The organism is Pedobacter sp. AC402 (assembly GCF_979252805.1).
This window is the reverse complement of sequence record NZ_CEEDAI010000001.1, coordinates 1-115,343: the sequence shown is the minus strand read 5'-3', so window position 1 is coordinate 115,343 and position 115,343 is coordinate 1. Positions and strand designations below refer to the sequence as shown.

Genomic DNA, 115,343 nt, shown 5'->3' with positions numbered 1-115,343 from the left:
CCCGGTACCGGATTTCCGGCTTCATCTTTTACTGTTCCTTTAATTACATCCTGATAAACGGAATGATAAGAAACTGCACGTTTAAAATGATCTGCTGGTGTAGCTGCATACAGACCTGCCGATGCATAAAGCAACAAGCATGTGAGCTGTAAAGATTTTTTCATATTCATTATGAATAAATTTGAATAAGTATTTGGTTAATTGTTTGCCGCCCTCCGAATTTCCATTCTTAGGGTTTTATAGTGAAGAGCATTTTGTTTGCACAAATTGCCTACAAGGAAATTGAATTATTTTAAAATAAATTTTTGTCATGGTTTTTCAACTGTTTCTTTAGCCTGGGCGGCCCAACAACCTGCCGCGCCAAGCAGCGCTGCATCTTCATTCAGTTTAGAAATATGGATTGGAACATTTATTCCCTGCGATAGAAGATATTTAAGTACATGGGGTATAAAACGATCGGAAGCATTGGCAATGTTGCCACCTATAACTATTGCTTCTGCGGCATTTTTCTGTTGAAAATCTTTAAGGAAAAGACCCAGGTTATGGCCAAATTCATTAAATATTTTCCTGATGGTTTGGCTGTCACTGTAAAGCAGCGTGAGCTCGCGAACGTTTAAAATGTTTAGTCCGGTAAGTTCATAATAGCGTTTTAAAAACCAACGGGTAGAAAGATAATCTTCTGCCATCCCGTCTAAAAAAGGCGAACACCAGAGGTTGGCATCGTTAACTTTCCCTTCGGTATATACTGCACTTCCTAAACCCGTACCCAGTGTAATGCCAATAAGGTTCTGATAAGATCTTGCTTCGCCTGCAAATATTTCGCCTGCTAAAAAGCATGAAGCATCATTGCTCATCAAAATCTGCTTGCGGTTAATCTGGAGTTCACTGGCCAGCATTTCTTTTACATCAAGGCCATAAAAAGCAGCATATTTATCATTCCCGGCGATATAAGAAATTCCGTTTTCATAATCAAAGGGCCCTGGCATGGCAATGCCCAGGGTGCCGATTTCCATATTAACTTTTTTATAGGCCAGTTTAATTGCCGTGCACCAGGTATGTATAATCTGTTCGGTTGTACCATGAGAATCAACACGCTCGCGGGTAAAGGAGTTTTTAAGGATATTGCGCTGCTGCATATCAATTACTGCCGCTGTAATGTGCGAGCCGCCGATATCAATGCCCAGTACATATTTATTTTTATTCATTGTATTCTGCTTATATAGATCTATAAATGGCTGGTGCCAGAGTACTGCACCACTAATAAGAATCCTTTTTAATGTTGAATTGCCTACAGCTGGAACATTTTTTTATGAAATATTTTTTATTACCTTACATTTGATTCTAAAACTAACCAAGTTGAAAGCAGGGAAGCCAGATCTAGTCGTTTTATGGAATAAGATTTGCCTCGAAGATGACCTTAAATCTTTTGAGCAGCTTTACCGCTTCCTCTACAGCAGGCTATTAAAGTTTTCTGTTTACTATGTGGTTGATAAGCAGGCAGCAGAAGATCTGGTTACCGAAGTATTTGTAAAATGCTGGGAAAACCGTGCAACAAGCACCCATGTGCTTAACCCTGAAAGTTATTTCTTTATTGCAGTTAAAAATCAATCGCTTAAATACATTAAAAAAAATTCTTCTGTTACGTTTATCGATTTAGTAGATGCTGAAGACGATTTGCAGGTGAGTATGGAAACGCCAGTTTACCTCATGGAAACCAAAGAACTGCATAAACAGCTCGATAAGGCAATTGCAGGTTTAGCACCGCAGGCTGCAACCGTTTTCAGGTTGATTAAGGAAAGTGGAATGAAATATAAGGAAGTGGCAGAGCTGCTTAATATTTCGCCACGTACAGTGCAAACCCAATTGTTCAGGGCCATTGCAAAGTTACGGTTGGTGTTACAACCTTTGCACGAGAAAGGAAATGATGAAAAGAAGCTCGGAAAATTAATCTCACTGATTATATTAGGGGGTACTTTATCTTTTTTATATTTTTTGTAGGCAATTTTAACATAAAAAGGAACATACAATAAAGGACGGAAAAAAAATGACAGATCAAAGATTTACAGAATTGCTTGGAAAACAATTGGCTGATGAAATATCATCAGATGAATCTGTTGAACTGAAAACTATTTTAGCAGAAAGTACTGCGCACCGATCTGAATATGAAAAGTTGCAAAGCTATTTCGATGCCGTAAGTACTACAGATGAAAATATGGATTCTGTTTTTGAAAAGATTAAAGCGCAAATTCATGTTCCTGCAGAGGCTGGTTTAAATGTTGTTAAGCGTAATAGTTACAGCATCTGGCTTAAAGTAGCTGCTGTAGCGGCCATTGTTTTGGCAGGCTTACTGGTATACAATAAAGCAGCTGTTTTTTTTAATCATAACAATTTACCAACCTTAACACAAACAACAACCAAGGCTGCTGAGGTAAAAACGATTGTACTTGCCGATGGTTCTACCGTTAAAATAAACTCGGGCAGCAGTTTGAAATATCCTGCACATTTTACTGGCAATACCAGGAATGTTTACCTTTCGGGAGAGGCTTTTTTCGATGTAAAAAAAGATCCTAAACATCCTTTTATTGTACACACCGAGCAACTTGCGGTAAAAGTACTGGGCACTGCATTTGATGTTAAAGCGTACCGGGATGATGCCTTTACCGAAACTACATTAATCAGGGGAAGGATTTCCATCACACTTAAGCACAATAGCACAACAAGTTTTATATTAAAGCCAAACGATAAATTTACCTTTGCAAATGGGAAAGCAAATATGAGTAAGCTTAGCCATTACGATGGAACAGGAGCAAACCGGGTAATAGAAACGGCGTGGACAAACCACGAGCTGATTTATAAAAATAACCGTTTCGATGAAATAGCCAAACTTTTCGAGCGTTGGTATGGCATTAATATATCTTTTAAAGAACCTGAACTGAAAACGGTGAGATTTACCGGCTATGTAGATAAAGAAACTCTTGATGAAGCGTTGAATGTTTTAAAATCGATTGAAAACTTCAATTATTCGATAAAAGGTAAAAATGTGTACATCTATCGCTAGCACAATAAGTTAAGCCGCGTATATTTGTAGCCATGAATTTTGCGCAGCGGCTTATATTGTTAATTGGATTGATTTTTCCGCTGGGTGTACAGGCGCAAACCAAGGTTACCTTAAACTTTACCAATGCCAGTTTTGAACAGGTAATTGAAGAAATACAGCAACAAACAGTTTATCATTTCGCTTACGGCGAATCTAAAATTCCAAAACACCAGGTAAGTATTAAGGTCGAAGAGGAAGAGGCCGTAAAGGTAATCGATCAGCTGCTGTTTGGGAGTGGTTATACTTATTCCGTTTTGCCCAACAACCTGATAGTGATCAGAAAGTATACAGAGGGCAAGGCTGGAGATAGCGTACGTTTTTTAAAAGAAGTGGTAATTACTGCTTTGGGCATAGAAAAAGATAACCAGAAAGTGGGCTTTGCTTTAACCACGATTAAAGGCTCATCCATTGCCAAAGCGCGCGAAAGTAATATGATTATGGCCTTGCAGGGTAGGGTAGCAGGTTTAAATATTACCGGGGTAAACGGTGGTCCCGGTTCTGCTGCGCGTGTACTGATCCGTGGGGTTTCGAGTATGACAGCTGCTTCGCCATTATTTATTGTAAATGGTGTACCAATTGATAACAGCATCAGAGGGAGTGCAAACGAATATGGTGGTGCCGATTATGGTGATGGTATCAGCAACATCAATCCCGATGACATTGAAACGATAACGATTTTAAAAGGTTCTGCGGCTTCAGCACTATATGGTGCCAGGGCTGCAAATGGGGTAATACTCATTAACCTTAAAAGTGGTGGCGAAAATGCTGAGCCGAAGCTCGAATACAATGCCAACCTCTCTTTCGATATTCCGGTAAATGCTACTGATTTCCAATATATTTATGGTCAGGGAATGCAGAATAAACGTCCGGCCGATTTATACAATGCCATTTCTACAGGTTTGTTGAGCTGGGGTGAAATGATGGATGGTAAATTAACGCCCCAGGTAGATGGTTCAATGCGGCCTTATTCGCCGGTAAAAAATAACATCCAAACTTTCTACCGTACTGCCTCCTGCTTTCATTAACACGCTTTCTGTTGTGGGCGGAAATACAAGGAACAATTACCGGGTTTCGGTTTCCAACCTGGATTACAATTCTGTTTTAAGCAACGGTGCACTAAACCGTAAAACGTTTAACCTTTACGGTACAGTGGCCCTAAGTAAGCATTTATCGCTAAGCCTTACAGGGAATTACATCTACGAAAGAAACAAAAATAAGAGCTACCTGAGCGATGGTCCTTTAAACCCCAATTATGGTATTTCAGCATTGGCAACCAGTTTGGATCAATCCATCCTGGCACCTGGCTTCGATGCCGTAACAGGTTTCGAAACTCGTTGGAATGCAGATGAATACAAAACAAATCCTTATTTTTTGATGAATAAACAGGCCGATTATGCCAATCGGAACCGCTACATCACATCTGCTGTGTTAAAATATCAGCTGGCCAGTTGGGCATCACTTCAGGGGCGGATTGGTTATGATTCGAGCAAGGATGAAGTGGTGAGTATTTTACCTACAGGCACAGCTTTCTCCATCAACAGGCAAGGGGGAATTAATGCATACGATCAAAACCATACTTCAGAACTTAACAGTGATGTTTTGTTCAGTGCCAGCCAAAACTTAAGCGATAAACTTAACGTAGAACTTTCAATGGGTGCCAACTACCGCGAAAGAAAAGGGAACAGTGAAAAGTTAAAAGGCTCTCAATTCAAGGTTCCTTATCTGTATGTTCCCGAAAACCTGATTACCAGTACCAAAACCCTCGCCATTTCGAGGATTGTAACAGAATCGGCTTATTACACGGCAGATTTGAGTTATAATCGTATCCTCAATTTATCGGTTACGGGGCGTTATGATATTTATTCTACCCTGCCGGCCAATAACCGCGGTATTTTTGTGCCAGGTATATCGGGCAGTTTTATATTTTCAGACTTATTGAAAATGAAAGGTTTGGATTTTGGTAAACTGCGGATTGATTTTGCCAAAACCAGTGGCGAACCCATTGTTCCTTATACTACGCAGATCTATTATACGGTAGATAACCAGGTTAATGGTATTCCTATTGGTGGCTTTTCGGGCGATTTGCCCAATTATAATTTAAAGCCTTTTACACTGAATGAGATAGAAGCCGGCCTCGACCTTAAGTTTTTTAACAGCAGGCTTGATGTAGATTTTACATATTTCAACCGGCTTACGCACAACGAAATCATCAATGCCAAACAATCAGTTACTACAGGTTTTACTTCTGCTTACGTTAACCTTGGCGAAACCCGCAATGCTGGCATAGAGGTGGCTTTGGGTTACTCACCAGTGCTAACCTCGAACAGTAAATGGCAGATTAACTTAAATGTAACCAAGGTAAAAAATACCTTACGCGCTATCGATGGCAATAGTAATTATACACTTACCGGTACATACAGGCCATTAAATGCCAATACCGCATTGGTAGTGGGCAAACCGATTACGCAAATTATGGCTTACGATTACCAGCGCGATGACAGCGGGAACATAATTATTGGCTCTGATGGGATACCCAAGCGTGGCAATTTTATCCCCATGGGTGGTACCATGCCTACTTTGTATGGCGGTATAACCAATAGCTTCAGTTATAAACAGTTTAATTTTTCATTCCTGATTGATTACCGTTTTGGAAATAAAATTTTATCGGCAACAGAATATTATAGCTATGTACTTGGTTTAAACAAGGCCACTTTAATTGGCAGGGAAACTGGTATTGTTGCTGATGGTGTGTTGGAAAATGGCCAGAAGAATAATATAAATGTTCCGGCTTATGCTTACTACCCTGAACTGGCCACCAATATTTCGGCACTGGCGGTGCTTAACGGAAGTTTTATTAAGTTAAGACAGGCCACATTGGGCTATACTTTCAGCAATAATTTTTTAAAAAGAACACCTTTCAGCAGTATTGGGATTGATCTTGTGGCGCGCAACGTACTTACTTTGCTTAAATACACCAAAAATATAGATCCTGAATCGCAATTTTCACCAACACTTGGCTATGCTGGTATTGAGGGGGCTTCGTTGCCTGCCACACGTAGCTTTGGGATTAATTTTAACTTTAAATTTAAATAATGATGAGCAGGATAAGGATCTATTTTATTGGTTTGCTATTATTATTTTTAGCTAGCAGTTGTTCTAAAGAAAAGCTTGATGAAATTAATACCGACCCCACCAAACTTACTGAAAACAATTACGATCCGAACAGCCTGCTGGCCCAGGCACAACTTAAATATGCTAACCTGGGTTATTACCAGCTGCTGTACCAAAGTACCATGATGCAGTTACTGGCATCAAGTTATTACTATTATAATAATGGCGATAAATACATCAATGTTGGCAGCTTTACCGATTACCAGGGGCGAATTTTCGACGAGGGTTATGCCGATGCTTCCTACATCAGGGAAATGCAGCGACTGGCAAAACTTAAAGATCCGGCAGCTTATCAAAACCTGATTGCGATAGGTGATATTATGTATGTGCTGGTTTTGCAAAGGATTACCGATACCTATGGAGATGTGCCGTATTCGCAAGCGGTTAAAGCGATGCAGGGCATAAAATACCCAATCTACGACCGTGAGGAAGATATTTACACCCAAATGCTCAACGATCTTGAAGTCGCTACCGCCCAACTTGATGCTGATAAGCCTGCCCCAAGCGCAGATCTTTTTTATAAAGGCGATATTGTAAAGTGGAAAAAATTTGGTTATTCTTTAATGCTCAGGGTTGCAATGCGGTTAACAAAAGCTGATGCGGCTAAGGCTAAATTATGGGCAGAAAAAGCTGCGGGCAAAACCTTTGGCAGCATAAACGATAATGCAATTCTGTTAACTGATGCTTCTTCTTTTAACAGCCAGAATGGTACATCCCTTGCCTTAAGAACGTATTCGGATTACCTGGAAGTACGTTGGAGCAAAACGCTGATAGATCAGCTAAAAAATACAAACGACCCAAGGTTGGGCATAATTGGTGAGGTGCCGAAAGATGGATTGGCCAAAAATGCAGATCAGAACCTGAGCGGCAACACAGATCCGGCTGTTCAGTTGGGGATGCCAAACGGATATGATCTGCAGGGTGGGGCTACAGACATTAGTCATTCTCCTGATTATCCTGGTGGAACGGGAAATGGGAGTGATTTTGCACCACTGGGTAAATATTCGAGACCGCGTACCGAAATGTACCTGAAACTTGGAGGTCCGATTTTTATTTTGAGCTTTGCCGAAACAGAGTTTTTGCTTGCCGAAGCAAAGGTGAGGGGTTGGAATATTGACGGGACAGCAAAATTGCATTATACGAATGGATTAACGGGAGCGATACAGTCGCTTGCCCAACTTGATCCTTTAGCTGCGGTTGATGCCAATAAAATTACCGCATTTGTAACCCAGAACCCGCTTGATGAAAGCAATAGCGAAAAAGCTTTAGGTACCATTAATACGCAATATTGGGTAGCTACAGGTACTAATTTTAATTTTATAGAAGCTTGGTTAAATTGGAAAAGGAGCGATTATCCTAAACTTATTCCTACAAATTACAAAGGCAACGTTACCAATGCGACCATTCCACGCCGGATGATATACCTATCAACAGAGGTACTGAACAACCCTCAGAATTATAAAGATGCTGTGGCCAGGATAGCGGGAGGAGACGTGCTTACCGCTAGGGTTTGGTGGGATAAGTGATAAATTAACTGACACTTCAAAACTAGCTACTGCAACTTAAAAACTATATGTAATATATAGTTCTCGTTTATAATGAGAAGTGAGGAGATTTGCATTTCTAATGCGATAAGATAATTTCTCGTGTAAGATTTTTCTATTGGTCGTGTCTCACCGACCAAGAAAGAAAAGTTAAGACGTGAACACGCGTAGAGATTTAGTGAGTAAAGATCTAGCTAATGCATTACGATTCCCGCATGCGCGAGAATGACGACCGCAAGTTAAAACTGAAAAGATTGCTTCAGCTCGCTCTCCCCCAGCTTCGCATTGACGGATTTAACGCATTCCCTGCATCATGCTATTTAAACCCCCGCTATCTGCTCCCTGCATTCCGGCATAGGAAATGATGGATGGAGAAAACGTTAAAGCTTTATCAATACCTTTCCTTGCATCGTTGCATTAAGGCAGCACACACTTTCCGCCCCCTTCGGCGGAACTTTTGCTGACGACCAAAAAGCTTTAACGAATTTATCCGACATCAGTTCCAAGCCTTGATTTTTGGTTACCTTTTTATCAAGAAAAAGGTAAAAGCCCTTCGGTGGCCAACCGAGGCAAGCCAGAGCGGAGCGAAAACATTACGATTTCCGCATGCGCGAGAATGACGACCGCAAGTTAAAACTGAAAAGATTGCTTCAGCTCGCTCTCCCCCAGCTTCGCAATGACGGATTTAACGCATTCCCTGCATCATGCTATTTAAACCCCCGCTATCTGCACCCTGCTTTCTGCTCCCTGTTATCCGGCCTAGGAAATGATGGAAGGATAAAACGTTAAAGCTTTATCAATACCTTTCCCTCCATCGTTGCATTGAGGCAGCACACACTTTCCGCCCCCTTCGGCGGAACTTGTGCTGACGACCAAAAAAGCTTTAATGAATTTATCCGACATCAGTTCCAAGCCTTGGGTTTTTGTTACTTATGGGCCAAGCCAAAAGTAAGAGCCCCTCGGTAGCGGTGAACCGAGGCAAGCCCGAGCGGAGCGAAAACATTAAGGGTTCCCTCATTTGCGAGAATGACGAATTTATATTGTCCCACAACATTTTAAACAGCAGGAAAGGTGCTGAAATAAATTCAGCATGACGATCGCCTTAGGCATAGCGGGCAAACATGTTTGTAAAACATAGCTACGGCATTACGATTCCCGCATGCGCGAGAATGACGATAGTTAGTAGACGATCGCCTTAGGGGTAGCGGCAAATATGTTTGTGAAAATAGCGAATGCATTCAGGATTCCCGCATGCGCGAGAATGACGACCGCAAGTTAAAACTGAAAAGATTGCTTCAGCTCGCTCTCCCCCAGCTTCGCAATGACGGATTTAACGCATTCCCTGCATCATGCTATTTAAACCCCCGCTATCTGCACCCTGCTTTCTGCTCCCTGTTATCCGGCCTAGGAAATGATGGAAGGAGAAAACGTTAAAGCTTTATCGTTACCTATTCCTTCATCACTGCATTGAGGCAGCACACACTTTTCGCCCCTTCGGCGGAACTTGTGCTGACGACCAAAAAGCTTTAACGAATTTATTCGACATCAGTTCCAAGCCTTGATTTTTGGTTACCTTTTTATCAAGAAAAAGGTAAAAGCCCTTCGGTGGCCAACCGAGGCAAGCCCGAGCGGAGCGAAAACATTAAGATTTCCGCATGCGCGAGAATGACGACAGTATTTCATCAAATTAAAAATCCCTTTAAACAAAAAATGCCTTCCGAATTTGGAAGGCATTTTATTATGATTTGGAAGTCTATTATTTTAGAAAGAATAAGTCAAACCGCCGAAAATGTTAAATCCATTTGCCTGGTAAAATAAGTACCTGCTGTAATTGGTATTTAAGATATTATTTGCTTTGGCAAAAACAGAGAATTTTTTATTAATCCTGTAATCAGCACCCAGACCTAAATCTACATATCCTTTAACAGTTTCAATTAATTCAATATTGGTGTTTGGGATCACGTATTGTGAGGCAGGAACAGGTGTACCGGTATACACTTTAGCTTTTACATCATCCTGTATAACAACCGCTGCATTAAAGCTTAATTTCTTATTTAAGGTATACATAAAATTCGAACTTACTTTTAAGCCGGGTTTAAACCATGAGTAAGTTTCAGAAGCAGGTTTCCAATCATCAAGGTTCAGTTTACCGGTCCATTTTAATGCATCGCTTACCTGTATCGAGATTTCACCTTCCAGTCCTGTCAATTTTGTTTTACCAAAATCGTAAATTACATCAAACTTGTTAAAATCAGTAAAGTTGTTTACAAACAATGGCATATCATCAAATTGTTTTACATAGATACGCGCCTTGTAACCAAAGCCAGGTCCGCCAGTACCTTTAATACCCGCACTGAAACTTAATTTCTCTACTGTGTTTTTAACTAAGATGTTGCTGTTTAACCAAGGGTTTTCATCAGTAAAGCCTTTTAACGAATTTCTGTTTACATCACCCTTAACCTCTCCAAAAACCTGTAAATAATCAGGAATTAAAGTAAAGTCGGCAGTAACAGCGGGGAATATTTTAGAGCTGCTGTAGGCACCAAACTCCTGTACAAAGTTAATTCCCGCAGTTATTTTAGCTCCTTTAACCTGTAAACGGATGTATGGATTTAAGCGCAAAAGGTTATTGCCAACGCTGGTTAAAGCATCTTTTGTATTCCCAAATTCGGTTGAAGCAGCCAAGCCCAGGTTTAAAGAATTAATACGTTTGTTAACATAGCCGTTTAGGCTCAGGTAGTTTTCTTTTGCACTAAACTTATCATTCCAGATGTAGCCATTCGCTTTTAAGGCATAACTAAAAGCATCTTCATCTTCGGTAAAGTTTTTTACCAGTTCACCTTCCAGTTCAATTGTGGTGAGTGCCTGTTTATCAGGATTAGGGTTTAACGTTGGGCGGGCATCATCTATACCATAAAAATACGTGCCATTACGTTCAAAGTTAATGCGGCCACTAACGGTATTCTGGTCTAAAATACTGCGACCAAAAACACTCAACTGCTGGTTGCTGCTGTTCTGTTTGTTCAGCTTTCCTTCCTGACTAAAGTGTTTAAAATAACCACCAACCTGTAAACCTTCATCTTTACCGGTGTTAAAATAAGCTTCGCCCAAAAGGGTAGCCAGTGAACCGAATGCACCTTTTACATAATTGTTAACCAAAATGCTTTCTTTTTCTTCAGCCAGGGCCTGTGCCTGTAACTTCTGAATATCACTGTTCAATTCCAGCTTCCTATCCAGAATGCTGTAGTTCAGTTTTGCCTTATAGGTTTTAACATCGTCTAAATTCGGACTTCTTCTCAGCTTTACAGCCTCTGCCAAAATTGGTTTATAAGGGCGTACTACCTCAATTTCTTCATTTACAACACCTTTTTCTTCAGGCTTTTTATCCTGCGCCTGTGCAGTCATTAATCCAGCAGCTAACAAAAACAGTGAACTATATATATATTTAATTGATTTCATAATGCTACTTCTTCTGGTTTAGTTTTTCAAGTTTTTCTTTGGCTGTAGGGATGATATCATCCTTGCCTTCGTAATTATCAATTATACTGAGAAGTGTGCTTTTTGCCTGTAAATTATCTTTCAGTGCCACGTAGTTATCAGATAAAAGTATAAAAGCTTTTGCTACCCAATAATCGTAAGAAGCCATGTTATTGATCAGATCGAAACAGGTTTTAGATGAAGTTTTGAAATCACCTTTATCGTATTCTAATAAAGCCAGATTGTATTTTGCTTCTGCTGCAGCAATGGTTTTTGTTTTAGCCACTACATTTTTAAATTCTTTTACCGCAGTAGTGGTATCGCCTTTTAGCAAATAAGCTTTACCAGAGTATAGACTAGAGCTGTTTTTTTCTTCCTCAGAAGCCTTTTCAGATTCTTTGGTAAGCTGGGCATATTTAAGCATGTCATCAGGCATATTTAAAGCCGTATAAGCTTTTAACAGGTTATTGATGGCAAAGCTATAGTGCGATTTGTAATCGGTTGTGGTTTCTAATCTTTTCAGGTAAACTATTGCCTCATTGTATTTCTTTTGATTTAAAAACAAGGTCGAAATACTCACCAATGAGCGTTCCGTATAATCACTTGTCCAATCGTTTAAAATAAATTCGTAATCAGGAATGGCTTCGTCAGGGCGACCAAGTTTAACGAGCGATTCTGCCCTGATAAATTTAGCTTCCTTCTCATGGTTTGCCTTCGGAAATTTATCAAAATAAGCATTAACAGCCTGAAATGCACCGTTGGCATCGCCTTTTAAATAAGTATTGTTGGCGGCAGCAAAAACGATATTATCCTGTTCAGAGCCAGAGTAGTTACCAAGAGGGGTAGTGGCTGCATAAGTAATAAAACCGTTTGCATCGCCTCGGTCTACATAAATATTTTTGATCGACTCCATAGCTTGTTTGGCTTCATCAGCAGTAGGGTAATCGCGGATTACCTTTTTAAATGATTCTAAAGCAGCATCGTCCTGGTCCTGGTTGTACTGTACCAAACCAATGGTTACCAAAGCCTTTGCCACATAACTGCTGCGTGGGTATTTGGCTACAAGCGCTACAAGATCTGATTTAGATTTATCAAAATCGCCTTTATTGAAATAAGTATAAGCCGTTTCGAAACCAGCATCATCAGCATAGTTTGAATTTGGAAAAGTATTTAACAAACTCTGCATGGTTGCAATTTTTGCATCATACTGGTTTTCCAACCCCTGGATCATTCCTTTCTGGAAAGTGGCATAATCTTCTGAAGTGGTTTTGCGACTGATGATCTTATTGTAATTTGCCATTGCATCGCCGTAACTTTTATTCACAAAATACGAATCGGCTAAACGGATGGTGGCATCATCAATTGTTTTTTGGTCTTTATCATTTCCTGAAAGGAATTTTTCGAAGTAGGTAGCTGCTTTGCTATATTTCTCATCTTCGAAAGCCGCATAAGCCAGGGCATAATTTGCAAAATTGTAAACGCCGGTTTTATCAGCATCAGGCATTTTCAAAAACTTTTCAAAAGTACTTACTGCTTCACCAAATTTGCGCAATTCGTACATCGATTCAGCTTTCCAATAAGTATTTAAAGCATTGATTTCATTGTCTTCAGGAAACTTTTCTGACCGTAAAAACATTGATAATGCATTCGGGAATGCTCTTTCGTTATAAAACTCCAGTCCACGGAAATACGTAACCTTTTGATAAGCTTCTTTAGCCTCTAAATTTTTATCCGGAATGGGTTCGAGGATATCAACTGCTGCCTGATAATTTTTGGTTGTTAATAAAACCTCACCCAATAAAGTTTTGGCTTCATTAATCTTACGCGATTTAGGGAAAGTTTTTAAGAAACCTTGTGTTGCTTCTAAAGCCTGCTGGTGAAATTCCAATTCGTAACTTAATTTGGCATAGTTTAACCATGCTTCTTCCTGTATACCCTTATCAAAACTTAAACGCGAAGCCCTGAAAAAGGCACTCTGCGCTTTTTGTTTATTGCCCAGCTGGATAAAGGCTTTACCCAGGGTATGCATACCGTTTTGCAGGTATATATCGTCGTTATTCAGTTTTTCTAAAACTGCAACAGATTCTTTGTACTTTTTATTCTGGAATAAGGAGTAACCGTATTGATAAATGAAAAGGTTGTTTTTAGTCTCACTTTTATCCTTTGCATAATATTCAGCAAAATATTTTTCTGCATTTTTAAATTCAGATTTTGCAAAGTAAGATGCTGCAATCAAACTTAACATTTCTGGTTCAAACTGCTGCTTTGTTTTTTGAATAGAAGCCAAAGCATAGCTGATTACATCATCGTAACGCTCATCAAGATAGTACATCGAAGTGATGTAATACGGATAGCTTGCCTCATAAGTAGGGGAGCCCTTTAACTTTTCGAAATTGGCTAATGCTGTTTTATACTCTTTATTTAAGTAGTTGATGTAAGCAAAATAGTAAGTGGCGCTTTCCTGAAAATCGCCCTCATCTTTTTTAACTTTTTCGAATAATGGTTCTGCTTTATCATATTCTTTCAATTCGAAGTAAGCATAACCCTGTTTAAACTGGTATTCGTTTCTTTGCTTACCTGAAAGCGTAGAAGGATCTGTTTTTTCGAACCACTCTAACGCTTTTTTATAGTTTTTCTGGTTGAAATAAGTTTTTCCAACGTAGAAATAAGCCAGTTTAGTGTTCGGGTTTAACGGGTAATCACGGATAAATGCCTGAAATAAACTTTCGGCATCAGCATTGGTTAACTCCAGTGCGCAAACAGCAGCATAGAATTTTGCATTTTCTTTAAGTAAAGATAACTCGGCATTACTTTCAGTTTGGGTAGAAGGTTTATAACGTTGCAGCTCAACTAGTTTAAACTGTTGTGCAGCCGCAGTGTATTTCTCTTTGTCTAATAATTCTAAGCCCGTTTGATAGTTTTTGTTGAGGTTCTGCACAGCGCTAACCTGAGCGTAGGTGCTAAAACTTCCAGCTAAAAATAGCGGAATTAGTAAGTATTTTTTCTGCATTGGTTTCAAATATGGTTGGTACTAAATTATAAATAGTATCAAAGCTTATCAACAGAAGTAATTAACATCTGTTAATAACACAAATTAACGACGGGATTTTTGGTTTGGTATTGAAGGGTATACGAATGTGGAAAAGTTGAATGGTTCATTGTTTTAATGGTTGGTTACCTACGGATGATGGTTTGATAGTTCATAATTGATGGCCAAGTGGTTAAACTAACAGTTTATGAGTAGGTTGCCAGTGTTTATGGTTCAAAGCTTACTGGGTAATCCGTTATCGCTATCTAGCTATTTACCATGAACTATTAACCAAAACTTTATGGATTGGCGTAGTTTACCATCCACTAATGAACGTTAAGACTCAGGAATAATGACTTCGCACTGAGGACTCCAAACTCCAAACTCCCCACTCGAAACTAACCCTGGCTTGCCAACAAATACAGCACGGCCATTCGTACGGCAACACCATTTTCTACCTGTTCTAAAATGATCGATTGTTTACTATCGGCAACATCACTGGTAATCTCTACGCCGCGGTTAATCGGGCCTGGGTGCATTACAATGATTTCTTTATCAAGGTTATCTAAAATCTGTTTGTTTAAGCCGTACATCATGGCATATTCTCTTAATGAAGGAAAATATTTAATGTCTTGCCGTTCCAGTTGAATACGCAGCATGTTGGCCACATCGCACCAGTTTAAGGCCTTAATTAAGTTGTGCTCTACTTTTACACCCAATTGATGAATGTGTTTTGGAATTAATGTTGTTGGTCCGCAAACCATTACCTCAGCACCTAAACGCTGCAGGCAGAGGATGTTTGAAATGGCTACGCGAGAGTGCAGGATATCGCCAACAATTACCACTTTTTTACCTGCAACATCGCCCAGTTTCTGGCGGATGGAGAAAGCATCCAGTAGTGCCTGCGTTGGGTGTTCGTGCGCACCATCGCCTGCATTTACAATCTGTGCTTTAACATGTTTACTTAAAAACTGACCAGCACCAGCGTAAGGATGTCGCATTACCACCATGTCAACCTTCATGGAAAGGATATTGTTTACCGTATCGATAAGGGTTTCGCCTTTACTTACTGATGAAGAAGAAGCAGCGAAATTCACTACATCGGCCGAAAGCCTTTTTTCTGCAAGTTCGAACGAAAGTTTGGTACGGGTTGAGTTTTCGAAGAAAATATTGGCAATTGTAATGTCGCGGAGCGATGGAACCTTTTTAATCGGTCGGTTAATCACTTCCTTAAAATTATCTGCAGTTTCGAAAATCAATTCGATATCATTCCGGTTAATATCTTTAATGCCTAAAAGATGTCGGGTTGATAGTTTTTCTGCTGCCATTTTTATTTATTGTTTTCCGATATTAAAATCACTTTATCTTCACTTCCTTCACTCGCCCAGGTTACTTTTACCTGTTGCGAATTTAAGCTATCTACCTTTTGTCCGATATAATCGGGTTCGATAGGTAAATGCCTGCTAAACCTGCGGTCTATTAAAACCAAAAGTTCTACTTTCTCCGGGCGGCCATATGCAAGCAAGGCATCAAGCGCCGCTCTGATGGTTCTGCCTGTCCAAAGTACATCGTCAATTAAAATTACTTTTTTGCCTTCAATTATAAAATCGATAGAATTGCTGCTCGCCGTAACCAAACCGTCTTTACGACGGAAATCATCTCTAAAAAAGGTAATATCAAGGTTTCCCTTTAATATTTTCTTGCTTTTAAGAATCTGTTCAAGTTCCTGGTGAATACGGTCTGCCAAAAAAATACCCCTCGGCTGGATGCCAATTAAAACGGTATTTGCGAAATCGTCGTGGTTTTCAATTAATTGATGGCAAAGCCTCTTAATTGTAATCTGAATTTTTTGTCCGTCAAGAAGTGTTTTCTTTTGCATTGAAGAAGGATTGGGCAAATATATAAAAATGTTTCAAGGTAGGAAAGTTGAAATCGGATTGTTTTAATTTTGATTGCTAAAAGGTTCTATTCCAGTATTAAAAATTCGATCCAGTCTGTGTTTTCTTTCATTAGACGTTTAGATGCACTTCTTTTACCAGATTATAAAATTGGTTGAAGTAATCCTGGATAAAAATAGGATTATGGTTATTTGTTTTTAGTAATTATTAGAAAATTATATGCTTGTTAAACCTTGGTAATTGATGATTATTGCACACCGTTATCCCTCTTATTGCCAATAAGGCAATTAAAATAAATTGGAATTATACATAAAGCTGATTTTTATTGCTGCGTTAATGGCTAACTTTATTTAATGGGGCAACCGGTAATTTTTTTTGATGGTGTTTGTAATTTATGCAATGCATCCGTGCAGTTTGTCATCGGACATGATGTAAAAAACCAGTTTCATTTTTCGGCATTACAGGGAGATTATGCTAAAGAAATCTTGGCGAAATTTAACGTAAATCCAGAAAAGCTTAATACAATTTTATTATTGGAGGGTGATAAAGTATATACCAAATCGTCAGCGGCAATAAGAATTGCTAAAAAACTCAATGGATTTATTCCTGTGCTTTCTGTATTTCTGATTGTTCCAAAATTTATCCGCGATTGGTTTTACGATATCATTGCCAAAAACCGTTACCGTTGGTGGGGAAAAGAAGAAAAGCTGCTGGGTGCCTACTCCTGAACTGAAAAGCAAGTTTTACTGATTGTTTTTCTTCCTGCCGGGAGACCATAACCAAAGCGACAGGAGAATAAGTGGTATGCAGATACTTAAAGAAATTACAATTAAAATCGGACGCTGCTTCATCATGTCTGCCTCATGAGATAAGAAAACATATACCGCTTCTTTGATGGCAAACAAGGTAATGATGGTAGAAAGGACGGCAAATAGTTTACGCATGATTTTGTTTTGAATGCAAAGATTGCATTTATTTTTAAAATTTAAGCAGGTATTCATTGGGAGTTAACTGCAAACATATACTTTATATGTATTCTCCTGCTAACTGAAGCGTAGCGCAAAGCTGGGCATTAATTTATTCTGCATCTATCGTGCCTGGACCCTGAAAAAATTCAAGGTGAGGTAATAAAAACAAAAAGGCCAGCCGGATTGCTCCAAACTGACCTCTATTTAAACTAACTAACTAAAACTATTCTGCCGTTTTTACAGGAACTAAATTATCCAACTCTTCTGCTGTAAATAAACGGTAATGAATCTTGAACGTTTTTTGAAGGGGCGTTTCCAGCGAGAAGCCGCCAACACCAAATCCATCCAATACATCCAATGTAAAATGAGAGAATTTCCAGTACTCAAATAAATCCCTGTCTACCCAAAATTCACAGCCTTCTACTTCTCCCAAACAAACATCACGCATGCGCAGGTAATAGCCACCTTTTTCGAAACATTGTGGTTGTGTTCCTTCGCAACATCCGCCTGCCTGATAGAACATGAGTGCTCCGTGTTTTTCTTTTAGTACTTCAATCAGTTCTTTCGCTTTTTCCGTACTGTCTATTCGCTCGATCATGATTATTTATCGTTAAGGGTTAATAGTTTCATGGTTGATAGCCATGCTGCCTGTTTCATGTCTGTTTTCTAATCTGCTAAGCTACTGTAATAACTCATAAGCCATGAACCACTAGGTTGTTACCGTAAACGATAAGCTATTAACCAACAAACCATCAACTATTATTTACTAAAAGAAACCTAATTTATTTTTATCATAAGAAATCAGCATGTTTTTAGTTTGGCGATAATGCCCCAACATCATTTTATGGTTTTCTCTTCCTACACCCGATTGCTTGTAGCCACCAAAAGGGACCTGCAGGGTAAGCGTGGTATTGGTTTACCCAAACCCGGCCAGCCTGGATAGCTCTCGGAACCTGATACAGCTCGTGGGCATCACGAGTCCATACGCCGGCACCCAAACCATATAAAGTATCGTTTGCAATTTCAATAGCTTCTTCAACGGTTTTAAAGGTGGTTACAGCCAATACAGGACCGAAAATTTCTTCCTGAAAAATCCGCATTTTATTGTGGCCTTTAAAAATGGTTGGTTTAATGTAGTAACCACCGCCCAGTTCGCCAGGCAGTTCGTTTACTTCTCCGCCAGTTAAAATTTCTGCACCTTCTTCTTTTCCCAATTTAATGTACTGAGCAATTTTTTCGTATTGAATTTTCGAAGCCTGTGCACCCATCATTACTGTTCTATCCAAAGGACTGCCAATTTTAATGGCTTCAGTTCTTTCAATAACTTTGGCGATAAATTTTTCATAAATATCTTCCTGGATCAATAACCTTGATGGGCATGTACAAATTTCGCCCTGGTTTAAGGCAAACATTACCGCTCCTTCTACCGCTTTATCTAAAAAGGCATCATCTTCGGCCATTACCGAACTAAAAAATACATTTGGCGATTTTCCACCAAGTTCCAGTGTAACCGGGATAATATTTTCGGTAGCATATTGCATCACCAAACGGCCGGTAGGGGTAGAGCCTGTAAATGCGGCCTTAGAAACTTTGGGGTTGGTTACCAATGCCCGGCCTAGTTCTGCACCAAATCCGTTTACCACATTTACCACTCCCGGAGGCAATAAATCGCCAATTAATTCCATTAAAACCATAATCGAAATTGGTGTACTTTCTGCTGGTTTTAACACCACGCAATTGCCGGCGGCAAGGGCAGGAGCCAGTTTCCAGATGCCCATTAATAATGGAAAGTTCCACGGAATAATTTGTGCCACTACGCCAATTGGTTCATGTACAATAAGCGAAACGGTATTGTGGTCGAGTTCTGATAACGAACCCTCTTCGGCACGAATTACACCAGCAAAATACCTGAAATGGTCTATACCCAAAGGTAAATCTGCAGCCAATGTTTCTCTAACCGCTTTGCCATTATCAATGGTTTCTACCGTGGCCAGGTATTCCAAATTGTCTTCCATCCGTTGGGCAATCTTATTTAAAATAATGCTTCTTTCGGTTGAAGAGGTTTTGCTCCAGGTTTTAAAAGCCTCATGCGCGGCATCAACGGCTAATGCTAAATCTTCTTTGGTAGAGTGTGCGGCTTTGGTAAAAACTTTACCATCAATGGGTGAAATGTTATCGAAATAAGCACCTTTAACAGGAGCTACAAATTTCCCGCCGATATAATTATCGTAATGGGACTTGAATGATGGTTTCTCAATTAAATTTTCCATAATTATTATTGATTATTTGTACTTAAAAAGCCATTATGAGCAAATTGTAACAAGAAATTTTAATTGATTGCTCATAATGATTTTTGCGGTAATTAGATTTGGTTAATACAAACCTAATGGCAATGCCAATGGTGCAGATAGTACAATCGAATCAATTGGTAGCACTATTATTTCAGCTGTTGTAACCAATTTGAAACCATAGTGATAGGAGAGCGTTATAGGCAACATTAAGGTAGAATTATATAGGTTGCTTATAATTTGCGACTGCAATTTGCTGATTGAAATAGTTATATTTGATTTAAGTAAAACATATCTAACCAAATTTTCTCGGTTTATGCAACATACATTAGATCAGGTGAAACTAAGTGCTTCGGAAACGTTGCAAACTTTGGTAGAAAACAGAACATCCTATACCCTGGAGCGGTGCGAATTGAATGTTTTTGAAACCTATACCCAATCGTACAAGGTACCGCTTACTTTTAACGATTTTGTAATTACCAGTATGCTGAGGGGTAAAAAAGTAATGCATTTATTCGATAAAAAAGGTTTTGATTACTTTCCCGGTCAAACCGTGATTGTTCCGCCTGCCGTTACCATGGAAATAGATTTTCCTGAAGCCACAAACATTAATCCTACCCAATGTATTGCCCTTGCTATTGATCAGGAACAGATTCAGAAAACAATTGTTTATTTGAACGAATTTTTTCCAAAAGATGGAAGTAACGAAAAGTGGTTGCTTAATTATGATGAATACCATTTTTATAACAACGAAGAAATTGCCTACCTCATTAATAAAGTAATCAGAATCTGTTCCGAACGGACAAAAGAAAAGGATGTTTTGGCAGATTTAACTTTAAAAGAACTGTTGGTACGCATTATGCAAACTCAAAACCTTAAAACCATTAGCGATGAAGGCTATAACCTGAATCAAAATCCATTGGCTTTTGTGTTGAATTATATTAAAACAAACCTCAGTGAGAAAATTAGTATCAACAGTTTGAGTGATAAGGCCTGCATGAGCAAAGCTACTTTTTACAGGCTGTTTAAGCGGGAATTGGGGATCAGTCCAAACGATTTTATTTTAACAGAAAAAATTAATAAAGCTAAAATTTTACTCGCACAGCCTGGCACAAAAGTCGCGTCCATTAGTTATGAGCTGGGTTTTGGTGATGCCAACTATTTCATCAGGGCTTTTAAAAAGGTAGTAGGCATTACCCCCGGGGCTTATCAGCTTCAGATTGCTAAACAATTGATTCACTAATTTTCCAGGTACCGTTTGGAGTAGGTAATTCCCATTAAATCGTAGCGTTTAAACTGTGTTTTCAACCTTTTTTGGAAATCCGGATAATTCCGTTTTTCTTTTGGACTCCACAAAATTTCGCTCAAGGCATCTAATCTTGGGAATAATAAATACTGCACCTTTTCCGGGCTGTTAATGTACTCGCTCCACAAACATCCTTGTCCGCCCCAAATATATGTAGCCTGTTCTGCCGTGAGTTCAGCAGGTACAGGTTCATAATTGTACACATCAATTAATGGCGAAAACTTATTTGCTGTAAGGCTATCTTCTTTTATAAATTGAGCGTGATTGAAATACATTTTATCTTCAGGCGTCATAATGGCTTTGTGTTTCTGCTTGGCCGCATCAACACCACCTTTTTCCCCCTGCCAGCTCATTACGATTGCATTTGGTGCCAATCCTCCCTGTAAAATTTCGTTCCAGCCAATAATCGTTTTACCTTTACTGTTTACAAATTTTTCCATTCGACGGATAAAATAACTCTGAAGTTCGCTTTCATTTTTTAAACCGTTTGCGCTCATTATTTCCTGAGAAACGGCAGATTGTTTCCACCATATTTTAGAAGCTTCATCTCCACCAAGGTGAATGTATTGCGACGGGAATAAAGCCATTACTTCTGTTAATACATTTTCCAGAAATTTAAAAGTGGTATCTGATGCCTGAAGTACATTATTGTATTTGTTCATCATCCCCCAGGTTTGGGCAACTTCATACTTTTTATTTGGTTCGGTACCCAATTCAGGGTAAGCAGCCAATAAAGCCATACTGTGCGCGGGCATTTCAATTTCAGGTATAATCGTGATGTAGCGTTTGGCAGCGTAATCAATCACATCCTTAATCTCGTTCTGGGTGTAAAACCCACCGTGTTTAATACCATCAGTTTTGAGTACCGCATCATTTGGTGTAATCTTCACTGTTTTTGGCAATACCTGATATTTTATATTCTCGTTTCCTTTTCCAGGCCATAAGCCAATAATACTTCCATCTCGCCAGGCACCAATCTCGGTAAGTTTTGGGTATTTTTTAATTTCAATCCGCCAGCCATGGTCATCAGTTAAATGCCAATGGAAATAATTCATTTTATGTAATGCTAAATAATCGATGTACTGTTTTACAAAATCTACATTAAAAAAATGGCGACTAACATCGAGGTGCATGCCACGGTAACCAAAGCGGGGATAATCGATAATATCTACTGATGGAATACTGATTTCTTTATCAGTATTTGTTGGTAATAACTGTATAATGGTTTGAACTGCGTAAAATAAACCCTGTGGAGAAGAAGCACCTGCATTAACTGTGGAAGATGATACAGATACAAAGTATTTATCGGAGTTTTTATACAATTGATCTGAAATAATGAGATTAATGGCATTTCCCTTAGTTCCCACTAGATTATTACTTACTTTTAAGTTAAGATTGTAATGATTGGCAATATAATTTTTAAGAAAGATAGCAGCGTTCACCGCTGTAGAATCCAATATTCTGATCGTGGTACTATTGTTAATTTTGAATTTATCTGACGGAAAAGCTCCGGGCCTTAATTCTACGGGTTGGGGAATTATATTCACTTCCTGTGCAGAAAGTTTAAACGAAATAATTGATAAAAACAAAAAGATAAATTTCTTCATTACAAGGGATTTTCCTTTTCAAAAATAATAATTATAGACGGATGAAAGGAAAAGGTTTGGTAGAACGAACTACTATGTTACATAAACCCGATAGGATGAATGCCGTTTTTTACGGCAGAAAGTAAAGCGGGGCTGTATTTACCGATGAGCACTAGCTTTCCTTTTCTAATCATTATTATTTAATATATCAGGATTTAAGAAAATATAAGCTCCTGCGTTCTTCTCAATTGCATTAATGAGATTGCTTCGGCAGCTGAAAAGCCTTCCTGTATCCGGTAGCTATCGGGTGACGATTCATAGGAGGAAGTCCGTGCGTGCTGTGTTTCCGTGGCAAAAGCATGATCAAAAAAAAATCCCGATAACTTTCGCTATCGGGATTAATATAATCAGTTAAAAAGAACTAGCCTTTTTTAGCTTTGCTTTCTTCGCCTTCTAATTGCGATTTCAATTGAGCCAATACGTCTAAGTCTCCTAAAGTAGATTTCTCTACAGAATCTTTAACTTTTTTAACCGCAGTTACAGCAGCCTTAGCTTCTTTTTTCTTAGCATTTCTTTCTTCTGCTACAGCTTCAGCTTTAACCTCTTCCCAAATACGGGCGTGAGATACTACAATGCGTTTTGCTTCTTTGTTGAATTCAATGATTTTGAAGTCATTGGTTTCTTCAGCTTTAACTGAAGTACCATCTTCTTTAACCATGTGTTTAGTTGGTACGAAACCTTCTACACCATATGGTAAAGCAATAACAGCACCTTTATCAGTTACTTTAACAACAGTACCTTGGTGAACCGAATCTAAAGTGAAGATCGTTTCGAAAGTATCCCAAGGGTTTTCTTCCAATTGTTTGTGACCTAAACTTAATTTACGGTTATCAACATCAAGTTCTAAAACAACAACGTCTAATACATCACCAACTTTAGTGAATTCATTAGGGTGGTTTACTTTTTTAGACCATGATAAATCAGAGATGTGGATTAAACCATCAATACCTTCTTCGATTTCAACAAAAACACCGAAGTTAGTCATGTTTTTAACAGTTGCTTTGTGCTTGCTTCCAACTGGGAATTTAGCAGCAACTTCTTGCCATGGATCGTTAGATAATTGTTTAATACCCAAGCTCATTTTGCGCTCGTCTCTATCTAAAGTTAAAACTTCAGCTTCGATCTCATCACCAACTTTTAAGAATTCTTGTGGATTTCTTAAGTTTTGCGACCAGCTCATTTCAGAAACGTGGATTAAACCTTCAACACCTGGGATGATTTCTAAGAAAGCACCATAATCTGCAACAGTTACGATTTTTCCTTTACTTTAGAACCAACTTGAATGTCAGTACTTAAGTTTTCCCAAGGGTGTGGAGTTAATTGTTTTAAGCCTAAAGCGATACGTTTTTTCTCATCATCGAAATCTAAAACAACAACGTTGATTTTCTCATCTAATGATAATACTTCTTTTGGATCCTCTATGCGGCCCCAGAGAAATATCAGTAATGTGAAGTAAACCATCAACACCACCTAAATCGATGAACACACCGAAATCAGTAATGTTTTTAACAGTACCTTCAAGTACCTGACCTTTTTCTAATTTAGAAACGATCTCTACTTTTTGGCTTTCTAAATCGTCTTCAATTAACACTTTATGAGAAACTACTACGTTTTTAAACTCATGGTTAATTTTAACAACTTTGAATTCCATTGTTTTACCCACGTATACATCGTAATCGCGGATAGGTTTAATATCAATTTGAGATCCTGGTAAGAAAGCTTCAACGCCCATGATATCAACAATTAAACCACCTTTAGTACGGCTCTTAACGAAACCGTTGATGATTCTATCATTTTCAAGAGCCTCGTTAATCGCTTCCCATGATCTTTGGGTTTTTGCTCTTTTGCGAGAAAGGATCAATTGACCGTTAGCATCTTCTGGTGCTTCAACGAAAACGTCAACTGAATCGCCGATTTTAAGATCTGGTGTATCACGGAATTCTGAAGTAGAAACTAAACCGTCTGATTTAAAACCTACGTTTAATACTACATCTTTGTTGTTGATTGAAACAACAATACCACTGATAATTTCACCTTTAGTGATCTGATTGAATGTTCCAGCATACATATCTTCAAACTTTTTACGGTCTGCATCATTGTAATTACCGAAGACTTTTTCATCTGCATCCCAATCGAAATCTTCCGATGGTGTAGCCAATGATGATTTGATCGATTCGATCGAAACTGAATCAGCTTCTGATTCAATAGTTTCTTTTTCAGTTAGGCGTCCGCCTTCTCTCCTGAAGTTCAGCTGTTTTTGCTGCTAATTCTTTTTCTGCTACTTGTTTTTTAGCCATTAATTAATTTTCTCCTTTTTTCCCTATTTAGGGACTGCAAAGGTAAAAATATTTTAATTAATAGGAAAGATTTTTTTAATAAATCTTGCTGATTTTTAGCGCTTTATAATTCTCCTCCAATGGAGGGGTGCCTCACAGGCGAGGTGGTCTTTTTCTTTTGCGCAGTCTTTATGATGAAAAATGAATGCTTTTTAGCAAAAATTCGCGTTTTTTCATACTATTTTGAAAATGGCCAATAACAAAATTATTGGCTACCCAGCAAGCGTCCCGATGGGACGACTCGTTGCGTAACAATAAAGGTTGCGGTCGAAAAGATTAATTATTAAAATCAAAGTAAGTGACACATTTGAAGGAAATAAATCCACTCATTGTTTGCAGTACACTACGTTCAAACTCCAGATCAATAAATCAATCTTCTATTTTTTCGTAAACGTACCTCTTGTAAAACCTTCGCCTATTAACGTTTTTTCATCTCTGATTAAGAGCATGATCGTATTTTGCTGATCATACAATTTAATCATATCCCCATCAATTACATATTTGGATGCGAATATCGAATCCTTATAAGCATCGGCTACAGTTACCGAATCTTTAGATTTAAAATCAAAGGTTTTATATTGTATATCTTCATTGCTCGCAAATGTGCCAGAAACTACCTTTTTTGGATAAAAGTAATGTAGCAGAAATACCCGGTAACAAGAATAATTACCACCGAGAAACCAATCAGGGCCTTATTGCCACTCGCATATTTAATTGAGAAATATAAAATGGCAATCAGAATTAAGGCAACTATAACAAAAAAAACAACGTTTGTATAATCTTTATTTTCGTGTGGTACCGATGCAGCAACAGTTCCTTTATTTGCAGCAGGCTTATTTATTGGCGAAATCCGCACTAAAAATTCTTTGCTCACCCAGCCTTCACCATTGGTCACTTTTATTTTATAGAAACTTGCATCTGATGAATCGATAACAGCTACATTTTCATTTTTCGGCAGGTGTCCAACAATTTTACTTTTGGCATCAGCTTTTTCTCTAACCCGTAAATCATCGGTAGTAGTGCGGTACATGTCAACATTTGTTGCTGCCTGGGCGGTGGTACCAGGTTGTGCAGCACTTGGTTGCACTGCATTCGGTTGCGTGGCGGCTGGTTTAGCCACAGGAGCAATTTTTTCAACGAAATCTTTGCTCACCCATCCCTCTTTGTTCTTAAACTTTACTTTATAGAATTTGGCATTGCTGGCATCTGTAACCGTTATATTTTCGCTTTGAGCAATATTACCAATAACTTTGCTTTTCGGATCGCTTGATGCCCTAACGCGTAATTTATCTGCTTTTACACGGTAAATATCCTGCGCATTTAAAGTGATCGAAAAAGTAATGAAGGCAATAAGAATAAATAAGATTCTGGTCATGTTGTTTTTTTATAGATGCTTTAACAGAGCGTTAACTGCAAAAAAAGCATCAATGTTAAGATGCCTGGCGAGCCATTATTATGCCAAAAATAGAAATTCTTTTAGTAAAGCTTCCAGAAGATTTAAAAGATTTTTCAGTGTGCCAGTTAAACAACACTAAAACTGAACCTAAAATAGCTGCAAAAACTATTTTCTTTTGATTACGTACAGTCCATTTGCACCACGATCGCCAATATTCGTTCCATAAGAAAGGATAATAAAGGCAACCTCCGATTTATTTTCAAATGCTTTTGGTACCTTATATAAATCCACACTAATTATCGGTTCGGTAAAAAAAACAACGTCTTTTATTGCAATTTCCTTAAAGCAAATTTCTTCATTTTTATGTTTTACTGTGAGGTAAGCATCTCCTCCCCATGTTTGGGGAAAGCCGCTGTAAGGCGCCCTGCCTTGCAAACGTTCTTTTTTAAAATATTTTAGCACAACCGGATTTGTATTGTCCTTCCAATTGTAACTGAGTTTTTCCTCATTGTTGCGGTTTTTGTAGCTCAACAATGGGTATTTTCCATCAATATTGCTTTTTAAGGGAATAAATCTATTGCCTTTAACCGGAAAACCTTTAAAATCCAACTCGTTATCTGATCCTGTATCCTGGTAAATTCTATTATCATTCTTTTGAGTATTCATGGCCATCCATCCATAGGCCGTTTTAAAGTAGAAGGTTAAATAATCCCAATCTTTACCGGGTTTATACGTAACCGCTAAAGCATTTTTGTAATTGCGCTCAAAATTTTCTTCCCATGCTTTCCCTTCCATTTTAAAATCTTTGTTTAAAAAATTGAGAAAAGGTTGCTTGTTTTTGTTGCCAGAGGTATACCAATCAATAAAATAGTTTGCGCCAAAAACAACACCTTCATTGTGGAAAGTATGTATCGCAGTGGTATCGTTAATTAAAGAGTCCGTTACATTCCCCTTTGCATCAAGTTTATGGTAAACTTCAAAATCCTCGTTTACATGAGCGGTGGTGATGATAAAACCACCGGTTTTGGTATCATAATCAATATTTGCAGGATCAAAAAACAGGTATTCAACTTCGAAATTTGCTGATCCAGCACGATTGTTTAAATATGGATAATTTTTAAGTGCATTTGGGAAGAAGATATTCGATAGTGATATATTAATGGTTGTAAATTTAATAAGGTAAACTATTAATAGTGTGGCCAATACAGCTAAAAAAATCAACATCCTTTTCTTTGTCATAAAATTAGTTACCAGCTACCCCCGGTACCACCGCCACTGCTGCTGCCACCACCCCAGCTACTGCTAGAGGATGAAGATGATGAACTGCCGCCTGATGATGAGCTTGATGAAGAACTGGATTCCACCAACATCGCAAGAGTGATCCATTTAATAAATTCTGTTTTTTTACAGAAACTGCATTCATTAATCAGTTTTGCCTGTCCGTCGTGGCTATATGTAGCTTGCTTAACCGTTACCTGTTTATTTAATTTATAAGTTCTAAAAGCACACTCAGGGCATTCAATATAGCTACTGTATTTTTCTGCCGGCCAGGCTTTAATGATGTGTTCTTTATGGTCAGCACTTTCCCATATATCATAATCGTAAGCTAAAACAACTTCTTCTTTTCGTTGTCCTTCAGTTAAAAATGGTTTGCCTTCAATATTAATATCACGGTCAATACGCGTCATCGGATTGTTTTTACTGTCCATAACCGGTTTAAAACGATCAACTGTTTTGGCGCGTTTTATGAAATGGAGAACAATAGCAAAGAGTATAATTGGCGAAAAAAGTATTAACCACCAGTTTTTCTTATGGAAAACCAAAACAGAATCGAAGAAATTTTTATCATCCTGATGAGCTTTCCGTAGGGCAGAAATGCAGAAGAGGTACCTGAAAAAAAGACCGATGGCTAAAACAGCGAATAAGATATAAGGTATATGTGCACCCCTTATGTTGCTGAAAATATTAAAAGAGCCTGAAAAAACAAAGATAAATACCGAAACAAATACAATAAATATAATTACTCCACAGCCTTTTGCTATGGTAGTATCCCTACTGTTATTCCTGTCAAAACCTTCTATATATAAACCGTTTTTACCTTGCCTGTTTAAAATTTTAAATACACTAAAAAAGACCAGTAATATGGCAATGGATGGCAGCCACCAACTATTTAGCGCATTGCTACCATCGTGCTGGGTAAAAAGCTGGTTTAGTTCCGATTTATTTTCTGGATTTAAAATAATTTCACCAGTTGCATTAATGGTGTTCGTAATACCGGTACTGAAATCATTTTTCCTAAAAGCCGGCAGGAGCTGCTGCTCGGCAATGTGTTTGAGCTTTACATCTGGCAATACACCTTCAATTCCAGTACCGGTAATGAAACGGTATTTTTTCCTGTCTTTGGCAATAAAAAGGAGTAAGCCATTGTTACTGGTTTTGGAGCCAATGCCCCAGGTTTTAAACAGCTCATATGCAAAATCAAAGTCTTCTTGATCAGGGTCAAAATCGTTAACAATTACCACCGCCACCTGAACATTGGTTTCTTGTTCAAAGTGGGCGATAGTGCTGTTCAACGAAGAAATTGCACCTTCATCCAAAATTTTATCAGGATCGCTTACATAACCGCCGCCATTTTTCTTGGGATCAGGAATATCTGCAACCTTATAAGCGGTTTGAGCAAAAGAAATATTAACAGCAAAAAGGAAAAATAATAAGGAAAGCGATTTAAATAGATGAAGTTTGAGCATCGTACAAATTTAGGTGTAAGGTTTTACATCATCTTTTAACAGCTAAGTGCGAATATGGTTTACTCTTTTAAGATTTTTGCCAAAACCTTGTCCAGTTTAGTTTTTATCTTTCATATAAGCTTCCAAATCGTAAAGCTGCACCGTTTTAAACTCTATCGGATGGCTTTCGCTTTGTAATGAAATATAACCTGAGGTTAATGGTTTTCCATCTATTTTAACCTTCGGATCAAAATTGGAAACGCTACCACCACCAATTTGAGGCTTTGTATACTCCAACACCACTTCACCTGCTATAATGTGTTTTATTACCGAATCGCCTAAAACTAAAAATTCTGCGGTTACCCATTGGTCGCCAGCGTACGTTTTAGATTTTGAATCTAAACAGTGGGGGGTAAACAATTTGCCATTGTAATTAATTAAGGTGCCTGGAGTACATACATTGCTGGTATGGCGTTCATGTTCACCATCACCGCCAAGAATTTGACCTTCAATAGAAATCGGGAAATCCTGATTTTTTGACGTGGTTGCCGGATCCTGACAATGCAACATCGCACCGCTATTTCTTGTGGCCCAGCCTTCGCCACCTTTAGCCTGATCGCCAACAAAACGGTATGTTACTTTTAAAAGGTAAGCAGAAAAAGGCTTTTTATAGAAAATATGGCCGTATTGCTGGTCAAATTCTGAGTATCCGTCGTAACTTACTTTCATTACTCCGTTTTCTACCCGAAAAGTATTGGCATAATTCTCTTTGTAGTCGTGTTTTGCAATTTTAATGTTCCAATCTTTGAGATCTTTTCCATTAAAAAGATTGATCCAGCCTTTTTGGGCACTGGCGTTTGAGATTATTAGGGATAAAAATAATACTGAAAGGTAAATTGATTTTAATTTCATGGTTAGCATTTGGGTTAGGTGCTAAAAGTATGAAATTTTTTCGTTTCAGGAAACAAGAGTGAGTTAGGAGTTAAAGCCTATATAGACAAGTTGATAGTTTATCCTTGGAGCATACAGATCAAAAAGAGGTTTTCAGTTTTCAGTTTACAACAGGCAATTTTTAATTAATCAATTACAACAGTTAACCAAAACTTAATGAGCTAAAAAAGGCTGAACTCTTTCCAATGCAAATGCCAGTTGTTCTTCTTGTGTAAGATCAGTATTATCTAAAATAACCGCATCATCTGCCCTAACCAAAGGACTTTCCTTTCTGGTGGTATCAGCGTAATCGCGGTGTGCAAGATTTTCAAAAACTTCTTCTAAAGTGGTTTTATTATTGCCTTTACTTTCAAGTTCCTTAAATCTACGTTCGGCCCTTATTTTTGGATCAGCCGTCATAAAGAATTTTACAGGCACATGCGGGAAAACGGTTGTGCCGATATCGCGACCGTCCATTACTATGTTTTTTGATTTGCCCATGCGCTGTTGTTGTTTCACCATCTCATGGCGTACAATTTTATGTGCAGAAACCTCACTTACATTTTCTGAAACAGGCATTAAACGGATTTCATCAGAAACTTCTTCGCCGTTTAAGGTAATGTGCGATTCGTAATCGCGTGAGTGAAAATTCAATTCGATGTGTTGTAATGCATCTACAACTTTGGCATCATCAGTAACATCAATGTTGTTTCTTAAAAAATATAGTGTAACGGCACGGTACATCGCCCCGCTATCTACATAGATGAAGCCTAATTTTTTTGCTAATGCCTTTGCTAATGTGCTTTTTCCGCAAGATGAGTAGCCATCAATTGCGATTACAAGGTTTTTCTTCATCGTAGCGCAAAGGTAAAAAATAGAAACAGAATGCTCAATTTTTAGCAGTATAAAGATAAAATCTGATAAAATTTTTAATAAATGAATGGTTTGGCAGCTGATAATTAATTAAATAAAATACAAAATTGTAAGTTGAGGTGAATGGGGGAAGGGCCAAAATTTGTTTCAAATTCCTATTTTTGGTACATGTTACCTACAAGAGATGAAATTTTACGGTCTGTTACTTTCAAAACTTCCAGAAGCGGGGGGAAAGGCGGGCAGAATGTGAATAAGGTTTCGAAGGCAAGGTAGAACTGATCTTTGATATTGATGCCAATGAAAGTTTAAGTGATAACGAGAAAACTCTTTTAAAAGAAAAATTATCGAATCGCCTGGATAGTGAAGGCCTGTTGCATATTGTTTCGCAGGAGGATAGGAGCCAGCTTTTAAATAAAGAGAAAACGATTGCTAAATTGATCGATTTGTTAAAACGGTCACTTATTGTGCAGAAAAAGAGAAAACCAACTAAAATTCCTAAAGGAGTTATCGAAAAGAGGTTGAAAAATAAAGCCTCCACAGCAGAAAAGAAAAAAAACCGGAAAATAACTGATTTTTGAAATGAGATGTCAGATGAAAATATTTGCCACTACGTTTAAATAGTTATTCTTAGTAACGTCACCCTGAATTTATTTCAGGGTCTTTAGCGCAGGAGAGATGAATAAGCTTAGCAATGAATGCCAAACAATATAGGAATTCTAACTCTTCCCAAACCTGTAGTACAAGCTTAAGCCACCGTAATTCTGTGCCTTAGCTACACTTTTTACTTCTTTAGTTTTAAAAATTACATTAAAATCAGCTGTAAACCTTTTCGAACTATAATTTACACCAAATTGCTGCTCAAAAACAATCGGTTTAACACCAAAGGTAACCGGGCTATTGTTGTTAAAAAGACTGCCCTGAATCGTGGCATCATAAGCTACAAAATTAAGCTGTGGTTTTACATAAAAGAAAAATTCTGAATTGTGTAAGCTTTTCGTTTTGGCATTTCCGATTACTGCATTATGATATGCGCTATTGAATAATTGGTTTACCTTACCAATTCTGAATAAAAGCGATGTTCCCAAGCCAGAAAATGTTGTACCCAAATTGGCATAACCCTGGGCACTGATATCCACAATCGGATCTTCCGGCCGGAAAAGCAATTTGCTATAATTTGCAGCAAGATTTATGGCTAATTCATTTTTAATCTGATAATCCCAACCTGCGGGCGTATAAAAACCAACTGTTTTATGTAAAAAACGTTGTGCTGTTTGAAGCGAGCGAATTTGGCCCAACCGTTCCTAATTCTACACTGGTTTTTAAAACACTTTCGTTTTTGTAAAAAATAGAATAAGCACCGCCAGCATACAGATAACCTGCAAAAGGCCGGTCTTGATCTTCCTTGTTTGCTACCATGCCCCAATAAGGCGTATACATTTTCTGGCCCGCAGAAATTTCATAAGTCTTTTTCTCAACTTTATCCGATAGTTTTTCGGTATTTATAGCATGGCGGAAGTAAATAAACAACCCATTTGTGTAATAGCGGTCGTTTAACGTAGCCAAATAAGCATCGTTTTCGGTTTTAAAACCAAATTCGTTTTTAAACGACTGCGCAAAACTGGTTGAAGCAACCAAACAAAAAACTATGGCAAATAAAAATGATTTCATAAAAAAGCCCGGGCAATTACCCAGGCTATAAAAGTATTTATTGTTATTGGATTTTTGATGATAATCCAAAAGAATTACAATTTAGTTAACAATTGGCGCAATTTTAACGCTCAAATCCAATGGTTTTTTAACCTTGTTTTTGGTTAAAGCCAGCTCAATTACTTCACTCATTTCGGTTACATAATGGAATTTTAAATCCTTGATGTAACTTTCTTTAATTTCCAAAATATCTTTGCGGTTGCTTTTGCAAAGAATAATCTCTTTAATATTAGCACGCTTGGCAGCAAGTATTTTTTCTTTTATTCCGCCCACAGGAAGCACTTTTCCGCGTAAGGTAATTTCTCCCGTCATGGCCAGGTGCTGTTTTACTTTACGTTGTGTAAATGCAGAAGTTAATGCGGTAAGCATGGTTACTCCTGCCGATGGACCATCTTTTGGTGTAGCACCTGCAGGCACGTGAACGTGAACATCCCAATTGTCAAACAATGAATAATCGATGTCGAATTCTGCAGCATGCGCACGTAAATAGGCCAGGGCAATAACCGCCGATTCTTTCATTACATCGCCGAGGTTACCCGTTAGCGTTAATTTTCCTTTACCCGGACTTAAACTCGATTCGATAAATAAAATGTCACCGCCAACGCTTGTCCAGGCTAAACCCGTAACAACACCAGCCACTTCGTTACCTTCATATAAATCTTTATCGTAAATCGGTGCGCCTAAAATACGTTCAACATCATCATTGCTTAAGTTGGCATCATAGGTTTCTTCCATGGCAATTTTTGTAGCAACACCACGCACCAATGAACCTATTTTTTTCTCTAAGCCACGAACCCCCGATTCTCTGGTATAATCTTCGATCACTTTCTCAATCAATGCAGTTTTTAGGCTGATATCTTTCGTTTGTAAACCATGATTTTCCTTCTGTTTTGGCAACAGGTATTTTTTGGCAATTTCTATTTTTTCTTCAATGGTATAGCCGTTTACCTCAATAATTTCCATGCGATCTAACAAAGCAGGTTGTATGGTACTTAAAGAGTTCGCGGTTGCAATGAACAGAATATTTGATAAATCGTAATCTACCTCTACATAATGATCGTAGAAAGCATTGTTCTGTTCAGGATCTAAAACCTCAAGCAATGCTGATGATGGATCGCCACGGTGGTCAGTTCCTACTTTATCAATCTCATCCAATACAAAAACAGGATTATCTGCACCGGCTTTTTTAATGGAAGAAATAATACGGCCTGGCATAGCACCAATATAAGTTTTACGGTGACCGCGAATTTCTGCCTCATCGCGGATGCCACCCAAAGCCATACGCACATATTTACGGCCCAATGCCTTTGCAATTGACTTTCCTAATGAAGTTTTACCAACTCCCGGTGGGCCAACCAAACATAAAATTGGCGCTTTCATATTGCGCTTTAATTTTAATACAGCCAAGTATTCGATAATGCGCTGCTTAACTTTTTCTAAACCGAAATGATCTTTGTCTAAAATCCGCTGTGCTCTTTTTAGGTCGAAATTATCTTTGGTAAATTCACTCCAGGGCAAATCCAAAAGTAACTCCAGGTAATTTAACTGTACCGAATAATCAGGTGCAGCCGGATTCATTCTGCCCAGCTTATCAAGTTCTTTATCAAAATGATCTGCAACAGTTTGGGCCCATTTTTTCTTTTTGGCTTTTTCCTGTAAAGCATCAAATTCTAAATCGGCAGAATTGCCACCCAGTTCTTCCTGAATGGTTTTTAATTGCTGATTTAAGAAATAATCACGTTGTTGCTTATCTAAATCAGTACGTACTTTCGATTGAATCTGATTTCTCAATTCGAGCATCTGCAATTCAACCATCAAAAGTTCCATTACCTTTTGTGCCCTTTCCTGCAATTTATCCATTTCCAGGATTTTTTGCTTATCGGACATTTCGGCATTCATGTTTGACGAAATGAAATTAATCAGAAATGAATTGCTCTCTATGTTTTTAAGTGCAATACTAGCTTCACTCGGTATATTTGGAGAAAGCTGTATAATCTGAGCTGACATTTCGCGGATAGATGCAATCAGCGTTTTAAACTCTTTATCTGCTTTATGTTTCTGCTCTTCGAATTTTTTTACAACCGCTTTAATGTAAGGCTCGTTCTGCACTTCTTCAATCAGGCTGAAACGTTGCTTACCCTGAATAATTACCGTAGTATTACCATCAGGCATTTGCAAAAGCTTAATGATGTTTGCAACCGTACCAACAGTGTTAAGTTGCTCAAAAGTAGGGTCTTCGATAGAAACATCCTTCTGAGAAACAACACCGATGATTTTATTTCCTTTGTAAGCTTCTTTAATTAATTTAATTGATTTATCTCTTCCAACCGTGATGGGAATCACCACACCTGGAAATAAAACTGTGTTTCGCAAAGGCAATATCGCCAATGTATCCTGGTGTTTCCTCATTGTTCATTTCCTCCTCGTCTTGTTGAGACATTAAAGGGAAAAATTCGGTATCCTCATTTATAATTGGCATTGCTGTATGGAAATCAAATATATCTTGTTTACTCATTATCACATTTTCCGCTAACGACAAACTGGCAGTTTAATCGTATTCACTTTGTTTAATTTTGGTATTAAGTTAATAAATTCAACTCTTGTGCCAAACTGAAAATAACATTAATCTTATGTTAAAAAGGCAGAGTAACATAAATATTTCAGCCACTATCATATAAAGCATATTTTAGCGTTTAAGCTAATGTTTAGGACAGTTGGTTTTAAATGAAAGATAATTAAAAACTTTTAAATTATCAGAATAGGATTATATTGCAAAAAATTTCTCCTATAAAATTACGTTAGGCGTTTGATTTGTTAAACTTATTACTCATACATGAACTATTTTAAAAAGGCTATTTTAGGATTAATTATTTTTTCATCAACCAGTAGTTTTGCCCAAAGCAGTTACGAAAGAAGTATGCAGGCCATGATGAAAGGTGATTATAAAACTGCCGCCGCTCAATTAGAAAAAGCCGATACCAAAACCCCTGATAATGCCAATGTATTAAAAATGCTTGGTTATTCTTATTTTCAGAACCATGAGTATGAGAAATGCATTGCAACTTATAGCCGCTTATTAACCATAAAGCCTACCGAAGTTACTGCCTATTATTACCGGGGAATAGCAAGGTTGAAAATAGCCAATGATCCTAAAGAATCATTAAATACCATGCGCGAAAATTTTTACCTGGCCTCACTTAAAGATTTTACCAAAGCCATCGAAAATAAATGGTGATGAAGATGCCCAGATGTTTCAAAACCGTGGATTAGCCTACAAAGATTACGCAATTTTTAAATCTTTTAAGGCAAAGAAAAAGGACGAAAAGGCTGCTTGCGTAGCTCTATTTAATAATTCTATAGTCGATTTTCAAAAGGTATTAACGTTGCAACCGCTAAGAAAAGATATTATTGACTGGGTAACGTATGATAAAGCGCAAATTGCTAGTTTAAAATAGAATAGTACTTAAAAAGAAAAGGGGACTTGAATATTTTCGAGTCCCCTTTTTTTATTTTAATTTACCAACTATCGAATATTTCTTCTCATTTAACAACCTGATTTTCTGCTGCTTTTTGATCGAATACAAACTATCCGGGAAATAAGTTAAAGTATCCAGCGATCGGTATAAGATATTTTTATTATCAACGATGATCTCTATTTTATCGGCTTTCTCACCTTTCCATGTTATAGAAACCTTTTTGATCGGGATTTTTTTATTATCGGAAATATAACTATCTACTCCGTTTTGTTCTTTTATTTTAAAACTTCCTTTCCACGAAGTTTTATTAATGTCGGCATTAACAAAAATGGCCAGCTCTTTTGTCCAGTCGGCTATTTTGGCTGTTTTATTTTCTGCCGCGCCATTTATGCTAACTGTTTTGTTTACTTCAGGATTTAACTTTTGAAGGCGGTTAATTTCCTTTTCGAAATATCCTTTAACATCAAAATACAATAAATCAGTATTTGCTTCGGCTTCTTTCCGCTGGTTGCAGGAAAACAAGGCCAAAGCAAATACCAGAAAATACAGTTTCTTAACCATTATACTAAAACATTTCCTGTCATTTCTTCTGGAATGGCAACACCTAATATTTTTAAAACAGTAGGTGCAATGTCGCCTAGTTTCCCATCAGCAATGGTTTTATAATCTTTATCGATTAAAATACATGGAACAAGATTGGTGGTGTGTGCAGTATTAGCAGATCCATCTCCGTTAACCATAAACTCCGAATTACCATGATCGGCTAAAAGAATAAATGAATAACCATGAGCTAAACCTGTGTTTACCACAGTTTCTGCACATTTATCAGCGGTTTCTACTGCTTTTATTACGGCTTCAAAAACACCTGTATGTCCAACCATATCAGGATTGGCAAAATTTAAGCAGATAAAATCAGCCCAACCAGTTTCCATTTCTTTGGTAATGGCTTCCGTAATTCCTGCTGCGCTCATCTCTGGCTGAAGATCGTAAGTAGCCACTTTTGGCGAAGGAATTAAAAGTCGCTTTTCATTTTTAAACTCAGCTTCCCTTCCTCCTGAGAAAAAGAAAGTTACGTGAGGGTATTTTTCCGTTTCTGCAATGCGGATCTGGTTTTTGTTGTTATTGGCCAATACTTCGCCAATGGTTTGGATTAAATCATCTTTAGTAAAAATTACATTAACCCTTTCAAAACTTTCGTCGTAAGTAGTCATTGTAACATAATACAACGGTAATTTGTGCATTTGTTGCTCTGGAAAATCCTTTTGAGTTAGAGCTGTTGTTATTTCACGGCCTCTATCAGTACGGAAATTGAAACAGATCACCACATCATCGTTTTGAATAGTGGCTACCGGAACACCATCAGCTTGCGTTAAAACTATTGGTTTTAAAAATTCGTCGGTTACGCCCTCTGCATACGATTTTTTGATCGCTGCCAAAGCATCCTAGTTTTCTCGCCAACTCCATTAACCATCACATCATAAGCCTGTTTAACGCGTTCCCAGCGGTTATCGCGGTCCATAGCGTAATAACGCCCAACCATAGTTGCTAATTTAGCATTGGTATGCTGAATGTGGTTTTCGAGGTCGGTTATAAAACCCAATCCAGAATTTGGATCAGTATCGCGGCCATCTAAAAATGCGTGTATAAAAGTGTTTGGTACTTGCGCTTCATTAGCGGCATCGCACAAAGCTTTTAAATGTTCAATGTGGGCATGTACGCCACCATTAGAAACAAGGCCTATAAAATGAACAGCTTTATTATTTTGTTTTGCATAATCGAATGCGTTTAACAAAATAGGGTTGGTGTGCAATTCTCTGTCGGTAATTGATTTGTTTATTCTTCCAAGCTCCTGGTAAACTACCCGGCCAGCACCTAAATTCATGTGCCCAACTTCAGAATTACCCATTTGCCCGGCTGGTAAACCTACTGCTTCACCAGATGCTTCGAGCTTAGAGTTTGGATAGTTTTTTAATAACGAATCGAAAAAAGGAGTATTTGCAGCATAGGCGGCATCGGAATTATCTTGTTTTCCGTAGCCCCAACCATCTAAAATTATTAGCGCGAGTTTTTTATCGTTTACCATCTTTATAGAAAAATTTATTGATCCACATTAAAACATTTTCATGTATAACATGTTTTAGTGTTTTGTTAATATCGCAAATATAGCTTTATTGAAGCTTATACAAATTAAGAAATCCTTTTTTTGATGTGCTAATGGCATAATTTTAGCTAGAGGGTTCTGTATAAAATACAGAAATGATCCGGAGCTTATTTTTATTCATTATCAGTTTATCTTCATTATATGGTCCAACAGTTATCCAGGCTGATATAATTGATGATTTATCCTCGTATTTTAAGTCTGCAAACTCAAAAGAAATAGCCAAAAATTTTGCCTCAACTATCGAACTTATCATTATTGATGAAGAAGATGTATACTCAAAAGCACAGGGTGAACAAATTTTGAGAGATTTTTTTATCAAACACCCCCCAGTTAAAACAAGTATTTTTCATAAAATTAACACCAATCCAAACTACCGCTTTGGTGTAATCATCCTGAATACCGCAAAGGAAACTTTCAGGATTTCCATCACAATGAAAAAATTCAATACCAGTTTTTCAATTACTGAATTACGGATCGAACCGGCAAAAGATTAATTGGCCCAAAGCCATTATAAATTTTACCATCGCTTTGCTTTTTGCCGACTCCCCAAGTTGTAAAGACGATTATATAAACTTCTGAAGTTAACAGATCACTTTAAAGCTTCAGTAAATTGTCTGCTAATAAATATTTCTTATTTTTGCGGCATAAAATCTACATTTTGGATATTCAGCTTATACATCAGTTCATAAAAAATGCCCTTACCGAAGATGTTGGTGATGGCGATCATACTTCACTTTCAACCATTCCCTCAGGAACACAGGGAAAAGCAAAACTGATCATCAAAGAGGATGGTATTTTAGCCGGAATCGAACTGGCCATTGAAATTTTTAAGGAAGTAGATGCCAATTTGAAAGTTGATGTTTTATTGCATGATGGGGCGGAGGTAAAAGTAGGTGATATTGCATTAACAGTTGAGGGCAGTACCCATGCTATTTTAATTGCCGAACGTTTAGTTTTAAACTGTATGCAGCGCATGAGTGGCATTGCAACAAAAACGCATCGGATTGTTTCATTGCTAAAAACAACTAAAACTAAAATTTTAGATACCCGTAAAACTACTCCAGGACTTCGTTATTTGGAAAAATGGGCGGTTAGAATTGGTGGAGGTGTAAATCACCGCATTGGTTTGTACGATATGATTTTGATTAAGGATAACCATGTAGATTATGCCGGAGGAATTTCGAATGCGATAAATGCGGCTCATCAATATCTGTCAAATCAAAATAAAGCGCTTCAGATTGAAATAGAAGTAAGAAATTTAAAAGAACTGGCTCAGGTTTTGGCTATTGGTGGTGTAGATCGCATTATGTTGGATAATTTTAGCTTTGAAAATTTAAAGGCTGCGGTTTCATTAATCGATGGTAAATTTATTACAGAAGCTTCTGGTGGAATTACAGAAGAAAATGTTGCAGAATATGCTGCTTGTGGTGTTGATTATATTTCGATGGGGGCGCTTACACATTCTGTAAAAAGCCTGGATATGAGTTTAAAAGCATACTAAAGTGAATTGCTATAAAATTAAAAGCTTATTTTTTGTATCATTGTAGGCTATGGTTACGGTTTATTCTCTCAGCGCACTATTAATTGCCTACCTTTTTGGATCTATACCAACAGCTGTATGGCTTGGTCAGGCCTTTTATGGGGTTGATGTAAGAGAATATGGAAGTGGCAATGCCGGTGCAACCAATACTTTTAGGGTATTAGGTAAAAAAGCCGGAATAGCTGTAATGATCATCGATATAGCAAAAGGTTATACCGCAACCAATCTGGCCTATTTTATCGGCATGTCGGTAACCGGACCACAAAACTCAGTTGTTTTTGTTAATTATCAGCTCGCCCTAGGGGTAACCGCAGTAATGGGGCATTTATTCCCTGTTTTTGCAGGTTTTAGGGGAGGAAAAGGAGTGGCTACACTTTTTGGAATGATTTTGGCAGTTAACTTCGAGGCATCTATGCTTTGTGTTCTGGTTTTTGTGGTGGTATTGTTGTTAACTAAATACGTTTCATTAAGCTCTATCTGTGCAGGATTTACCTTTCCGCTCAGCGTTGTGTTTTTATTTCAGGTTTCCATTAAATCTGAAGTATTATACGGGATGGTAGTTTGTGTTCTTATCTTGGTTACCCACCAAAAAAACCTCGAAAGATTGCTGAAAGGCAAAGAATCTAAAGTGTATTTGTTTAGGAAGAAAACTAATTAATTAACAAAACACATTTCACTAAAACATATTTATAGGCTTGCTGTTTAATCATCGGTTTTGCTTATCAGTATTTACTAATCATTTAAAATCGTATTATGAAAAAGTTATTTTTAACAGCAAGCGTTGCTGGGATCTTATTATTTAACTCCTGCTCTACCGTTCCTTTAACAGGGCGCAGCCGGTTTGATTTAGTGAGTAACGATCAGGTTTTGCCGATGGCCTTTCAGGCTTACAGTACGTTTTTAACAGAAAATAAATCAACTGTTTTACCAGCCTCAAATGCACAGGCTTTAAAAGTGAAAACCATTGGAAGCAGGTTAATTACAGCTGTAAAATCTTACATGAACAGCAATAATTATGGTAACTTGATTGCAGATTACCAATGGGAAGTTAATGTTGTTCAAAATAACGAGAAAAACGCATGGTGTATGCCCGGTGGAAAAATTGTAGTTTATACTGGTATTTTACCAGTAACACAGGATGATGCAGGTTTAGCTACCGTAATGGGCCACGAGATTGCCCATGCCATTGCAGGTCACTCAGCAGAACGTATGTCGCAAGAGATGGTTGCACAGGGAGTTGGTGCGGCAGCAGGCGTAGCATTATCTAAAAACCCTAAAACACAGTCTATTTTCAATACGCTTTATGGCGTTGGTACACCGGTTGCAATGCTAAAATTCAGCCGTAATCAGGAGTTGGAAGCAGATCGTTTGGGTTTGATTTTCATGGCTATGGCCGGATATAATCCTCAAAGTGCTACTGCTTTCTGGAATAGAATGTCGGCTGCTTCTGCAGGTGCACAAAAACCAGCGGAGTTTTTAAGTACGCACCCTAGTGATGCCACGCGTATTGCACAGATTCAAAAGTATTTGCCTGAAGCGCAACAGTATTATAAGAAATAAGGTTAGAAGCCAGAAGGTATAAAGGTGGAAGGTTTTTGCGTCATGTAGAAATTTTCCACCTTTTTTGTTTTCGTAAACTTCATACTATCCTTAAGCTTCGGGATCAGCATATTCCTTGCTATAAGATCCTGAAATAAATCCGATAGCTATCGGATCAGGATGATGGATTTCTATTCGTTAAGTTGGAGCCAGGCGTTACGATCAAATTATAATCAATTACTTAATAAACCAATGCTGAAATCAACTAACTAGCCAAAACCTTCAAAATTGCACTGGCTTTTAATAAACATTCTTCATATTCTGAAACGGCATCGCTTTGATACGTAATTGCACCACCAACCTGAAAAGATAGGTATTTGGATGTTGCGTTGTATAAAATACTTCTGATCACAACATTAAAATCGAAATCTCCATCCGGACTGATGCAGCCAAATGAGCCTGAATAAATGCCTCTTTTGGTTACTTCATATTCTTCAATCAGTTTCATGGCTTTAACTTTAGGCGCGCCTGTCATGGAGCCCATTGGAAATGCATTTTTAATGGCATCTATAGCATTAACCCCGGGATCTAACTCACAGCTGACGGTAGAAATCATCTGATGTACCTGCGGAAAGCTGTAGATACCAAATAACTCATCCACCATAACAGAACCCTTAACAGCCGATTTGGTAAGGTCGTGACGCACTAAATCAACAATCATAACGTTTTCTGCTTGTTCTTTAATACTGTTCCTGAGCTGCATTTTTATATGCTCGTCTTCAATTGGATTTAAGCTTCTTTTTGCGGTACCTTTAATGGGCTGAGAGGTCAATTTCGATCCTCGTTTGCAAAGAAACCTCTCTGGTGTAGCGGATAGAATATATTTATCGTAAACTTTAAAATAGCCAGCAAAAGGGGTGGGGGATAATTGATTTAGTGCCTCAAAAGTTTCAACCGGGTGTATTTTTGCATTTTTAGCGAAAAATTCCTGGCAAAAATTAACTTCGTAAATATCGCCCCTAATAATATGATCTCTTAAAGCTTCTACTTTATTAATATATTGATCTTTCGATAATCTTTGTGCAATTGTTATTGCGTGGGCGAGTTTTTTTCCTGGTAAGTTAAAAGTCTCTATTTCTAATAGTATGGATTGATCTCCAAGCAAAACCTCTGCTTTGCCGTTTTTAAATGCAATTAAATATTTTGGCACAAAAAAGTAAAGATCAGGAAAATTTAAGTGGTCTGGATTATTAGAATGGACTGCTTCAATCTCATTTTTTAAATCATAGCTAAAGAAGCCAAAAACCCATTGTTTATGTGCAGCATAAAAGCTTTTCATCTGCTGAAAGGCATTGCCTGATGTGCATTTAAGTTCATGATGTGCATCGGCAGCTAAAATAAAATCATAGGCAGAATAGGCGTCTTTGTAATCATTTGAATCTAAAATGCAACACACTTCAAATTGGTTGGCCCAATGCAATGCTTTTTGTTTAAAATTAGATATGTTTTGTGTGGTTTTCAAGCTTCGGCAAAGGTAAAAATAGCGTTGATAATTGTAAGAAATTAATTTTTATCTTTTGGAACGGCTTATTGATTTTCTCATGCCAATTCATTGAGATAGATCGTCATTTCGAGCGGAGTGCAACGCAGTCGAGAAATCTGTTTAGATAGATCTCTCCGCTTTGGTCGAGATGAAATTTCGGGTAGATAGAGAGCCCTGGAGTCTATTGCATTAAGATTCCCGCCTGCGCGGGAATGACGATTTTTTTATAATAATTAACTAAAAAACAAAAAAGCAACCCGGTTGTGGGTTGCCTTTTCTTTTATGAACCGTCAACCTGAATTTATTTCTAGACGACGGAATCTTATGTTTTAACGTAATTCAAGCGTTTGTGCTTCTATCTGGTCCTACTGAAAGGAATTTAATCGGCACTTCTAACTCTTTCTCTAGGAAAGCTATATAATCGTTCAATTTAGCAGGAATTTCATCCACAGAAGTAATTTTGGTTACATCAGTAGCCCAACCATCAATTGCTTTTAATACTGGTTTTGGCTCGATTGAAATAATATCATATGGCATATAATCGATCGTTTCACCATTGTATTCGTAGTGTGTACAAGCATAGATCGTATCGAAAGTATCCAAAACATCAGCTTTCATCATAATTAACTCGGTTACACCGTTTAACATGATGGCATATTTTAATGCAGGAAGATCAATCCAGCCACAACGACGGGCACGGCCTGTTGTTGCACCAAATTCGTGACCTAAAGCCCTTAAATTTTCGCCAACTTCATTATCCAGTTCGGTAGGGAAAGGCCCGCCACCAACACGTGTGCAATATGCTTTGAAGATACCATAAACGGCACCCACCTTATTTGGCGCAATACCTAAACCAGTACAGGCACCAGCAGTGGTAGTATTGCTTGAAGTTACAAAAGGGTATGAACCGAAATCCACATCCAATAATGTTCCTTGCGCACCTTCTGCTAAAACTGCTTTTCCTTCTCTTAAGAAACCATTCACATAATGTTCGCTATCTACATGAGGAATCGTTTTTAAGAATTCGATTGCTTCAAAGAATGAAGCTTCTTTTTCTGCCAGTTCGTATTCAAAACCTTCATAATGAGAAAGGATTTCAGTGTGTTTTTCTACCAATTTAGCATAACGCTCTTTAAAATCAGGTAGTGTAGTATCACCAACCCGTAAACCGTTACGGCCGGTTTTATCCATATAAGTTGGACCAATACCTTTTAAGGTTGATCCAATCTTATTTTTACCCATGCGTGCTTCATTAGCAGCATCCAATAACTGGTGGGTTGGTAAAATTAAGTGTGCTTTACGGGCAATTACCAGTTTGCCATCTGCAACAGGGTCATGACCAGCTTTTTTTAAATTATCTAACTCTCTTTTAAGGATAATTGGGTCGATTACTACGCCATTACCGATAAGATTCATGGTTTTTTCGTTAAAAATTCCTGAGGGGATTGTATTTAAAACGAATTTTTTGCCATCGAACTCTAAAGTATGTCCGGCATTTGGGCCACCCTGAAAACGGGCAATAAGATCATATTTTGGACTTAGTACATCAACGATTTTTCCCTTTCCTTCGTCGCCCCATTGCAGGCCGAGAAGTACATCTACTTGCGTCATTATTTAATAAATTAAGCTGGTTTTATTTGTATTATGATTTAATTTCTTCGATTTTTTCAGCTGATGCTGCACTTTCGCTAACTTTTCTGGCCATACTGCAATCAGAGCAGAAACCATAAAGGTTTAACGAATGGTGTTTTACATCAAATTTTAAAAGATCTCCAACCATGGTTTGGATCTGGTGAATTCGTGGATCGCAGAATTCTACTACTTTACCACATTCTATACAGATTACATGATCGTGCTGGCGGTAACCATAAGATTTTTCGAATTGCGCCATGTTTTTACCAAACTGGTGTTTGGTAACCAAATCGCACGAAACCAATAACTCCAATGTATTGTAAACCGTAGCACGACTTACGCGGTACTTTTGGTTTTTCATATGGATATAAAGGGTTTCTACGTCAAAGTGGTCGTTTCTAGAATATATTTCTTCCAATATAGCGAAACGCTCTGGTGTTTTACGTAGATTTTTGTTTTCTAAATAAGCCTCAAAAATCTTGCGAACGAGCTCATTTGTTTTTTGTTCAGACATAGTTTTTAAACTCCATTCAAAGGTAGGTAAATTGTTTTGAAAAATGATTACACCGATGAAATGATTACACAGATTTGTAATTAGTTAGTGGGCCGTGGCCGGAATTTAGAAGTTCAAATTGCAAATAACATCCGGCATCTAATTTCAAAATAACTAAGCATCAAACCTCGTTACCCCGGTAACACCTCTTACTTTCAATAAATTTTTAATCAGGTTTTCCAGGTGCTCGGTATCGTTTACAAAAATCATAATCGAACCATCAAAAATGCCTTCATTGGTATCTACCGTAATCGACCGCATGTTTACTTTAAAGTCGGTAGAAATAACCCTGGTAATATTATTAATTAAACCTACATCATCAATGCCTACAATGCGTAAGCCGGTTAAGAAAGTTAATTCCTGTTGTTTGTTCCATTTGGCTTTCACCACGCGATAACCATAATTTGCCATCAGCTGGGCAGCGTTAGGGCAATTGGTACGGTGTATTTTAATGCCTTCGCTCACGGTAATAAAACCAAAAACATCATCTCCGGGAATTGGGTTACAACAGGCTGCAAGGGTATAATCAATGCGCTGCATGTCTTCTCCGATCAGTAAAATGTCAGATTCTCCGCCTTTAATTTTACTTTTTATGCCATCAACTGAGAGATTTTCAGGGCGTTCTGGTCCGCGGTTTTCAACTTCTTTTTCGCTCGAAAGGTATTCTTTAATATCTTTCAGTTCGATTTTTCCAAGGGCTACATTAACAAAAAGCTCCTGCGTAGAAGGGAGTTTAAAGAAATAACTGAGTTTTTGTAAATTATCGGTATTGTAGGTGATTTTTAACGATTTAAGCTTTCTTTCCAGAATTTCCTTACCATTTTCGGCAATTTTCCGCTTTTCTTCTTTTAAAGATGATTTAATTTTTGATTTGGCTTTCGCCGTAACCACTACATTAAGCCAATCTTCTTTTGGTGTTTGTTTGCTTGAAGTGATAATCTCTACCTGATCGCCATTTTGCAGTTTATACGAAATTGGAACAAGTTTGTGGTTTACTTTAGCACCAATACAGGTTGCACCCACATCGGTATGAATTTCGAAAGCAAAATCAAGGGCGGTAGCACCCAATGGCAATTGAATTAATGCGCCTTTTGGGGTAAAAATGAAAATCTCATCAGAGAAAAGGTTCATTTTAAAATCATCAAGAAAATCCAAAGCATTGGCTTCGGGGTTACTCAGCATTTCGCGCACTTTCTGAATCCATTGATCCAAACCGTTATCATTGCTCGATTCCTTGTACTTCCAGTGCGCAGCAAAACCTTTTTCTGCAATTTCATTCATGCGTTGTGTACGAATCTGTACCTCAACCCATTGGCCGCGAGGCCCCATCACTGTGGTGTGCAAACTTTCGTAGCCATTTCCTTTTGGCGAAGAAACCCAATCGCGTAATCGATCGGGATTAGGGCGGTATAAATCGGTAACAATAGAGTAGGCTTTCCAACAATCGGCTTTCTCATTTTCGGGCGCAGAATCCAAAATAATCCGGATGGCAAAAAGATCATAAACCTCTTCGAAAGGAATATTTTTCTTTTTCATTTTATTCCAGATGGAGTGAATTGATTTCGGCCTGCCATATACATCGGCCACTAAACCCTGTTCATGAACGATTTCATCAATCGGCTCCACGAATTTTTTAATAAAAAGCGCACGCTCGGCTTTTTTCTCGTTTAATTTCTTTGCGATAAATTTATAGGTGTCAGGGTCAAGATATTTCATAGAAAGATCTTCCAACTCTGATTTTATGGCATATAAACCCAATCTATGGGCCAGTGGAGCGTATAAGTAAATGGTTTCTGATGCGATTTTAAGTTGCTTGTGGCGCGGCATGAAATCCATTGTACGCATATTGTGCAAACGATCGGCAAGTTTGATCAGAATTACCCGAACATCATCGGCCAGGGTAAGCAGCATTTTACGGAAATTTTCGGCCTGTAAAGAGCTGTTGGTATCGAAAACCCCAGATATTTTGGTTAATCCATCGATAATTTTAGCAGTTTTTTTGCCGAATTCGCGTTCAATATCTTCTAAAGTTATATCGGTATCTTCTACAACATCATGCAGCAAAGCGCAAACAATAGAGGTTGTTCCAAGCCCAATTTCTTCGGCCGCAATTTGCGCTACTGCTATGGGGTGATAAATATAAGGTTCGCCAGATTTTCGGCGCATATCTTTATGGCTTTCCAGCGCCATATCAAAAGCTTTCCTGATTTCTTTTTTATCGCCTTTTTGTAAAGTAGATTTGCTTGCCCGTAATAATGCCCTATATCTTTTTAGAATTTCTTGCTTTTCCGCCTCTAAATCAATCACTAACTCTGTTTTCATTTGTATTTTTTGCGTAAAAATTGCGTCTTATTTATGAATAAAACTTATATTAGTTTTGTGAAACACCTAATATATGAAATAACACCTAACTTTGTAAAAGTATAAATTTATGAAATTTAAAGGGCTCTTTTTTCTTTGTATTGTAATGATTTGTAGCTTTTCGCTACGGGCTCAGGATTCAAATGCCCCTATGTTTCCTAAAATGGGGAAAAGTGATACAATAAGAGTAGCCTCTACAAATGATAATGGTGTAATGATTCCATGGATGCAGTTGCAGGATGTAAGTATCTATGCTGCACGAATCTGGAAATCGCCGGCAGAGCAAGCGGCTTACAACCGTTTAAGGTACAATGTGTTAAAAGTAATGCCTTATGCATTGTTTGCAAAGCGGAGATATGAGCAACTGGAGCAGGATATTGCAAAAACACCAGAAAAAAAGGAACAAAAACAGTTGGTTAAACAATGTGATAAGGAAATTAAAGACATGTTTAACCGCGAAATAAAAGATTTAACGATTACCCAAGGTCAGATTTTAACGAAACTGATCGACCGTGAAGTGGGCAGAACAACTTATGAAATTGTGAAACAGACCAAAGGTGGTTTTGCTGCATTTTCATACCAGATTGTTGCGCGTGTAGTGGGCCATAATTTAAAAAGCACTTACGATCCGAACGAGGATAAGGATATAGAATCCATTATCCGTACCTCGGGATTTTATCAATAACATAATGCAGGAACGCATTCCGAATATTTATTCATTTAAGGTAAAGAAAATTAATGGCGAAGAACAGCCGTTATCTGCCTACCGAAATAAAGTTGTTTTAATTGTAAATACAGCTTCAGAATGTGGTTTTACACCACAATTAAAAGAACTGCAACAGCTTAAAGATGAGGTTGATAACCCTGATTTTGAAATTTTAGGTTTTCCTACCAACGATTTTGGTAAACAGGAACCTTTAAACGGGACTGATATTGCCTCTTCTGCGAAATTAACCATGGCGTAAAATTCCCGGTGTTTGATAAAATTATGGTGCGTGGCGAACATGCGCATCCGCTTTACCAGTTTTTGAGCGATAAAAAGCAAAACTCAAAATTAAGTTCCAAACCCCGTTGGAACTTTCATAAATATATTGTGAACAAAAATGGTGAACTGGAAGATTATTTTCTACCGTTTACCAAACCATTGAGTTCGAAAATTAAAAAGAAAATTCAGCAATTGCTGAATCAAAATGCCCAATAATTACATCATGAAGTTAGATATTTTAGTTATAGCCGTGCATCCTGATGATGCTGAGCTTTGCTGTTCAGGTACTATTTTGAAACACATTGCGCTTGGTAAAAAAGTTGGAATTGTAGATTTAACCCGTGGCGAGCTGGGTACACGTGGTACAGCAGAAACCAGAGATGAAGAAGCTGCCGACTCTGCAAAAATTTTGGGTTTACATGCCCGCGAAAATTTGAGGTTAAGGGATGGGTTTTTTCAAAATGATGAATTTCACCGCCTGGAAGTAATTAAGGCAATCCGAAAATACCAGCCCGAAATAATATTGAGCAATGCGCTCGAAGATCGCCACCCCGATCATGGCAGAGCTGGCGATTTGGTATATGATTCAGTTTTTTTATCTGGTTTACCAAAAATAGAAACTGCTATAGATGGTATCAGCCAGGAAGCACACCGCCCAAGGTTATTGTTGCAATACATCCAGGATCGGTACTTAAAGCCTGATATTATTGTTGATATATCTGATCATATGGATAAAAAAATTGAATCGATAAAGGCTTTTAAAACGCAGTTTTATAATCCTGATGTTGAAGGTTTACAAACCTATATTTCTTCACCAGAATTTTTTGAAACTGTAATCGGCCGATCGAGGGAATTTGGCAAAAGCATTGGTGCAACTTTCGGCGAAGGTTTTACTTCAAGGAAATTGCTAGGGGTTGATAATCTGTTTGATTTAAAATAAAAACAGTTTTTTAACAAATTAAAAGCGCATGCCTGTATTATCAGGCATGCGCTTTTGTTATAAATAACTATTATTTGTTTGCCTCAAAATTTCCCTTTATCTCACCAGCTTTAAAGGCAGCTTGTGTTTTTAGGTCATCGGTTTTATCAGCAGCTTTTTCGGCCAAATCACTAGCCTTGTCTTTTAAATTTTCGCCTGTTGTTTCGGCTTCACCTTTGGCTTCTCCGGCAGCAAACGCGCCTTTCGTTTTCAGTTCATCATATTTATCTTCAGCTTTATCTTTTAAATCTTCGGCTTTGTCCTTTACATCTTCCCAAACATCTTCAGCTTTATCTTTTGCATCGTCCCAGGCATCCTCAGCTTTATCTTTTAAGTCGCTTAATTTACTCTTGGCCTTATCAAAGAAACTTTGTTCTTCTTCAGGTAATTGATTTTCTGTGCTCATACAATTAAATTTAAATTAGAACGATAGAACAGCGCTTTGTTGATAATGTTTTATGTTACACTTTTTGGTTGTGAAGTTACAAGATAACGTAACCGATCTAGGTCGTCGCCCAACAAAACAACCCTTCATTTGTTACTCTCAAAACGAATAATAATGGCGAACATATTCTCTTCTCTTAAAAACGCATACAATCTTTTCAAACACGTAGATTTTGATAAGTTAGAAGCTTTGTCGAAAAAAGTAGACCTGCCAAAAATGGTCGAAACTATATCCAGTTTAGATGATAAACAGATACAGGGCATGATGAAAATGATGGGTGGCTCTGGTAAAAAGAGAGAATTACCTCCTATAGAAGGTGATTTTTATCATTTGGGTGATGAAGCCTTAAAAGAGGAAGACCGTGAACTTCAGTTAAAAGTACGCGCTTTTTTAGAAAAAGAAGTAAAACCCATAGTGAACCATTATTGGAACAAAGCAGAATTCCCTTTCGAGATTATTCCAAAACTTGCCGAACTTAATATCTGTGGATTAACTTATAAAGGTTATGGCTGTCCGGGCAAGTCGAATTTAATGGAAGGGATTTTAGCAATGGAAATGGCCCGGATTGATACCTCTATTTCTACGTTTTTTGGTGTTCAAAGTGGTTTGGCCATGGGATCAATTTATTTATGTGGATCTGAAGAACAAAAACAACAATGGTTGCCGCTTATGCAGCAATTTAAAATTATAGGTGCATTTGGATTAACAGAACCCGAAGTTGGCTCTGCTGCTGCGGGTGGTTTAACAACAACGTGTAAAAAAGTAGACGGCAAATGGGTATTGAACGGGCAGAAAAAGTGGATTGGCAATGCAACTTTTGCCGATATTTTAATTATTTGGGCGCGTGATGAAGATAGTGGCGAGGTGAAGGGTTTTATTGTGAAAAAAGATAATCCTGGCTTTGCGGTAGAAAAAATGCTGGATAAAATGGCCTTGAGAATTGTGCAAAATGGAATTATCACCTTAACAAACTGTGAGGTAGATGAAGCAGACCGTTTACAAAATGCGAATTCTTTTAAAGATACTGCTAAAGTATTGCAAATGACGAGGGCAGGAGTGGCCTGGCAAGCGGTAGGTTGTGCACGTGGTGCTTATGAAAATGCTTTAGCATATACACGCACCAGGAAACAGTTTGGAAAACCAATTGCTTCTTTTCAATTGATTCAGAACCACTTGGTAGAAATGCTATCCAATTTAACCGCTATGCAAACGCTTTGTTTCCGTTTATCTCAATTGCAGGATCAAGGATTATTAAAAGATGAACATGCCTCGCTGGCAAAGGTATTCTGTTCGTTAAGAACACGCGATGTGGTGAGTAAAGCACGGGAAGTTATGGGCGGAAATGGAATTCTGCTTGAATATAATGTAGCAAGATTTGTGGCCGATGCAGAAGCCATTTATTCATACGAAGGCACAAAGGAAATTAATACGTTGATTGTTGGCCGGGCGATAACCGGATTTTCAGCATTTGTTTAAGTTGGGGAAACCTCGCTTGTTTAAGCGTAGCATGTGCTAAATCATATAAGATATTTTTCAGTCTGAACTACATCGTCCTCGTTTGTAACGAGGATGTACGAGTAAAGCGATTTTATCGCTCTTAAAAGAATTATTTTCGCATTTCAAATGCGTATCTCAAAAATCCTCGTTATAAACGAGGACTAGTTAAGAAATTTAACTACAGATTTACACAGAAAACAGTTTTTGCTACGGAAACACAGAAAGTACGGAGAATTTATAGATGATCATCTACATCGTCTTCGTTTAAAACGAGGATGTACGAGTAAAGCGATTTTATCGCTCTTAAAGGAATTATTTTCGCATTGCAAATGCGTACCTCTAAAATCCTCGTTACAAACGAGGACTATTTAACTAGTTAAGATTTTAGGTTTAGGAAACGAATGTCAGCATTTCATAGGTGCTGTAGTCCTGCCATTTGCTTTATCCTGATGAAGAATCGGGATGCTCGCTGCTGTCAGGTTTAGAAACAAAGGTAGTGCGCCTTTTAACCCAATGCCATTAAGCTAAGCCATATAAAAAGACAATTCTACTTTAAACACAGGTAAAAAGGATATACACAGGTATAAAGATCCGTGTTTATCAGTGTCTATCTGTGGTTAACAATTTTTAACTTAATAAAATTGAGTATTATCCAAAAGCAACGAAGTATGATACAGCGAAGCGTGTAAGCGTAAAACGGGAAGAAACTTAATTTTTTGGACAGATCTTGGGCTTCTTAAGAAAATTTATGTTTTGAAATGAGGCGTTTGTAGCCCTGCCTTAATCATTTAAATCGCTTTTAACACCCAGGTTTCGCGGATTCTCCCAACTTTATTTGACTGCTCTTTTATTTTTTTGATTAACGCTGCATCAATATATTTTAGCGATGAGAGTTGATGCCAAACAGAGGTTGCTTTGGTGATCAGTTTGAAACCTTGTGCCAGGAAGAACTGTTCTGCTTGCTCAAAACTTTCAAACTTATTATCTTCTACATGATGTGCGGCTAAAAACTGAGAAAAATGATCTTCATTGTCATTTTCAAGGTCTGGGCGTTTAATGTAAACATCAGCGGTAATCCAATAACCACCTCTTAGTTTTAGTGATTTGTGGATCGTTTTACAAAGCGATATCTTCTCTTCGGTATTTAAATACACCAATAAACCTTCGTTAATAATACTTACAGGGCCAAGCGGCATTTGATTTATGGCATTTAAAAAAGCATCCTCGTCCAAGGCATTTAAGGCCTCAATTTTGAGTTTTCCTTTTAATGATAACTTTTCTTCAACTATTAATCTGTTAACCAAATCTTTCTTAATGTCGATTACACCCGGTAAATCGGTATCCAGGTAATAAATGGTTGGGTGCCTTAAAACAAGATCAAGCCCTCTAAACGAGTAACCGGAAGAAATTTCAAGAATATTTAGGGAGCCCGAAGCAAAAAGTAAACTATCCAGCGATAAATACCTGCTTTCGAAATGCACCAGACGTTTTAAAAATACCTCATCAAAATCTTTAGTGTACAAATTTTCAAGGTCGTGGTTACCATAAATTAATTTAACAGCATCAGCAACAAAGGGGATATTGGTTAAACTTTTGGCAAGTAGCAAAGATTTCGCTGAAGGACTTATCGAACTATAATCACGATTCATTTGTAATTATAACAAAAAAAATCTGCGTTTAAAACGGATGTTTATTAAATGCCACCTGGCTCATCGCACTTTTTTCAAATAGTGCGATGCAAGATTTATTGTATTGAGGATCAAAGTTCACTTCTCCAGGTTCTAATGTTTTTGGTACATTGGTATGCTCCATAAAGAAGTAAACTTTTGTATTTCCATATTTGGTATGCGGCATTAAATTGCCATAATCTTCCATCTCTTTCCATACCGAATCTTTAACGGTAACAACATAAATGCGTTGCACAGGGCCAGTATTATTGGCGTTTCTGTATTTGGCTATTTCTGTAAAACCAGCTTTCATATCTTCAACTCCCTTTTGATTCAGCGTATCCTTCACAATGAAGAAAGTTAGGATTACAACAGCAGCCAGTATAATATAGGTAAGCGAATTTTTCTTCATGCTTACAATAAAGGCAATATTTTTTCCATTACCGTCAGCCCTTCGTCAATATGCTTTTGTTCGATACATAGCGCGGGCCTGAAACGGATTGTTTTTTCTCCGCATCCTAAAAACATTACGTTGTTTTCCAGTCCTTTACTAATAAAATTGTTCCGTATTTCTTTGTTAGGGAAATCGAAAGAGCAGAGTAGGCCTCTGCCGCGTACATTGCTCATTTGATCAAATTTGTGCGAAAGTTGTGTCAGCTGATCTTTTAAATATCCACCAACTTTAGCTGCATTTTCGCAAAGTTGATCTTCTTCTACAATTTGTAAAATCTGGGTAGAACGTACCATATCTACAAGGTTTCCTCCCCAGGTAGAATTAATCCGGCTTGGAACCTTAAACACATTTGTTTCAATTTCATCTACCTTGTTGCCAACAAGAATACCGCAAACCTGCATTTTTTTACCAAAAGCGATAATATCTGGTTGTGCCTTTTCACTAAAGTGCTGATGACACCAGAATTTACCTGTTAAACCAACGCCGGTTTGTACTTCATCATAAATTAAAAAGGCTTCATTTTCATCAGCTAAAGTTTTAAGCTGGATCAGAAACTCTTCCCTTAAATGGTTGTCGCCCCCTTCAGATTGGATTGGCTCTACAATTATTGCACAGATATCATCTTTATTATCGGCAAAAGCCTTTTTGATTTGTGCCAACGAAGTTTCTTCAGTTTGAATGGCGTTATTTAAATTATCATTTACAAGTGGAAACTTAACCTCAGGAACAGAAACTCTCGGCCAGTCGAATTTGGCAAACCATTTGGTTTTATCAGGTAGTGTATTGGTTAAACTTAAAGTATAGCCTGTTCTGCCATGAAAAGCCCTTTCGAAGTGCAATACTTTAAAGCCTTTTTCTTCGGTATACCCTTTTGCAAAATTCTTCTGTACTTTCCAGTCCATGGCCACCTTAATTGCATTTTCAACGGCTAAGCCACCGCCGGCAATAAAAAAAGCATGAGGAAGGTAAGCTGGAATACCAACGTTAGAAAATGTTTCTACAAACTGTGCGTATTGCTGGGTATATACATCCGAATTGGAAGGGTTTGCTAAAGCCGCTTGAAAAAGATTTTTCTTAAACTCTTCATCATTGATCATTTTGGGATGATTATAACCCAATGGAACGGAAGCGAAACAGGTAAAAAAATCGAGTAAAGTTCTATTGTATTTAGAATCGTAAATGTACGCTCCATTACTTTTTTCCATGTCGTAAGTCAGGTCGAAACCATCAGCCAAAATGTGCTTACTTAACGATTCGCTAACGCGATTTGCAGGTACTGTTAATTGATACATAAACTTGATTTTGGTATATTTCAAATTTAGTTAAATGTGCCTGAAATCAAAATTTGAGCACTTTTTGTGCATTTTAGTTAAAAAATAGGTTTAAACAGTTTAAAGTTAGATTATAGACAAATTCAGGTTTTGGACTTCACAGGTGTGGAAAACTTTTTGATGATAATCTGCCTAATAACATGCCGTTTTACTAACTATTTGCTTGCGTATGGATATTTGAGTCGCTAATATTTTATTATATCGCGACATTTTAAGCCACCGCTTTAAGTATCATAATTTGAACACTTAAAAGGATCACATTAACCCTTTTATTTGAATTAACATTAACTTAATACGAATCATGTTCTTTTGTTAAAGATTGCAATGGTGATCATAATGACATGTTAAAATCCGTTATCCTCCTCCTCATCTCTTTAAGTTTTATTTCATTTACCAAAGCGCAAGACGAAAAGTTTGAGTCTATAATTTCTGTTAACCAAAGAAACCCAACGCAGGCATTGGTTGAGCTGAAGAAAATTTATGCACAGGCAATTGATGGAAATGATGAACTTTTAGAAGGAAAGTGTTTACAGCAAATGGGTAAGGTATGCTATACCCAAGGGCATTTTAGCCAATCGCTGGAGTTTTTTTTAAAAGCCGATCATATCTTCAACAATGCAGAAAAGCCATTATTAATAGCAGCTAATTTAGCCGATGTGGGTATTTTGTACTATTACATGAAACAGCACGATAAAGCCACGAATGCCTATCGGAAAGCATTGAATATTTACAAGCAGCACGACGATTTAAAAGGGGAGGCTGCTGTTTTTGGTAACATAGGGCAGCTTTACGAAAAGCGGCAAAATTATGATAGTGCCTTTTATTACCAGAATTTGGCCTTAAAAATAAACGAACGGATCAATGATAAAAGTGGTGCTGCTAAAATTTACGAGAACCTGGGAAGCATCTATGAAGATCAGGAGAAATACGACCTCGCTTATGTGAATTTCAAACAGTCGCTAAATCTTTACAAGCTCGATCATAACAATTTGGGAAGCATCGAAGTCATTAACAATTTAGGTGATATTTTGCGTAAAACCGGCCGTTATCGAGAAAGCATTAAACAAACTGCTGCGGCGATGAAGCTGGCTGGCGATTTGGGCAATATCTACCAACTGGCCTCTTGTTGCCGCGATCTGGGTAAAGCTTATGAGTTATTAAACCAAATGGACAGTGCCTATTATTATGTTAAACTTGGCTATAAATATACAATCGATCTCTACTCACAGGATGGGGCCAAACAAGTGGCTTTTTTACAGGTATTATACGATATCAATAAAAAAACTACCGAAATAAATAAGCTGGAAAATGATAGAAAAGTTAATAAAATAATTGCTTTTGCTTCAACCATAGTCATTATATTATTGGTTGTATTGGGTTTGGTCGTTTTCAGCAGGCAAAGGTTTAAACTTAAAGATCAGCAAACTTTGGCCAGGCAAAAGGATATTGAACACGATATGACGAGTTTGGCGTTAAAAAATCTACAACTGGAAGAGCACAACCTAAAGCAATTGCTCGAGGTTAAAAGTAGAGAACTTTCTACCCATACTTTAAACCTGATTAAACACAACCAGTTTTTGGAAAACCTTCGTAGAACTTTACAGGCAATGGTAAAAGATGATAAACGCGATCAGAAAAAGCAGATGAACCAAATTTTGGCCGAGATTAACCAGAGTTTTAACCACGAACGCAACTGGAAGGAATTTACTGTTGCTTTTGAACAGGTGCATCACCAGTTTCTCGAAGGGCTAAAAAAATATAGCAACGAACTTACTTCTGCTGATATGCGCTTAATTGCATTGCTCAAAATGAATCTTGATTCAGGAGACATTTCAACCTTACTTGGCATCTCTACCGATAGCTTAAGGGTATCGAGATACCGGCTCCGTAAAAAGCTCAACCTGGTGCAAGGCGACAATCTATCTGCATTTATACAGGCATTGTAACCGTTACATTTATAGCAAAATATCATCTTTTTTAAGCGGTTTTTAAGGCTTAACAATTTGTTAATGTAACGGTAATAAAAGCATAACGGCGTTTTTTAAGGTGATTAAGTGTCTGATAATTAGTTTTTTAATTATTGATGTTGCCTTTTGATATATGCCTCATGTAACGCTGTTGCCTTTATGTAACCCCCATAATTTCTTTGTGTAAAATGGTGTATACACCTTTGCCCGTCGATAAATAAAAAAGACATTACCAAACACAATGAATAAACCATTACAAATTCTGTTTTTACTTCTTTTTTGTGCAGGCACAGCCAATGCCACAAAACTGAAGGGGCACGTTTATGATAAGCAAACTGGAGAGGCTATAGTTGGTGCTACAGTTGTTTTAGATAACCCACGGCGTATTACCAACACCGGCCTCGATGGAACCTTTGAATTTAAAGATGTAAAAGTTGGGGCTACTACAATTAGTGTAAGTTACATTACCTACAAAACAATTGTAAAAACTGTAACTGTGGTGAAAGAGGATAACGATCATTTAAAGTTTTATATGGAAAGTGATTCCCAAAGCCTTGATGACATCACCATTAAAACCAATGCAGTAAGTTCTACCGATCAGGGGGCAAGGCGATTGGAAAAAAATGCCACACAACTGATGAATATCGTATCAGGCAAATCCATAGAGATTTCACCAGATTTAACTGTTGCAAATGTAATGCAGCGCGTTTCTGGCGTATCTATAGAACGTAACAGCAATGGCGACGGACAGTATGCCATATTGAGGGGGATGGATAAACGTTACAATTATACATTGGTAAACGGGGTTAAAATTCCTAGTCCGGATAATAAATACCGTTACGTTCCGCTTGATCTTTTTCCTGCCGACATTCTCGATCGCTTAGAAGTATATAAAACACTTACACCAAATTTAGAGGGTGATGCCATTGGAGGAGCCATAAACATGGTGATGAAAAATGCGCCCCGTCAGTTACAGGTAAATGCAAATGTATCTACCGGTTACAGCCAGTTGTTTTTCGATCGTAAATTTACCAGCTATAATGCTTCAGGTATTCAATATAAATCGCCTTACGAGTTAAACGGTAAAAACTATACTGCAACACAAAACGATTTTACAAAAGGCACACTCGATTATAAATTTAAAAATCCGGCACCAAATTTAATCGGAAGCTTATCTATAGGAAAGCGTTTCTTCGATGATAAGCTGGGCGTAATTTTGGCCGGAAGCTATCAAAACACTTACCGCGGCAGCAACAGTACTTTTTATAACAATTCTGTAGTTGGCACCAATGCATTTGCTTCAATTACCAGTAAAAGTTACCGCGAATTTTCTGAACAGCAGCAACGTACCGGTTTACATGGTAAAATTGATTACGTATTTAACAAAGATCACCAAATCAGCTTTTACAATGTGTATGTTAACCTTAAAAACCAACAGGTTAGAGATGCAGTATTCACTACTTATAACGGCGTGTATAATCCTACCGCAGGAAATGCAGAGTTGGTTTACGATACCCGTAGCCGTTTAACCGAACAGCAGATTTACAACAGTACATTGCATGGCGATCATCATTTTTTTGATAATAAATTTAAGGTACAATGGTCGGCGGTATATTCTTCAGCTAAAAATGATGTACCCGAAAACACAAGTATCATTCTGAATGGTGTAGAACAGAATTTCCAGCGCAAACGCACCACTTTGGTCAATACCAATCCGGTTACACGCAGGTGGGAGCGCAATACCGACGAAGATTTAGCAGGATATCTCGACTTAACCTACCACCTTTTAACCGGAACTGATAAACTGGATATTATGGCAGGAGGATTGTACCGTGATAAGCAAAGAAGCAGTTTTTTTAACAACTACAATATGGCTCCAAGTGCAGCGAATGCATTTGATGTTTATAGCATTAATTTCCAGAATTATACTGATTTGAATTTGGTTGTGAGTAACCCAACCGGTGCAGTAGCCAATTCGCTTACCTATGATGCAACTGAAAAAATTGGTGCAGGTTATGGGATGTTTAAATACGCATCAGCTAAGTTGGAAATAGTGGGAGGGGCAAGGGTAGAACACACCAATCAGGGCTATAACCTGCTTTTCGCCGCAGGAGAATCTTTCCCGAAAGGAAACCAGGTTTATACAGATGTGTTGCCAAGTTTAATGGCCAAATATTTTCTAACAGAAAAGACCCAGTTGCACGCCTCTTATTACAAAGCGTTAAACCGTCCTGGTTTTTATGAAATTGCACCCGGAAAAGTAATAAATGAAGAGTTTCAGGAACGTGGTAACCCGAATTTGCAACGTGCCCTGGCAGATAATTATGATTTAAGGTATGAGCTTTTTCCAGGCGCATCAGAACAGTTGTTGATTGGTGCTTTTTACAAGAAAATCAAAAATCCGATTGAGTACACTTTCCAGGCTGATGCCACCCGCGGACAGGACATTTATTATACCCCAAAAAACTTTGGAACAGCCAATAACTATGGTGCAGAGGTAGATTATATCAAGTATTTCAGCAAAATCGGTTTAAAAGCCAATTATACCTATACACATTCGCGCATTGTTACCACTAAAACAACAAGAACCATTAACGCTACCACCGGAGATATCCAGGCACTATCTGTTGATCAGGAACGCCCGCTTTATGGCCAGTCAGCACATATTGCCAACCTCTCTTTGTTATTTAAGGATACTAAAAAAGGTTGGGATGCGCAAATTGCAGGGGCATATACAGGTCCACGCATCAACACGGTTTCTCAGTTTTTAAATAACGACTTATGGCAGAAAGGAGTTATCCAGATGGATGCATCAGCTGAGAAACGTTTTAAAGGGGGGATGAGTGTGTTTATAAAAGCAAATAACATTTTAAATACGCCAACTAAATTATTTATTAAAGGTACCAATCCGGAAAACGAAAAGATTAATGAAGACCTGGTTAAAAACGGAAATACATTAATCAGAAGTGATTACTATGGCCAAAACTACCTTGTTGGCTTCAGATATAAGTTTAATTAAATAGAATTTAAAGATACAAAGACATGAAATCGAATCAGATTTTTAAATTATTAATCCTTCTTGTGGTGGCCCTTGCAGGATGTGAAAAAGCCAATATCGATGTAGATACCACTGCTGTGAATGGCTCGGCAACCGGAGAAATTTCTGGTGTGTGGGCAAAAGGCAGCACACAGGTAATTAAAGGTGATGTAATTATCCCTGAAGGTAAAACCTTAACCATTGAAGAAGGGGTTACGATTTTAATGGATACAGTTGCTAAACCCGAGTTTATTGTAAAAGGCAATCTGTATGCACTTGGAACAACAGAAAATCCAATTAAATTTACCGTGAATGAGTTTTATAAAACGCCAACAACTAAGTTCGGCAAGCTTTGGGGTGGTATTTTAGCCGGACCAACCTGCGAGGAATTGGTGCTTGATCATGTGATTATTGAATATGGAGGTGCTAAAACTTCCGATGCCTCAACATCTGTCAAAATGGGACTTTACAAGGCTGTTGCCGGCGAAAGTTTGCCCGCACTTTGGTTCGCTAATGCAAAAGGCAAACTTGTTGTTCAAAACACTATTTTTAGAAACCTTCAGGAGGATTGCACTTATATTGAAGGCGGAAAAATTATTTTTGCAAACAATGTTTTTTATACCACAGGTGTTACCGGGGGAGAAGCCATGAATTTTAAATCAGGCTGCCTGGCAGATATAGCCTATAATTTAGTGTATAGCACCAATACCAATGCCTTAAAATTATCCAATACCGGCGATAAAACACCGCAAACTTATATCATTGCCTATAACAATACCATGGTAAATACCGGCTGGAGAAGGCCTACCGCCAAAGGTGGATCGATTTGGTTAGAAAGTAACGTACGTGCCGATCTTTACAATAACCTTTTTGCCAATACCCGCTTTGGGGTGAAAAGAGATCCTAAAAAGCCCGAAGACAGCCGCTCTGCTTACAGCAATAACTGGTATTATGGTTTCGATCAAACCACTGTAAACCAGTTTCAGCCAACAGGCGATATTGTAGGCGGTAAAAATGATGTGATCAGCAATGTAGCAGGTGCCAACGACCCTAAATTTGTAAATTATCCGGTAAATACTGCCGTAAACAATGCCGATTTTAATACAGCCTGGGATTTTCACCTGCAAGGAAACTCTCCTGCATTAGGCAAAGGAACAACAAACTTTACCCGCCACCATCAGGCAGGTATCATTATGAAAAACGGAATTACCTATACCTCACCACAGCCATCTACCTTTGTTGGCGCTTATGGAACTAAATTGTAAAATGAAGAAAAATAATATTTTAAACCTCGCTATACTTGCTGTTTTAAGCATAACCGTAGCTTGTAATAACAATACAACAAAAAATAATACCAATACAGCTGAAGTAAAACCATTGTACATTTCAGACCCTGTAGATTTTGATACCGATGATCCGGCAATATGGGTAAACCCTGCCAATGCAGCACAATCGCTTGTGGTTGGAACCGATAAAGATGAAAATGGTGGTTTGTATGTATTTGACCTTAAGGGGAAGATTATTAAAACTAAAACCGTTAAAGGCTTAAAAAGACCTGATAATGTAGATATTGCTTATGGCCTAACCTTAGCCGGAAAACCGACCGATATTGCAGTTACTACAGAACGGTTGACGCATAAGCTCAGAATCTTCTCCATGCCTGATATGAAGCCGGTAGACAATGGCGGAATTGAGGTTTTTGTTGGAGAAACCGGCACTGAGTTTCGCGATTTGATGGGCATTTCGATGTATAAGAATAAAGTAGGACAAATTTATGCCATAGTTGGTCGTAAAAGCGGACCAAAAGAAGGATCTTATCTTTGGCAATACCTGTTAACTGATGATGGAAAGGGAAACGTTAAAGCAGAATTGGTACGGAAATTCGGTAAATATAGCGGCAAAAAAGAAATTGAAGCCATTGCTGTTGATAATGAATTGGGTTATGTGTATTACTGTGATGAACAGGTAGGCATACGCAAATATTATGCAGATCCGGAGAAAGGAAACCAGGAACTTTCATTTTTCGGTCAGGGAGATTTTGCTGTAGATAATGAAGGGGTTGCGATATACAAATCCTCAGCAGATAAAGGTTATATTCTCGTTTCCGATCAAGGTGCAAAACAACTTAAAGTGTACAATAGAGTGGCCGATCAGAAGGATGGTGTTTTTACACATCCATTATTAACCACAATTAAGTATTCGGCAAACCAAACGGATGGAATTGATGTGGTATCTGTACCGTTAAATGCTGATTTTAAACATGGTTTGCTCGTAGCCATGAGTGATGATAAAACTTTTCATTATTACAGATGGGAAGATATTGCTGGCAAAAAACTTACTGTAAATTAAGGTGATTGCAGATGGTTGATTGTAACCATTTACAATGAGGCTAGTCCTTGATTTGTCAGTCTGAGTGGAGTCGAAGACGATTTGTAATGAAAAAGGTTCTTCGATTACGCTCAGTGTGACTGGTTTATTGAAAAGGCTTGGGCCATGAGCCATTAAGATTGCTTCGTCGGCTGAAAAAGCCTTCTCGCAATGACGAATGCGGTACCAGAGGTAACTGGTTTTATTGAAATGATCGTCGTTTCGAACAGAGTACAACGCAGTTGAGAAATTTGATTTGTAGTTACCTATTTGAGATGCTTTAAAAGAAAGATCCTGAAACAAGTTCAGGAAGACGTAAGAATGGGACTTAAATGATTTAAGGCACTTCGACTACGCTAAAGGTAACAGGTTTATTGAAAAAGCGTGGGCCATAAGCCATTAAGATTGCTTCGTCGGCTGAAAAAGCCTTCTCGCAATGACGAAAGCGGTACTAGGGTGTCAGTTTGAACGGAGTCGAAGACCATTAGTGATTTAATAGAAAAAATGCAGCGTGTGCTACTATCGTTAAGATTGCTTCCTTTACTTCCCATCCAATACTTTCTTAAATACCCTCACCAAACTTTCTGCAATTACTTTGTTTCCTTTATCAGATGGGTGCAAACCATCATAGGTCATCCTCATGGCATCAATCGGGTAGGGGTAATCATCACGTTTAGGATCGAATGGGATTGTTGAGGATTCAGGATAGCTATAATTTTGGTAATTACCTGATGAAGGATTTTTAAGCCGTTTAAACTTAACCAATTTTTCGAGTTTAAGCTTTTTGTTGTGGTATAGATCAACCACAACAAAATTTTCATACTTACCGATTGCGGTTATTGCATTCGCGAAGCTTTCTAAAGTTTGACCGTTTTTTTCTTTGTAAGATCCATACGCATTGTTGTTTGCATTGGCTATATATACAAAGTCGTTTCGCTGCATGGGTGTAATCAGCACTATTTTAGCTTTTGGGTTAATACTCCTGATTTTATTAACTATTTTACGGTAAGCACCACAGCTGGTTGCTGTGCCGGTATCATTAATGTAATCGTTAATAGATCCTACAGGAATACCCGCCCACCAATCATTCGTGCCTAGAAAAATAGAATAAAGTTCCGATTCCTCAATGCCTAATTTATCAATCGCTTTGGCTATGCCAACAGTTGTCCAGCCGTTATGCCCCTGGTTAATGTAATTGATGTTTGGCAAACGTTCTTTAACCCTATCCAAATATCCTTTTTTTGTCCGGTTGCCAGTTTCATCCAGATAATTATTCAGATAAGTTATAGAGTCACCAATGGCTGTCCACTTCACTTCTTTAACGGGTATAAATGAGAAATTGATAATTATAATAGCAAGTAATAATATGCTAAAGCGTGTAAAGGATCGTTTGTTCATAAAATAGCATTTTAAATTCATTTCCTTTGCCATAAACCAATTATCAGCAATTCGGCTAAAAGTAAATGATCGGCAATGAATTTAAGGAGATTTCCATTAGTTTTTAGCAAAATTTCTTTATTGGTAAAACAGATGTGTATCTAAGGCTACCTTACATCTATTATTTAATGCCATTGCTCTATTTTAATTTCTTTAAGAAACCTTGCGCAATACATTTACATTAAGAATCAAATCATCGGGACGGTTTAGAAATCTTATTGGGGTTCCTCAGCAATGAGGGCCCTTTTTTTATTCCATGCCCATAATGTTCATCATAAAATTGATTGCATCTGTACTATGGAGTGCTGCGGTAGATTGCATAGTGATATCTGCCGTTTCTGAAGCCCTTTTTAACATCTGTTTTTCATAGGCGAAAATGGCTTCCCCGCTATTGTTGTAACGCGGATCTTTAAAACAATTGCTAAGTTCCAATGCATCCAGCATGGCCATATTAACACCCTCACCAGCATAAGGCGGCATTAAATGGGCTGCATCACCCAGCATGGTTAAATTTGGTAGCGACAGCCAGTTTTGATCCAGCGGCATACAATACTGAGGGCGGGGAACAAAACCAGTTGAAGCATTTTCGAACAACTCCAGCCAGATCGGATCCCAATCTGAAAACTCATTTTTAAACCAGTTAATTACCTGCAGTTTATCAGAAAAGTTTATGCCCGATTCTTTAACCCAATTTTCTGTGGTATTGCATCCTGTATAAAATACCAGGCTGCCATCACCTTTTGAGCTCACAATTAGCGATTTTTCACAACCTAGTGAAAATATTTTGCCGCCGTTTAGCAATTTATGCATTTCCGGACTTGAAGTTGCTGATGCATAAACAGCACCTTCCACAATGGTTACGCCAGCGTAAAAAGGTTTAATTGGGGTAATGTACGGGCGGATTTTTGAGTTTGCACCATCTGCTGCGATTACAATATCAGCCGCTACCAATTTGCCGTTTTTAAATTCAATCAGCCACGAATCTCCGTTTGTTTTAAGCCCTTCAAAATGGCTGTTCCAGATTACAGTTTCTGGTTTTAAAGAATCCAAAAGGATTTTTTGTAGTGGGCCACGGTCAATTTCAGGACGGAAATCTCCTCTGTTTTGATTATCGTTGTCTTCAAATATAATTTTGCCATGTTGATCAATGATGCGGGTTCGATCTAGCTTCCGGGGCGATAGTTCGCTTTAAAAGCATCCATTAAACCAGCTTCGCGAAGTGCGGCTAAACCCGATTCATCATGTAAATCTAAAGTTGCACCTTTTGGCCTGGCATTTTCGTCAACATCGCGTTCATAAACATTCACCTCAAAACCATTCATTTGTAACAGTCGTGCAAGTGTTAAGCCTCCGGGGCCGGCCCCAATAATGGCAATTTTTTTATTTTTTATCTGTTTCATTTTTATGTAGTTATTCCTTTAATCACGGTTTCACAGCAGGTTAAAATCATTTCTTCAGTAATAATCTGAATTGGCCGATCTGCATGGTCAAAATATTCTGCCACCAGATCATGCACAGGCGAAAAAAGTAACGCCTTGTATACATCCAGGGGTAAATCAGGTATCAAGCCTGCCTCAACATTTGTTTTTAAAAAGATAGGAATGGGCGCAAAAAATTCACCTTGTTTGATGTTTTTTTCCTGATAAGCTTTATTTAAAAGGGGAGATGATTTGCCGTGTTGGAGCAGGGAAAAAGAAGGTTTGTGGTTTTTAAGGTAATGGAAAGTATTTAACCATAACCTTTTCATCCCTTCCCTGAAATCCATTTTTGGATCAAAATTTTCAAGGATGGCTTTTTCATATCCACCAAGTACTTCCTCTATAAAAAGCTTAATTAAAAGATCTTCTTTGTTTTCATATTTGATGTAGATGGTTCGGGGAGAAATATTGGCCGCTTTAGCCAGTTTCTGCATACTCAGATTCTCCAATCCTTCCTCAGAAATAATTTGTAATGCAATCGATCGGATAGCATCTTCCTTTATTAAATTTTTTGGCCGCATATGTTAATGTTTCAATGTGGATCAAAAGTAAGTAAACGTTTGTTTACTTATGATGTTTTTTGAAAATATTAACTTTAACTGACAATTCCATAACGGTATTCCAATTGCAATTACCTTCCCTAAGCTACTTATTAGGCCCGGTGCCGAACCTTTTTCACCCTCATTGATACTTAATAGGCCCGGTGCCGACCCTTTTTCACTCTCGTTGGTACTTAATAGGCCTGGTGCCGACCCTTTTACACCCTCGTTGGTACTTAATAGGCTCGGTGCCGACCCTTTTTCACCCTCATTGGTACTTAATAGGCCCGGTGCCGACCTTATTAGGTCCGAAAATGAATTTTTCGATTGTCAGTTTGAGATTATTCTGCTCCCCAGGTAGTAAAAAGCTTTGTTTTGGCGGTTTTTATTAAGGTGAGATAACTGAAGTTTATAGTTTTAAGCTAATGTTGATCTGGAGATATCTTTTTTGGTACTAAATTCTATTATTTCGTTAGTTTGAAGCTGATAATAGTTGGTTTAAGGCACTTGAATTGGGGAAATAATAAATATTGTTTTCCTTAGGCATCTGGTTGATGTTTAAAACTTATCCTTCATGCCAAAAAGCCCCATCAATCCCCCGGTATGAATAGCCAGGATGCGTTCATTACTACCGATAACTTGTTTTTGTTGTAAATCATCAATGGCGAAAAACATTTTTGCGGTATAAACAGGATCTAAAAGTAAGCCGGTTCGACTTGTAAAAGCCTTAATAAAATCAATTAACTCAGGTGTGGTTTTCGCATATCCACCAAAATGATAATCAAGATGGAGTTCGAGGTGATTGGAAAGGGGTGTATATTTTGCTATCTCATCGCTAATAAACGAGCCACCTTTTAACACCGGGATAATATGGAGTTTGGTATGCAATCCATTTTGTTGAATGCCCCTTAACAGTCCGGCTGCAGTAGTTCCTGTGCCTGCCGCACAAAAAATGTGGTCGTATGTTTCTGTAAGTTCATTAATGATTTCTGCACAACCGATGGTGGCTTCTAAGGATGCACCACCTTCATCAATAAAATAGGCTTCAGGATCATCAGCAAAATGTTGTTTAAACAACTCAGGCTTGTTTCGATAGCTTTCGCGGTCGGTAAACAACAGTTTCATGCCAAATAAACTGCACAGTAACAACATTTCATTTTTTACTTCTTCACCGCGCACAAAGGCTGTTGCTTTTAAACCCGATCTTGATGCAGCTGCGGCTGTGGCCACCAGATGGTTAGAATAAGCACCTCCAAAAGTAACCAGGTGTGTTTTGTTTCCTGCTTTGGCCTTTGCTAAAATGTATTTAAGTTTCCGCCATTTGTTTCCAGAAATATAAGGATCAATCAGGTCGTCTCTTTTAACGAAAAGCTGGTTAAAGGAGGCAAATTTTATCTGTTGTATTGGGCTATATATTTCTTTAAACACGCGTAAAAATAAATAAAGAATGGTTGATAAAATCGATTTCTTTAAGAATTTGTAATGATGCTCCTTTTCCGATTTATAGGAAAGGAGCATAGAAATACTTTACAGGATTTTTTTATGATGATGCGGTCGGCATCTCCTGATGCAGCAAAACGAGCGATCTGTGTGTTAAAATAAAATTGCAAGGCAGATTTCCCTGTTGCGTTTCACCACGCTCAAAATAATGTAATTTACTATTTACCAATACCTAAGCCTATACCTGCATTAACCATACTGTATTTAGCTGCGGTATAAGAACCATAAAATTTAAAGAAACCGAATTTCAGCTGAAACCCTAAACTACCCCTCACGCCATCAATATCTGTCTGTTTAACCGAAATCGGATCAACATAAGTTGCACTATTAATACCATCTTCAAATTTATATGTTCCTAAAGCTTTTAAATTGGTTTTAGAAGTTTGGTAACCTATGCTGGCGAATGGCGTAAAAAACAGGATGCTTTTAGAAACGATGGCATCAAAATTAACACCATTAAATTTCGCATCAATACGCTGATCTGAATTTTGTGTATTATTCACATTCAAAGGCAGGTTGTATTTATACTGCGTAAATCCTCCGGCAACGGCAATATCTACCGGGATCAGTTTTTCTGTTGTAGAACCCATAAATAGTGGCAAAAGTTCAACCTTTGCGCCAAAACCGATCATTGATAAGTCACCAAGATCGCTGCCTATCCCAACTTTAGGCATTGCCCTTAAGGTAACTTCAATATTTTTAGGTAAACCCAAAGTAGCCTGAATCTGCGCTGAAGGTACCACATGGAAACCCACGCCCTGAGGTAGGTTGAAGAATTTTCCTGTAGGAATTCCGCCGCTGGTGTATACTTGCATTTTACCACCTTCATGGTCATCGCCAAAGGCAGTTGGCCCTATAGAAGAAGCACCGGGAGCTGGTTTAATGGTGCTTAAGCCCAAAGTATTTACATCATAACTTCTGGCCGATTGTGGTACAAATGCTGCTGATACAGATACCCTTACATCAAATTTTAAAAATCCTTTCGATTTTGCGGTATTGGTCCACCCATCTGTTAAACCTAGGCCCAAACCTTTGTATAAAGGATCGAAATAGGCGTTAACCAATTTGGTTGCATCTGCTGGTCCACCCACAAATAAACCTCCAACATCTTTTTGAGCATTTGCTTTTTGCGATATTACCAATAAAAATAAGGCCCCTAAAGCCTTTAAAGAGTAGCATTTTTTCATATAAATAATTTAGAATGTTTTGATTAAGGGTAAAGATAATGCTGTTTTATCGAAAACTGTAATCATTAAAAAATTCTTGAAGTTAAAAGTTTATTTTTGCGCCATGGAAAATGTGGTCGAATTGCAGGAATCAGAGGAGCAGGAATTATATGAACACCTCAAAATAATTGTAGATAAGGGGCAATCTTTGCTTCGGATCGATAAATTTTTGATGGTGCGTGTAGAAAATGCCTCGCGTAACCGTATTCAGAATGCAATTGATGCAGGCAATGTATTGGTTAATCAAAAACAGATAAAATCAAGCTATAAGGTTAAACCTTTTGATGAAATCTCTATTGTTTTGCCTCATCCACCACGCGATACGGAGGTTTACCCGGAAGATTTGCCGCTTGATATTATTTATGAAGATAGCGATCTGCTAGTGGTAAATAAAGCCGCCGGAATGGTAGTGCACCCTGGCTTTAACAATTATACAGGAACCCTGGTTAATGCTTTGGCCTTCCATTTTGAACAACTTCCCCAGCTACCGGGTAATGATGGCCGGCCAGGTTTGGTACACCGGATTGATAAAGATACCTCAGGTTTATTGCTCATCAGTAAAAATGAAAAGTCGATTACGCATTTGGCCAGGCAGTTTTTTGATCACAGCATTACCCGTAAATATATTGCGCTGGTTTGGGGCGATATCGAAAATGACGGCACGGTAACGGGCTACATCGGACGAAGTGTGAAAGATCGCCGTGTGATGGATATTTACGATGATGAAGAAAAAGGAAAATGGTCTGTAACGCATTATAAAGTGTTAAAACGTCTGGGTTACGTAACCTTGGTTAGTTGCGAGCTGGAAACTGGTCGCACACACCAGATCAGGGCGCACATGCAACACATCGGCCATCCTTTATTTAACGATGCCATGTATGGTGGCGATAAGATTTTAAAGGGAACTACGTTTAACAAATACAAGCAGTTTGTAGATAATTGTTTTGAATTATTGCCCCGCCAGGCATTACATGCACAAAGTTTAGGTTTTATCCACCCAACCACAAAAGAATACATGTACTTCGAATCCCCTTTGCCACCCGATTTTAAAGCTGGTTTAACCAAATGGGAAAATTATATCGTTACATCATAACATATGCTTAACGAGTACCTTATATTTAATGATGAATTTCATGCGGCAGACGCTCCGGTTCTGACAGCTTCGAACAGAAGTTTCAAATTTGGAGACGGGCTGTTCGAAAGTATGCGCATGATTAATAATAAACTGCAATTTGCCGATTTGCACGCCGATAGGCTTACAGCAGGAATGAAAGCGTTGAAAATTGATGGTCATGCCCTTATGGACGATTATTTTTTGCGTCAGAAAACTGCCGATCTTACCAAAAGAAACAAATGGAACGGCAATGTACGCTTTCGCCTTTCGGTTTACAGGGGCGGAGCAGGGGTTTATACACCCGAAATTAATAAAGCAGGATACGTTTTGGAGGGAATTCCTTTAAAAGCATCCACATATGAGTTAAACAGCAAAGGTTTGATCATTGATGTGTTCGACGAGATAACCAAACCCGTGAACAAGCTCTCCAATTTTAAAACATCCAATGCGCTGCTTTATGTAATGGCCGGAATTTTTAAAAGTCAAAACCGTTTGGATGAAGCAATGATTTTAAACCAATATGGTTTTCTTTGCGAAAGCATCAGTGCCAATGTTTTTGTGGTGTATAATAAACAGATTTATACCCCATCATTGGCTGAAGGTTGCGTAAGTGGAGTGATGCGTACCGCCATTATGCAATTGTGTAAAATGAACGATATGCCTTTGGTAGAAGCACAGATTAATCCAGAAATTTTAAAAGAAGCAGAAGAAGTTTTTATTACTAATGCTACACAAGGCATTCAATGGGTGATGGGCTACGGCAGGAAACGTTATTTCAATGAGGTTTCGAAGTTCTTAATCGAAAAGCTGAATGGCATTTAGTTATTTGGTTCATTAGTGGTTGCTCTTCTACTTCGCTACCATTAACAGGCTTTAGTAAAGCGCTCGTCATTGTGAGGGATGAAGCAATCTTTCATGCTAGTGAGCCTTGCCATAAAGATTGCTTCGTCGGCTGAAAAGCCTTCTCGCAATGACGATACCTCAAATAGTCCTCGTTTGTAACGAGGATTTTAGAGGTACGCATTTGCAATGCGAAAATATTCCTTTAGGAGCGATAGAATCGCTTTACTCGTACATCCTCGTTACAAACGAGGACGATATAGCCTAAAAAAGCCTTCTTGCAATGACGATACCGTTAGGATACCATTAACAGGCTTTAGTAAAGCGCTCGTCATTGCGAGGTACGAAGCAATCTTTCATGCTAGTGAGCCTTGCCATAAAGATTGCTTCGTCGGCTGAAAAGCCTTCTCAGCAATGACGTTACCCAAAGGATATTCATTTCCTTAAAATCATGTTACCTCCGTGATTTCTGTGTTTCCGTGGCAAACTGAGCTGTAAATCTGTGGTTAAAATCCTTCCATTTCGCTACCATTAACAGGCTTTAGTAAAGCGCTCGCTTAAATAGTCTTCGTTTGTAACGAGGATTTTAGAGGAACGCATTTGCAATGCGAAAATATTCCTTTAGGAGCGATAGAATCGCTTTACTCGTACATCCTCGTTACAAACGAGGACGATATAGCCTAAAAAAGCCTTCTTGCAATGACGATACCGTTAGGATACCATTAACAGGCTTTAGTAAAGCGCTCGTCATTGCGAGGTACGAAGCAATCTTTCAGGCTAGTGAGCCTTGCCATAAAGATTGCTTCGTCGCCTGAAAAAGCCTTCTCGCAATGACGATACGCATAGAAGATTCATTTCCTTAAAATCATGTCACCTCCGTAATATCTGTGTTTCTGTGGCAAAACTGATCTCTGTGTAAATCTGTGGTTAAAATCCTTCGAATGCCAAATACCTTTACAACCGCATTCCCCTTTAAAAAATCCTCAATCAACATCCGTTTCTTACCTTCGTACTGAATATCCAGAAGCTTTATAAAACCATCTTTTGCAGCAAACTTAAGGTAAGTTTTACCATCTGTTAAAAAGCCACCGGCAGCAATTCCAGGTTCTTTATCTTCTATTTCTGCTTTAAATACCTTTAAGTTTTTATCGTTTAATAAAGTAAAAGCCGTAGGGTAAGGACTTAAACCACGAATTAAATTATGGATGCGCTGTGCAGTATTGTTCCAATCAATTTTGCAGTCTTCTTTGAAAATTTTAGGTGCATGTTTTAGTTCACCGCTTTGTGGTTGCGGCTGTTCGTTTACCTCGCCTGCTTCAATGGCATGTAGGGTTTTTACTAAAAGTTTAGCTCCAATAACCATCAGTTTATCGTGTAAATCGCCAGCGGTATCATTATCTGCAATAGCAACACTGTCGCTAAGGATAATATCACCGGTATCAATTTCCTCCTTAAGAAAAAAGGTAGTTACACCACTTTCTTTTTCACCATTTATAATGGCATGGTTAATTGGTGCAGCCCCTCTATATTGAGGTAACAATGAACCATGTAAATTTATGGTGCCTTTAGCAGGCATGCTCCATACCACTACAGGCAACATTCTAAAGGCAACCACCACTTGTAAATCGGCTTGATATGACCTTAATTCTTCAATAAACTCAGGGTTTTTAAGTTTTTCTGGTTGCAGAACAGGAATCCCTTTTTCTACAGCATATTTTTTTACAGCACTTTCATTCAGTTTCTGTCCGCGGCCGGCAGGTTTATCTGGAGCAGTAACCACTGCAACTACATCGAAATTGGCTTGAACTAAAGCATCTAAAGAAGCTACAGCGAAATCGGGCGTACCCATAAAAACTATTTTCATATGAAAGTGTTGTGTTTCTAAAAATAACGTGGCTATCCGCGTTAAAGTTTTGCAAAATAACTAAAAATAAACCCATACTTACAGGCAAAAATGGTACAAGGCAAAGATGTTGTTAAAGCAAGTGGATTGGTATATGTAACTGATACTATGCCTGGGATTTACCGGAAAGGGAAACCGGGAAAATTCCATTACGAAGATAAGAATGGCAATAAAATCACTGATGAAAAACACCTCGACAGAATTAAAGCACTCGTTATTCCGCCTGCATGGCAAAATGTATGGATAGCCAATAAACCCAATGCCTACTTACAGGTTACGGGGATTGATGCTGCGGGCAGAAAGCAGTATAGGTACCATGCAAAATGGACCAGCCGCAGATCGGAAGATAAGTATTTTAGATTGCTTGAATTTGGAAAAGCATTGCCCAATGCACGTAAAAACCTGGAAAAAGACCTCCGCAGAAAAGATTTCGACGAGCGCAAAGTTTTGGCGATCTCGGTAGATGTACTTCAAAAAACGTTAATCCGAGTAGGTAACGAGAGTTACAAGCAGCTTTATGGCTCATTCGGTCTTACAACCCTTCGCGATAAGCACGTTAAAATAGAAGGCAGTAAAATAACGATGGATTTTGTGGGTAAAAAAGGGGTACAGCAAAAGGTGGAACTGAATGATAGATCGCTGGCCAAAATGGTGAAAAAATGCAGGGATATTCCTGGTCAGGAGCTTTTTCAGTTTTACTCAAACGGTAAAGAACATAAAAGCATTGATTCTGGCAAAATAAACGCCTACATTAAAGAAATTACCGGAGATGATTTTACCGCTAAAGATTTTAGAACCTGGGGAGGTACTCTTGAGGCTTTACGCCAATTTTCCAAATGCAGTATAGACGAGCATTTAAGTTTGAATTCGAAAAAAGCTATTGTTTCTGTTTTGGATTGTGTGGCCAAAAAACTGGGAAATACAAGAGCCGTATGTAAAAGTTCATACGTATATCCTTTACTGCTTACCGCTTACGAAAATAATGAGCTTGGTAAATACATGAAAAAAATGAATAACAATAAAGAACTGGGTAAATTAGGTTTAGCACATGATGAAAAAGTTTTATTGTCGTTTTTAAAATCAAATACTAAATAGAAAACCCATTATATTTGTTTTTTTATCCCCCATATGCAAATTAACCTTGACGATAACGCTACTATTTTTTACACCTTAATTGAAGAATCTCCGATGCCAATTGGCCTTTATATCGGAGAAAAGATGGTTATAAAAGTAGCCAACAAGGCAATTCTTAAAGCGTGGGGGCGAGAGCGTGATGTTATAGGGCAAGAACTTGCCATTGCTTTGCCAGAGCTGGAAGGTCAGCCTTTTTTAAAGATTTTGCAAAATGTTCGCCAAACCGGGATTGCTTACGAAACAAAAGAAGACCGCGTACTGCTGATCATTAACGGCATACTCCAAACTTTTTACTTCGATTTTATTTACAAACCTTTAAAAGATGAAGAAGGCAATGTTTGGGGCATTCTTAATAATGCTACAGATGTTACCGAATTGGTAAATGCCAGGTTAAAAGTAAAAGCAAGTGAAGAACTGTTTCGCAAAATGATTTTGGATGCGCCCGTTGCCATTGGAATTTTAAAGGGCGAAAACTTTGTTATTGAGCAGGCAAATGCAGACCTACTAAAATTGTGGGGCAAAACGGAAGAGGTAATCAGTAAAGATTTAATAGATGGTTTGCCCGAACTTAAAGGGCAGCCTTTTCATGATTTGCTTACCAATGTTTACACTACCGGGGTTGCCCACTATGGTTACGAAACCATGGCGAGGATAGAGCGTGAGGGCACCTTACAAGATTGTTATTTCAATTTTGTTTATGATCCTATCCGCGATCAGAACAATACTGTTACCGGAATTATGGTGGTGGCCAATGAAATTACCTCCCTGGTAACTTCGCGGATGGAGATGGCTAAAAGTGAAGCGCGTTTTAGAAATTTATTGCTCGATACACCAATGGCCACAGGTTATTACGAAACCGAAGATATTATTATTTCTTTAGCCAATGATGAAATGCTACAGTTTTGGGGTAAAGATAAAAGTGTACTTGGAAAACCGATGGAAGAAGCTATTCCTGAATTAAAAGGGCAGCCCTTTATCGGTATTTTAAAAGAAGTCTATCGAACCGGTATCCCTTACCACGCTGATCAGCAGGAAGCGCTATTACCCGTGAACGGTAAATTGGAAAAGGTATGGTTTAATTTTACCTACAAACCATTACGAAATGCGGATGGTGAAGTTTACGCCATTTTACATGCCGCAATGGACGTAACCAAACAGGTGCAGCTTCAGCAACAGAAAGATGAGTTTTTAGGTATTGCAAGCCATGAGTTAAAAACACCCGTTACCAGTATTAAAGCCTATACCCAGGTGTTGGAAAAAATGATCAGAAATGAAGGTGATGATAAAAAGGCCGCAATGGTGCACAAAATGGACCTTCAGTTAAACCGCTTAACTGGTTTAATTGGTGATTTGCTTGATGTAACCAAAATTCAATCCGGTAAAATGACCTTTAATCCTACTAAATTCGATTTCGATCAGGCGGTGACAGAGATTGTTGATGAAATGCAGCACATTACTTCCAAACACCGTATTACCGTCGATTTAAAAAGTAATGGTATAGTTTACTATGATCGCGAACGTATTGGTCAGGTAATTACCAACTTGTTATCCAATGCCATTAAATATTCTACAGATGCCAACCAGATTGATGTAAATACCTATACGCAGCATAATGAAGTGATTTTAAGTGTGCGCGATTATGGTATCGGAATTTCCAAAGCACTACAACACCTGGTTTTCGATCAGTTTTATCGCGTAGGCGGTAATCTACAACATACCTACCCGGGCTTAGGCCTTGGATTGTATATTTCTTCAGAAATCATTAAAAACGAAGGTGGCAGAATTTGGGTGGAGAGCGAAGAAGGTAAAGGTTCTACTTTTTCTTTTGCATTGAAAATTTAAGTAGAACCATAAATTATTCTTTTGGTGCTTTTTTTATTGGATGAACAGGTTGCTCTTCCAGTTCTCGCTGCTTAGCAGGATTATTGGTTTTAGGTGCCTTATTTGGCGTACTGTCGTTTTCTTTTCTAACCGTTTTATGGTCAACTGGTTCTCTGCCTTTTGGCACCTCTTCCTGGTAATTGCTTCCAGGTTTATCACTTTTAACTTTCGGACCGCTCATAACTAAAATTATTGAGTTTAAATGATTGAATGGCACAGTGCCTATCAATTATCTATAACAACAAACCTCTTTCCGTTAAGTTTGAAAAGAATTGCCAGCGCAATTTAAGGATTACTTCTTCTGCCATTCAAGCTCTCAAACATTCAACTCTTAATCATAAAGTAAATATTTTTTACGCATGGTTTTGTAAGCGCTTAAGCCAGGTTCCCAGCTTGCCCTGATTTCTTCCTCGCTTTTTCCATCAATCACCTGTTGCCTAAAATCGGCCACACCAACCAATCTCTCAATAGTTCCCATCTCTTTACTCAGTTTGCTGTTAAAGAAATCTTCTTTTCTTGGCGATGCATTATACAATTCAATTAACCAACTGATGTTTACCTGCTTTGATTTTACAAGTATTGAAGTATCGTAATTTCTTAAATCCAGGCCATAACACACCTGATCCTGAAATAATGGGGTTTCCGACATGCCTTTTATGCTTTTTGGCGTAAAACTGAAATCGAATTTACCTTTTAAATAAGGTGCGCCAACCACAGTAAATGGAAACATTGTTCCGCGGCCATGGTTTAAATAAGTGCCCTCAAATAAACAGGTAGAAGGATAAAGCAAAATAGATTGCTGTGTGTTTAAGTTTGGAGAAGGTTTAACAGGCAAAGTATATTCCATGTCGTGGTTATAATTGGCATTTTTGATGATCGTGATTTTACATTTCACTTTATCTTTTAACCAGCCTTCGCCATTCAACATTTGTGCATATTCGCCCACAGTTAAGCCGTGTGCAATTGGAATGGGTTGTACGCCGATACCTGATTTAAATTTAGGATCTAATATTGGGCCATCAATTAAATAGCCGTTCGGATTTGGGCGATCTAATATCAATAAGGTTTTATTGTTTACCGCGCAGGCTTCCATTACGTGCTGCAAAGTATTTATGTACGTGTAAAAGCGTACGCCCACATCCTGAATATCAAAAACCATTATATCAATATCAGCCAAATCCTCCGCCGTAGGGGTACTGTGCTTACCATAAAGCGAAATGGCTTTTATGCCTGTTTTGGTATCTACATCGTCATTAACGGTAACACCTGCGCTTGCATTGCCCCTAAACCCATGTTCAGGGCCAAATATTTTCTGAATTTTTACGCCAAGTTTCAATAGGCTGTCAACCGAAGTTTCTGTGCCGATAACCGAGGTTGGATTTACCACCATGCCAACCCGCTTTCCTTTTAAAATAGAGAGGTATTTTTCGGTTTGTTCGGCACCTGTTTTTAGGGTTGATGGAAGCTTAACACTCCTGATCATCAATTTCCTGTTTTCAGGGCTTTTTTTGCCAAGCACTTCCTCCTCCAGTGGTTTTGGCTGTCCGCAGGCCGATAATGCAATTAAACTGGTTAAAGCAAAGCTGATGTAGTTTTTCATTTTCAGTATTTCTTATCTTTCGGTATTATAACAAAACAATTTACCCAATATTTTGATTGATGCTATGGTACCGGCTCATTATAACTTGATGAGTGATCTTTAAAGTTGGTTATTTATTTTTTAAAATGCCATTTTTTAAAAGGAATTGAGCATTTTTGTTACTTAACAAATAGATTAAATTGAATTTCGAATATTTCATAGCAGGGCGGATAGCCATTAAATCTGAACGTACTTTTTCAAAACTGATTGTTCGCATTGCAATAGCAGGGGTAATGTTGAGTTTGGCTGTTATGATTCTTTCAATCGCCATTATTAAAGGTTTTAAAACAGAAATTCAGGATAAGGTGAGGGGCTATTTGGGCGATGTGCAGATTACCCGCTATGATTTGAATAATTCTTTTGAACATTCGCCTTTTGTGCTTGATGCCGAAACGCAGAAAATGCTTAAAACCAATAGTGATATTGAATATTATTATCCTTTTGCTACAAAACCAGCCATCCTTTCGGCCAATAATGAAATAGAAGGGATTAATTTTAAAGGTGTAGATAAAAATTACAAGTGGGATTACATTAAACAGCACATCATCAGCGGCACAATTATCGATTTTGCAGATAGTACCGCTGCCATGCAGGAACTTTTAATCTCCAATTATACAGCCAACCGGCTAAAGCTCAAAACTGGCGATGATTTTATCATGTATTTTGTTCAGAATCAGTTACGCCCGCGTAAATTTAAAATTGTAGGCATTTATGATATTGGTGTAGAAGATATCGACAAGGGTTTTGTACTGGGCAACCTGAATATAATTAAACGCTTAAATAATTGGAAAGCCAACGAAATTGGCGGCATAGAGATCAGGATTAAAGATTTTAACAGACTTAAACCCATTGCTGATCAAATTTACGAAGGGCTACCGCGTAATTTACGTTCTTATTCTATTGAAGAAAATTTCCCTAATATTTTTACCTGGTTAGGATTACTGGATGTAAATACCAATGTGCTACTAATCTTAATGCTTATTGTTGGCGTAATTAACATGGTAACGGCATTACTCATCATGATTTTAGAGAAAACAAATATGATTGGTATGTTAAAATCTTTTGGGGCTACTAATTGGAGCATCATGAAGATTTTTCTCTACAATGCAGCTTATCTAATTGGTATAGGCCTTTTGCTTGGTAATATATTAGGCTTAGGCCTTGGTTTTTTACAGCAATCAACACATATTTTCAAACTTAACCAGGCCTCTTATTTTCTGGCTTACGCACCAATAGAATTTCATTTTATTGATGTGCTGTTGCTTAATGTGGTTACAGTGGTGGTGTGTTTAACTGTTTTGATCATTCCTTCACTATTAATAAGTAAGGTTTCTCCATTAAAGGCCATCAGGTTTAAATAGCGTGAAGTAAAAAACTTGGGTCATCGAACAGATCAATTTTCGATGCCCAAGCAAACCTAAACCTAAAATCTTGTCAACTCAACCTTTACCGTCTGTGCAGTATTCTCTTGTCGAAAACTAACTTCTATTAATTTGATTACGTAATTCACTCCGTTAATTTTCAATTTGGCTGTAGCACCTATGGTACCGCAATCTCCTTTACATAAAATGATCTCCTGTTCAGTATTACCTGATTTCAGCTTGAAATAGGTTTGCGTAGAACTAGGTCCAATACAAAAAGCACTTAGTGTACAACGGCTATCGTTTATTTTTGTCAATATTAAATTGGCTTCATCAATCTGCTTTGAGGTATTTATTTCAAAAGAATAACCAGTGGTGGTTCCTTCCGTTTTCTTTTTACAACCAAAAGCTAATGCCGAGAGGATAATGAGGGAGAGTATTAAATTTTTCATATATAAGAGTTTAATTTGTTCTTTTTAAAATGTATTCGTATTCCATCGTAGCATAAGATGTAGCCGGAGATAAATCTGTTTTTGTTTTACTTTTTCTTCTGAGCGTTAAATCTACGCCACTGCTTCTGATATCGTATTCGCCATTTAAAATCATGTTCCAATCGAAATCTGCTGTCCAAATGCCTTCATCAGTAAAATAACCCGTTCCATTTTCGAAAGTATAAGTTCCTTTGCCTCCGTAGGGTTTAAGATTCGAATTAGCGTTAGGCATGATGTTAAACCTGCCATCTTTTAAGGTAATTGAAATCGGTCGGGTTTCAGGTACAGATTTTACGCTGTTGGTAATAACTAAAACACCTGTATAATGGCCATCCAATAGCACATCGACTGTTGTTGTTTTTTTACAGCCAAAAGATAGCAGTGCAAGGGCAAATAAAAGAATACAGATTTGGACTTTCATACCCTTTAAACGTGGGCCGAAGTAAAAACGCTACAGTTAAAGTAAAATCCACTGTGTTGCCTCGCCGTGGATAAACTCTGTACGGGGTGCTAAATTGAGGTAAGGATACGTAACTTTAGAAAGGTACAACCCTGTAGGGTGGGCGGGTAATGATAGTTTAGCAGCCTTTAACGTAACCAGCTCACTTTCAAATTCATCAAAACTTAGTTCTCCTTTACCAACCATTAATAATTTGCCCATTATAATGCGGATCATTTTACCTAAAAAGCGGTTGCTCGCAATATGAAACCTGAACCTATCACCTTTTGGATTTACAAATAAAGCAGCTTCCATTACATTACAAATGGTATGTTCGTATTTATCAGGATGGGTGCAAAAAGCCCTGTAATCTTTGTACTTAGGCAAAAGTGCTACAACAGCTTTCATTTTATCAAAATCGAGATTATTAACTTGATAAAATGAACTTTGTGTGCTGAGGAAAGGATCTTTATAAGTATGAACAAAATAGTCGTATTTCCGTTGAACGGCATCGAAGCGGGCATGAGGTTTACCTTCCATTTTTATAATGTCGAACACGGCAATGTTATATGGCAATGCTTTGTTCAGGATATAAAGCAGATCGAAAGTGATTTCTTTTTCTATATCAGCATGAAAGAAAAACTGACTGGCATGCACATGCGCATCGGTGCGCCCGCAACCATTAATAGCAATCGGCGTTTTTAAAATTTTTGAAAGTGTTTGTTCAATAACTTCCTGAACGCTTTTAACCCCTGGCTGTTTTTGCCATCCACTAAAATACTGACCCTGATAGGCGATGTGAAAGAAATACCTCATTTTTCTGCTGCAATTTTACGGAAATTTTAGCAGCTGGAATATTAAATCCTATTTTTGCCTCTTAAATTTTAATCATGGATGTAATAACCTGTCCCTGTGGGAGTGGATTAACCTTTAAGCAATGTTGCCAGCCTTATCATTTAAAAATGAAACCAGCGCCCACGGCAGAGGCTTTAATGCGCTCAAGGTATTCGGCATTTGTGGTGGCCGATGCGGATTATCTTTTCCAAACTACGCATGAAAGTAAAAGGAAAAATCATTCGAAAAACGCATATTTAAACAGCGCAAAAAATACCAGATGGCTTAAACTCGAAATTGTATTTTCGGACTTTGATGTGGTTGAGTTTAAAGCTTTTTACCTGAATAAGAAGTTTGAAACTGAGGTATTGCACGAAAAATCGAATTTCAGACTGGAAGATGGAAAATGGTATTATGTAGATGGTGAATATTACTCATAACAAGAACTCGCTAATATTATCTGGCGTAATTACTTTGGTATCTACATTTTCATAAGCACCTAAAAATGTTTTCGGAAACTTTACAGTAGATTTTGGATTCCACTTAATTTCGTAAGCATTCATTAGCCCGTTTCTTTCTTCAATATAATCTATTTCCTGTTGTGCATGAGTGCGCCAAAAATATTGGTTGCAGTTAATCTGTTTGTATGCAAGAAACTTAACCCTTTCGCTAATTACAAAGTTTTCCCAAAGTGCACCAATGTCCTGTCGTAATACTGCAGGACTGAATTGATTAATTACCGCATTTCTGATTCCATTATCGTAAAAGTATATTTTTCTGCTTTTCTTTAACTCGTTCCTTAAATTACGGCTTAAAGATCCCAATCTGAATACAATAAATGCTTTTTCAAGCAGGTCGATATATTTTTCAGTTGTTTGGTTATCCAATCCTGCCAATTGGCCTAACTCGTTATATGATACCTCATTTCCCACCTGAAAAGCCAGTGCCTGAATTAATCTTTCCATTTTATCGGGTTTTTGTATTTTTTCCCAGATTAAAATATCCTTATAAAGGTAACTATCTGATAATTGCTTCAACCTGATTTCTTCTCCACCCGGATTATTTACAATTTCAGGATAGTAGCCATAAACAAGGCGGTGATTTAACAGTCTTTTTTCAGTTAGTAAGCCATGTTCTTCTACCATTTCTCCAAATGAAAAGGGAAACATATGGTATTCCCATTTTCTTCCAGTAAGCGGTTCATTAATATGGTTGGCAAGTTCAAATGCTGATGAACCTGTGGCGATTACTTTTACATCTTTAAGCTGGTCGATAATTAATTTAATCGATATACCAATATTATCAATCCTTTGTGCCTCATCTATTACCAGTGTTTTTGATTTCCCTAAAAGCGCACGTAATGAAGTAGAGGTGGTATTGGTTAGTATTGTTCTAACATCTGCATCATCTCCATTCCACCACATAATCGGTTTAGCAAATTTTGGCGACAATTGATGAAGCAACGTGCTTTTTCCAACTTGCCTGGGGCCTAAAAGGATGATCGCTTTTTCATCTTTTAGGTGTTTTTCTATCGAATCCGAAATTACTCTTGAAATCATAATCGCAAATTTAATATAAATTTTGCGATTCCATTCGCAAAATTCATATGAATTTTGCAATTTACTCTTTTTAGCTATAATTTCTTGGCTTCATTCCAATATATGTCCATTTCTGCAAGCGTCATATCGGCCAGCGCTTTTCCGTTTTCTTTGGCTTTGGTTTCGAGGTATTGAAAACGTTTAATGAATTTTTTATTGGTTTTTTCAAGGGCATTTTCAGGGTTAATATTAATGAAGCGTGCATAATTGATTAAAGAGAATAAAACATCTCCAAATTCTGATTCTGCTTTTTCTACATCAATAGCGGTATTGTCGGCTACATTAAATTCAGCTTTAAATTCTTGCAGTTCTTCTTCAACTTTTTCCCAAACCTGGTTTTTATCTTCCCAATCGAAACCCACTCCGCGGGCTTTCTCTTGTATCCGGGCGGCCTTAACCAATGCCGGCAATGAAGAAGGCACTCCTGCCAATACTGATTTATTGCCTTCTTTTAATTTAATCTGCTCCCAATTGCGTTTTACATCTTCCTCATTCTGTACCTCAACATCTCCATAAATGTGTGGATGCCGGTTTACCAGTTTGTCACAAACCCCGTTTAAAACATCAGTAATACCAAAGTGATTGGTTTCTGAAGCAATCCGCGAATAGAAAACCAAATGCATCATTACATCGCCAAGTTCCTTTTTAATTTCATCTAAATCACCTTCCAAAATCGCATCACTTAGCTCGTAGGTTTCTTCGATAGTAAGGTGCCGAAGGGTTTCCATTGTTTGTTTTTTATCCCAGGGGCATTGCGTACGTAAGGTATCCAATACAGTAAGTAAACGTGTAAAAGCATCGGCTGGATTATTGGCACTGGCAGGAATCGGGTTGTTGGGCATGTTGTAGATTTAAGCTAAAATTATCTGACGCTAAAGTACCAAACCCAGGCGATTAAGAAAAGCTGAAAAGGAATTCTGAACCATAAATATTTTGGCCCGGGCCCGGGTTTGTACAAATCTTCATAGTTGATGCTGTGTTTGGCTGCGTAAATATTGGTAGGTAAAATGGCGATGAAGAAAACAATCAAGGCTATTCCGGTATAATAACGGGCATTATCGATGGCTAAACCAATCGCAAATAAAATTTCAAGCACCCCTGTAAAAAGTACAATTTCTACCTTTTTAGGAATGAATAAAGGTATCATGGCGGCCATGCTGGTTTTAAACTTAAAATGGCCAATTGCCGTAAAAAGCAACATTACGCCCATGGCAATATTGCCTGCAAAAATATTTCCCTTATCAAATGTAGTATGACCGCCAAAGGCTAATAAGGCAACATATACTATAACTAATACAAATAAAGGTTTCATGACTGAATATCCTATTTTATCAGGTTAAAAGCAATTAATATAGTGGCTACAAATAAGATTACCAAACCAGAAAGAAAAACAAAATCGGCTACTTTTTCTAACCTTTGACTTGCTGTTTTTACTCTTCTCATCGAAACAAAAGATAAAATACAGCTCGTCATAAAAAACATTACTGCAGCCACAGCAAATTCATCAATTAAAGAGCCATCGGTAAGGGCAAGTTTTTTTAAGGAGGTAAGCACAATAAAACAGATGCCTAACAGGTTGGCAGAAGTGCTTAAAATATGTGGCGATCTATTTTCGGCCATTTTTAATCTTTTTCCTCTAATTTAATCTTTTTTGTAATGCGGTAAATGCGTTTCTTTTTGTCGGGTTTATGTTCTTCGCCCATTAAAATGCCCCAGGGTTTCAGGTTATCAACGCGGTCGAAAATTATTTTAAGCATGGCTAGGTACGGAATACATAAAAACATACCCGAAATGCCCCAGATCATTTCGCCAACTACAATGCCAATAAAAGCAAACAAGGCATTAATTTTAACTTTTGAGCCTACTACAAGTGGCATCAGCACATTTCCATCAATTGCATGTACGCCAACAAAAGCAATTAATACCAAAAGTACTTTACCCGCTCCGGCAGTGGCAAAAGTAATTAAACAGCTAACCAGCAAGGCAAAGAATATTCCTAAATAAGGTACAACATTAAAAATACCAGCCACCAAGCCTAGTAAAACAGCATATTTAACGCCGAGTAAACTAAGTACGGTGATCATTAACACGGTAACAATCAGCATTTGTAAGAAAAGACCAATGATGTATTTTTTTATGATGTATTGAATCTGACCAACAATTTCGGTAACCTTTTCTTTATGTTCTTTACTGAAAACGGAGGTCAAAAAAGTAAATAATACCCGTCTGTAATTTAATATGAAGAACGTAAATAATAGAGTAAAGCCCAAAAACAACAAGGTAGAAGATAAGGTAGCTAAAGTTGTGGCTACAATGGCCGCACTTGTGGCCAATGCTTTTTCGGTACTATCATTCAAATAATCCAACTGTTTTTGAGAATTTACGCCAAAGGTATGCGAAATCCATTTTTGCAATTCATGGTATGAAACGTTGGCTTTTTCTTTAAGCAAAGGCCAATCGGCCCATAAATCACTCAATTGGTTACCAAAGAAATATATAATACCCCCAATTATGGCAATCATCAGAATAACTGAAACCAAGGTAGACAGGCCTCTCTTGAATTTTAAACGCCGCTCCAAAAAATTACCCACTGGTAATAATAAAATGGCCATTAAAAAGGAGAAAAGTAAGGGAGCAAGTAACGATTGCCCTAAAATAGCTATGTAGGTTAGGCTTATTAAACAGAAAAGAACCAATGCAAGCTTTGGTAGAAATGATAATTTGTCTTTCATATATTTTAAATCCTGTTTAATACAAAATGCCCGATTAATTGTTTCATTAATCGGGCATTTAAATATAAGGGATTATTTTTAATAGATACTTGCTTTATCTAAAAGAGAAATATCTTCGGGTGTTAGTTTCAGGTTTGCAGCTTCAACAAATGATTTAAGCTGGCTTAAATCGGTAACGCTGGCAATTGGGGCGGTTATTGATGGATGGTAAATTAACCAGGCCAATGCTACTGATGCCTGCGCTACTTGATGCTGTTCAGCAACCTGATCCAATGCATCCAATATTTTGTAACCCCGCTCATTCAAGAATTTTTTTACGCCTCCACCGCGCTGGCTCTTCTTCAGGTCATCTTCGCTGCGGTATTTTCCTGTTAAAAATCCGCTAGCTAACGAATAATAAGTTACCACACCAAGACCATGATCTAAACAGATTTTTTCATGTTCCTGTTCAAAATCAGCTCTATCATAAAGGTTATATCCTGGCTGATAAACTTCGTAACGTGGCAGGTTATGTTCGGTAGAATAAATCAGCGATTCTTTTAACCGGTCAGCAGAGAAGTTTGAAGCACCGATCCAACGTACCTTTCCGGCTTTAATTAATGTTTCGTAAGCACTTAAAGTTTCCTCTACGGGGGTGGTCTCATCATCAAAATGAGAAAAATATAGATCAATATAATCCGTTTGCAGTCGCGTTAAAGAATGTTCTACCTGGTTGATGATGTAATCTTTTTTAAGTGATTTACCCTGCCCCATGTCTGAGCCTACCTTGGTTGCAATAATTACATCGTGGCGTTTATTGTGTTGTTTTAACCAGTTGCCAATAATTGTTTCTGATTCTCCACCTTTATTTCCTGGTACCCAACGCGAGTATACATCGGCTGTATCGATAAAATTGAAGCCGCTTTCTACAAAATGATCCAGTATTTCAAATGATTTTTGCTCATCAATCGTCCAGCCAAAAACGTTTCCTCCAAATACAATGGGCGCAATATTTAAATCGGTTTTTCCTAAAGTTCTTTTTTCCATGATATGAATGTTAATCTAATGCTAACAATTTTTGGAAGTTGTGGTTTTTCCAGAAGATCAAATTTGCATTAAAATGAGATGGGCATGTTTTACCTGGAAAGCAACCTGCTATTTCAATTATCGTCAGTCCTGTTTTACGCTATAGCTCCTTAGAAAAAACGGAGGCTGCCGCTGCACCCAGGTTTAGGTAAATAAATCCTTTGCTGCTATGTGTGTTTTCCGGTAAAATGCCCAAAAACTTAAGCGGTCTCAATCTCTCTAGACTTTATCGCCCTCAGCATTTCCCTTTTTCCAGGTGCTCCAGGTAATTTCTCTATGGTAAAACCACAGGCTTTAACTGCTCTTTTCAGTTTCCCAGTAATGGCATAGGTTACAAAAGTACCTCCAGCTTTTAAGAAACTGCAGGCATGGGCAATTATCTCGTCGCTCCACATTTCTGGTTGATGTTGAACCGAAAAAGCATCGTAATAAATTACATCAAACTTTTTATCATTATGGTATTCGGCAAGTGTTGTATGGGGAATTTCTAACGTACAAAGTGAGGAAGAATTTTTGTTCAGATTTTAGCGCATTAGCATAATTGGTGGTAAATTGAGCCCAAATCTCATCCGGAACATAAGCCGAATAACCGGTTTGTTTCAATTACTTCGCTGGTTAGCGGAAAAGCTTCAATGCTGGTGTAATTAAGGTTAATGTTGTTTGCTTCACAATATTCGAAGCTTAAAATAAAATTAAGTCCGGTACCAAAGCCAATTTCTAAAATGGAAATCTGAGGTTGGTTGGCAGATGCAAATTTCAATCCTGCATCAATAAAAACATGTTTACTTTCTTGCAATGCGCCATGCTTACTGTGGTAATGTTCGCCAATTGTTTCATTGTAAAGTGTATTCGAACCATCAGCAGTAGGGGTTATAATATTCATGCGCTAGGATTTGGATTGATTATTTTAAGATTGCAAATATAGGAATAGGATAGAAAGGATCAGGATAAAAAAGGATCAGGATAAAAAGGATTATAGGATTATAGGATCTAACAGGAATAGGATAAGAAAGATTTTAAGATTTCAGGATAATCTGCTTCATGCTTTGCCTGGCCGAAGAGGCATTGGACTACTGGCTCTCAACTCCGGACATTTTCCCTTTCAGCTTTAAACTTTTGTTATTAGCTTTGGTTTCACCCTAAACCCTAAACCCTAAACCCTAAACCCTAAACCCTAAACCCTAAACCCTAAATATGGATATCGAATCTTTCAGAGAATATTGTTTGAGTTTGCCAGGCACAACCGAGGGCATGAAATGGGAACATCTTTGTTTTATGATAGAGGAGAAAATATACATTATCATTGCGATTGATGAGGGAAATAGCTTTTCTATTAAATGCAATCCTGATGAGTTTGATGAACTTGCTGCAAGAGATGGTATTGCGCAGGCGTATCACATGGCGAAAAGGCAATGGATACAGATTGAAAACTTGGATGTTTTAAACGATAAAGAACTTAAAAGTAGGGTAGCAGAATCTAGAGCGATGGTTCTGGCCAAATTACCAAAGAAAATACAAGCCAAATACATTTAAATTTTACGAGGTTTTTTATACCAGCTTCTTTAAAGCCATAATGTAACCAATATGCATCCCTTCATGAAAGGGAATAAAATTTATGGCATCTTCTATGGAGTTTAGTTTCATGCCATAGCGTTTGTCCCAGGGATCGAAATTTTTGAAAATACCTTGCGTATAATCTTCCATTAAGCGATCTATACTATTTAATAATGCGCTGAAAATAGCATCAATTGCTTCTTTATCAATGAAAGTATCAGGCTTTGTTCCACTTAAAAAAGGGGCAAAATGATTTTCTTCGGAACAGTGATTGCCAAACCCGACCTCACATAACACATATTTTGTTGTGCAGCGGTTAAATGCGCTATATTCCAGATAATGTTGTTGTTAAAACCTGTAGGAATTTTGTTCAATGCCTCAATACTTAAATCTTTCACCAGTTCTAGAATGAAAAGCCTGGTATTTTTAATTTGTGTAATGGTAGCGGTTGTATTCAACATTTAATTGTTTTTACGGGCAATAATCGGTATTACTGCTCAGTTTTGGTTTCTTCCTTTTTACTCTCGTCTTTTTTAATGCCTTTATCAGCATTAAGCTCCTTCGATTTCATAATGTTGAAACGGTACATATCTTCAATGCCCACAAGTTTTCTGGTACATTTTTCAATATCTGTACCTTCCTGCCATAAATACGGTCGGAAACTATAGGTTTTGGTGCCATCTAAATTTCCAATAAACTGGTTCCAGTTATTCCAACGCAGGCCTTTGTAAAATTTAGAGAGATCACTGTCGAAACAAAAAACAAGAAACTCACCATAACCAGCACCCAATGGCTGCCAGGTTAAAGTATTTGGTTCGAGGTAGTACACATTTTTAATGTCTTTCCCTAAACCGCCATAGTTAATAGCGAAAAAGCCACCAACGGCATCATCAGCAATTAAAAGGTAAGGGATATTGTCGCCATACTCTTTAATTGTTTTTCCCTTGTTCCATTCGGCTATATTTCTTGTTAATCTCTCACTTCCCGAGCCTAAAATTCTTATCCATCCGTTATCAATCATAATACCACCGGTATTGTAAATAACAGAGCCAAGTGTGGCATAGGTTGTCATTTGGGCATTGTATAAAACCTCTTTTGCTTTGGCAGAGTCTACAGGTAAAACCTCAACCTTGTTTTTGGCAGAATCAATCCATTTCTTTACCAAAGGCCATGCAGGGTCTGTTTTATTTACTAATGCCTCAAGGCTTATTAATTTATTGTCTTGAGCAAAAACTGTTGCAGAAAATAAGGTTAAAGCGAGGATAAAGATAGTTCTGGATGCACTTTTCATGAAAAGGTGATTATGTTTTTTCAAAGATAGGATGATAATTAAGAATTGCCGAAAGGAGTTGGATATTTTTGATTGTTCAGAAGGAATATTGAGCAAGGGGTAATTGTTGATTCGTGAAAACATGAATCAAGGTCGCATGAATAATCTTACAGATGTTGCCATCTTATGGATTTGTTAGATACCAATTGGAAATTAACTAACCAACTAAAAGGAATTAATCATTGCAGCCAAAATGTATAACGGTATTATCTTACACCAGGAATAAAACAAAACGCCCCGAATAATCCGGAGCGTTTGTAATATAGGGATACTATTGAGTTTAAGCTAGACTGTGAAATGAAAAAGCGTTTAGCCCTTCACCTTCCAAAGCTTTCGCCTCATATTACCACATTCTAATCCTATCTTCAGGTTTTTTATATAATTTATCGCCAGGTTTAACATCAAATGCATTGTACCAGGCATCCATATTTACAGGCGCGCCAATGGTACGGTACGGACCTGGAGAATGCGGATCGGTTTTAATTAACTGTGCCGCGCTTTCTGGTAAAATATTACCTCTCCAAACTTGTGCCCAGGCTAAAAAGAAACGTTGATCTGGAGTAAAACCATCTATCTTTTCGTTACTCTGGCCTTGTTTTGTCATTTTAAAAGCAGTATAGGCTGCATTTAAACCACCTAAATCGCCAATGTTTTCACCCATGGTTAATTTACCAATCACATGAACAGTATCTAGTACGGTATAACCATCAAATTGCTCACCTAATGCCTTGGTTTTAGCATCAAATTTAGCTTTGTCCTCAGCTGTCCACCAGTTTTTTAAATTTCCTGCAGCATCGTACTGACTGCCGCTATCATCAAAACCATGGCTCATTTCATGGCCGATTACCGCACCAATTCCGCCGTAATTTACCGCATCATCTGCATTTGGATCAAAGAAAGGGAATTGTAAAATTCCGGCAGGAAAAACAATTTCGTTTAAAGTTGGGCTGTAATAAGCATTAACTGTTGGTGGCGTCATGCCAAAACGCTTACGGTCAACCGGTTTACCCAATTGATCAACCATTTCATTATATCCCCAAACACTTGCATTACGTAAATTCTGGAAATAAGTACCTTTATTAATTGTTAAACCATCATAGTTTTTCCATTTTTCAGGATAACCAACCTTTGGTGTAAATGCATGTAGTTTAGCCAGTGCTTTTTGTTTGGTTTCAGCACTCATCCATTCTAAACCATTGATTCTGATTTCGAACGCTTTGCGTAAGTTTACAATCATCTGGTTCATGCGTTCTTTTGCTTCAGGCTTAAAGTACTTGGCTACATAAAGCTGGCCAAGCAATTCGCCTATGGTACCATCTGTTAAGGATGACATGCGCTGCCAGCGTGGTGTTTGTACTTTTTGCCCGGTTTGTGCCTGTGTAAAAGCGAAACTTGCCTTAACAAACGGAGAACTTAAGCTTGAGGCAGAGCCTTTTAATATGTTCCATTCTAAATAGGTTTTCCAATCTTCTACAGGAACCGATTTTAGCATTCCATCCAAACTTGCCATAAACTTAGGCGAAGAAACCAGAACGGTATCCTGGTTTTTGATTTTGAATTTAGGCAGATAGGTAGTCCAGTTAATATCAGGAGTCTTTTTGTTCAGTTCGGCAACAGTAAGTTTGTTGTAAGTAGCGTAAGGATCACGCATTTCTAAACGGCTCATTTGCGCCTCTGCAAATTGCTTTTCAATCTTATAAACAGTTGCAGCTTTTTGTTTTGCTTCTTCGGCAGTACTTCCGGTTAGCGTAAATAAAGTAACCATGTAAGTATTGTACGCCTCGCGGATTTTTACGCTGCGGGCATCATCTTTCAGGTAATAATCACGGTCGGGCAGGGTAGTGCCACCTTGACCAATGTTTACCATATATTTATTTACGTTTTTGCGGTCTTGGCCAACACCCAACCCAAACATGCCACCACCAAGGCCGTTGGTGCGCATATACGCTACCTGATCTAAAACGCCCTGAACATTTTTGATTTGCTTAACTTTTTCTAAATCTGATTTTATGGGTGTGTAACCTAGCTTTTCAATTGTTGCGCTGTCCATTGCAGCAGTAAAAAAATCGCCTACTCTGCGTTTTACCGAGCCTGCCGGAGCAGCTTTATCTGCGGCTGCATCTTCTACTAAAGATTTTACTGCGTTAATGTTAAAATCACGCAGTTCGTTAAATGAACCCCAGCGTGTTTCTTTAGCGGGAACAGGATTGTTTTTTACCCAAGAACCACTTGCGTAGGTGTAAAAATCGTCGCCTGGTTTAACGGAAAGATCCATGTTGGCAGGGTCGATAAACTTTTTGGTTTGTGCATTTGCAGAAAAGCCAGCAGCAATAATACCCAGTGCCGCAAAATATCTTTTCAAATTTTGGTATTTCATTCGCTTAATAAGTTAGTATTTGAAGCGAAATTTATGAAATACAAATTAAATACTGAAACAATATACTAATAATATTACTTGTTAAACCAGTAGTAAATTTTTGCTAAACCCAAACGTCTGATAAGTTCGGATGCTGAAAATTGGATTTTAATAGATTTCATAATTTTAAATCTTTTATACACTATTAACATTTTTTAACAAAATTTATTGTGTGCTTGTAAAAATTATTGCTATCAAGAATGATTCAGCATAAAGCATTTTATTTTCCATAAATTTGAAATACTTATCCAAAACCCCACAGGTTATAAAACCCGCAAGGTTTAGCGGTAAATAAAAACTAATGTATTTGTATACAATATATAATGAGCCATACTCACGATAAAGAAGATAGCTGTTGCAGCACCAAAGTACATCCGGCACCAAAAAATAACCATCAACATGATCACGATCACGAAGAAGGTGATGAGCACGACCACGATCATGGAGGCGATCCATCGGCGTTTAAAACTTACTTACCGGCCCTTGTAACCCTGGTTATGTTATTGATCGGAATTGCTTTCGATAATATTTTTAAAGTTCCTGCCTTTCAAACCATAAGGCCTTATTGGTATATTGTAGCTTATCTGCCTGTTGGTATTCCGGTTTTACGCGAGGTTTGGGAGACTTTTAAAGCCAAAGATTTTTTTACCGAATTTTCACTGATGTCAATTGCTACAATAGGGGCTTTTGGTATTGGTCAATACCCTGAAGGTGTAACCGTGATGCTTTTTTATACCATTGGCGAGCTGTTTCAAATGGCAGCGGTAAACAGGGCCAAAAGAAATATTAAAGCTTTGCTTGATGTACGTGCCGATGTAGCGCACGTTTTACGCAATGGAAAATATGAGGATGTTAACCCCGAAAATGTAGCCATTGGCGAAACGATACAAATTAAAGCCGGTGAGAAAATTCCGTTGGATGGAGCATTGATGAGTGATAAAAGCAGTTTTAATACCGCTGCACTTACCGGAGAAAGCAAACCCCGTACAATTAATAAGGGTGAGCCGATTTTAGCTGGTATGCTTAATTTAGATAAAGTAATAGAAGTACAGGTAAGCAAGGCTTTTGCCGATAGTGCACTGTCGCGGATACTCGAAATGGTACAAAATGCCACTACACGTAAAGCTAAAACCGAGCTTTTTATACGCAAGTTTGCTAAAGTATATACGCCAATTGTTTTCTTTTTGGCTTTAGCCCTCGTTACCATTCCGATGTTGGTTTTAGGGAGCGATTATCATTTTCAAACCTGGTTATACCGTTCGCTTGTTTTCCTGGTGATATCCTGTCCTTGTGCATTGGTTATTTCCATCCCACTCGGTTATTTTGGCGGAATTGGTGCTGCATCCTCAAACGGAATTCTTTTTAAAGGTTCTAATTTTCTTGATCTGATTACCAAACTGAATACGGTAGTGATGGACAAAACCGGAACTTTAACAAAAGGCGTTTTTAATGTTCAGAAAGTAGAAAGTGTAATCGATGAAAAGGAGCTTTTGAACTTATTAACTGCTGTAGAAGCAAAATCAACGCATCCCATAGCCAAAGCGATTGTTGCCTATGTTGGTAATCAGGAAATCCATCCGGTAGAAAATATAGCCGAAATTGCAGGGATGGGCTTAAAGGGAGTGGTAAATGGTAAAGAGGTTTTAGCTGGTAATGTAAAACTTTTAGAAAAATTTAATATTGAATTTGATACCCGCATTGCAGCAATTGAAGAAAGTATTGTGGTTGTAGCTGTTGATCAGAAATACGCAGGTTATGTGCTCATTGCCGATGAGATAAAAGAAGATGCTGGCGAAGCCGTTAAACAGCTCCATGAAATTGGAATAAAACAGGTGGTAATGCTGAGTGGAGATAAAACATCGATTGTTAAAAAAGTTGCAACCGGCTTAGGTATTGATGCTTACTATGGTGATTTATTACCAGAGGATAAGGTGGCGAAACTGGAAGAAATTAAAAAGGATACAACCAAAGTAGTTGCCTTTGTTGGCGATGGAATAAACGATACCCCGGTTTTGGCCATTAGCGATATAGGTATTGCGATGGGCGCAATGGGCAGCGATGCCGCAATTGAAACAGCAGATGTTGTAATTCAGACGGATCAGCCTTCTAAAATTGTAACAGCGGTTAAAATTGGTAAGGCAACTAAAAATGTGGTAATCCAGAATATTGTATTGGCATTTGCAGTAAAAGCATTGGTGTTAATTTTGGGTGCAGGCGGTATTGCCACCATGTGGGAAGCCGTTTTTGCCGATGTTGGTGTTGCACTTCTGGCCATTTTAAATGCAGTTAGGATTCAGAAAATGAAGTTTTAATACCTTAAACTATTGCCATTAAGAAGTTAAGGTAATTAAGAATGTACTTAAAACTTAATTTATTAATTGTGAGTGAGGTATGCTAAAAACAAGAAGATAAACAAAGCTAAAAACCTGTCCATTCAGTAACCATTAATCGTAATTAATACCAATTTAAAGCTATACTCAAATCTCATGCTTTCCTATTTCATGGTGCAGCCACCTTTTTAAAAGAAAAGAAAATTTAAACCCATAAGTATGCCATTTGGCTTATGCTCCTTTGGTCTTTCAGCTTAAATAGCTATTTTTGAGCTTTTAATATCATTCATGAGCATATCCACCAAGTACAATCCTGCAGAAACAGAAGATAAATGGTATAGCTATTGGCTATCAAAGAAATTTTTTCACTCCGAACCCGATGAGCGCGAGCCTTACACCATTGTAATTCCGCCGCCCAATGTTACGGGAGTACTGCACATGGGGCACATGCTAAACAATACCATTCAGGATGTGTTAATCCGTAAGGCCCGTATGCAAGGCAAAAATGCTTGCTGGGTACCTGGTACCGATCATGCCTCTATTGCTACCGAAGCAAAAGTAGTGGCAATGTTAAAGGAAAAAGGGATCAATAAAAAAGACCTTTCCCGCGAAGAATTTTTAAAGTATGCCTGGGAGTGGAAAGAGAAATACGGCGGCATTATCTTAGATCAGTTAAAGAAATTGGGTGCAAGTTGCGATTGGGACCGTACCCGTTTCACCATGGAAGAAGATCTTTCCGAAGCGGTTATCGATTCGTTTATCCATTTGTATAAAAAAGGGTGGATTTATCGCGGTATCCGTATGGTTAACTGGGATCCTGCTGGTAAAACAGCTGTTTCTGATGAAGAAGTAATCCGCAAGGAAGTAAACCAGAAACTCTATTACATTAAATACCTGATTTCGGGAACAGAAGATCAGTTTTTAACAATAGCCACCACGCGGCCTGAAACAATTATGGCCGATGCCGCAATCTGTATCAACCCGAACGATGAACGTTTTACGCACTTAAAGGGTAAAAAAGTTTTCGTTCCGCTGGTTAACCACGAAATTCCGGTTATTGAGGATGAATATGTGGATATTGAATTTGGAACAGGCTGTTTAAAAGTTACGCCAGCGCACGATTTAAATGATTATGAACTGGGTGTTAAACACAATTTGCCAGTTACGGATATTTTAAACGATGATGGTACCTTAAATGAACTGGCAGTTATTTTAGTTGGCGAAGACAGGTTTGTTGCCCGTAAAAAAATTGCCAAAATGCTCGAAGAAGCTGGTCATTTAGATAAAGTAGAAGATTATAAATCTCAGGTTGGTTTCTCAGAACGTACCGATGCCGCTATCGAACCTAAACTTTCGATGCAATGGTTTGTGAAAATGAAAGAAATGGCACAGCCTGCTTTGGATGATGTATTAAATGGTGAGGTAAACCTGATTCCGAATAAATTTGAGAATACTTACCGCCATTGGATGGAGAATGTTCGGGATTGGAACATCAGTCGCCAGTTGTGGTGGGGACAGCGAATTCCGGCCTGGTATGATGACAAAGGAAACTGGGTGGTTGCCAAAACTAAAGATGAGGCATTAGAAGAATTCTGGAAGAAAAAACACTTGGATGAAAGCTGCTCAGAGACTGAAAAAGCTGGATTTAAGCATCAGCTAGAGCCTTTTTTAAGGCAGGATGATGATGTAATGGATACCTGGTTCTCATCGTGGTTGTGGCCAATTTCTGTTTTCGATGGTTTTAAAAACCCTGAAAATAAAGACATCAATTATTATTATCCAACCAACGATCTGGTTACTGCACCCGAAATATTATTTTTCTGGGTGGCACGTATGATTATGGCCGGACATGAGTTTATGGGCAAAAAGCCATTTACCAATGTATATTTAACAGGTATTGTGCGCGATAAATTAGGCCGTAAAATGTCTAAATCGTTGGGTAATTCACCTGATCCTATTGGGTTGATCGAGAAATATGGTGCTGATGCAGTACGTGTAGGAATGCTAATGTCATCGCCTGCTGGTAACGATTTAATGTTTGATGAAAGTTACTGTGAACAAGGACGTAATTTCGCCAGTAAAATATGGAATGCTTTCCGTTTGGTAAAAGGATGGGAAGTTGACGAAAACTTAGCGAACCCGAATACCCAGGCCATATCCTGGTTCGAAAACCGCTTTAATGAGGCTTTGGTAGAAATTGAGGCAAACTTTAAGCAATACCGCTTATCAGAAGCATTAATGATCACTTACAAACTCGTTTGGGATGATTTCTGTGCCTGGTATTTAGAAATGGTTAAACCCGCTTACCAACAGCCAATAGATGCTGAGAGTTACAAAGCCACAATAGGATTTTTCGAAAATATAATTAAATTATTGCATCCTAATATGCCTTTCCTTACGGAAGAATTATGGCATGATGATCTGTTTGCCGAACGTGGAGAAATGGATTGCTGTATTGTAGCCGAATTTCCGAAAGGCGGAGCATTTGATGAGAAATTATTAAAAGATGCTGAGGTAATTAAAACTGTTGTTGCCGAAATTAGAAATGTAAGAAATCAAAAACAGATTTCACCAAAGGAAGCATTGCCTTTAAATATTAAGGTAAACTCTGATCTTGATTATGAGAAATGGCTAAACATTGTTTTCAAATTGGCCAATGTATCAGAAGCTGAAATTGTTAATGATAAAATTGTTGGCGCAACTGCTTTTATGGCGGGTAAAGATGAGTTTTTTATTCCTTTAACCGAGAGTATAGATGTAGAAGCAGAACGCGAACGCCTAAATGCCGATTTAGTATATTTACAGGGCTTTTTAAAGTCGGTTGATTCGAAACTGAGCAACGAACGTTTTGTACAAAATGCAAAACCCGAAATTATTGCCAATGAGCGCAATAAAAAAGCCGATGCTGAAGCGAAAATCAAAATTATTGAAGAAAGCCTGGCGGTTTTAGGATAATTGTAAATTATCAGCCGTTGCAACCGTCATACCGCCCCGAATGATAGGGGCAGGATAGCAAGTCTTATTATAAAGCCTTTCAGATTATTTTTCTGAAAGGCTTTTTCGTTATTTTAAGGAAAAGGAATAAATTATTTCAAACGTTTTCCTTATCGCGATAGAAATGCATTATCCGTTTAAAAAGGGTTTCTTGGCCATTTATTTTAGGTTACTGCAATAGTTAGCCATTATTTTAATTTAAGGTTTCAAAAATATTACTTGCAAAAACTTAAGGTTTGTTTTTATTAACCATATTTTAGATTTTGTTAAAACGGTTTACCAAACCGTTAACTATTTAAGTGATAATCTAACCTAATATCCTCGAATGGAAAATTCCAGAAGAAAATTCATTAAACAATCTGCAATATTTGCTGCGGCAACCTATGCGGGTACAATGGGCATGAGTGCCAAAAGTTATGGGCGCATTATTGGTGCAAACGATAGGGTTCGTGTAGGTGTTGTTGGATTTTCTGATCGTTTTAAAGACACGCTTTTACCTTGTTTCCTGAACCACAACAAGGAGCTGAATTTTGATATTGTTGGCCTTTCTGATTTGTGGAACTACCGCAGAGATTTGGGAATTGCCCATTTAAAAGCAAAATTTGGTCACGATATTAAAGCCTGCCGCAACAATGATGAGCTTTATGCCACTAAAGATCTTGATGCGGTAATTATCAGTACCGCCGATTTTCAGCACGCCTTACATACCATCGAGGCTGTAAAAGCCAGTTGTGATGCTTATGTGGAAAAACCTTTTGCCGAAACTATGGACGATGCCAAAGCAGCATTTAAGGCAGTTAAAGCAAGCAAACAAATTGTACAAATTGGCTCGCAAAGAAGGAGTGGAGAAAATTATACCAATGCGGCAAAATTTATTCAGGATGGTAAATTCGGACCGATAACCGCCGTAGATTTAGTTTGGAATGTAAACCAACCCGGCCGGTGGCGCAGACCGGATTTGGTAGCGAAACTCAAAGAAGAAGATATCGATTGGAAACGCTTTTTGCTCAATAGGCCCAATGAAGCTTTTGATCCAAGAAAATATTTAGAATACAGGTTGTTCTGGCCTTATTCATCAGGCATGCCAGGCCAGTGGATGTCGCACCAGATTGATACTGTACATTGGTTTACCAATTTAAAACACCCACGGAGTGTAGTAGCAAACGGAGGTATTTACACCTGGAAAGATGGTCGCAGAAACTGGGATTCGATGGTTGCCGTGTTTGATTACGGTCAGCCCGATACCACAGATGGTTTTCAGGTTACCTTTACCTCCCGGATGCAAAACAGTGTTGGCGATGTAGGTGAGGTATATTATTCAAACGGTGGTGAGTTAAATTTAATTACCAATAAAGTCTCACCAAAAGGTGGGTTAAGGCAACAAGAAGCAGCAGCGATGGGTTTAAAAGCCAATCTTTTACCTGAATTTGATTTAAGTAAAACCGAAGTTAAGGCCGCTACAGGTGCAAATATGGGGGGCGATGCATTAACCTCCGGCCACATGCGCAACTGGATGGAATGTGTACGCAGCCGTAAAACACCAAATGCACCGGTAGAAGCAGGTTATTCGCATTCTATTGCCAATATCATGACAAATGCCGCAGTAAGAACCGGAGCAAAAGCAGTTTTTGATGAAGGCAAGCAAGAAGTAATTGCAAACGGAAAAGTATTTAAATATTAATCAATATATCGTCGGTAGGAGGTAAAGTAATCGATCCCGCAAGAAAGATTGCTTCGACATTCTTCCTCGCAATGACGGAAAGAAAAATCTAATCATGTTAAACATTAAAAAATATAGTATCCTTGCCCTCTCCCTGATCAGTTTATCAGCAGCAGCGCAAAAAGCAAAACCATTATTTGATGGCAAAACCCTAACCGGATGGAAAGCCGTTGCAGGTGCCGCTCCATACAAAGTTGAAAATGGAATGATAGTGGGTGCAATGACCAAAGGCACACCAAATTCATTTTTGATTACTGAAAAAGAATATGGCGACTTTGTATTGGAACTGGATGTGAAATTAGAAGGTGAAACCACCAACTCAGGCATTCAAACCCGTAGCCATATTAAACCGGAAGGAAATAATGGCAAAGGATTGGTTTTTGGCAGGCAGGTGGAAATAGACCCTACTCCTAGGGCATGGACAGGCGGAATTTATGATGAAGCCAGAAGATTGTGGTTATATCCTTTGGAGCTTAATCCATCAGCAAAACCTTTGTATAAAAAGAACGAATTTAACCATTATAAAATTGAGTGCATTGGTAATGAAACCAAAACCTGGGTTAACGGAACTCCAGTAGCTTATGTGATTGATACCCTTGATAAAACTGGTTTTATCGGTTTACAGGTGCATGGCATAGGTAGCAATTTAGAAAACGATGGCAAGAAAGTTTATTTCAAAAACATCAATATCCAAACCGAAGGCTTAAAAACCAAAACCTTTCCTAAAGGGATTTATACAGTTAATTTAACACCAAATACATTATCTGCCTACGAAAAATCAGAAGGATATAAACTTTTGTTCGATGGTAAAAGCAATGCCGGTTGGATTGGTGCCTATAAAAGTACCTTCCCTGCAAAGGGCTGGAAAATAGCCGATGGAGTAATCAGCGTAGAGCCATCAGGCGGAGCCGAATCAACCAATGGGGGCGATATTGTAACCAAAGATGAATATGCTGCTTTCGATATGTCGTTCGAGTTTAAACTTACCCCTGGGGCAAATAGCGGGGTTAAATACTTTGTTACCCTGAGCGAAAAAAATACAGGTTCAGCCATTGGGCTCGAATACCAGGTTCTTGATGATGTATTGCACCCCGATGCCAAATTGGGCAGGGATGGAAACCGCACGCTGGCCTCTTTATACGATTTAATGACGGCTAAGAAAGAAGCACGTTACCTGCGCCCAATTGGTAGCTGGAACAACGGCCGCTTGGTAGTTTACCCCAACAACAAAGTAGAGCATTATTTAAATGGTGTAAAAGTGTTGGAATATACACGCGGATCAGAAGAATTTAAAAAACTGGTTGCCATCAGTAAATATAAAGATTGGAAAAACTTTGGCGAAGCACCAAAAGGACATATCCTGCTGCAAGATCATGGCAATAAGGTAGATTTCAGAACAATTAAAATCAAGAATTTATAAACTGAGTTCGATTAATATTTATGCGTTTTGATTTGTTTTAGCCTAATTTCTAAACGCGATCGTTATGCTGATCCGATAGCTATCGGATCAGGGTGACCAATTTTGGTTTTCTGTATTAATCTATGGTTAAATATATTTACGAATAAAGAAATAAAATATTAATATAAACATGCATCGTCGATCTTTTGTAAAACATACTACTTTGTTAGGCTCTGGTTTGCTTCTGGGTAATCAGGGCTTTGCCAGTTTAATGGCTGATGAGATTATTAATGTGGCCATGATTGGTTGTGGCGATAGGGGCAAAGGGGTGCTGTCTGTAATTAAATCCATGCCTGCTAAGTATAACATTAAAGCCTATTGTGATGTACTCGATTTTAGATTAAAAGAAACCGAAAAGTATGTACCTGCAGATGCAAAAGCAGTAAAAGATTACCATAAGGTTTTGGATGATAAAACCATTGAAGCGGTTTTTATTGCCACGCCTTTAAGCGAGCATTTTAAAATTGCTAAAGATGCAGTGCTTGCAGGCAAACATGTGTATGTAGAAAAAACCATGACATACAATATTGCCCAGGCACTAGAGCTTAAAAAGCTGGTAAAGCAATATCCAAATCAGGTTTTTCAGGTGGGCTATCAATACCGTTATTCGCCTTTGTATTTTAAGGTGAAAGATATGATTCAGAGTGGTTATTTGGGTAAGGTTAGTCAGATAGATTGCCGTTGGGACCGTAATGGCAACTGGCGCAGGGCCGTGCCAGAGCCTGCTTTGGAGCGTAAAATCAATTGGCGGATGTATAAAGAATATTCTGGCGGGTTGGCTGCCGAACTGCTCTCCCATCAAATTGATTTTATCAACTGGGCTTTCGAAACACAGCCTGATGAAATTATGGGATCAGGCGGGATTGATGTTTTTAAAGATGGGCGCGAAACCTATGATAATATACAGGCCATTTTGCGATACAAAGAAAAGGGGATGATCGGAAATTTTGGTGCCACTTGTGGCAATGCCCATGATGGTTACCTCTTTAAAATAAAAGGTACCAACGGATCGGTTTCCCTGCTTACCAACACCGGTTTGTTTTACCCCGAAGAGCGCACCAAAAAAGAATTAGGTATAGTTGATGGCGTAACGGGAGCAACAAAAATTGTGGTGAATAAAGATGGCGGAATCCCGATTTTGGATAAAGCCACTTTAGATGGCACCAATTATGCCCTTGATGAATTTTATAAGTCGGTAATTACCAAACAAGAACCAGCATCGAATATCAATACCGGCACCCAGGCCGCCATATGTGTAGCCATGTGTAATGAAGCGATTTATAGCGGCAATAAGCAACTTTGGAAGAAAGAGTATAGTGTTTAGGTAAGTGCTACCCCGAGCTATGTTTCTGTTGGTGAAACACAAGTTGATAAGTGAGAGGATTTTTAACCACAGATGGACACAGATAAACACGGATTTTAATATCTGTGTTCATCCTTTTTATCTGTGGTAAAATTATTATAATCGGTCGTTATTGTTGCGAGACATTGTCATTCCTAACTCGATTGGGAATCGTAATGCGAACGTTTTAAGATTCCCGCCTGCGCGGGAATGACTACCGTGCTAATGGATGCTGTCTATTGTAGCGTATTCAAAAACCTTTCAATAAATCGTCATTTCGACTGAAGCTCACCGATTTTTCATCGGTAGCGCAATGGAGAAATCTTTAAACTTTGCTCTGCTGGTCGGTGTCTCACCGACCAGCATTATAATGCGGTCGTCATTCCCAACTCGATTGGGAATCGTAATGCGAACGTTTTAAGATTCCCGCCTGCGCGGGAATGACGACCGTTATTATTATAGTTCCAGATATTCAGGCATTTCCTGTACGAAGTTAAACTTGCCTTTCTGCAAGTCCATTTTTGCATAAACATGCTGTAAGCCGTTGGTTAGTACAATCCATTTGGCTTGATGAATAGAGTTATAACGTGATGCCTGATCGAAAACCGATTGCGTAATCTTAACCTTTGGGGCTTTACATTCAATCAACATCAGCTTTTCGCCAGCTGTATTGTACACTAAAATATCGCTCCGTTTTTGTAATTGGTTCAGCACCAAACCACCTTCAATCTGGATCAGGGTGCGCGGAAATTTCTTTTCTAAAATCAGGTTCTGTATAAAATGTTGTCGCACCCACTCCTCAGGGGTAAGCACCAGGTGTTTCTTTCTCAGCTCATCGAAAATAAAAACCACTTCATCCTTTTGGGTAATTTTAAATGGATACGGAGGGAGGTTTAGCGGAGTAGGGTTAAACATTTTTCAGTTGGCAGTAATCAGTTTTCAGTTAACAGTTGGAAGTTATCCGTTAAAAATGGAACAATCTATCAATTATTATTGTGCCAAAGTTAAATTAATTCTAAGATATGCAAGGAAATCTTCTGTCTCAAATCTCATATCTCCCGTCGAAAATCTCACATCTTTAATTATAAACATTTATCCAAATCCTTAAACCTAAATCGTAATTTTACGGGCAATGACTGCTGCCGAAATTATTAAAGATCTTAAAGCCCGAAAGTTTAAACCTGTGTACCTTTTACATGGTGAAGAATCTTTCTATATCGATCAGGTAACCGATTATATAGAAGATAAACTGTTAAATGATGCCGAAAAAGGTTTCAACCAAACGGTTTTGTACGGGAAAGATACCGATATGGCTACAGTGCTGGGTGCTGCAAAACGCTACCCGATGATGGCTGATTACCAGGTGGTAATTGTAAAAGAGGCACAGGATTTAAAGTGGGGCAAAGAAGATTCGGGAAGTAAAGAGGGAGAGTTTGTACTCAACTATTTCGAGAAACCTTTGCCGAGTACTATTTTGGTATTGGCTTATAAATATGCCAATTTCGATAAGCGTAAAAAAATCTACAAAGCCATTAATAAAAGCGGATTGATTTTTCAGTCTGATCCGGTTCGCGATTATAAACTCGTGCCCTGGATTGAAGATTTTATTAAAGAAAAAGGCTATAAGGTTGATCAGCAGGCATCGGCATTAATGGCCGAATATTTAGGAACAGATCTATCCAAAATAGCCAACGAAATCGAAAAGTTGATGCTCAATGTTCCGAAAGAGGTAACCATTACTACCGATCTTGTTCAGAAAAATATTGGCATAAGTAAAGAGTATAATGTTTTTGAGTTGCAGAAAGCCCTAGCCATCCGCGATGTATTGAAATGCAATAAAATAATCAATTACTTCGCAAGCAATCCGAAAGCAAATCCAACGGTTATGGTACTGGCCAATTTAGGGGGGTATTTTACCAAACTTTTAAAATATCACTATATTCCGAACAAGGCCGATGCTGCATCTGCCCTGGGGGTGCCACCCTTTTTTATTAAAGATTATGAAGTTGCTGCCAGAAACTATAATACGGGTAAAGTTTTCCAGGTAATCAGTTTGCTGCGCGAGTATGATTTAAAAAGTAAAGGTTTGGATAGTACGGGCAATGTTGAAGATGGGGAACTCCTGAAAGAACTTGTTTTTAAAATTGTTCACTAATCTTTCTTAAACAAAAACCTCCGCTATATTCACCATCAAACGTTTGCGTAATTTTTAAGTGTTTTATTGTAATTTAATATCATTATTTTAGAATTCGATAGCTATCATGAGCACTCGTTTTTCTGAAACCAAATGAAAACTAAAATTACAATCATCCTGTTGCTGCTTTGCCTTTATCTGCCGGGCTACACACAAACATTAACGCCTTATAATCTTTCTTTTACTAAACTTGCCGATAAATGGGATGAAGCCATGCCTTTGGGCAATGGGATGTTGGGGGCTTTAATCTGGGAGAAAAACAATAAACTCCGCCTTTCTTTAGATCGGGCAGATTTATGGGATGAACGCAAGGCACTCGATATGTCGAAACTTACCTTTAAATGGGTAGAAGAACAGGTGCATAAAAATAACTATGCTGCTGTTCAAAAAATAGGCGATGAGCCTTATGATACCAGTCCTTACCCCACCAAGTTACCTGCTGCGGCAATGGAGTTCGACATTTCAAAATTCGGTAAAGTGGTAGCTAATGTGCTGGATATTGAAACGGCCTTAAATACCGTGAAGTTCGAAAACGGAACTGTTTTTAACTGTTATATTCATGCTGCCCAGCAACAGGGTTATTTCAGTTTAGAAAACCTTAAATCTACCGCGATATTACCAGCACTAATTGTTCACAATTATAACAACACCCAAACTGAAAAAGGCGACAACAGCCATGCTGGCGAAGGCTTGCAAAAACTGGGTTATGCCAAAGGTAAAGTAACCAACACGGCCAATAGTATCCGGTACCATCAGCCTACTTATCAAGGCCATTATTACGAAGTTTTGGTGCAGTGGAAAAAGTTAGCAAAGGGCAAGGTAATCGGTTCATGGACAATCAGCAACGATAAAGTAGCAAGCTTACCAAGCATTACAGCTAATGCGAAAGAGCCAACAGGCTGGGATACACATACCAAATGGTGGAAAACATTTTGGGCAAAATCGAACATTTCCGTTCCGGATACTACCATTCAAAAACAATATTTTTTAGAAATGTATAAGCTGGGCTGCGTAGCCAGAAAGGGTGCACCAGCCATTACCCTGCAAGCGGTGTGGACAGCTGATAACGGTAGTTTGCCACCCTGGAAAGGTGATTTCCACAATGATTTAAATACCCAGCTAAGCTATTGGCCAACCTATACTGCAAACCACCTGGCCGAAGGTGCTACTTTTACCGATTGGTTGTGGAAAATCAGGAACAAGAACCTGAGTTATACCAAACAGTATTTTGGTGTTGAGGGTTTAAACGTACCAGGGGTAATTACCTTAAATGGCGATCCGATGGGGGGATGGATCCAGTATTCACTTTCGCCTACTGTTAGCGCATGGACTTCGCAGCATTTTTATTGGCAATGGAAATACAGTATGGATGATGGTTTCCTCAAAGCAAGGGCTTATCCTTATATCCACGATGCGGCAACCTACCTGGAAAATATAACCCGCTTAAAAAACGGCAAACGAACATTACCGCTAAGCTCTAGTCCTGAATATAATGATAACAGCATTAAAGCCTGGTTTTTAAACTGGAGCAATTTCGATTTATCCCTGGCCAAATTTTTGTTTAAAGCAGCGGCTGAAGTAAGTAAAGCAAATGGCAAAACTGAAGAAAATAAACACTGGCTGGCTGTATTAAATGAGCTGCCCGATTATGAGATAAATGAAACGGGCTTTACCATAGCACCGGGTTCAAATTTAACAAGTTCGCATAGGCACATGTCGCAATATATGGCCATTTACCCTCTCAATTTATTGGATGCAAACCATCCGGATGATAAAACTATTATCGATAACTCTTTAAAACGTTTGGAAGAGATTGGAACAAGGGCATGGTGCGGATATTCTTTTAGCTGGATGGCTTCTTTATATGCAAGGGCATACCAGGCCGATAAAGCGGTAAAACAACTGGAGATCTTTGCTGCTAATTTCTGTTCGCCGAACAGCTTTCATTTAAATGGCGATCAGAAAGGCGGTCAGTATTCGGGTTTTACCTATCGCCCTTTTACATTGGAAGGTAATTTCGCTTTTGCACAGGGTGTTCACGAATTATTGGTGCAGAGTAGAAATGGATACATCCAGGTTTTTCCGGCAGTACCCCAAAATTGGAAAGATGTTTCATTTAATAATCTGCGTACCGAAGGCGCCTTTATTGTAAGTGCAAAAAAAGAAAATGGTGTTCCAACGTGGGTCAAAATCTCTGCTGAACAAGGAGGTGTTTTAAGGATTAAATTGCCTTTTAAAACTTTTGTAGTAAAAGATTTCCCTGCGGGTACAGTTAAAATGGGGGATGATGGGGTTGCTGTAGTGAGTTTGAAAAAGCAACAGGTGATTGTTTTTGAAAATGGTTATGAGTAGTTTAATTTTAATGTTTTCGCTCCGCTTGGGCTTGCCATTCTCGCAGTCTTGCCTCGGTTCACCGCCACCGAGGAGGCTCTTACCTTTTTCTTGATAAAAAGGTAACCAAAAATCAAGGCTTGGAACTGATGTCGGATAAATTCGTTAAAGCTTTTTGGTCGTCAGCACAAGTTCCGCCGAAGGGGGCGGAAAGTGTGTGCTGCCTCAATGCAACGATGGAAGGAAAGGTAATGCTAAAGCTTTAACGTTTTCTCCTTCCATCATTTCCTATGCCCTATAGCAGGGAGCATATAGCGATGTGCAGATACTCTTAGCCACCCTGCTTAAGGCGATCGTCATGCTGAATTTATTTCAGCACCTTTCCTGTTGTTTAAAACTATGAGGGAATGCGTTAACTCCGTCATTGCGAAGCTGGGGAGAGCGAGCTGAAGCAATCTTTTAAGTTTTTAACTCGCGGCCGTCATTCCCGCGCATGCGGGAATCGTAATGCTTTCGCTCCGCTCGGGCTTGCCTCGGTTCACCGCCACCGAGGGGGCTCTTACCTTTTTCTTGATAAAAAGGTAACCAAAAATCAAGGCTTGGAACTGATGTCGGATAAATTCGTTAAAGCTTTTTGGTCGTCAGCACAAGTTCCGCCGAAGGGGGCGGAAAGTGTGCGCTGCCTCAATGCAACTATGGAAGGAAGGTAATGCTAAAGCTTTAACGTTTTATCCATCCATCATTTCCTATGCCGGAAAGCAGGGAGCATATAGCAATTTGCTGATACTGTTAGCCACCCTGCTTAAGGCGATCGTCATGCTGAATTTATTTCAGCACCTTTCCTGTTGTTTAAAACTATGAGGGAACGCATAAAATCCGTCATTGCGAAGCTGGGGGAGAGCGAGCTGAAGCAATCTTTGTTGTAAGTTTCTAACACGGCCGTCATTCCCGCACATGCAGAAACCAGGCAATTAGGCGTATTTGTTTTAGCAGCCAGAATTTTTAAATATATTTGGATATGGAAACCTCTGAAAAAACAAAAAACATTCACCTTGGCCGAAAAATTAGCCGCATTCGCGAGTTACGTGGAATGAAGCAAGAAGCGCTTGCAACCGCATTGGGCATTAGCCAGCAGGCCATTAGCAAATTAGAGCAGAGCGAAGAAATTGAGGATACCACGCTCGAAAAAGTTGCAAATGCCTTAGGAGTTACTGCCGACGCCATTAAAAACTATTCTGATGAAGCTGTGATCAATAATATTCAAAATAACTACGAAGGGTCAAACAACCAAGGTGCTAATAACATCAATAATTATAACTGTACTTTCAATCCGCTTGATGAACTCCTTAAAGCCCTGAATGAGAACAAAGAACTTTACGAAAGGTTATTGGCAAGTGAGCGTGAAAAGGTAGAGTTATTGAAGAATAAATAGATTAATTAATTGCTAAATTTTTAGTAATGTTTCTAACACGGCCGTCATTCCCGCGCATGCGGGAATCTTAATGCTTTCGCTGTGTTTTCTCTTCGCTCGGGCTTGCCATTCTCGCAGTCTTGCCTCGGTTACCGATATAAAATCGGTACAGATCAGCCGCCACCGAGGGGGCTCTTACTTTTGGCTTGGCCCAAAAGTAACAAAAACCCAAGGCTTGGAACTGATGTCGGATAAATTCGTTAAAGCTTTTTGGTCGTCAGCACAAGTTCCGCCGAAGGGGGCGGAAAGTGTGTGCTGCCTCGATGCAACGATGGAAGGAAAGGTACTGATAAAGCTTTAACGTTTTCTCCTTCCATCATTTCCTATGCCACAGCAGGGAGCAGATAGCATAATTCAAATAGCGAGGTGCAAATAGCATGATGCAGGGAATGCGTTAAATCCGTCATTGCGAAGCTGGGGGAGAGCGAGCTGAAGCAATCTTTGTTGTAAGTTTCTAACACGGCCGTCATTCTCGCGCATGCGGGAATCTTAATGCGATCGCTATGTTTACTAACTTTTTAGCCACGCTGCTTAAGGCGATCGTCCTGCTGATCCGATAGCTATCGGATTTATTTCAGAACATTTCCTGTTATTTAAAACGCTGCGGGGCTGCATAAATCCGTCATTACTTCAACTTCGCATTTCTTCCACAAGTCTCCGCATGCTTTCAAATAAAGGCTCAAATAATGGTTTGATTACGAAAAATTGGACACTTAATTTTATTCCCTAAAAAAATAGTTAACAAAATATTCTTTCCTTTTCATCCATTAGTCTATATTTAAAGCAGCGCAATTGCCCCCGTGCTACAACCATTATCTCACCAGCAATCCCATGGTAAATGGTTAATTCATCCCTATTATTTTTTAAAGGAGTGCAAATTAACTTGAATTTTTATATTTAAATCATTTATCAATGAGCTTAAGCAACAGGATTTCATCAGAAATCACACCAGAACAATCAGCGGCAATCGTAGCTGCAATCGAACAGTTTAAAACGGCATTAACGCCAGTTTTATTAATCAATTTAACCGCAGATGAGCGAAATTCGACCCTTAAGATGGGCGATAAGACAATTGCCTTTGTGAGCAAAACACTCGAATATGCCAGCCAGAATCCAGCCTTAGTACCCGGCTATGTAGATTTGACCGAAGCCAAAAAAGACAATAAACTGGCTTCCGATATCTATATCATTTTTCAACAGATTAGTACATTACTACGTGGTTTAGAAGATACTGGCATGGTAGCAGGCAGCGAGGCTTACGAAGCTGCTTTATTGATTTATCATTCGATTAAAGGAGCAAGCCGCTCTAATGTTCCAGGTACTCAAATTATGCACGATGATTTGAAACAGCGTTTTCCAAGGTCGGGTAAAAGAGTTGATCCGTTATTGTAAACGTAAAAAGGCTTGTATTAAATACCCTCGGTTTCAATATCACCGGGGGTATTTTTTTGTTTAAGGATCAACGTTATATGATTAGGTTCGGAAGCTAAATACCTGAGCTTTTAAGTTGAAAGATTCGCCTTTTTGGATTTAATATTAAGTGTTTTAGGCCAAACAATAAGTTCAAAGCTCCTACGATTAGGGGCGGGGGCTTAATAATTTAGGTCGGAGGTCAAATGATTATGGTTAAAGGGCAAACGATTGGGGTCGGAGGGCAAACGATTGGGGTCAGAGGTCAAACGATTGGGGTCAGAGGTCAAACGATTGGGGTCAGAGGTCAAACGATTGGGGTCAGAGGTCAAACGATTGGGGTCAGAGGTCAAACGATTGGGGCCAGAGGTCAAACGATTGGGGCCAGAGGTCAAACGATTGGGGCCAGAGGTCAAACGATTAGGGTCAGAGGTCAAACGATTAGGGTCAGAGGGCAAATGATTGGGGTCGGAGGGCAAACGATTGGGGTCAGAGGGCAAACGATTAGGGTCGGAGGGCAAACGATTGGGGTCAGAGGTCAAACGATTGGGGTCAGAGGTCAAACGATTGGGGTCAGAGGTCAAACGATTGGGGCCAGAGGTCAAACGATTGGGGCCAGAGGTCAAACGATTGGTGTCGGAGGTCAAACGATTGGGGTCGGAGGTCAAACGATTGGGGTCTGATGAATTATTTAGTGAAACTATCGTGCTTTCAACCTGTTAAAATACTGCAAAGTCATATTTAAGCTAATTATGTAAGATAATGATTTAGCTATGCTCAACGCTGACGAGATCATTGAGTTAGCATTCGTTGTTACAAATAACTTATACTATCAGCACGTAAATATCATAAATATATGTTAGCAATAAATACTAACCACTCCATAAAGTTTAATCTTTGTTTACCTTCTTTTACAAATGCATATCTTTTACTTGCATTACGATAAAATTATCGTCCGGTAAGGATAAGTAACAATTTCTGAAAGGATATTTGGGCAACAAATTATTAATAAAAATAGTCGAAAACGTGCTTTAGAAGCTGATTTTAAGCACTTATCCTGTAAAACGTGAATATTTAAAATACTGGTAACTGTATATATCATTAAGAGTGTTAATTGCTAAAAATAAATTAATATATTATATATAATAGCGATTATTATTAAATGCTCACCCTACGCGGGCTGAAAAATCTGTGAGGACTGATTTATTATTTTAAACACTCTACTGCTAGCATTGAATAATGATTAAAAAAATTATCTGATATTTTCTCTTCAAAAAATAATTGTATGTTCGAACCTGAATTAAAATTAACGCAATGATTGAAAAAATAACTAATGTCAGTCCTGATAAAATTAAGGAAATAAGGGATAGGCAATTTAAATCCGAGCTGGAAGATTTGGATTATAAGGAAGTATTTAAGATTTCCGACAAAAAGTCTAAAGTTGAATTTATCAAAGACGTTGTTGCATTTGCTAACTCAAAAGGAGGATATCTTATTTTTGGAGTTAATAACGATGGAGAATGGATTGGACTGGATGAAAGAAGTGACTCCAATTTTGATACGGCTAATATCGATAACATTATTGATGATTACGTAAATGGGCAAATTGATTATGTCGCCAATACGGTTATACTAGAAGAAAATCCATTTATTGTTTTCTTCATAAACCCCTCAAAGGAAATATTAACATTCAAAAAAGATGGTTTTTATAATAAAACTGGATGGGGATCCGCTAAGCAGGTAAGTGTTAATGCATTTAAAGCCAATGATGTTTATTGCAGAAGAGGAACTCGTTCAATAAAAGCAGATAAACTTTTTTACAGACAAAAGCATAATGGATTTAAAACAATCGAGAATGTTTTAAGCCAAGGCAATTTGTACAATGAATTTATAGGAAGAAAGCAGCATCTTATAGAACTATCCAATAAACTTAATAATGAAAATAATCGAATAATTCAAGTCGACGGGATTGGCGGAATTGGAAAAACAAGTTTTGTTCACTACTTCTGTAAACAATTAATTTTAGAAAGCGAAACAAACAAACATTTTGACTTTATTATCTGGACCAGTTCAAAGCAAAACAAGATATACTTCCAGCTGGTATCAAAGCTATTCAAGACTTTATTTCTAATTATGCTGATCTAATTCAGGATATTCATAAGTTTTTAGAATCGAACGGACTGATCGAGGATTATGAACAAAAGGAAAAAGAAGAAGTTGTAAAAGATTTTTTTAATAATAATAAGGTCTTATTAGTTGTCGATAATCTTGAAACTTTAAATGACCAGGACTTAATTTCGTTTTTGGAAAATCTATCTAAAAATACTAAAGCAATTTTAACGACAAGAGAGACCTTAGGTGATTTTTATATGGCTCGAATAAATTTGAATGGATTTTCAGAGGAAGAGGAATTTCCTGATTTTTTGAACTCTCAATTCAAGATTTTCTCAGGCAAAGACGCACTATTTACCGATATTTTTGCGAAATATTTGAAAGAACTATATTCTTACACTAAAGGCATGCCATTAGCAGGACAATTGGTTGCGCATCAGCTTGCCAAAGCCACACCAATTACACTTGTACTTGAAAACCTTAAAAGTGGAGATGCTTATCATGATATTTTAAAGTTTTGTTTTCAAGGTTCAATAGAAAAACTCTCAGAGGTTGAAAAAAAAGTTCTATATATTCTGTCATTGTCTGAAAAAGAAGAATTACTTACTGCAGATGATCTTTGTTATATATCTGAATTTAATAACGATGAAATTGGTTATCAAGCTTTACCACAGTTATCAACCATTTCTTTGTGTTATTCTCAGAAAACCGATAACGGGGAGATTGGATATAACGTACCACATTTAGCTAAAATATATAGTAAAAACTTTTTGAACTTACCTGATGAAAAACATTTAATCAGTAGATATGAAGTTTTTATGCAGGAGAGAAAGACCTTTTCTGACAGTGGTTTTAATAATGCCCAGTACCGTTCAAATGCAGGAAATCATAAGGAACGTGTTGCATCAGAAAAAGCTGTCAAAACTCTTGCAATGTCAAATTGGAATTATGATTATGCGATTGAATTAATTGATGAACTAATTAAGCTAAATAGTCAATTTGCCTTTTTGTATCTTATTAAAGGTAAAATTCAGGAGAATAGTTTTTTCGTAAACCATTATGAGCTAGCTAAAAAGGAATTTTCAATGGCTATTGAGTTGGATAGTCAATTACTTGAAGCGTTAATTGAAATGGGTTTTCTGGAACTCAAGAATAGAACGGGGAAAAGTAAAAATTCGAAGGAATTAATCAAAGAAAGCATCAAATATTTTGAAAGAGCTTTAGCAATTGATTCAAACAATCAACGTGTCAATCTAGGTTTAGGTCAAGCATATGCCGCCCAATCAAAAGATATTATGTATCATCAAAATCGAATCGGTAAGCATGAGAAAGCAAATTTGGCTAATAAGCATTTTGAAAAAGCCTACTACCCTGGTGAAAATTTGACAAAGACTCAAATTCACGTAAATTCTATAACAGCTGTTAATCAAGCACTAAACTATAAAGTAAATCTTCGAGATAATCAAAAAGCTTATCATTATTGTTCGATAGCTCTAAACCTTGAACCAAAAAACCTGAAAATACAGCAAATGCATGACGAATTGAATTATTATCTTAACCCGAAAGAATATTCTGTTGAAAAATTATCTGAAAAAGGATGGCTTAAAGAACGCGTAAAGAAAGGCTCAGCTCGTTCGAACTGAGAAAATGTGTGAGGACTGGTAATTGCAGAGTAAAGAGGTACGATTTATGTTTTAACACAAATGACTGGGGTTTATTAAAAGCCATTAACATTTGCCTCAAATAACTGAAATACTCCTCAGTGTTGTCGATTTACGAAAACCGCAATTTAACTAGCTCCGTATTTATTAAAGTACATCTGGAACTAACTGATGTATAATTTAGGTTGCCCTTAGTTAATAGCTTAAGGAAAATAACATGACGCACTATCACTTTTAACACACAATGGTAAAAGCGAATTATAAGCAGATGCATTAATTTGTATCTGCTTTCTTATTATGATAAGAGGGGGTTACTAGTCAAAAGGTATGTATGGAGCGAGGGTCGTTGCAGTAAAGTTCTTAATAATGACGCGATATTATAGTTTGAAGTAGATAAAACAAAACCTTAGTTGATTTTAGTTATTTCACTTTTAAGTATCTGAGAGCTAAAATTTGACGTAGCCTTTATCTTGTATGTGTTTCTACTGTAACTGATTATATTAACGGTAATAAGTGCGTTTTTAGGGGCATTTGGGAACCTCTTATAGTTATCTGCATCAGGTTTCAAGGTATATGAACAATTGCTAATCCATTCAATACTATAAGAATTCGGAACGGTCAGAACCATCATAATATTCATATTGATGGGTCGCATCGCGTTTTATTACTAATAACTTTCCGTTATACATCATATTAAACTTCCCCTGTTTGAATTTTAGACAGTCAGAGATTTGTGCTTTTAAACTATTGAAAAAGGAGAGTCCAATTATTGTGAGAACGAGATATTTAAGAGTCATGATATCTATGATTTAGATGTAAAACAAATATATGCTATTAATACACTTGTACAAGCGCTCACCGCCTGCGAACTGAGAATATGTGCTAAATCATCAGCTGCAAAGCAACATGATTCGCCCTTATTTTAACACAAGCGGAGTACAGCATTTTCGATTACATAAGATACGCTGAATTTGAATCCTTCCCACTCGCTGGCGCACGTGTCCCGCGTGTGCGAAATTCTCCAACCTATTTTCTAATCCATTCCGTTTTGTTAGTTTTGGGCTTTTAAATAAAGACACACAGATGAACCATTGGTTAGTAAAATCAGAGCCTTTTAAATACAGTTGGGAAAAATTTAATCAGGATGGCCGTACCTTTTGGGATGGCGTGCGTAACTATCAGGCCCGGAATAACCTCAAAGCCATGAAAGAGGGCGATTTAGTGCTTTTTTACCACAGTAACGAAGGCAAGAACGTTGTTGGAATTGCAAAGGTTGTAAAAGAATTTTATCAGGATCCTACCACCGATGATGCAAATTGGGTAGTGGTTGATTTATCACCTGTGGAGAGTCTGAAAAATCCGGTATCATTAGAGCAGATTAAAGCTGAGCCAAGTTTAACTGATATTTCTTTGGTGCGCCAGGGCCGTTTATCGGTAATGCCCTTAAAGGCAGCAGAATTTGATAAGATTTTAGAAATGGGGAGTTAGGTTCCAGTCAATAATCTAAAATCCAGGGTTGATTAACTAAAGGTGCTTATCCTGGGTAGTCTTATAAAATAAATCTTTACATTTTGCAATACTTTGGTGGAGGTGAAGCCCCCTCAACTGCCCGCTGGTAATAATAGCGTAGCGGAATGCGATTACTTATATTCCGAGTGATGAAATTATTTAGACTACGTCATTTTCATCAGCATTTTGGATTAATTTAGTAAGTAAAAAATTAGTAATCCAGTAGAAACCTTACTATATTGATTCACCTTAAAACATCAATATGAAAACGCTCTATTTTACATTCGTCTTTTTCCTGTTTGCCAATTTTGCAATGGCTCAAATTATAAAACCACATATTGCCATTCTTAAAACCCAAAACGGCAAGTATAAAGGGATTTTGTACAAAGTAGATTCGCTTGATGTTGTTTTAAACCACGATGGCGAATATATAAATGTCCCTATTAAAGAAATTAAAACAGTACAGATCAGAACCATTAAAAAAGGATATAAAGGCACAAGTTTTTTAAAGGTTGGCGATGAACACCGGAACGGAATACAAAACCGATTCGCGGGGCAAAATGATAGATCAATGGGGGCACGAACAGCCAGATTTAGCGGGATACGCTTCAAAAACCATTATTTCGGTAGTGTTTAACGCACTTGTAAATACCCTTGCACTTCCCATTCATGCCATTAATCCCAATATCGCCCGCTTTAATTTCAAACAGCATCCAGGTAATCAATTAAACGAGCTCAGCTACTATTCCATTTATTATCAGGCTAACCCAAATGTTTTGGCAGAGCTGCGCCAAATGAAAGATATTTCATCTACGTTTAAACCATAGGTGATTTATTTTCATTAGCCGATTACCTCGGATTCATCCCAAGGATCATCTTGCGTGAAAAAAGACATTTGAGTGGAGATGACAGATGCAGAAAACCGACTTTAAACCACATTGCAGAAAGCTTTTAATTCCAATAAGATATTTTAAAAGATCTCTCCATTCCGCGTGGCTTCGTTCACCTACGATCTTGTGATTGGGTTGTTCAATAAAAACAATTGAGTGCCCAAATCAATCAACAAATCAACCTTTTTTTGTACTCAAGGTAATCCCTAAGGTCATTACAATGCTCGATCCGAGTACAACAAGGAACAAAAATGGTGTACCCACTTGCTGTATTTTTAAACTTGCCGGTAAATTGAAATAGAGTAAAATACTGATCAGCCCGCGGGGTGCAATGTATAAAATCGAGGTAAGGCTTTCCTTTTTAAATACCTTAAGAAAGAAAATCCTGATGGTGTATATAGAGGCCAGAATGAAAAAGCCGTTGGCCAGCACAATTTTATTGTTCAGGTCGTTAATATTCATGGTAAAACCAAAAATAACAAAGAAAAAGGTGCGTAAAATAAAGGCACTCTCTGCCGATAACTGATAAAGCTGCGATAAATCGGCAGTTAAGTTTTTATATAAAAATATACTTCTGAACCATACATTGCGGATGGTATCGGCATTGTTGAGAAAAAGCCCTGTACTGAGGATCAGAACCAGTGAAGAAAGGTGATACGATTGGCCGATGGCATACACAAGGATCAGTATGGCAATAATTAAAAAGAACTTAATATGGTGTACCAAACGCCCCATAATATACAACAGTACCACACAGGCAATGGCAGATAATAACAGAATTAAAAATGTACTCAGCCCAAGCCCAATAAATGCCGAAGGTGGTAATGGAGTGGTTTGTAATTGCGAAATTGAAGATAATGATCCCTAAAATATCAGAAAACGAAGATTCATAAATCACAAATTCTTTGTCTTTATTACTTAAAGCTGCAGCAGAAGGTATGGCAATTGCAGAGCTGATTACACTAAAAGGAATGGCATTTGCAATACAGGTATAGAGGTTTTGATGGCTAATTTGATAAATTATAATTGTGATTACCGAAATGGTACCCAATAATATGGTTAAGGCAGATAGAAAGGCACTTTTAATGATCTTATTTTTATGTTGATCGTATTTGAGTTCGAGCGAGCCTTCAAAAACGATTAAAATTAAGCCAACCGTACCCAGCGTTGGTAAAATGGAAAGAAAATTAAAGGTTTGTATTTTAAGGTAGTCTACTAAAAAACGTAATCCAATGCCCAACAACAGCAGCAATAAAACCGATGGTATTTTAGTTTTACTCGCCACTAAATCAAACAGATAAGAGAAAATTACTAATCCGCTTAAAATAATAAGAATGGTATAAGTTGTCATATTTTTCACGTATGAAGCGGCGCACGAAAAACGCGAAAGCGTTTCACGATAAATGCGAAAACCAGTGGTGTTAGCGAGGTAGACCTGGTTAGATCGGGTGGCTGAATAACCGAACCAGTAGATATGCAAAACA

The 115,343-nt window shown here is 38.1% G+C and carries 95 protein-coding genes and 6 pseudogenes (1 of these 101 running past the window's edge); 44 read left to right on the top strand and 57 right to left on the bottom strand.

The window, feature by feature from the left end; translation table 11 throughout:
- Positions 1-164 carry the start of a SusC/RagA family TonB-linked outer membrane protein gene (locus AC0IWE_RS00505; protein ID WP_471791506.1) on the bottom strand. It extends 2,215 nt beyond the left edge of the window, so 164 of the gene's 2,379 nt are visible here — the first part of the coding sequence; its start codon is at positions 162-164; its stop codon lies beyond the left edge, outside the window.
- 144 nt (positions 165-308) lie between these two features.
- Positions 309-1,205, bottom strand: a complete 897-nt coding sequence (locus AC0IWE_RS00500; RefSeq protein ID WP_471791505.1) for an ROK family protein — start codon at positions 1,203-1,205, stop codon at positions 309-311.
- A gap of 130 nt (positions 1,206-1,335) precedes the next feature.
- Between AC0IWE_RS00500 and AC0IWE_RS00495 the strand changes: the two genes are divergently transcribed.
- From AC0IWE_RS00495 to AC0IWE_RS00475, 5 genes are read left to right on the top strand one after another with little or no spacing between them, the layout of a single operon-like run.
- Complete coding sequence (locus AC0IWE_RS00495) at positions 1,336-1,998, top strand: RNA polymerase sigma-70 factor (protein WP_471791504.1); 663 nt, start codon at positions 1,336-1,338, stop codon at positions 1,996-1,998.
- Between the two features lie 46 nt (positions 1,999-2,044).
- Positions 2,045-3,058: a FecR family protein gene (locus tag AC0IWE_RS00490; RefSeq protein WP_471791503.1), complete on the top strand. Its 1,014-nt coding sequence runs from the start codon at positions 2,045-2,047 to the stop codon at positions 3,056-3,058.
- Between the two features lie 32 nt (positions 3,059-3,090).
- Complete coding sequence (locus AC0IWE_RS00485; RefSeq protein ID WP_471791502.1) at positions 3,091-4,122, top strand: STN domain-containing protein; 1,032 nt, start codon at positions 3,091-3,093, stop codon at positions 4,120-4,122.
- Positions 4,123-4,135: 13 nt separating this feature from the next.
- Entirely contained in the window at positions 4,136-6,190 is a 2,055-nt protein-coding gene (locus AC0IWE_RS00480) for a SusC/RagA family TonB-linked outer membrane protein (protein ID WP_471791501.1), read from the top strand.
- Positions 6,190-7,794, top strand: coding sequence for a SusD/RagB family nutrient-binding outer membrane lipoprotein (locus AC0IWE_RS00475; RefSeq protein ID WP_471791500.1), 1,605 nt, complete (start codon positions 6,190-6,192; stop codon positions 7,792-7,794). The genes AC0IWE_RS00480 and AC0IWE_RS00475 overlap by 1 nt, the downstream gene beginning before the upstream one ends.
- Positions 7,795-9,573: 1,779 nt before the next feature.
- Here AC0IWE_RS00475 and AC0IWE_RS00470 read toward each other — a convergent pair.
- From AC0IWE_RS00470 to pyrR, 4 genes are all read right to left on the bottom strand, one after another.
- Positions 9,574-11,271 carry a TonB-dependent receptor gene (locus AC0IWE_RS00470; protein WP_471791499.1) on the bottom strand — a complete coding sequence of 566 codons (1,698 nt, stop codon included), beginning with the start codon at positions 11,269-11,271 and terminating at the stop codon, positions 9,574-9,576.
- A gap of 4 nt (positions 11,272-11,275) precedes the next feature.
- Entirely contained in the window at positions 11,276-14,299 is a 3,024-nt protein-coding gene (locus AC0IWE_RS00465) for a tetratricopeptide repeat protein (protein WP_471791498.1), read from the bottom strand.
- A 416-nt stretch (positions 14,300-14,715) separates the two neighbouring features.
- A complete protein-coding gene (locus AC0IWE_RS00460; protein ID WP_029279355.1) occupies positions 14,716-15,645 on the bottom strand; it encodes an aspartate carbamoyltransferase catalytic subunit in 930 nt (309 codons plus the stop codon).
- A gap of 2 nt (positions 15,646-15,647) precedes the next feature.
- Positions 15,648-16,196: a bifunctional pyr operon transcriptional regulator/uracil phosphoribosyltransferase PyrR gene (pyrR, locus tag AC0IWE_RS00455; protein WP_463496387.1), complete on the bottom strand. Its 549-nt coding sequence runs from the start codon at positions 16,194-16,196 to the stop codon at positions 15,648-15,650.
- Positions 16,197-16,568: 372 nt separating this feature from the next.
- Between pyrR and AC0IWE_RS00450 the strand changes: the two genes are divergently transcribed.
- Positions 16,569-16,943 carry a thiol-disulfide oxidoreductase DCC family protein gene (locus tag AC0IWE_RS00450; RefSeq protein ID WP_471791497.1) on the top strand — a complete coding sequence of 125 codons (375 nt, stop codon included), beginning with the start codon at positions 16,569-16,571 and terminating at the stop codon, positions 16,941-16,943.
- Positions 16,944-16,958: 15 nt separating this feature from the next.
- Here the strand turns inward: AC0IWE_RS00450 and AC0IWE_RS00445 are convergent, their stop codons facing one another.
- The 3 genes and pseudogenes from AC0IWE_RS00445 to AC0IWE_RS00435 form a co-directional block, all read right to left on the bottom strand.
- A complete protein-coding gene (locus AC0IWE_RS00445) occupies positions 16,959-17,159 on the bottom strand; it encodes a hypothetical protein (protein ID WP_471791496.1) in 201 nt (66 codons plus the stop codon).
- 247 nt (positions 17,160-17,406) lie between these two features.
- Entirely contained in the window at positions 17,407-17,781 is a 375-nt protein-coding gene (locus AC0IWE_RS00440) for a DUF779 domain-containing protein (RefSeq protein WP_055906491.1), read from the bottom strand.
- A gap of 168 nt (positions 17,782-17,949) precedes the next feature.
- Positions 17,950-19,453, bottom strand: a pseudogene (locus AC0IWE_RS00435) (aldehyde dehydrogenase family protein).
- 334 nt (positions 19,454-19,787) lie between these two features.
- Between AC0IWE_RS00435 and AC0IWE_RS00430 the strand changes: the two are divergent.
- The gene (locus tag AC0IWE_RS00430; RefSeq protein WP_055906485.1) at positions 19,788-20,714 is read left to right on the top strand and encodes an AraC family transcriptional regulator; all 927 of its coding nucleotides are present in this window, start codon (positions 19,788-19,790) and stop codon (positions 20,712-20,714) included.
- Here AC0IWE_RS00430 and AC0IWE_RS00425 read toward each other — a convergent pair.
- The 7 genes and pseudogenes from AC0IWE_RS00425 to cmk form a co-directional block, all read right to left on the bottom strand.
- Positions 20,711-22,384 carry a beta-N-acetylhexosaminidase gene (locus AC0IWE_RS00425; RefSeq protein ID WP_471791495.1) on the bottom strand — a complete coding sequence of 558 codons (1,674 nt, stop codon included), beginning with the start codon at positions 22,382-22,384 and terminating at the stop codon, positions 20,711-20,713. The two genes, AC0IWE_RS00430 and AC0IWE_RS00425, sit on opposite strands and share 4 nt — an antisense overlap.
- Before the next feature lie 400 nt (positions 22,385-22,784).
- Positions 22,785-24,720 (bottom strand): annotated as a pseudogene (gene rpsA / locus AC0IWE_RS00420) (30S ribosomal protein S1).
- 652 nt (positions 24,721-25,372) lie between these two features.
- Positions 25,373-26,134 carry an SH3 domain-containing protein gene (locus AC0IWE_RS00415; protein WP_471791494.1) on the bottom strand — a complete coding sequence of 254 codons (762 nt, stop codon included), beginning with the start codon at positions 26,132-26,134 and terminating at the stop codon, positions 25,373-25,375.
- 186 nt (positions 26,135-26,320) lie between these two features.
- Complete coding sequence (locus AC0IWE_RS00410) at positions 26,321-27,394, bottom strand: hypothetical protein (RefSeq protein WP_471791493.1); 1,074 nt, start codon at positions 27,392-27,394, stop codon at positions 26,321-26,323.
- An 8-nt stretch (positions 27,395-27,402) separates the two neighbouring features.
- A complete protein-coding gene (locus tag AC0IWE_RS00405; protein ID WP_471791492.1) occupies positions 27,403-28,902 on the bottom strand; it encodes a TPM domain-containing protein in 1,500 nt (499 codons plus the stop codon).
- Positions 28,903-28,998: 96 nt separating this feature from the next.
- Positions 28,999-29,793: a 3-keto-disaccharide hydrolase gene (locus AC0IWE_RS00400; protein ID WP_471791491.1), complete on the bottom strand. Its 795-nt coding sequence runs from the start codon at positions 29,791-29,793 to the stop codon at positions 28,999-29,001.
- A gap of 192 nt (positions 29,794-29,985) precedes the next feature.
- Positions 29,986-30,666: a (d)CMP kinase gene (gene cmk / locus AC0IWE_RS00395; protein ID WP_471791490.1), complete on the bottom strand. Its 681-nt coding sequence runs from the start codon at positions 30,664-30,666 to the stop codon at positions 29,986-29,988.
- A gap of 183 nt (positions 30,667-30,849) precedes the next feature.
- Here cmk and AC0IWE_RS00390 point away from each other — a divergent pair.
- Positions 30,850-30,951: pseudogene (locus AC0IWE_RS00390) on the top strand (alternative ribosome rescue aminoacyl-tRNA hydrolase ArfB); the annotation flags it as partial.
- Positions 30,952-31,400: 449 nt separating this feature from the next.
- On the opposite strand, the gene AC0IWE_RS00385 reads toward AC0IWE_RS00390, so the two are convergent.
- The 3 genes and pseudogenes from AC0IWE_RS00385 to lon all read right to left on the bottom strand — a co-directional run bounded on the left by AC0IWE_RS00385 (position 31,401) and on the right by lon (position 34,906).
- The gene (locus tag AC0IWE_RS00385; protein WP_471791489.1) at positions 31,401-31,979 is read right to left on the bottom strand and encodes a lipid A-modifier LpxR family protein; all 579 of its coding nucleotides are present in this window, start codon (positions 31,977-31,979) and stop codon (positions 31,401-31,403) included.
- Positions 31,933-32,352: a lipid A-modifier LpxR family protein gene (locus AC0IWE_RS00380; protein ID WP_471791488.1), complete on the bottom strand. Its 420-nt coding sequence runs from the start codon at positions 32,350-32,352 to the stop codon at positions 31,933-31,935. Before AC0IWE_RS00380 ends, AC0IWE_RS00385 begins: the two co-directional genes overlap by 47 nt.
- Before the next feature lie 81 nt (positions 32,353-32,433).
- Positions 32,434-34,906: pseudogene (gene lon, locus AC0IWE_RS00375) on the bottom strand (endopeptidase La).
- A 318-nt stretch (positions 34,907-35,224) separates the two neighbouring features.
- On the opposite strand from lon, the gene AC0IWE_RS00370 reads away from it, so the two are divergent.
- Entirely contained in the window at positions 35,225-35,626 is a 402-nt protein-coding gene (locus AC0IWE_RS00370; RefSeq protein WP_471791487.1) for a tetratricopeptide repeat protein, read from the top strand.
- Positions 35,627-35,639: 13 nt separating this feature from the next.
- A complete protein-coding gene (locus tag AC0IWE_RS00365) occupies positions 35,640-35,846 on the top strand; it encodes a hypothetical protein (protein WP_471791486.1) in 207 nt (68 codons plus the stop codon).
- Positions 35,847-35,897: 51 nt separating this feature from the next.
- Here AC0IWE_RS00365 and AC0IWE_RS00360 read toward each other — a convergent pair whose 3' ends face one another.
- Together AC0IWE_RS00360 and gpmI are read right to left on the bottom strand one after the other, a co-directional pair.
- Entirely contained in the window at positions 35,898-36,428 is a 531-nt protein-coding gene (locus AC0IWE_RS00360; protein ID WP_471791485.1) for a hypothetical protein, read from the bottom strand.
- Positions 36,428-37,950 (bottom strand): annotated as a pseudogene (gene gpmI, locus AC0IWE_RS00355) (2,3-bisphosphoglycerate-independent phosphoglycerate mutase). Before gpmI ends, AC0IWE_RS00360 begins: the two are co-directional and overlap by 1 nt.
- 173 nt (positions 37,951-38,123) lie before the next feature.
- Between gpmI and AC0IWE_RS00350 the strand changes: the two are divergent.
- The 4 genes from AC0IWE_RS00350 to AC0IWE_RS00335 all read left to right on the top strand — a co-directional run bounded on the left by AC0IWE_RS00350 (position 38,124) and on the right by AC0IWE_RS00335 (position 41,128).
- Positions 38,124-38,522: a DUF4783 domain-containing protein gene (locus tag AC0IWE_RS00350; RefSeq protein WP_471791484.1), complete on the top strand. Its 399-nt coding sequence runs from the start codon at positions 38,124-38,126 to the stop codon at positions 38,520-38,522.
- 164 nt (positions 38,523-38,686) lie between these two features.
- Positions 38,687-39,529 (top strand): carboxylating nicotinate-nucleotide diphosphorylase, encoded by an 843-nt coding sequence (gene nadC / locus AC0IWE_RS00345; protein ID WP_471791483.1) that lies wholly within the window; start codon positions 38,687-38,689, stop codon positions 39,527-39,529.
- A gap of 49 nt (positions 39,530-39,578) precedes the next feature.
- Positions 39,579-40,226 carry a glycerol-3-phosphate 1-O-acyltransferase PlsY gene (plsY, locus tag AC0IWE_RS00340; RefSeq protein ID WP_055906441.1) on the top strand — a complete coding sequence of 216 codons (648 nt, stop codon included), beginning with the start codon at positions 39,579-39,581 and terminating at the stop codon, positions 40,224-40,226.
- 95 nt (positions 40,227-40,321) lie between these two features.
- Positions 40,322-41,128 (top strand): M48 family metallopeptidase, encoded by an 807-nt coding sequence (locus tag AC0IWE_RS00335; RefSeq protein WP_055906438.1) that lies wholly within the window; start codon positions 40,322-40,324, stop codon positions 41,126-41,128.
- A gap of 244 nt (positions 41,129-41,372) precedes the next feature.
- On the opposite strand, the gene AC0IWE_RS00330 is transcribed toward AC0IWE_RS00335, so the two are convergent.
- The 4 genes from AC0IWE_RS00330 to AC0IWE_RS00315 form a co-directional block, all read right to left on the bottom strand.
- Positions 41,373-42,629: an anthranilate synthase component I family protein gene (locus AC0IWE_RS00330; protein ID WP_471791482.1), complete on the bottom strand. Its 1,257-nt coding sequence runs from the start codon at positions 42,627-42,629 to the stop codon at positions 41,373-41,375.
- A 360-nt stretch (positions 42,630-42,989) separates the two neighbouring features.
- Complete coding sequence (locus AC0IWE_RS00325) at positions 42,990-44,261, bottom strand: adenylosuccinate synthase (protein ID WP_471791481.1); 1,272 nt, start codon at positions 44,259-44,261, stop codon at positions 42,990-42,992.
- Positions 44,262-44,292: 31 nt separating this feature from the next.
- Complete coding sequence (locus AC0IWE_RS00320; RefSeq protein WP_055906430.1) at positions 44,293-44,796, bottom strand: Fur family transcriptional regulator; 504 nt, start codon at positions 44,794-44,796, stop codon at positions 44,293-44,295.
- A gap of 153 nt (positions 44,797-44,949) precedes the next feature.
- A complete protein-coding gene (locus tag AC0IWE_RS00315; protein ID WP_055906427.1) occupies positions 44,950-47,157 on the bottom strand; it encodes a RelA/SpoT family protein in 2,208 nt (735 codons plus the stop codon).
- 109 nt (positions 47,158-47,266) lie between these two features.
- On the opposite strand from AC0IWE_RS00315, the gene AC0IWE_RS00310 reads away from it, so the two are divergent.
- From AC0IWE_RS00310 to bshB1, 4 genes are read left to right on the top strand one after another with little or no spacing between them, the layout of a single operon-like run.
- Positions 47,267-47,881, top strand: a complete 615-nt coding sequence (locus AC0IWE_RS00310) for a DUF4294 domain-containing protein (protein WP_055906423.1) — start codon at positions 47,267-47,269, stop codon at positions 47,879-47,881.
- Between the two features lie 4 nt (positions 47,882-47,885).
- A complete protein-coding gene (locus AC0IWE_RS00305; RefSeq protein ID WP_471791480.1) occupies positions 47,886-48,161 on the top strand; it encodes a hypothetical protein in 276 nt (91 codons plus the stop codon).
- Positions 48,162-48,169: 8 nt separating this feature from the next.
- Positions 48,170-48,397, top strand: coding sequence for a hypothetical protein (locus AC0IWE_RS00300; RefSeq protein WP_471791479.1), 228 nt, complete (start codon positions 48,170-48,172; stop codon positions 48,395-48,397).
- Between the two features lie 7 nt (positions 48,398-48,404).
- Positions 48,405-49,121 carry a bacillithiol biosynthesis deacetylase BshB1 gene (bshB1, locus tag AC0IWE_RS00295; RefSeq protein WP_055906656.1) on the top strand — a complete coding sequence of 239 codons (717 nt, stop codon included), beginning with the start codon at positions 48,405-48,407 and terminating at the stop codon, positions 49,119-49,121.
- Positions 49,122-49,191: 70 nt separating this feature from the next.
- Here the strand turns inward: bshB1 and AC0IWE_RS00290 are convergent, their stop codons facing one another.
- On the bottom strand, positions 49,192-49,566 hold the full coding sequence (locus AC0IWE_RS00290) for a hypothetical protein (RefSeq protein WP_471791478.1): 375 nt from the start codon (positions 49,564-49,566) through the stop codon (positions 49,192-49,194).
- 153 nt (positions 49,567-49,719) lie between these two features.
- On the opposite strand from AC0IWE_RS00290, the gene AC0IWE_RS00285 reads away from it, so the two are divergent.
- A complete protein-coding gene (locus AC0IWE_RS00285) occupies positions 49,720-51,081 on the top strand; it encodes an acyl-CoA dehydrogenase family protein (protein ID WP_471791477.1) in 1,362 nt (453 codons plus the stop codon).
- Between the two features lie 809 nt (positions 51,082-51,890).
- On the opposite strand, the gene AC0IWE_RS00280 is transcribed toward AC0IWE_RS00285, so the two are convergent.
- Genes AC0IWE_RS00280 through lat form a run of 3 tightly spaced genes read right to left on the bottom strand, consistent with a single transcriptional unit; the run spans position 51,891 to position 54,515 of the window.
- Entirely contained in the window at positions 51,891-52,751 is an 861-nt protein-coding gene (locus AC0IWE_RS00280) for a hypothetical protein (protein WP_471791476.1), read from the bottom strand.
- 28 nt (positions 52,752-52,779) lie between these two features.
- Complete coding sequence (locus tag AC0IWE_RS00275) at positions 52,780-53,181, bottom strand: hypothetical protein (protein ID WP_471791475.1); 402 nt, start codon at positions 53,179-53,181, stop codon at positions 52,780-52,782.
- A gap of 2 nt (positions 53,182-53,183) precedes the next feature.
- Positions 53,184-54,515: an L-lysine 6-transaminase gene (gene lat / locus AC0IWE_RS00270; protein WP_471791474.1), complete on the bottom strand. Its 1,332-nt coding sequence runs from the start codon at positions 54,513-54,515 to the stop codon at positions 53,184-53,186.
- Between the two features lie 380 nt (positions 54,516-54,895).
- On the opposite strand from lat, the gene AC0IWE_RS00265 reads away from it, so the two are divergent.
- The 4 genes from AC0IWE_RS00265 (at position 54,896) to AC0IWE_RS00250 (ending at position 61,907) form a co-directional block, all read left to right on the top strand.
- Positions 54,896-56,500, top strand: coding sequence for a tetratricopeptide repeat protein (locus AC0IWE_RS00265; protein WP_471791473.1), 1,605 nt, complete (start codon positions 54,896-54,898; stop codon positions 56,498-56,500).
- Between the two features lie 262 nt (positions 56,501-56,762).
- Positions 56,763-59,540, top strand: a complete 2,778-nt coding sequence (locus tag AC0IWE_RS00260) for a TonB-dependent receptor (RefSeq protein ID WP_471791472.1) — start codon at positions 56,763-56,765, stop codon at positions 59,538-59,540.
- Positions 59,541-59,563: 23 nt separating this feature from the next.
- A complete protein-coding gene (locus AC0IWE_RS00255; protein WP_471791471.1) occupies positions 59,564-60,823 on the top strand; it encodes a right-handed parallel beta-helix repeat-containing protein in 1,260 nt (419 codons plus the stop codon).
- A 1-nt stretch (position 60,824) separates the two neighbouring features.
- Positions 60,825-61,907, top strand: coding sequence for a phytase (locus AC0IWE_RS00250; RefSeq protein WP_471791470.1), 1,083 nt, complete (start codon positions 60,825-60,827; stop codon positions 61,905-61,907).
- Positions 61,908-62,465: 558 nt separating this feature from the next.
- Here AC0IWE_RS00250 and AC0IWE_RS00245 read toward each other — a convergent pair.
- From AC0IWE_RS00245 to AC0IWE_RS00220, 6 genes are all read right to left on the bottom strand, one after another.
- Entirely contained in the window at positions 62,466-63,323 is an 858-nt protein-coding gene (locus tag AC0IWE_RS00245) for an SGNH/GDSL hydrolase family protein (protein WP_471791469.1), read from the bottom strand.
- A gap of 288 nt (positions 63,324-63,611) precedes the next feature.
- Complete coding sequence (locus AC0IWE_RS00240) at positions 63,612-64,412, bottom strand: FAD-dependent oxidoreductase (protein WP_471791468.1); 801 nt, start codon at positions 64,410-64,412, stop codon at positions 63,612-63,614.
- Between the two features lie 113 nt (positions 64,413-64,525).
- Positions 64,526-64,762 (bottom strand): FAD-dependent oxidoreductase, encoded by a 237-nt coding sequence (locus AC0IWE_RS00235; RefSeq protein WP_471791467.1) that lies wholly within the window; start codon positions 64,760-64,762, stop codon positions 64,526-64,528.
- Between the two features lie 2 nt (positions 64,763-64,764).
- Positions 64,765-65,361, bottom strand: a complete 597-nt coding sequence (locus AC0IWE_RS00230) for a TetR/AcrR family transcriptional regulator (RefSeq protein WP_471791466.1) — start codon at positions 65,359-65,361, stop codon at positions 64,765-64,767.
- A 576-nt stretch (positions 65,362-65,937) separates the two neighbouring features.
- Entirely contained in the window at positions 65,938-66,807 is an 870-nt protein-coding gene (locus AC0IWE_RS00225) for a 1-aminocyclopropane-1-carboxylate deaminase/D-cysteine desulfhydrase (RefSeq protein WP_471791465.1), read from the bottom strand.
- 230 nt (positions 66,808-67,037) lie between these two features.
- Positions 67,038-68,066 carry a DUF6588 family protein gene (locus tag AC0IWE_RS00220; RefSeq protein ID WP_055906375.1) on the bottom strand — a complete coding sequence of 343 codons (1,029 nt, stop codon included), beginning with the start codon at positions 68,064-68,066 and terminating at the stop codon, positions 67,038-67,040.
- A 103-nt stretch (positions 68,067-68,169) separates the two neighbouring features.
- Between AC0IWE_RS00220 and AC0IWE_RS00215 the strand changes: the two genes are divergently transcribed.
- Positions 68,170-69,198, top strand: coding sequence for an RluA family pseudouridine synthase (locus AC0IWE_RS00215; RefSeq protein ID WP_055906650.1), 1,029 nt, complete (start codon positions 68,170-68,172; stop codon positions 69,196-69,198).
- Positions 69,199-69,201: 3 nt separating this feature from the next.
- Entirely contained in the window at positions 69,202-70,041 is an 840-nt protein-coding gene (locus tag AC0IWE_RS00210; protein WP_471791464.1) for an aminotransferase class IV, read from the top strand.
- Between the two features lie 883 nt (positions 70,042-70,924).
- Here AC0IWE_RS00210 and fmt read toward each other — a convergent pair.
- Positions 70,925-71,923, bottom strand: coding sequence for a methionyl-tRNA formyltransferase (fmt, locus tag AC0IWE_RS00205; protein ID WP_471791463.1), 999 nt, complete (start codon positions 71,921-71,923; stop codon positions 70,925-70,927).
- Between the two features lie 90 nt (positions 71,924-72,013).
- Here fmt and AC0IWE_RS00200 point away from each other — a divergent pair, with 90 nt between their 5' ends.
- Positions 72,014-73,057: a DNA topoisomerase IB gene (locus AC0IWE_RS00200; RefSeq protein ID WP_471791462.1), complete on the top strand. Its 1,044-nt coding sequence runs from the start codon at positions 72,014-72,016 to the stop codon at positions 73,055-73,057.
- Positions 73,058-73,090: 33 nt separating this feature from the next.
- Complete coding sequence (locus AC0IWE_RS00195; protein ID WP_471791461.1) at positions 73,091-74,938, top strand: PAS domain-containing sensor histidine kinase; 1,848 nt, start codon at positions 73,091-73,093, stop codon at positions 74,936-74,938.
- A gap of 13 nt (positions 74,939-74,951) precedes the next feature.
- On the opposite strand, the gene AC0IWE_RS00190 is transcribed toward AC0IWE_RS00195, so the two are convergent.
- Complete coding sequence (locus AC0IWE_RS00190) at positions 74,952-75,158, bottom strand: hypothetical protein (RefSeq protein WP_471791460.1); 207 nt, start codon at positions 75,156-75,158, stop codon at positions 74,952-74,954.
- 150 nt (positions 75,159-75,308) lie between these two features.
- The gene (locus tag AC0IWE_RS00185; RefSeq protein WP_471791459.1) at positions 75,309-76,577 is read right to left on the bottom strand and encodes an exo-beta-N-acetylmuramidase NamZ family protein; all 1,269 of its coding nucleotides are present in this window, start codon (positions 76,575-76,577) and stop codon (positions 75,309-75,311) included.
- Positions 76,578-76,756: 179 nt separating this feature from the next.
- On the opposite strand from AC0IWE_RS00185, the gene AC0IWE_RS00180 reads away from it, so the two are divergent.
- Positions 76,757-77,977 carry an ABC transporter permease gene (locus AC0IWE_RS00180; protein WP_471791458.1) on the top strand — a complete coding sequence of 407 codons (1,221 nt, stop codon included), beginning with the start codon at positions 76,757-76,759 and terminating at the stop codon, positions 77,975-77,977.
- Positions 77,978-78,039: 62 nt separating this feature from the next.
- Here the strand turns inward: AC0IWE_RS00180 and AC0IWE_RS00175 are convergent, their stop codons facing one another.
- Genes AC0IWE_RS00175 through AC0IWE_RS00165 form a run of 3 tightly spaced genes read right to left on the bottom strand, consistent with a single transcriptional unit; the run spans position 78,040 to position 79,723 of the window.
- Complete coding sequence (locus tag AC0IWE_RS00175; RefSeq protein WP_471791457.1) at positions 78,040-78,429, bottom strand: hypothetical protein; 390 nt, start codon at positions 78,427-78,429, stop codon at positions 78,040-78,042.
- 10 nt (positions 78,430-78,439) lie between these two features.
- Complete coding sequence (locus tag AC0IWE_RS00170) at positions 78,440-78,889, bottom strand: hypothetical protein (RefSeq protein ID WP_471791456.1); 450 nt, start codon at positions 78,887-78,889, stop codon at positions 78,440-78,442.
- Between the two features lie 36 nt (positions 78,890-78,925).
- The gene (locus AC0IWE_RS00165) at positions 78,926-79,723 is read right to left on the bottom strand and encodes a tRNA pseudouridine synthase A (protein WP_471791455.1); all 798 of its coding nucleotides are present in this window, start codon (positions 79,721-79,723) and stop codon (positions 78,926-78,928) included.
- Between the two features lie 74 nt (positions 79,724-79,797).
- Here AC0IWE_RS00165 and AC0IWE_RS00160 point away from each other — a divergent pair, with 74 nt between their 5' ends.
- Entirely contained in the window at positions 79,798-80,181 is a 384-nt protein-coding gene (locus AC0IWE_RS00160) for a YchJ family protein (RefSeq protein WP_055906341.1), read from the top strand.
- On the opposite strand, the gene AC0IWE_RS00155 is transcribed toward AC0IWE_RS00160, so the two are convergent.
- From AC0IWE_RS00155 to AC0IWE_RS00120, 8 genes are all read right to left on the bottom strand, one after another.
- Positions 80,176-81,300, bottom strand: a complete 1,125-nt coding sequence (locus AC0IWE_RS00155; RefSeq protein ID WP_471791454.1) for an ATP-binding protein — start codon at positions 81,298-81,300, stop codon at positions 80,176-80,178. The two genes, AC0IWE_RS00160 and AC0IWE_RS00155, sit on opposite strands and share 6 nt — an antisense overlap.
- Positions 81,301-81,374: 74 nt before the next feature.
- A complete protein-coding gene (gene mazG, locus AC0IWE_RS00150; protein WP_471791453.1) occupies positions 81,375-82,181 on the bottom strand; it encodes a nucleoside triphosphate pyrophosphohydrolase in 807 nt (268 codons plus the stop codon).
- A 20-nt stretch (positions 82,182-82,201) separates the two neighbouring features.
- Positions 82,202-82,651 (bottom strand): DoxX family protein, encoded by a 450-nt coding sequence (locus AC0IWE_RS00145; protein ID WP_471791452.1) that lies wholly within the window; start codon positions 82,649-82,651, stop codon positions 82,202-82,204.
- Positions 82,652-82,662: 11 nt separating this feature from the next.
- A complete protein-coding gene (locus AC0IWE_RS00140; RefSeq protein WP_055906331.1) occupies positions 82,663-82,959 on the bottom strand; it encodes a hypothetical protein in 297 nt (98 codons plus the stop codon).
- A 2-nt stretch (positions 82,960-82,961) separates the two neighbouring features.
- Positions 82,962-84,071 carry an AI-2E family transporter gene (locus tag AC0IWE_RS00135; RefSeq protein ID WP_471791451.1) on the bottom strand — a complete coding sequence of 370 codons (1,110 nt, stop codon included), beginning with the start codon at positions 84,069-84,071 and terminating at the stop codon, positions 82,962-82,964.
- A gap of 78 nt (positions 84,072-84,149) precedes the next feature.
- Positions 84,150-85,097: an aldo/keto reductase gene (locus tag AC0IWE_RS00130; RefSeq protein ID WP_471791450.1), complete on the bottom strand. Its 948-nt coding sequence runs from the start codon at positions 85,095-85,097 to the stop codon at positions 84,150-84,152.
- Positions 85,098-85,336: 239 nt separating this feature from the next.
- Positions 85,337-85,531, bottom strand: a complete 195-nt coding sequence (locus tag AC0IWE_RS00125) for an MnmC family methyltransferase (protein WP_471791449.1) — start codon at positions 85,529-85,531, stop codon at positions 85,337-85,339.
- A 170-nt stretch (positions 85,532-85,701) separates the two neighbouring features.
- On the bottom strand, positions 85,702-86,019 hold the full coding sequence (locus AC0IWE_RS00120) for a hypothetical protein (RefSeq protein ID WP_471791448.1): 318 nt from the start codon (positions 86,017-86,019) through the stop codon (positions 85,702-85,704).
- A gap of 311 nt (positions 86,020-86,330) precedes the next feature.
- Between AC0IWE_RS00120 and AC0IWE_RS00115 the strand changes: the two genes are divergently transcribed.
- Entirely contained in the window at positions 86,331-86,669 is a 339-nt protein-coding gene (locus AC0IWE_RS00115) for an MmcQ/YjbR family DNA-binding protein (RefSeq protein WP_471791447.1), read from the top strand.
- Positions 86,670-86,684: 15 nt separating this feature from the next.
- Here the strand turns inward: AC0IWE_RS00115 and AC0IWE_RS00110 are convergent, their stop codons facing one another.
- The 4 genes from AC0IWE_RS00110 to AC0IWE_RS00095 all read right to left on the bottom strand — a co-directional run bounded on the left by AC0IWE_RS00110 (position 86,685) and on the right by AC0IWE_RS00095 (position 90,397).
- Positions 86,685-86,840 carry a hypothetical protein gene (locus AC0IWE_RS00110; RefSeq protein WP_471791446.1) on the bottom strand — a complete coding sequence of 52 codons (156 nt, stop codon included), beginning with the start codon at positions 86,838-86,840 and terminating at the stop codon, positions 86,685-86,687.
- Positions 86,841-86,923: 83 nt separating this feature from the next.
- Entirely contained in the window at positions 86,924-87,151 is a 228-nt protein-coding gene (locus AC0IWE_RS00105) for a DinB family protein (protein WP_471791445.1), read from the bottom strand.
- 29 nt (positions 87,152-87,180) lie between these two features.
- Positions 87,181-87,981, bottom strand: coding sequence for a DUF2625 domain-containing protein (locus tag AC0IWE_RS00100; RefSeq protein WP_471791444.1), 801 nt, complete (start codon positions 87,979-87,981; stop codon positions 87,181-87,183).
- Positions 87,982-88,363: 382 nt separating this feature from the next.
- Complete coding sequence (locus tag AC0IWE_RS00095; protein WP_471791443.1) at positions 88,364-90,397, bottom strand: M13 family metallopeptidase; 2,034 nt, start codon at positions 90,395-90,397, stop codon at positions 88,364-88,366.
- A 362-nt stretch (positions 90,398-90,759) separates the two neighbouring features.
- Between AC0IWE_RS00095 and AC0IWE_RS00090 the strand changes: the two genes are divergently transcribed.
- The 5 genes from AC0IWE_RS00090 to AC0IWE_RS00070 all read left to right on the top strand — a co-directional run bounded on the left by AC0IWE_RS00090 (position 90,760) and on the right by AC0IWE_RS00070 (position 100,263).
- The gene (locus tag AC0IWE_RS00090) at positions 90,760-92,748 is read left to right on the top strand and encodes a heavy metal translocating P-type ATPase (protein WP_471791442.1); all 1,989 of its coding nucleotides are present in this window, start codon (positions 90,760-90,762) and stop codon (positions 92,746-92,748) included.
- Between the two features lie 306 nt (positions 92,749-93,054).
- Entirely contained in the window at positions 93,055-95,721 is a 2,667-nt protein-coding gene (locus AC0IWE_RS00085; protein WP_471791441.1) for a valine--tRNA ligase, read from the top strand.
- Positions 95,722-96,085: 364 nt separating this feature from the next.
- Positions 96,086-97,441 (top strand): Gfo/Idh/MocA family protein, encoded by a 1,356-nt coding sequence (locus tag AC0IWE_RS00080; protein WP_471791440.1) that lies wholly within the window; start codon positions 96,086-96,088, stop codon positions 97,439-97,441.
- 94 nt (positions 97,442-97,535) lie between these two features.
- On the top strand, positions 97,536-98,900 hold the full coding sequence (locus AC0IWE_RS00075) for a 3-keto-disaccharide hydrolase (RefSeq protein WP_471791439.1): 1,365 nt from the start codon (positions 97,536-97,538) through the stop codon (positions 98,898-98,900).
- Between the two features lie 169 nt (positions 98,901-99,069).
- On the top strand, positions 99,070-100,263 hold the full coding sequence (locus AC0IWE_RS00070) for a Gfo/Idh/MocA family protein (protein WP_055906298.1): 1,194 nt from the start codon (positions 99,070-99,072) through the stop codon (positions 100,261-100,263).
- Between the two features lie 474 nt (positions 100,264-100,737).
- On the opposite strand, the gene AC0IWE_RS00065 is transcribed toward AC0IWE_RS00070, so the two are convergent.
- A complete protein-coding gene (locus tag AC0IWE_RS00065) occupies positions 100,738-101,196 on the bottom strand; it encodes a type I restriction enzyme HsdR N-terminal domain-containing protein (RefSeq protein WP_471791438.1) in 459 nt (152 codons plus the stop codon).
- A gap of 217 nt (positions 101,197-101,413) precedes the next feature.
- On the opposite strand from AC0IWE_RS00065, the gene holA reads away from it, so the two are divergent.
- The 4 genes from holA to AC0IWE_RS00045 all read left to right on the top strand — a co-directional run bounded on the left by holA (position 101,414) and on the right by AC0IWE_RS00045 (position 107,669).
- Complete coding sequence (holA, locus tag AC0IWE_RS00060; RefSeq protein ID WP_471791437.1) at positions 101,414-102,436, top strand: DNA polymerase III subunit delta; 1,023 nt, start codon at positions 101,414-101,416, stop codon at positions 102,434-102,436.
- 132 nt (positions 102,437-102,568) lie between these two features.
- Complete coding sequence (locus AC0IWE_RS00055) at positions 102,569-104,827, top strand: glycosyl hydrolase family 95 catalytic domain-containing protein (RefSeq protein ID WP_471791436.1); 2,259 nt, start codon at positions 102,569-102,571, stop codon at positions 104,825-104,827.
- Between the two features lie 997 nt (positions 104,828-105,824).
- A complete protein-coding gene (locus AC0IWE_RS00050; protein ID WP_471791435.1) occupies positions 105,825-106,238 on the top strand; it encodes a helix-turn-helix domain-containing protein in 414 nt (137 codons plus the stop codon).
- Between the two features lie 951 nt (positions 106,239-107,189).
- The gene (locus tag AC0IWE_RS00045; RefSeq protein ID WP_471791434.1) at positions 107,190-107,669 is read left to right on the top strand and encodes a type 1 periplasmic-binding domain-containing protein; all 480 of its coding nucleotides are present in this window, start codon (positions 107,190-107,192) and stop codon (positions 107,667-107,669) included.
- Between the two features lie 200 nt (positions 107,670-107,869).
- Here AC0IWE_RS00045 and AC0IWE_RS00040 read toward each other — a convergent pair whose 3' ends face one another.
- Positions 107,870-108,019: a hypothetical protein gene (locus AC0IWE_RS00040; RefSeq protein WP_471791687.1), complete on the bottom strand. Its 150-nt coding sequence runs from the start codon at positions 108,017-108,019 to the stop codon at positions 107,870-107,872.
- Between the two features lie 982 nt (positions 108,020-109,001).
- Here AC0IWE_RS00040 and AC0IWE_RS00035 point away from each other — a divergent pair.
- From AC0IWE_RS00035 to AC0IWE_RS00015, 5 genes are all read left to right on the top strand, one after another.
- Positions 109,002-109,832, top strand: a complete 831-nt coding sequence (locus AC0IWE_RS00035; RefSeq protein WP_471791433.1) for an AlbA family DNA-binding domain-containing protein — start codon at positions 109,002-109,004, stop codon at positions 109,830-109,832.
- Positions 109,833-109,990: 158 nt separating this feature from the next.
- Positions 109,991-111,442 (top strand): tetratricopeptide repeat protein, encoded by a 1,452-nt coding sequence (locus AC0IWE_RS00030; protein WP_471791432.1) that lies wholly within the window; start codon positions 109,991-109,993, stop codon positions 111,440-111,442.
- A 1,101-nt stretch (positions 111,443-112,543) separates the two neighbouring features.
- Positions 112,544-112,948: an EVE domain-containing protein gene (locus AC0IWE_RS00025; protein WP_055906275.1), complete on the top strand. Its 405-nt coding sequence runs from the start codon at positions 112,544-112,546 to the stop codon at positions 112,946-112,948.
- A gap of 283 nt (positions 112,949-113,231) precedes the next feature.
- The gene (locus AC0IWE_RS00020) at positions 113,232-113,606 is read left to right on the top strand and encodes a hypothetical protein (RefSeq protein WP_471791431.1); all 375 of its coding nucleotides are present in this window, start codon (positions 113,232-113,234) and stop codon (positions 113,604-113,606) included.
- Entirely contained in the window at positions 113,599-113,796 is a 198-nt protein-coding gene (locus tag AC0IWE_RS00015; RefSeq protein WP_471791430.1) for a hypothetical protein, read from the top strand. Before AC0IWE_RS00020 ends, AC0IWE_RS00015 begins: the two co-directional genes overlap by 8 nt.
- A 240-nt stretch (positions 113,797-114,036) precedes the next feature.
- Here the strand turns inward: AC0IWE_RS00015 and AC0IWE_RS00010 are convergent, their stop codons facing one another.
- Positions 114,037-114,594, bottom strand: a complete 558-nt coding sequence (locus AC0IWE_RS00010; RefSeq protein ID WP_471791429.1) for a hypothetical protein — start codon at positions 114,592-114,594, stop codon at positions 114,037-114,039.
- A pseudogene (locus AC0IWE_RS00005) lies at positions 114,569-115,343 on the bottom strand (hypothetical protein); the annotation flags it as partial. The gene AC0IWE_RS00010 and the pseudogene AC0IWE_RS00005, both read right to left, overlap by 26 nt.

What these genes read in the sequence shown, in the direction of transcription:
- fmt (WP_471791463.1), bottom strand. Translation starts at nt 71,923, where the DNA reads ATGAAAATAGTTTTTATGGGTACGCCCGATTTCGCTGTAGCTTCTTTA.
- AC0IWE_RS00050 (WP_471791435.1), top strand. Translation starts at nt 105,825, where the DNA reads ATGGAAACCTCTGAAAAAACAAAAAACATTCACCTTGGCCGAAAAATT.
- AC0IWE_RS00280 (WP_471791476.1), bottom strand. Translation starts at nt 52,751, where the DNA reads ATGAATCGTGATTATAGTTCGATAAGTCCTTCAGCGAAATCTTTGCTA.
- AC0IWE_RS00465 (WP_471791498.1), bottom strand. Translation starts at nt 14,299, where the DNA reads ATGCAGAAAAAATACTTACTAATTCCGCTATTTTTAGCTGGAAGTTTT.
- AC0IWE_RS00210 (WP_471791464.1), top strand. Translation starts at nt 69,202, where the DNA reads ATGCTTAACGAGTACCTTATATTTAATGATGAATTTCATGCGGCAGAC.
- AC0IWE_RS00170 (WP_471791456.1), bottom strand. Translation starts at nt 78,889, where the DNA reads ATGAAAGTCCAAATCTGTATTCTTTTATTTGCCCTTGCACTGCTATCT.
- pyrR (WP_463496387.1), bottom strand. Translation starts at nt 16,196, where the DNA reads ATGCAAAAGAAAACACTTCTTGACGGACAAAAAATTCAGATTACAATT.
- AC0IWE_RS00450 (WP_471791497.1), top strand. Translation starts at nt 16,569, where the DNA reads ATGGGGCAACCGGTAATTTTTTTTGATGGTGTTTGTAATTTATGCAAT.
- AC0IWE_RS00140 (WP_055906331.1), bottom strand. Translation starts at nt 82,959, where the DNA reads ATGGCCGAAAATAGATCGCCACATATTTTAAGCACTTCTGCCAACCTG.
- AC0IWE_RS00130 (WP_471791450.1), bottom strand. Translation starts at nt 85,097, where the DNA reads ATGGAAAAAAGAACTTTAGGAAAAACCGATTTAAATATTGCGCCCATT.
- AC0IWE_RS00250 (WP_471791470.1), top strand. Translation starts at nt 60,825, where the DNA reads ATGAAGAAAAATAATATTTTAAACCTCGCTATACTTGCTGTTTTAAGC.
- AC0IWE_RS00305 (WP_471791480.1), top strand. Translation starts at nt 47,886, where the DNA reads ATGCAGGAACGCATTCCGAATATTTATTCATTTAAGGTAAAGAAAATT.
- AC0IWE_RS00195 (WP_471791461.1), top strand. Translation starts at nt 73,091, where the DNA reads ATGCAAATTAACCTTGACGATAACGCTACTATTTTTTACACCTTAATT.
- AC0IWE_RS00220 (WP_055906375.1), bottom strand. Translation starts at nt 68,066, where the DNA reads ATGAAAAAATGCTACTCTTTAAAGGCTTTAGGGGCCTTATTTTTATTG.
- AC0IWE_RS00025 (WP_055906275.1), top strand. Translation starts at nt 112,544, where the DNA reads ATGAACCATTGGTTAGTAAAATCAGAGCCTTTTAAATACAGTTGGGAA.
- AC0IWE_RS00075 (WP_471791439.1), top strand. Translation starts at nt 97,536, where the DNA reads ATGTTAAACATTAAAAAATATAGTATCCTTGCCCTCTCCCTGATCAGT.
- AC0IWE_RS00105 (WP_471791445.1), bottom strand. Translation starts at nt 87,151, where the DNA reads ATGTTGAATACAACCGCTACCATTACACAAATTAAAAATACCAGGCTT.
- AC0IWE_RS00070 (WP_055906298.1), top strand. Translation starts at nt 99,070, where the DNA reads ATGCATCGTCGATCTTTTGTAAAACATACTACTTTGTTAGGCTCTGGT.
- AC0IWE_RS00260 (WP_471791472.1), top strand. Translation starts at nt 56,763, where the DNA reads ATGAATAAACCATTACAAATTCTGTTTTTACTTCTTTTTTGTGCAGGC.
- AC0IWE_RS00490 (WP_471791503.1), top strand. Translation starts at nt 2,045, where the DNA reads ATGACAGATCAAAGATTTACAGAATTGCTTGGAAAACAATTGGCTGAT.
- AC0IWE_RS00425 (WP_471791495.1), bottom strand. Translation starts at nt 22,384, where the DNA reads ATGAAGAAATTTATCTTTTTGTTTTTATCAATTATTTCGTTTAAACTT.
- AC0IWE_RS00065 (WP_471791438.1), bottom strand. Translation starts at nt 101,196, where the DNA reads ATGTTTAACCCTACTCCGCTAAACCTCCCTCCGTATCCATTTAAAATT.
- AC0IWE_RS00045 (WP_471791434.1), top strand. Translation starts at nt 107,190, where the DNA reads ATGAGCTTAAGCAACAGGATTTCATCAGAAATCACACCAGAACAATCA.
- AC0IWE_RS00380 (WP_471791488.1), bottom strand. Translation starts at nt 32,352, where the DNA reads ATGAAATCATTTTTATTTGCCATAGTTTTTTGTTTGGTTGCTTCAACC.
- AC0IWE_RS00360 (WP_471791485.1), bottom strand. Translation starts at nt 36,428, where the DNA reads ATGGTTAAGAAACTGTATTTTCTGGTATTTGCTTTGGCCTTGTTTTCC.
- AC0IWE_RS00265 (WP_471791473.1), top strand. Translation starts at nt 54,896, where the DNA reads ATGTTAAAATCCGTTATCCTCCTCCTCATCTCTTTAAGTTTTATTTCA.
- lat (WP_471791474.1), bottom strand. Translation starts at nt 54,515, where the DNA reads ATGTATCAATTAACAGTACCTGCAAATCGCGTTAGCGAATCGTTAAGT.
- AC0IWE_RS00115 (WP_471791447.1), top strand. Translation starts at nt 86,331, where the DNA reads ATGGATATCGAATCTTTCAGAGAATATTGTTTGAGTTTGCCAGGCACA.
- AC0IWE_RS00315 (WP_055906427.1), bottom strand. Translation starts at nt 47,157, where the DNA reads ATGAAAACAGAGTTAGTGATTGATTTAGAGGCGGAAAAGCAAGAAATT.
- AC0IWE_RS00215 (WP_055906650.1), top strand. Translation starts at nt 68,170, where the DNA reads ATGGAAAATGTGGTCGAATTGCAGGAATCAGAGGAGCAGGAATTATAT.
- AC0IWE_RS00145 (WP_471791452.1), bottom strand. Translation starts at nt 82,651, where the DNA reads ATGAAACCTTTATTTGTATTAGTTATAGTATATGTTGCCTTATTAGCC.
- AC0IWE_RS00405 (WP_471791492.1), bottom strand. Translation starts at nt 28,902, where the DNA reads ATGCTCAAACTTCATCTATTTAAATCGCTTTCCTTATTATTTTTCCTT.
- AC0IWE_RS00085 (WP_471791441.1), top strand. Translation starts at nt 93,055, where the DNA reads ATGAGCATATCCACCAAGTACAATCCTGCAGAAACAGAAGATAAATGG.
- AC0IWE_RS00190 (WP_471791460.1), bottom strand. Translation starts at nt 75,158, where the DNA reads ATGAGCGGTCCGAAAGTTAAAAGTGATAAACCTGGAAGCAATTACCAG.
- AC0IWE_RS00020 (WP_471791431.1), top strand. Translation starts at nt 113,232, where the DNA reads ATGAAAACGCTCTATTTTACATTCGTCTTTTTCCTGTTTGCCAATTTT.
- AC0IWE_RS00100 (WP_471791444.1), bottom strand. Translation starts at nt 87,981, where the DNA reads ATGAAAAGTGCATCCAGAACTATCTTTATCCTCGCTTTAACCTTATTT.
- AC0IWE_RS00325 (WP_471791481.1), bottom strand. Translation starts at nt 44,261, where the DNA reads ATGACGCAAGTAGATGTACTTCTCGGCCTGCAATGGGGCGACGAAGGA.
- cmk (WP_471791490.1), bottom strand. Translation starts at nt 30,666, where the DNA reads ATGAAGAAAAACCTTGTAATCGCAATTGATGGCTACTCATCTTGCGGA.
- AC0IWE_RS00135 (WP_471791451.1), bottom strand. Translation starts at nt 84,071, where the DNA reads ATGAAAGACAAATTATCATTTCTACCAAAGCTTGCATTGGTTCTTTTC.
- AC0IWE_RS00200 (WP_471791462.1), top strand. Translation starts at nt 72,014, where the DNA reads ATGGTACAAGGCAAAGATGTTGTTAAAGCAAGTGGATTGGTATATGTA.
- AC0IWE_RS00475 (WP_471791500.1), top strand. Translation starts at nt 6,190, where the DNA reads ATGATGAGCAGGATAAGGATCTATTTTATTGGTTTGCTATTATTATTT.
- AC0IWE_RS00470 (WP_471791499.1), bottom strand. Translation starts at nt 11,271, where the DNA reads ATGAAATCAATTAAATATATATATAGTTCACTGTTTTTGTTAGCTGCT.
- AC0IWE_RS00230 (WP_471791466.1), bottom strand. Translation starts at nt 65,361, where the DNA reads ATGCGGCCAAAAAATTTAATAAAGGAAGATGCTATCCGATCGATTGCA.
- AC0IWE_RS00460 (WP_029279355.1), bottom strand. Translation starts at nt 15,645, where the DNA reads ATGGCAGCAGAAAAACTATCAACCCGACATCTTTTAGGCATTAAAGAT.
- AC0IWE_RS00320 (WP_055906430.1), bottom strand. Translation starts at nt 44,796, where the DNA reads ATGTCTGAACAAAAAACAAATGAGCTCGTTCGCAAGATTTTTGAGGCT.
- AC0IWE_RS00080 (WP_471791440.1), top strand. Translation starts at nt 96,086, where the DNA reads ATGGAAAATTCCAGAAGAAAATTCATTAAACAATCTGCAATATTTGCT.
- AC0IWE_RS00415 (WP_471791494.1), bottom strand. Translation starts at nt 26,134, where the DNA reads ATGACCAGAATCTTATTTATTCTTATTGCCTTCATTACTTTTTCGATC.
- AC0IWE_RS00090 (WP_471791442.1), top strand. Translation starts at nt 90,760, where the DNA reads ATGAGCCATACTCACGATAAAGAAGATAGCTGTTGCAGCACCAAAGTA.
- AC0IWE_RS00010 (WP_471791429.1), bottom strand. Translation starts at nt 114,594, where the DNA reads ATGGGGCGTTTGGTACACCATATTAAGTTCTTTTTAATTATTGCCATA.
- AC0IWE_RS00165 (WP_471791455.1), bottom strand. Translation starts at nt 79,723, where the DNA reads ATGAGGTATTTCTTTCACATCGCCTATCAGGGTCAGTATTTTAGTGGA.
- AC0IWE_RS00245 (WP_471791469.1), bottom strand. Translation starts at nt 63,323, where the DNA reads ATGAACAAACGATCCTTTACACGCTTTAGCATATTATTACTTGCTATT.
- AC0IWE_RS00255 (WP_471791471.1), top strand. Translation starts at nt 59,564, where the DNA reads ATGAAATCGAATCAGATTTTTAAATTATTAATCCTTCTTGTGGTGGCC.
- AC0IWE_RS00120 (WP_471791448.1), bottom strand. Translation starts at nt 86,019, where the DNA reads ATGAATATTATAACCCCTACTGCTGATGGTTCGAATACACTTTACAAT.
- AC0IWE_RS00290 (WP_471791478.1), bottom strand. Translation starts at nt 49,566, where the DNA reads ATGAGCACAGAAAATCAATTACCTGAAGAAGAACAAAGTTTCTTTGAT.
- AC0IWE_RS00430 (WP_055906485.1), top strand. Translation starts at nt 19,788, where the DNA reads ATGCAACATACATTAGATCAGGTGAAACTAAGTGCTTCGGAAACGTTG.
- AC0IWE_RS00350 (WP_471791484.1), top strand. Translation starts at nt 38,124, where the DNA reads ATGATCCGGAGCTTATTTTTATTCATTATCAGTTTATCTTCATTATAT.
- AC0IWE_RS00410 (WP_471791493.1), bottom strand. Translation starts at nt 27,394, where the DNA reads ATGACAAAGAAAAGGATGTTGATTTTTTTAGCTGTATTGGCCACACTA.
- AC0IWE_RS00285 (WP_471791477.1), top strand. Translation starts at nt 49,720, where the DNA reads ATGGCGAACATATTCTCTTCTCTTAAAAACGCATACAATCTTTTCAAA.
- bshB1 (WP_055906656.1), top strand. Translation starts at nt 48,405, where the DNA reads ATGAAGTTAGATATTTTAGTTATAGCCGTGCATCCTGATGATGCTGAG.
- AC0IWE_RS00485 (WP_471791502.1), top strand. Translation starts at nt 3,091, where the DNA reads ATGAATTTTGCGCAGCGGCTTATATTGTTAATTGGATTGATTTTTCCG.
- AC0IWE_RS00160 (WP_055906341.1), top strand. Translation starts at nt 79,798, where the DNA reads ATGGATGTAATAACCTGTCCCTGTGGGAGTGGATTAACCTTTAAGCAA.
- AC0IWE_RS00125 (WP_471791449.1), bottom strand. Translation starts at nt 85,531, where the DNA reads ATGTGGAGCGACGAGATAATTGCCCATGCCTGCAGTTTCTTAAAAGCT.
- AC0IWE_RS00365 (WP_471791486.1), top strand. Translation starts at nt 35,640, where the DNA reads ATGTTTCAAAACCGTGGATTAGCCTACAAAGATTACGCAATTTTTAAA.
- mazG (WP_471791453.1), bottom strand. Translation starts at nt 82,181, where the DNA reads ATGCCCAACAACCCGATTCCTGCCAGTGCCAATAATCCAGCCGATGCT.
- AC0IWE_RS00310 (WP_055906423.1), top strand. Translation starts at nt 47,267, where the DNA reads ATGAAATTTAAAGGGCTCTTTTTTCTTTGTATTGTAATGATTTGTAGC.
- AC0IWE_RS00445 (WP_471791496.1), bottom strand. Translation starts at nt 17,159, where the DNA reads ATGCGTAAACTATTTGCCGTCCTTTCTACCATCATTACCTTGTTTGCC.
- AC0IWE_RS00440 (WP_055906491.1), bottom strand. Translation starts at nt 17,781, where the DNA reads ATGATCGAGCGAATAGACAGTACGGAAAAAGCGAAAGAACTGATTGAA.
- AC0IWE_RS00370 (WP_471791487.1), top strand. Translation starts at nt 35,225, where the DNA reads ATGAACTATTTTAAAAAGGCTATTTTAGGATTAATTATTTTTTCATCA.
- AC0IWE_RS00175 (WP_471791457.1), bottom strand. Translation starts at nt 78,429, where the DNA reads ATGAAAAATTTAATACTCTCCCTCATTATCCTCTCGGCATTAGCTTTT.
- AC0IWE_RS00155 (WP_471791454.1), bottom strand. Translation starts at nt 81,300, where the DNA reads ATGATTTCAAGAGTAATTTCGGATTCGATAGAAAAACACCTAAAAGAT.
- AC0IWE_RS00185 (WP_471791459.1), bottom strand. Translation starts at nt 76,577, where the DNA reads ATGAAAAACTACATCAGCTTTGCTTTAACCAGTTTAATTGCATTATCG.
- AC0IWE_RS00035 (WP_471791433.1), top strand. Translation starts at nt 109,002, where the DNA reads ATGATTGAAAAAATAACTAATGTCAGTCCTGATAAAATTAAGGAAATA.
- AC0IWE_RS00400 (WP_471791491.1), bottom strand. Translation starts at nt 29,793, where the DNA reads ATGAAATTAAAATCAATTTACCTTTCAGTATTATTTTTATCCCTAATA.
- AC0IWE_RS00110 (WP_471791446.1), bottom strand. Translation starts at nt 86,840, where the DNA reads ATGGAAGATTATACGCAAGGTATTTTCAAAAATTTCGATCCCTGGGAC.
- holA (WP_471791437.1), top strand. Translation starts at nt 101,414, where the DNA reads ATGACTGCTGCCGAAATTATTAAAGATCTTAAAGCCCGAAAGTTTAAA.
- AC0IWE_RS00275 (WP_471791475.1), bottom strand. Translation starts at nt 53,181, where the DNA reads ATGAAGAAAAATTCGCTTACCTATATTATACTGGCTGCTGTTGTAATC.
- AC0IWE_RS00335 (WP_055906438.1), top strand. Translation starts at nt 40,322, where the DNA reads ATGAAAAAGTTATTTTTAACAGCAAGCGTTGCTGGGATCTTATTATTT.
- AC0IWE_RS00055 (WP_471791436.1), top strand. Translation starts at nt 102,569, where the DNA reads ATGAAAACTAAAATTACAATCATCCTGTTGCTGCTTTGCCTTTATCTG.
- AC0IWE_RS00095 (WP_471791443.1), bottom strand. Translation starts at nt 90,397, where the DNA reads ATGAAATACCAAAATTTGAAAAGATATTTTGCGGCACTGGGTATTATT.
- AC0IWE_RS00235 (WP_471791467.1), bottom strand. Translation starts at nt 64,762, where the DNA reads ATGAAACAGATAAAAAATAAAAAAATTGCCATTATTGGGGCCGGCCCC.
- AC0IWE_RS00500 (WP_471791505.1), bottom strand. Translation starts at nt 1,205, where the DNA reads ATGAATAAAAATAAATATGTACTGGGCATTGATATCGGCGGCTCGCAC.
- plsY (WP_055906441.1), top strand. Translation starts at nt 39,579, where the DNA reads ATGGTTACGGTTTATTCTCTCAGCGCACTATTAATTGCCTACCTTTTT.